Source organism: Marinilabilia salmonicolor JCM 21150 (assembly GCF_000259075.1).
In the GTDB taxonomy this organism is placed as follows: Bacteria; Bacteroidota; Bacteroidia; order Bacteroidales; family Marinilabiliaceae; genus Marinilabilia; species Marinilabilia salmonicolor.
This window is the reverse complement of the sequence record NZ_AJKI01000063.1, coordinates 1-115343: the sequence shown is the minus strand read 5'-3', so window position 1 is coordinate 115343 and position 115343 is coordinate 1. Positions and strand designations below refer to the sequence as shown.

The following is a 115343-nucleotide window of genomic DNA, read 5'->3' as shown; positions in this document are numbered from 1 at the left end:
CAGTTATATTGAACGCAACGGGCAGAGTTATTTTGTGCGGGGCGAAGGATTGGTTCAGGACTTGGATGACATTCGCAATATTGTGGTTGACAACCGTTCCGGAACCCCCGTGTTGGTTCACCATGTGGCGGAGGTGCAGTTTGGAAGTGCCAACAGGTTTGGTGCCATTACAGGTAACGGAGAAGGTGAAAAGGTGATGGGGCAGGTGATGATGCTCAAAGGTGCCAATCCCAAGGCGGTAATAGACCGTGTGAAAGAGCGTGTGGCAGAGGTGCAGGAGACATTGCCGGAAGGCGTTTATATCAATGCTTTCCTTGACAGAAGTGAGTTAATCGGCCGGACAACTACTACCATTGCTGAAAACCTGATTTTGGGGGCATTGATCGTGATTTTTGTTGTGGTACTCTTGCTGGGAAGCTGGCGTTCAGGACTTGTGGTGGCTTCAATTATTCCATTGAGTCTGTTGTTCGCCCTTTCGCTGATGTATCTGACAGGTGTGGATGCCAACCTGATGAGTCTCGGAGCCATTGATTTTGGAATTATTATCGATGGGGCAGTCATTATTGTAGAGTATATCTCGTATAAAATAAATGTCCGACGAAAAGGATTGATGGAACTTTCCGGAGATGAACGGCTTCGTGCCCGGGATTCGTTATCTGTTGAGGGCGCTTCAAAAATGATGAAGTCAGCTGTTTTCGGTCAGGTCATTATTATTATTGTGCTTATCCCCATTCTGACTTTGAGCGGGGTGGAGGGTAAAATGTTCCGGCCGATGGCTCTCACGTTTAGTTTTGCACTCCTTGGGGCGATGGTTTTCGGATTCACATTTGTTCCGGCCATATCAGCACTTTTTATTAAAGCCTCCAACCGGGAACGAAGAACCATCTCTGACCGGTTGATGGATTTTCTGAATAAACTCTATGCCCCAACCATAGCCTGGGCATTGAATCATAAAAAAGCGGTGATAATCCTGGCGGCAATAGTGCTTGGAGGTTCGGGTTTTTTGTTTACCCGTATGGGGGCAGAATTTGTTCCCACACTCGATGAGGGCGATTTCGTAATTCAACCGGTTTTAAAAACCGGCACCAGCCTCGGGGAAACCATCGAAATAATGACCCGCATAGAAAAAATTGTTAAAACATTTCCCGAAACCCGACAGGTGGTCAGCCGCATCGGTGCCGCAGAGGTGCCTACCGACCCCATGTCGATGGAGGAGACTGATGTTATTATAACTCTGAAAAGAAAGGGGAGTTGGACAACCGCGGAAACTAAAGATGAACTGGCTGATAAATTTAAAGAACGGATTCAGAAGAAAATTCCGGGACTGGAGATTGAGTTTACCCAGCCCATTGAAATGCGGTTTAATGAGTTGATCACCGGAGTCCGGGCCGATTTGGCAATTAAAGTATTTGGCGATGATTTGGAAGTGCTGAACCGCAAAGGTGAAGAGATTCAGCAGTTGATGCGTGAAGTTCCCGGTGCCGCTGATGTGGTGTTGGAAAAAACCACGGGATTGCCCGAGATGCTGGTGTCTTATAACCGGAAAAAACTGGCTTCTCTTGGGCTCAATATCGCCGATGTTAACCGATTGATCAATGTCGCGTTTGCCGGAGCTTCGGTGGGGACCGTCTATGAGGGTGAAAGAAGGTTTGATCTGGTGGTAAGGCTCACGCAGGAGTCCCGCAATTCGGTGGAAGATCTTCACAATCTTATGGTAACACTCCCGGAAGGCAGCAAAATACCGATGGGAGAAGTTGCAGATATATCTTACGCCAAAGGTCCTGCCCAGATTTCAAGGGATGAGACACGTCGCCGCATTGTGGTAGGCGTTAATGTGAGGGGACGAGACCTGGAGTCGGTTGTGGGAGATGCTGCAGATGTCATTTCAGCCAGGGTTGATTTGCCGCCAGGCTATTTCGTGGAGTATGGAGGTCAGTTTGAAAATCTTCGCAGCGCCCGCCAGCGATTACTTGTTGTGGTGCCTGTGGCCTTGTTGCTGATTTTTATAATGCTGCATTTTGCTTTTGGAAGTATTCGTCCTGCAATTTTGGTTTTTTCTGCTGTCCCGTTATCTGCGGTTGGTGGAATTTTGTTTTTATGGATGCGGGGGATGCCTTTTTCCATCTCCGCCGGAGTAGGTTTTGTGGCATTGTTTGGGGTTTCGGTGCTCAATGGCATTGTGTTGATTGACCATTATCATGATTTAAGACGTTCAGGAATGACCGATTTAAAAGAACTGATTCTGACAGGAGCGCGTCAACGGCTGCGGCCCGTGTTACTGACCGCAACATCGACTGCGTTCGGATTTTTTCCGATGGCGTTTTCCACGGGAGCAGGTGCTGAAGTTCAAAGACCGTTGGCCACTGTGGTGGTAGGCGGTCTGGTAACCGCAACACTGCTAACGCTGGTGGTTCTGCCTGTGTTATATTGTCTGATGGAAGATCGGTCTAAGCTTCGGAAATATGGTATGCCTAAGTGGCTTACCATTGTGTTTGTTTTGCTTGCGCCGGTCGTGATGAATGCCCAAATGGCGGTTAGTCCGGAGGAAGCTGTTCAGCTCGCCCTGGAAAATAATGCCGGTGTACTGGCTTCAGAGCTGAAGGTGAAAGCTGCGGAGAAACGGACGTCAACTGCGTGGGAGCTGGATAAAACAGAAGTAACGGTTAGTTATGACGAGAACAATATTGCTGCTGACAATACCGACCCCATTACTGTGTTCGGGGTGAGTCAGCAAATGAAATTTCCTCTGGTCTATATGGCTGAAAAGAAGGTGCTGAAGGCCGATGAGGAGGTGCAGTTGTATCGTCATCGTATTTATCAGCGTGAACTTACGCGCAATGTGCTTTTGGCATATTATGATGTGGTTTACTTTGAGGAAATTGAAAAACACTACCAGTCACTGGATTCTCTTTATTCGGTTTATTCAGATGCAGTAGAAATGAAGCAAAAGTCCGGAGAAGGCAGTCGATTGGATATCCTGGTGGCCAGAAACAAAAAAGAGGAGGTGGCTGTGACCTTGATGCAGGCCTCTGAGGATAAGGCTACAGCTTTGAAGCGTTTGGCCGGGTTACTTCAGGTGGATGAAGATTTCAGTGTATCAATAGATACTCTTCCCCGTTTGTCTGTTGAGCAATCCGACCCGGCAGGGCATCCGGCGCTGCTTATGCAAAATGCTGAGGGAGAAATGGCGAAAAGTCAGTTGAATGTCCATAAGATGAACTGGCTCCCCGATATCAGTCTGGGGTATTTTCAGGGATCCAACGATGTGAAGAATGCCCCGGTTTACAAGGGATTCGAAGTGGGACTTGCTTTCCCTCTGTTTTTCAGTAGTCAGAATGCAAAGGTCAAGTCGTCTCGACTGGAGATGGAAGCAGCACGACTCGAATATCAAAATTTCGGCATACAACTATCGGGGCACCGTAAGGCTTTGTTGGGGCAATACAGAAAATATTCCAGAACACTGGAGGTCTATGAAACCACTCGAAAAGCACAAGCCGAAGAGATGATAAAAGTGGCCCGGAAATCCTTTGATTCAGGACAGATTAGCGTGCTGGAGTACATTACAGTGATGGATCAGGCACGGCAGTTGGTCCTTGATTATCTGGAAAATCTCCGGGCTTATAACCGGATTGTTCTGGAAATTAATTATCTGGTGCTTTGATTATTTAGTCTTTCTAAATACCTGTAACCTTTTAGTTACTTTATTAATAAGGTAGGTTGGTTGCGGTGATTGTTAATGAAAAAAAAGTAAGTTATGAACAAGATACTCTCTTTGTCACTAATAGCTCTTATGCTGATAACAGCTTGTTCAGGCAGTAAGGAAGAAAAGAGCAATTATGAATCCTCTTTTTCAGACGGAGCAGTAATTGTTACCAAAGAACAATTTGAGGCATCGGGGATGGAATTGGCCTCCCTGCAAAAAAACGATGTTTCCCGGGAAGTTAATGCTAATGGGAAGGTATCAGTTATGCCCGGTTATTTGTCCGAAATAAGTCCGCTTATAGGGGGACGTGTTCGGGAGGTCCATGTCTCCCGGGGCGATTGGGTGAAGAGGGGGGAAACTCTTTTCGTTCTTGAAGGGGCGGAACTGATTAATATTCAAAAAGAGTATCTTAACGCTGCTGCCCTTTTGCCTGTATTACAATCAGACTTTGAGCGACAGAAAGGTCTTTTAGAGGACGAAATTGCTTCCCGGAAAGTTTTTGAGCAAGCTCGTGCAGAGTTTTTATCTGCCCGTGCAGAATATTCTGCTTTGAAGGCTCAGCTTTCACTTTTGGGCGTTGATGCTGCTCGCCTGGAAGAGTCGGGAGAAATAATTTCCGCCCTTAATGTTCGTTCTCCCATTGCCGGAAATGTCACACTTCAGGAGGTGCGGCAGGGGATGTTCCTAAATCCAGGTCTAAAGGTGATGGAAGTTCTGAATCCCGAAAAAGTTTTTGTCGAACTGGATGTTTATGAATCTGCCATTTCTGATCTTTCAGAAGGGACGAAAGTGTTAATCGGAGCTGATGATGGACGCTCTCCGGTGTATGAGGCACAGATTGTCCGCATTGCACGCAGGGTAAATCCGGAAACCAGAGCCATCTTGGTTCATGCTTCATTGAACGAACCGGCTCCCTCGCTGTTGCCTGATATGTATGTGCGTGCGAGGATTCTGATGCAGGCAGACGAGATGTGGACGCTTCCTGAAGGGGCTGTGGTAGATGTGGAAAATCGTAAATGGGTATTGTTGAAAGAGGCCGAAACCGATAGTGTCTTTTCTTTTATGCCCCGGGAGGTTGAGGCGGTTGATCTGGCGAAAGGGATGTCAGGTATTCTGAATTATGAAGAGTTTGATGCGAACGCATCCTTTTTGACCAAGGGCGCATTTGGATTGATTCAATGAGAGAAATATCGATGACCATAGAAGAGACAGCACGTAAAGCTGTGGGGCTTATCCTTCCTGTGCTCTTTGCTACCGGAATTCCGTTTTTTGTGTTGCATGGACTGGAACCCTTTCTTCACTGGAGTTGGAGCGGTGTGTTTCTCTTTTTTTTATGTCTTGTATTGGGAATTCCGATGCATGAATTACTGCATGCGTTGATATTCGGGATGTTTGCCAGAGGGGGGTATAAGTCTATCAAGTTCGGCATTGAACCTCGTTCTTACACTCCTTATTGTCATTGCACTACGCCTATCCGGGTTCAATATTACAGGTTGGGTGCTTTAATGCCATTTCTGGTGCTGGGGGTTGTCCCTTATGTGGCTGCACTCTTTACAGGCTCTCTGGGCCTTTGGGTTTTCGGATACATTTATATTATTGGTGCAGGGGGGGATTTAGTAGCCGTTAAAATGCTGAAGAAAATTCCCGGGCATAAGAAAGTGCTGGATCATCCTGAAAAAATGGGTTTTTTTCTGATTGATTAGTGTTTTTTTTCTCCCGGTTGAAACCAGTCCGGATAGGTGACTTCAGACTTTGATTTCCGTCTTTTCCTTTTCTCTTTTTTTCTTAAACCAAATTCGTAGTTTATTCCCACCAGGATGATTGGTCCGATGTTAGGGAGTTCCCGAAGACCTCTTGCCCGCAATTCGCGGTCTGCGGTCCGGGTGTTGAATTGATTGTTTACCGCCAGAAACAGGCCTGCAGCATTGTTGTCCCATCCATATTTGAATCCTGCCCTGACTTCGAAATAGACGGAGCCTGAAAGATTGTCAATGACTTCGGTATCGCCGGTTTGTTGATTGTGAATGGTTAAGTTGCCGGGGGCGGCGGTCCATCCTGTTTCCAACGCAGCGAAAAACGGGGTGTACCCTTCTTTTGCGAATGCATTATGGGTTGAATAGTTGATGGCAGTGAAGGCGCTGAAAGTACCACCGAATTCCATGTCAGCTTGTGTGTTTTCAGTACGATAATGAACTTCATAGTCAGTGATGGCCGCCACTTTGGTTCCAATGTCAAATTCCCATTTCACATGTGGCTTATATTTGTAATACATGGCAAGTGCAACGGAACTGGTCGTCTCATCTTCTGAAGAATAATCGTTATCGTAGTCATTGTCGTCATCATCTTCCATATAAAACCGGGCTAGCAGGAAAGGGTCAGCGCCCAGCGAAAATCCCAGGTGATGTTTGGTGGTTATTTGTGCGTTTACCGGTACTGTAATAAAAAGGAATAGAAAAAGAGGTAAATGTTTCATAATCGAGTCAGGGTTTTTGCAAAAATAGAAAAATTTGTCAGGCATGATATAAATCACTTCGAACAACCGGTTTTTTTTGTGGAAAAGACTGGATAGTTATCAATGGTTTTGTTAATTTTAGTTAAACTAATTAACTTGACGTGATTTATTAATGAATTATCAAATCCATGTGTTATGCAAAAAAACTTCTATGCTCCTGAAAGTCTGATGATGTCGTATGGTTATCATGCTTCCGAACATCAGGGCGCTGTTAAATGTCCATTGTTTCAGACCTCTACTTTTGCCTTTAATTCTGCTCGTGAAGGAAAAGCTTTTTTTGAGTTGGCTTATGGCCTTCGGGAACCGAATGAGGGTGAGGAGATGGGAATGATTTACAGCCGTGTAAACAATCCCAATCTTGATCTGGCAGAGCAACGGCTGAAGCTTTGGGATGATGGAGAGGACGCTGCTTTTTTTGCATCCGGAATGGCAGCCATTTCAACCATGATGTTTACTTATCTCAAACCCGGAGATATTCTGCTGTTTGGTTCCCCTGTGTATGGGGGGACTGATCATTTCATTCATCATGTGTTGCCGCAGTTTGGGATACGAATTTTAATGTTTTCATCAGAAGAAACGGAGGATGACATCAGGGCACTTCTCAATGCCAAGTATCCTGGAGAGGTTCCCTCTTTTATTTATGTGGAAACCCCTGGCAATCCAGTCAATAATCTCATAGATATTCAAATGTGCAACCGGTTGTCGAAGTCCTTCTCATCCGGAGATAAAAAGTGCTTGCTGGCCGTTGACAATACTTTTCTCGGACCGGTTTTTCAGCATCCATTGAAGCATGGTGCAGATTTGGTCGTTTATTCGGCCACTAAATTTATCAGTGGGCACAGCGACCTGATTGCCGGTGCCTGCGTTGGAAGTAAGAATGTTATTGCCGGAATAAAGGCAATGCGTACATTTCTGGGAAGCATGTTGGATCCGCACTCTTCATGGTTGGTTATGCGCAGCCTTGAAACACTGAAGATCCGGATGGAGCGACAAGCGCTCAGTGCAATAAAAGTGGCAGAATATGTGCGAAGTCACCCAAAAGTTGAGATTGTTCATTTTCTTGGCTTCCTGGAAGAGGGAGATGCCCAGAAGAAAATCTTTGAAAACCAATGTGAGGGAACAGGTTCCATGATATCCTTTACCATTCCGGGGGGAGAAGAGGAAGCATTCAGGTTTCTGGATCATCTGAAACTTTTTAAGCTTGCTGTAAGTCTCGGGTCAACGGAAAGTCTGGCAGAGCATCCTGCTACCATGACGCACGTCGATGTTTCGGAAGAGGACAGACAGCGACTGGGCATTCATCCCAATCTGGTAAGACTGAGTATAGGGTTGGAGGATCCGGAGGATTTAATTGCTGCCATTAAAGAAGCTTTTAATCATGTTTGAAAGGGGGTATTTAGATGAAAATAATCGAACATTTCAATCGAAGTATTTATTTTTGTTGCCGATATTGTTATCTTTGAGCTAAATAAAGGGCCGAAAAATTGGACGAATTGGTTTTCAGGGAAGAAAAACCACTTTAAAAATCCTATCCTTTAACTTGGTTTGTTCGGGAGGTATCTCTGCTGCTTGTTTTTTGAACAGACCCGGTTAAGCCGGAAATCTTATTAACCTGGTTTATTCATGAATTTTCGTTATGAGATGTTCAAATGCCAATAAATAAGGGTAACCGCAAAGAAAATTGATGAAGGGAATAATAATTTATTTTCAAGTCAATTTTCTTGAGGACGCCTGTATTTAGAAGGTAGTTGAACATCGTAAGAGATAATTTATGAATAGTTCAGGTTTAAAGAAATTGAATCCGATGATTGTTGGGTGGGTGATGCTGAATTGTTAGCTTTTGGAGTAAGTTAAGGAAGTCAGGAGTCCCGGTATATTTCGGGAACCTTTATTTTTAGAATTGAAGAATTAAAAGAAATTTATGTCAAAGAAGAAAAAAACAAATAAGAAGAAAACCAAAAAGAGTGATTTGAAATCGCAGGTAAAAAACCTGTTTTCCAATAATCCTCAGAAAACATATAATTATAAACAGGCGTCGGCAGCTTTGGGAATTACCAGGAAAACCGGTCGTCTGCAGGTGGAAGTTTTATTGTTCGAATTAAGCGAGCAGAATATTCTGAACGAAGTATCCACCGGTCGCTTTAAAATGAAGATGGTTCCCGGAACCTATGTTGATGGGGTGGTGGATATGACCGCCAAAGGAGCGGCTTATATTGTTCCCGATGAGGGGGATGAAGATATTTTTGTTTCTCAGAATAATCTGGGACATGCCTTGAATGGAGATAGAGTGAAAGTGCTTCAGTATGCCCGCAAGCGTAACCGGCAGGCTGAAGGCGAAGTTGTAGAAATTCTGGAGCGCAGCCGTGATCAGTTTGTGGGAACACTGGAAGTTTCTGATAATTTTGCTTTTCTGGTTGCCGACTCGCGCGTGATGCATCACGATATTTTCATCCCGCCCAATCAACTTAACGGCGGTAAACAGGGGCAAAAAGCAGTGGTTTGTATTACTGAATGGCCTGAAAAAGCAAAAAATCCTATTGGTAAAGTAGTGGATGTACTTGGTGATCCGGGGGATAACAACACCGAGATGCACGCCATTCTGGCAGAATTTAACCTGCCTTACAAATACCCTGAAAAAGTGGTGGAGGCTGCTGAAAAGATCCAGGATAAGCTGCCGGTTGAAGAAATTAAAAAAAGACGCGACTTCAGAAAGGTAACCACTTTCACTATTGACCCTGCAGACGCCAAAGACTTTGATGATGCATTGTCAGTTCAGAAACTTAAAAACGGTCATTGGGAGGTGGGTGTGCACATTGCCGATGTAACGCACTATGTTACGCCCGACACTATTTTGGATAAGGAGGCCGTGAGTCGTGCTACGTCGGTTTATCTGGTTGACAGAGTGGTGCCTATGCTGCCTGAGCGGTTGAGCAACGAGCTGTGCTCGCTGCGTCCCAATGAGGATAAGCTTTGTTTTTCTGCGGTTTTCGAAATGGATGATCAGGGTGTTGTCTTTGATAGTTGGGTGGGACGTACAGTCATTCACAGTGATCGTCGTTTTTCTTATGAAGAAGCCCAGTCAGTGATTGAAAAAGGTGAGGGGGAACTTAAAGAGGAGATTCTTACCCTTAATGATCTGGCACAGAAATTAAGATCCATCAGATTCAGTAAGGGAGCCATTGATTTTGAAAGGGTCGAAGTGAAGTTTGAACTGGATGAAAAAGGAAAACCGCTCAATGTCTTTTTTAAGGAAGCCAAAGAGGCTAATAAACTGATTGAGGAGTTTATGCTATTGGCCAATCGACGGGTGGCCGAGATTATCGGTCGTAACGAGTTAACGCCGGAGAATAAGCGGTCTTCCAAAAACAGCAAAACTTTTGTTTACCGTATCCATGATGAGCCGGATCCTGAAAAATATGAATCTTTCAGCAAGTTTGTGAGAAAGTTTGGCTTTGAAGCTGCCCCCAAACAGAGTGAAACCATCAGCAGTTCATTGAACAGGGTGCTGGGCGAAGTTCAGGGCAAGAAACAGCAGAACATTGTGGAAACTCTGGCTATACGAACTATGTCTAAGGCGGTGTATTCGACCCACAATATAGGGCACTACGGTTTAGGGTTTAAGCATTATACACATTTTACTTCACCCATCCGACGGTATCCCGATATGATGGTCCATCGCCTGTTGCAACGGTATCTCGATGGGGGAAGGTCGGCTTCACGTGAAAAATATGAAGAGCTGTGCGACCATAGTTCTAAAATGGAAATAAGAGCTGCCGATGCTGAAAGAACTTCTATCAAATACAAACAGGTAGAGTTTTTGAAAGATCGTGTCGGAGACGTTTTTGATGGTGTCATTAGCGGGGTTACCGAGTGGGGTGTTTATGTTGAACTGGATGAAAATAAGTGCGAAGGGATGGTTCCGATCCGGGATCTGGATGATGATTATTACCAGTTCGATGAAGATAATTATTGTCTGGTTGGTCGTCGGAGAAATAAAAAGTACCAGCTTGGGGATGCCGTGAAAATTCAGATTGCCAAAGCCAACCTGGAAAAAAGACAGCTGGATTTTGTTTTGGCACCCTGATGAGGTCATGCCCGATACAGGAGGTATGTGACCGGGAAGTGCGTGTGCAAAATATCAAATAGTGTTTTTGTTTGAACGATTGGCATGGTTTATAGAGTTAACCCGAAAATAGATTTACCCTGAAACCTTAATTATAAATATTATGAGCGACATTTTTAATTCTGTAATTTCCGGAGAAGATACAGTCCGGAATTCCATTCTTAAGTCGGCACGTGAGCTTTTTGCAAAGTTCGGGTACCGGAAAACAACCATGGAGGACATAGCCATGGCTCTGCGCAAAGGGAAGAGTTCTCTTTATTACTATTTTAAAAATAAGGAGGAGATTTTTCAAGCGGTAATTGAACTTGAGGCAAATATTCTGGAGCATCGACTTCGGGAGGTAGTGTCAAGTGAGTACTCTCCGCGTCAAAAATTCAACGACTACATTTTGGTTCGAATGGAGACACTCAGAGAACTGAACAATTACCAGAAAGCGATGCGTGATGAAACTTACAGCGACTATCATTTTCTGGATGAAGTGCGTGAAAAATCCGAAAAAGCCGAGCAGGAAATGATTCGTTCGGTACTGGAAGAAGGGGTTTCGGTGGGTGAATTTGATATTAAAAACCTGAAACTGGCAGCTGTGGGTATCAGCACTGCTTTGCGGGGGTTGGAATTGCCACTTTTCAGAGGAGTTGACAATTTTGATGATTTCCGGCTTCAACTGGATAATATCCTGAATATTCTTTTCTTCGGGATATTAAAGCGTTAGTCTCCTGCCAGCAGATATTATACCCCGCCAGAATTTCCGGCGGGGTATTCTTTTTTGTGATGTCCAAAATCATAAGACCGGGTAGAATTCACTCCCCGGGTTGATTTTTATCATCTTTCCCCTATCTTTGTATGCTCTGTTTATAACCAATCAGACTTTTGTTATGCCTGTAAATATTCCTGATTTGTTGCCTGCAAAAAGTTTACTGGAGGCCGAAAATGTTTTTGTGATGAGTGAAAGTCGTGCTGTGACACAGGACATCAGGCCTCTTAAGATTCTTGTGCTCAATCTTATGCCTCTTAAGATTAAGACAGAGACACATCTGCTGCGAGCCTTGTCTAATAGTCCGTTGCAGGTGGAGGTGGAACTTCTTTTCACATCGTCGCATACCCCAAAAAACACCCCGCAGGAACATCTGATCAGTTTTTACAAAACTTTTGAAGAGGTTAAGGACAAGCATTACGATGGCTTTATAATTACCGGAGCTCCTGTGGAACTGCTGGAATTTGAAAAGGTGACTTATTGGGAGGAGCTATGCACCATTATGGAGTGGAGTAAAAAAAATGTTACCTCTACATTGCATATCTGCTGGGGAGCTCAGGCCGGTCTTTATTATCATTACGGAATACCCAAATATGAGCTTCGAGCTAAGCTTTTCGGTGTTTTTGAACATTCCGTAAAATCCCCTGAGGAACCTTTGCTGCGCGGCTTTGATGATGTGTTTTGGGCACCGCATTCGCGTTATACAGAAGTACGCAAGTCTGATATTGAAAAAGTCGATGATCTGATTTTGTTGTCTGACTCATCAAAAGCCGGACCTTATCTGGCGTTGTCAAAAGACCGCAGTCAGGTTTTTCTTACAGGACATCCCGAATACGACAGGTTTACGCTGGGTGAGGAATATCATCGCGATAAGCAACGGGGACTGCAAACAAAATTGCCGGAAAGCTACTACAAAGACAACGACCCCGGCAGGGAATCGGTTGTCAGATGGCGTAGTCATGCGCAATTACTATTCTCCAACTGGCTCAACTATTACGTTTATCAGTCCACGCCTTATGAGTGGGGGGAATAGTGAACCCACGGTGTTTAATCAAGTTCGAATGAGTGCCGGCCAATGTTGGCTCCATCTGCAAATAAATCTACGGTATAAACTCCCGGCATAAGTTCCCCCATATCCACATTGTAATAAATGCAGATTTCCATTTCCTCGCCTCCATACTCGACATCTCTCATGGCCGAGAAATTGATCTCAGAGTCTTCGAAGTCGAAAAGGTCGTCCCGGCTGTGAAGCAGTAATTGCCCGTCGGGTCGTTCAATCCTTATATAAAAAGGCTTAATACCCACAGGGGCCGTGACGTTTTTGAGAATGGTGAAGCATACTTCCAGTTTGTCAATTCTGCTCGTCCGGTCAGTGGTCCGGCCGCGGGTGTTCAGCCCTGTTGCTCTTATTCCCACAGTTTCCAGACGGCTTGCAACTTCCACCTTTCCTTCAAGTTCTTCTTTAACCCCTTCCAGCTCCCGGTATGAGTTCTGAATGCGTGAGTATTGTTGCTGGTATTGTTTGTTTTCCTGCTTAAGTTCTTCGTTCAGCTGGTTGAGGCTGTCAATTTGGTGTACATAACTTTTCAGTACCCCCCGCATGGTGGAAAGTTCTTTGCGTAACTCCCTCATCCTGGATGCATTGGTGGCTTTGATGGTTTTTATTTCTTCAATCAGATGTTCCACCTTTTGTCTTTCCTGCTCCAGCATCGTATTTAGGGTGTCGCTGGTAGATTCAAGAGAGTCGTACCCTAAAGCCAGATCCTGATACTCTTCGGTAAGAATCTCTTTCTCTATGGTCATTTCTTCCACCACTTCTTTCATTTCCACACTTTGGCTTATGTAAAGTATGGCAATGACAATGAGTAATAAAGCGGATATCGCAAGAGCTATAAACAGTGGTCTTTTTGTTCCGTTATTGTTTGTTTCCTGAGTTTGCATGGTTTTTGTTTATTGAATGCCGGACAAATTTAAAAAGTTTCATCATTTTAGTCTAACTTTGTCCTGTTCTTTACCGAAAATAAACGTCTGATGCTTAAAAATATTTCTTTTTTTGTTGTTGTCATTTTATTGTTTCTTGGGTTTTCTCAATGTGCCAATATCGGATATCCGGAGGGAGGCCCAGCTGATGAAACGCCTCCCGTGATGGTTAGTTCCACACCATCACTTAATGCCACCAATTTTGACGGAGATGAAATTGTTATGGAATTTAATGAACTGATTGTTCTTAAAGATGCTTTTCAGAAAGTGGTGGTTTCTCCTCCGTTAAACACTCCACCTGTAATCAGAGGTATGGGAAACAAGGTAACGGTTTCTTTTGAGGAGGAATTACAGCCCGGGGCTACATATACCATCGATTTTGCCGATGCGATTCAGGATAACAATGAAGGAAATGTGCTGGAGGGGTTTGCTTTCTCTTTTTCAACAGGAGAGACGCAGGACTCCCTGGAAGTTTCGGGGCATGTTTTTGATGCCTTCTCACATGCTCCCATTGCCGGCGTGATGGTCATGGCTCATACCAATCTTACGGACACTGCCCTGACTAATGTTGTGCCTCCCCGTGTGGCCAAGACGAATGAGCTGGGAGAGTTTACCATCAGAAACCTGGCCGGGGGTGAATACCGGATTTATGCCCTGGAGGATATGAACAGGGATTATAAATTTGATCAGCCCGGCGAAAGAATTGCATGGCTCAACGAACCGGTGGAACCTTCTTTTGAGTACCGCGACAGGATTGACTCCCTTTTTACCGATTCGGTGACTCTCGATACGGTGCTTATTACCAAAGAACTTGCCTATATTCCTGATAGTCTGAAACTGTTTTTGTTCCAGGAAGATTACAAAGAACAATATCTGGATTCAAGAGGCAGAAAGGATCGTCATCGGCTGGATTTCTTTTTCAACAGAAGTCTTGAAAAGAAACTTGAAGTTGATGTTATCAATGCTATGCCTGAAAGGGAAGATTGGTTTGTTTATGAGGGAACACCTCAAAATGATACGGTGATGGTGTGGCTTAGCGATAGTTCTTTGATTGCCCGTGATTCACTTTCAGTGGAGATTGTCTATCCTGTTCTGGATTCACTGAAGAATTTTGTGGACAAACGAGATACGCTTAACATGTTTCACCGAACAGTGGAGGAGCGGAGACGTAACAGGAGGGATGATGAAGAAAAAACAACCGGAGCTGAACCTTTGAGCGTTCGTAGTCCTGGAGGAAACCTTGAAATTGGTAGTAATCCTTATTTTAATTTTCCTGCTCCACTGGCTGATGTCTATCTTGATTCAATTGAGTTGTCGGTTCTGGTAGATACCGTTTACAGTCCCGTTGCATTTGATTTGCGGCAGGATTCCGTTCGCATTCGTCAGTTTATGCTGATTCATGACTGGCAACCCGGAATGAAGTATCAGCTGACGGTTGACTCAGCTGCGTTCAGGGATATTTATGGCAGGGTTAATGTTCCTTTGAAAGGAAATCTGACTGTTAAACAGGAGGATACTTATGGAACATTATATGTGGATGTTTCCGGAATGCCTGCTGATGCTGTTCTGCAGGTGTTGGATAATCAGGAAAGTGTGGTGCGACAGGGCATTTTGCCTCAAAACGGAAAGCTCGCCTTCAGATATGTTAAGCCGGGGAAATATTTCCTCCGCTTGCTGGAGGATGTAAACAGGAACGGCAAATGGGATACAGGAAATTTCCCGGAAGAAAAACAACCGGAGAGGATGCTTTATTATCCGGATGTGATAGAAATTCGGGCCAACTGGGACCAAATGGTGCCATGGGATATCAATGAGTATAAGGTATATGATTTTGTAAATCGAAACCGGGTGAAGAAAAATAACCGGAATTCTAACAGAAGGTAGCTTATGTCTGTATTGCTTAATTTTGCAATGTTTCCTACTGACAAGGGAGCAAGTGTTAGTGAATATGTCTCAAAAGTGATTGATTTCCTGCATCATTCAGGTGTTAATTATAAGTTGAATCCGATGGGGACATCTATCGAAACAGAGACTATGGAGGAGGCTTTAAGGGTGGTGAATGATGCTTACAAAATACTTGAACCATATTCCGATCGTATTTATACAACCATAAATATTGATGCCCGCAAAGGTCCGGTTGGCCGGATGAGTGCAAAAATTGAGGCTGTGGAAGCAAAATTAGGAAAGGTGCGCAAATGATTAAGAAGTTGAAAGAGTGGTTTGGTTTCCTTGTGATGAGAAATTTGTTGGTGTTTTTTTTGCTTGTCGGGTGGAGCAACCATGTTTTCGGGCAATGTTATGATCAAGTGCATAGTTTTGCTCCCGGCGAAGAAGTTACCTATCATGCCTACTATAACTGGGGCTTTGTATGGATAAATGCCGGCGAAGTGACTTTTGGGGTGGCAAAGGACCAATGGAAAGGACAGGATGCCCTGCATTTCAGGTCGTATGGAGCGACCTATAAAGCCTACGATATTTTTTTCAAAGTTCGTGATAGTTTTGATGTTTGGGTGAATCCCCTGTCCCTGGAGCCTTTGGAGTTTCATCGCCGTACCAATGAAGGGTCCTATACCGCGCATCATCATTATGTTTTTGATTCGTCCCGCCGGAAAGTAAATGCATCTATCAGTAAAAGAGGAGAAGCCTACAGGGATACTGTTTTTGACTGGCCTGAGTGCTCATTTGATTTATTATCGATGGTTTATCAGGCAAGAAAAATTGATTTTTCCCGTTATGAAGAAGGAGACCGGATACCAATTCGTTTAATTGTTGATGGTGAAATTCATCCGTTGTACATCCGTTACCTGGGCAAAGAATCTGTTAAAGACCGATCGGGGCGTGAGTTTAATTGTCTGAAATTTTCACCTTTGTTGGTGGAGGGAACCATTTTTGAAGAGGGTGAGAAAATGTTTGTGTGGGTTACAGACGATAAAAACCGGATTCCCATTGTGGTTGAGGCAAAGATACTGGTGGGATCTGTAAAGGCTGTTTTCGTAGGCGCCAAAGGACTTAAACATCCTATGAATTCGGAAGTTGTTCAAGACTAATTTCTATTCTTATAAAGGAAAAACACCCGGTCGTTATATTTCACTATCAAGGGCCATGAAGATAAAGTGAGATACGTACCGGGTGTTTTGTTTTTTACCGACTGGTGTGTCAGTTGTTTTATGCTAAATGGTTGCTCATTTGTGGAGCACGATTTGTTTTAACTTTTTCACGGGCAAATTTATCGGGTTTGAAAAATGATCTATTTTCATTACCCGTTTTGACAGGGTAATTCAGAAACGTTTCGTAGAATTTTACCTGTTCAAAATAATTTAGTTTAATAGATGTGGGACTAAATAAATATTTCTTTACCCAGTAATTTGTTCTGGTGTTGATATCGACTGTTTGCAGTCCTTTAATTTTGAAAAAATACTCTAAAATATCCTCATCACTAAAACGCTCTCCTGTGAAACTCCTGAAGGTTTTTAAAACTTCGGATTTTTGTTGGTATCCTTGCGGAAAAAGCCGCGATTCCAGTTTTTTCTGCGCTTGTTTCTTAACCCACTTCGGGTACAGCTTGCGCAACACGATGTAGGTTAATACAGTTGTTAACCCCAATGCAAAAGCAACAGGAAATAATGACATAAGCGTTTTTGACTTTGGTCTGTTTGTCTGGTTTTGAACTGTTACGTCAGTCGGTCAGAAAGGTTTCCTGTTTTTGGTTTTTATCTCAAATATATTATGAAATCATTCTTGGGAGTGACGAAGTGCTTTATTTTTTGGACAAACGTTTTGAGGCGGTTTTGAAGGGCTGTCTCTCTTGTCGAATAGTGGTGATTTGACAAGGGTTTTGCAGAATTGATTTCAATACAGTCCGAAAGGTTAACGGCTTTTTTGAACTGGCACCGGGCACTATTGGAGAGTCAATTGTAATTGAAAATTCTGTGCCGTTAATCTGGTTTTGATTTAGCTCTTGATGCCTGCGACCATGATGAAGTCGCGCAAGATATTTCTGCTCTGTCTGTCCCGGGGTTGGGACCATTATGATGCTTCGGTTAAGAAAATACATATCCATGATGGTGGAATAACCCGAACGGGAAATTATAACCTTATGATTCTGAATCAGCCGGATCATTTCCTGAGTTGGCAGATGATTCATTAAAACAGGATTGGTCATTTCCTTGTTTGCTTTGTGTCCGTTGGTTTGTCCGTTAATAAGCGTGTGTTTACCTTCCCGCTTTGCCAGTGCTTTTTGGAGCAATTCTTCAAAAATACTTCGTTGGGGTTCAGGTCCCGAAATGATTCCCAGCACGGTTTGTTGCGGGATGTTTAGAGCGGCTTCCTGCGAAATACTGTCGAAACGGGACAAAGGACCGATTAAAACAGCGTTTGACGGAAGCGAATATTGGTGGACAAGGTTCCCTGCGAGAGAGTCCTCTTTTGGGAAATCGGGTATCCAGCACTGGTCAAATTTGCCAATTAAATATTTCACCATACGGTGCAGGAGGTATTCGGCCCATTTAAGATTCCGGGGAAGTTGAATGCATATCTGATGGGTGATGATTGCCGAATTTATACCGGGATGTCTGGCGCCATAGCGGTTGTCTGAAATGATCAGGTCAGGATGAACCATATCCGTCAGCTCTCTGATGCGTTTTTTTTCTTTGCCGGGCCAGCGCATTAACTTCGGTAATTGAAATAGTATTTCTGAAAAAGCTCCCTGTTTACCTGAATAATGAATTTCCGGACCATCGAAAAATACTGTTTCAATACCGGGTTCTTCACTTTCAACCCATTTGCAGAGGCTTATTGATGCGGCAACAACCACCCGGTGCCCGTTTCGGATAAACTCCCTGATGAGGGGCAAATCACGGGCGATGTGTCCGAGTCCCCAGTCAAGCGGGCAAAAGAGTATGGTTTTTTGTGGTGGCGGCATCTTACAGTCTGTGGATGGTATATTGATAAAGCTTTGTTTTTAAAAGGCCGAAGGTCTTTAAACAATAGCCTGGGGCAGTGCCCAGGGAAAATTGTAACAAATCATTCCTCTCTCTCTTTATTTGGTCACAACTCGACCAATAAAGAGAAAGGGGGTGGGTATAACTCTAAACCCAGGGCTATTGCTCTCAGGCTTTCAGCCTGTTTACACCTCACCTGTTTTATATATAAGGAAGGTTAGGAAATATGGACCACTAATTTAATCCGAATTATTGATTTTCCCGGCCTCTGCATTACAAATCTTTGTATGGAGCGGATCAGTCTAAAGGAAGTTAAAAGGTCGAAGGTATTGGAGCAATAGACCGGGGGATTGGGTCTGAAAAGTGAGGATAATTTAGAATCCAACGTGCCGATGTTTTTGTTATCTTTGACCTCAATCAGAATAAAAGAGGTCAGGATTGTTATGCTTTTCAAAGACGTTGTAGGACAAATGCCCGCCAAAGACCATCTGATATCGATGGTCAGGGAAGACAGGATTAGTCATGCCCAGCTGTTTACCGGTTCTTCCGGAGCAGGGGTGATGCCTCTTGCACTGGCTTTTGCGCAGTATGTTAATTGCCACAATCCCGGACCTCAGGACTCTTGTGGGGTTTGTCCTTCCTGTAAAAAGATGGCCAAACTGATTCATCCTGATTTTCATTTTGTTTTTCCCATCGTAAAACGGGGAAATGAAAAGAATCCAGTATGTGCCGATTATCTCACCGAATGGAGAGAATTTGTTCTTAGAAGCCCCTATTTCACCATTCATGAATGGTTCTCGTTTCTGAATGCAGAGAAAAGTCAGGGAATGATTTACACACAGGAGGGCAATGAAATTATTAAGCGGTTAAGTCTTAAGAATTTTGAGGGTAAGTATAAGATAATGGTGATTTGGCAACCGGAGAAAATGCATAATTCTGCGGCCAACAGGTTGCTTAAAATTTTGGAAGAACCTCCCGCCCGTACTCTTTTTATTCTGGTGTCCGATTATCCTGCCGGCATTTTGCCTACCATATTGTCACGTACCCAGCAGTTGAAAACTCCCCGAATAGATGATGCCTCTATGACCCGTGGATTGATGGAAGCCTTTGGAGTCCCGGAGGATGAGGCAAAGACCGTGGCGCGTATTTCAGGCGGTGATTTTGTGAAAGCCCGGGATATTATTGGGAATAGTGAAGAAAAGCAGTATTTTAATCAGATGTTTGTAAATTTCATGAGGTATTCCTACAAGGGGCAGCTGGGTGAAATTTCAAACTGGGTGGATGAATTGGCAGTACTGCCTAAAGAACGGTTGAAAAATTTATTGCTCTATTGTATTGCAATTTTACGCGAAAGTTACATCGCGAACTATGATATAGCGGATTTGGTTTACGCCACCCCCGCAGAGAACAACTTTATTGATAAGTTCAAACCTTTTGTGAACGATCGCAATGTGGAGTCTATGGTCGAAGAGTTCTCTCTGGCTTTGGCTCACATTGAACAGAACGGTAACATCAGGCTTGTGCTTTTCGATATGGCAATCAAGATAAGCAGTTGGTTCAGAATTTCTAATAAGCTGGTTTGATTGCCCCCTGGCGGAAACGGCATTTTGCGGTTTCCATATTATTATTATATACCTGAGAACAAATGATTTTAAGGTACTCAACGGAGTATTTTTTCATGCCAAAGCATCCCGGTTTCTTGATGTAGCCCGGGCTTGGGCTGAAATTGTTTGTTCTCTTCAAAAATCAGGAATGTTATGGAAGAAGAAACAATTCCGCAGGAGAGCAAGTGTAGTACCTGCAGCAGCCGATGTGGCAAACTGGATGTATTCGACTGGCTTTCTGATCTCCCGCAATCGGGCAATGTGACTGATATTGTGGAAGTTCAGTTTAAAAATACACGTAAGAGTTTTTTTCGGAACAGCAATCAGCTGAAACTGAAAAAGGGAGATGTGGTTGCCGTTGAGGCTTCACCCGGACATGACATTGGTGAGGTAACACTTACGGGTGAGCTGGTAATTCTGCAAATGAAGAAAAACGGCTTTGATCCCGGAAGTTATGAGTTTAAACGGGTTTACAGAAAAGCCAAACCTGTTGATATTGATAAATGGGAAGAAGCCAAAGCGCTTGAGCATGAAACCATGCTGGAGTCCAGACGCATCGCAGATCGCCTCCGTCTCAATATGAAAATCGGAGATGTTGAGTATCAGGGAGACCGGACAAAAGCGATTTTCTATTACATTGCCGATGAAAGGGTTGATTTTAGGGAATTGATCAAAGTGCTCGCTGACCGATTTAAGGTACGTATTGAAATGCGCCAGATTGGCGCCAGGCAGGAAGCCGGACGTATCGGGGGAATTGGTCCCTGCGGACGTGAGCTGTGCTGTTCAACCTGGATGACCAATTTTGTGTCGGTAACGACCAATGCAGCGCGTTATCAGGAGATTTCCCTGAATCCCCAGAAACTTGCCGGACAGTGTGGGAAACTAAAATGTTGTCTCAACTACGAGTTGGATGCATACATTGATGCCCAAAAAGATTTTCCGAGAACAGATATCCCTCTGAGAACAGAGAACGAAACTTATTACCATTTTAAGACCGATATTTTTAAACGACTGATGTGGTTTTCTTCGGGACGCGAAAGTACCGGAAATGTGGTAATGCTTACGGTGGACCGGGTCAAAGAGATTATTGAATTCAATAAGAAGGGGACAAAAATTGATAAACTGGCCAGCGAAACATCTGTTACCGTTGTGAAGGACATCGATTATACCAATGTGGTAGGGGAAGATAGCATCACCCGTTTTGATGATAAAAACCCTAAGAATAAACGTCGTAAGAACAAACGCCGTAAAAATCCAAATAAGACCGGTAATGGGAATAATTCAAATCGCAAACGTAGAAATGACAGGTCATCGAATTCTTCCGGCAATCAGAAAAATTAGGTTACTACTGATGCTGATGCTGGCCGGTCTGGCATCCTGTAACCAAAGTCTTGTGTATGAAGAAAACCGGGAAATGCCGGGCATAAATTGGCATAAAGATTCTCTGGTAGTCTTTGCACCTGCCATCGAGGATACTTCAAATGTTTTGAATTTTGGTTTTTCGTTTGAGCACAATAATGATTATCCTTATAGTAATCTTTGGTTGTTTATCGATGTGAAAGGCCCCGGAGGACATCAGCAAACCGATACCATGGAGTTTTTTCTGGCTGAGCCTGATGGCAGATGGCTGGGACGGGGAGATGATGACTCCAGAACTGTCAACTGGCTTTACAAAAGGGGGGTGAAAATGCGACAACCCGGTACATATTCTTTTGTTGTTCGCCAGGGAATGCGACGAGACCGGTTGGATGGAGTACGCTCGCTGTCCATGTGGGTTGAAAAAATCGATCCTGAAACGCGGTAATCATTTTTTTGTTGTTTTTTTAATGTGTTGACCTGTTGTGGGAAAAAATAAGTTAAAGAAGTTCGCAGAAATGGCCACATATCCACATGTGGTACAGGCCCCTTTTGATGAAGTTTTTCAAAATAACCATGCACTGTATGGTAAGTGGAAAGAGCAGTTTTTTTCGAATAATAACCCTGTCGTTCTGGAACTGGGTTGCGGAAAAGGTGAATACACTGTAGGACTTGCCCGTATGTTTCCGGAGAAGAATTTTATCGGTGTGGACATCAAAGGAAACCGGATGCACCGGGGGGCTACGGATGCACTGAATGAAGGGCTAAAAAATGCAGGTTTCTTGAGGACCCGGATTGAGGCCATTCATGCATTCTTTGCTTCTTCCGAGGTGGATGAGATCTGGCTTACCTTTCCCGATCCGCAGATTAAGAAATTTCGAAAACGCCTTACCAGTACGCGTTTTCTTGCCGCTTACGGGCGTTTTCTGAAACCGGGTGGCATCATCCATCTCAAGACCGATAGTTTGTTCATGTACACTTATACCAGAGAACTTTTAAAAGTCAATGGTATTGACCCTCTGGTGGATGAGGATGATTTGTATTCTGATGGATATCAGGATGAAATTCTGGGCATTCAGACCTATTATGAGAAGAAATGGCTGGAGCATGGTATTCCTATAAAATATCTGAAGTTTGAGTTGCATAATTCCGGTAACCTGGTGGAACCGGAGGTGGAGATTGAACCTGATGAATATCGCAGTGCCGGAAGGGGGGTTAAGCCCCGGAGGACGGAAAACAATCATTGATATGGATCAGGGGTTTTTTACACGTGTTTATGAGGCTGTTAAGCAGGTTCCGCCGGGCCGCGTAACCAGTTATGGTGCTGTGGCAGCTGCTGTAGGGGCTCCTGGAGCCTCGCGGATGGTTGGATGGGCTATGAATAAAGCTTTTTCTTATCCCGGATTTGTTCCCGCGCACAGGGTGGTCAACAGAAACGGGATGCTCACAGGTAAACACGCTTTTCCCAATGCCGATACGATGCAGGAATTACTTGAAAGTGAGGGTGTTGATGTGGCGGATGATGTTGTTGTTAATTTTAACAAAGTGTTTTGGGACGACTTTAATGTCTTCCCGGAGTAATCAGAAAATAAATGAGATAATTTTCAGGACATTAATGGTTTCTTAATGTATAATGGGAAGTTCCGGTAAGTAAACATTTGTTCGCTTTCCGGAATTTTTTTTACCTTTGCCCTTATATTTAAAAAGTTTAAATAAAATTAGATATGAGTTTTTATCCACAGCTTGTAACTGATGCTTTAAAGCACGTAATCCATCCGGCAAAAGAGAAAGATATTGTCTCTTTGGGAATGGTTGAGGACGATATCCGGATTGACGGAAAGCGTATAAGTTTCAGTCTAAAATTCGACCGGGCCAATGATCCGTTTGTATCTGCCATTAAGAAAGCATCGGTTCATGCCATAAAAAAATATGTAGGCGAAGATGCCGAGATAGAAGGAAATATTTTTGTTAAAATAAATCCCCGGGCACCTATTCCTGAGCAAAAAATGTTGGCGGAGGTAAAAAATGTTATTGCGGTTGCTTCCGGTAAAGGTGGAGTGGGGAAATCCACTGTGGCCAGTAATCTTGCTGTAGCGTTGTCCAATATGGGGTATAAAGTCGGGCTGTTGGATGCTGATGTATTCGGACCTTCTGTTCCCAAAATGTTTCAGACCGAAGGAGCTCGTCCTGTATTGCGCAAAGTAGAGGGTAAAGATAAAATTGTGCCGGTGGAAAAATACGGAGTGAAAAATTTGAGCATTGGATACTTTGTGGAACCCAATGATGCTCTGGTATGGCGTGGTGCAATGGCCACCGGTGCCATTAAGCAGTTGATTGGCGATGGTGACTGGGGGGAGCTGGATTATCTTTTGCTTGATTTACCACCTGGAACCAGTGATATCCATCTTACTGTGGTGCAGACCATCTCACTGACAGGTGCGGTAGTGGTTAGTACCCCTCAGGATGTGGCGCTTGCCGATGCCCGAAAAGGAATCAGCATGTTTACCGGTGAGAAAATTAACGTTCCTGTTCTTGGACTTGTGGAAAATATGGCCTGGTTTACACCGGCTGAGCTTCCTGATAATAAGTATTACATTTTTGGGGAGGGTGGTTGTAAAAGACTGGCTGAAGAACTGAATGTGGAATTGCTGGGACAGATTCCTATTGTCCAAAGCATTAGGGAAGGTGGTGACAAAGGGGAACCATCAGCACTCAATCCTGATTCTGTGACAGGAAAGGCCTTTGCAGAGCTTGGTGAGGCCGTTGTGAAAGCGGTAGAGAAACGAAATCAGGATCTTCCTCCCACCAAGGTAGTTGAAATAACCAGGAAATAAAGGATTTTTGATATGGAAAAGGAGCAACTAAAACAACGTGTTCTGGAGGCTTTGGATAGCATCAGGCCCTACTTGCAGTCAGATGGTGGTGATATTGTTTTTGTGGAACTGACCGACGATTTGCAGGTTAAAGTGCAATTGACGGGCGCCTGCGATGGGTGTCCGATGAGTTTGCAAACCCTCAAAGGGGGAGTGGAGATGGTGGTGAAGCAGAAAGTGCCTGAGATTCTTGAGGTTGTGGCTGTAAAGTAAGGAGAATTGTACTGATGGATTAGATTTCAATGTCCGGATCCTCTTTTTTTTGATTTTTCAGTAAATTGTAAATGGTCGATTTGCCAATGTCAAGTCGCCGGGCAACCTCCATCACATTCTTGTATTTCTTAATGAAATAGATGATGATGCGTTCGTTGTATTCTTTCAGGGTTAGTTCTTCACTGAAGATTCCGGGGGTTGGATCGGTATAATTAAAAACAATATGCCGTTCTTCCAGAACACTGCTATTGGTTAATACAGCAGCAAGTTCGATGATGGCTTTTAGTTCTCTTATATTTCCCGGATAATTGTGGGATAATAATTTTTTCTTTGCCCCCGATGACAAGCTCATTGGGGGTAAATTGTTTTTCAGGCAAAAGGTCTGCAGGAAAAAATCGCCCAATATGATTACATCCTTTCCTCTTTCCCTGAGGGCGGGCATGGTGATTGGGAGCCCGGCCACGTAGTAATATAAATCTTCCCTGAACCGTTTTTCTTTAACAGCCTGGAGCATATCGTAAGAGGTGGTTGTTATGACCCGGCATTTTACCTCCTGGTCTTCGTTGCTGCCAATGCGTTTTATTTTTCTCTCCTGAAACACATGGAGGAGTTCTTTTTGCAATTCCTCATCAAACTCTGTTATGTCATCAAGTAACAATGTGCCTTGTCCTGCTTCCTCAAATTTTCCTTTGGTTGTCATCAGTGTATCCGGGAAGGCTCCTTTTTCTACTCCGAAAAGGGTGTTCCGGAGTTCTTCTTTCGACATGGAGGTAATGCTCACTTTGATGAATGGATGATTTTTTCGGTCAGAATTGTAATGAATGGTTTTTGCAACCAGGTCTTTACCCGTGCCGGGTTCACCAAGGATGGAAACATTAATTTTCGTAACTTTTGTGGCTTTGTCAATAAGTGAGAAAGTATTTTTAAGTGCGGGGCTGTTTCCCTGCAGCGTGTCGTGAAAAGGATATTTAACTGAAACCTCTTTTTTCAATTGATCCAATTGGCTCCTGAGTTCCTGATTCGAACGGATTTTTTTTAAGGTGTGCAGAAGTCTCTCCTTAATGTTTTCGTCCTTGGTGATGTAGTCGTAAGCACCTTCTTTTAACAATTGAACTGCCAGGCGCAGGTTATCCTGACCGGAGATGATAATTATTTCAGTTTCCGGATTCAGGTTTTTGATCTTTTTCATTAACTCTGTTCCTGACATATCGGGTAACCCAAGATCCAGGGTAACCACATCCGGAAGGGCGGTAACCCGGGTAAGGAAGCTCCGGGCGTCAGGGAAACTCCGGGTTTCATAGTTCCCGGATTGCGCCAGTATATGTTCAATCATTCTGCTGAACAGAACGTCATCTTCGATGATGTCAATTTTCATAAGCCGGGAATTTGTAATTGTTTTATTTCGTATTGATAAAAAGGCATCTTGTACCCGGTTTTAATGGAAATTAGCCATGATGCTTCAAAAAAACTTCCACTCAGATGATTATCTTTGTTGTGATTTGTCTGTGGAAATGCAATTAATAAAATTTTTTCCGACATTGAGGTGCTTCTGTTTATCGGGTTAAAAGTATTTTTTCTTCCTCAATTTGTGAAATATTTTTGCCGCAGTTTAGTTTATAATGTATTATCAGTTCGGTTTTGTACATGAAAAAAACGAATTTCATATTCATATTTATTTTTTTGGTCTCTCTGGGATGTTCAACTCAAAAAAATACCTGGTTGTCGCGTGGTTATCACAATCTCACTGCAAGATACAATGTGTTATTTAACGGGCAACAGAGTTTTAGCAACGGTCAGGAGAAAATGCGTGAATCGGTAAAAAATGATTATACCCGGATTCTGCCGGCATTTGCTTATTCTGATATTTCAGGAAGTCAGGTGCCATCATCCGACATGAACAGAGCCATCCGGAAAGGATACAAACTTATTGAAAAGCACTCTATTACTGCAAAACCCAACCGTTCAGTGCGTGGTGCAGGTGAGGAATACCGGTCTTTTTACAATCAGCGGGAGTTTAATCGTTGGGTAGATGAAGCTTATATGCTGATCGGGAAGGCTCATGTTTATTCGCGAGACTGGTACGAAGGGATTGGCGCATTTAACATGGTTCTGCAATTATTTCCCGAAAAATCAGTGAGGTTCGAAGCTATGTTGTGGATGGCCAGAGCCTACATTGAGATGGGGGATTTTAAGAATGCAAAATTATATCTTGATCGATATTCCTCCGGTGTGGAAGATGAAAAAAAGTTTCTTTCCACTGCTGCTGCAACCCATGCCTGGTTTTGGATTGCTCAGGATCAGCCGGAAAAAGCCATGGAATATTGTCCCCTGGCAGCAGAGAATGCCACCGACAGATGGCAGAGAGTAAGATGGTATTTCATAATGGGGCAGCTGGCTGAGAAAATCGATAATTCTGCTATGGCAATTGATGCATACGAGAAGGTTGTTTCTATGAATCCCGATTATGAAATGGTTATTCATGCCCGGGTGAAAAACGCTATGATTGCCGGTAGTATGGGAGATACTGAAGAGGCGAGAGAAGTTCTGAAGAAATATGCGCGTGAATTTAAGAACCTGGATTACAGAGATCAGATTTATTATGCACTCGCTCAAACCTACCTGGAAGAAGGGGATACGCTGAATGCGCTGTTAAACCTTCAGCTGGCTGCAGGGTATGGTGGCAAAGACCGAATTCTTGCCGGGAATATTTATCATCGAATGGCCGATATTTATTTTCAATCATCAGAATACGTGGCAGCAGATGCTTATTATGATTCTACGCTTACCGTATTGCCCCAGGATTATCCCGGTATTGAGGAAATTCATCAGTTTCGTCGGAGTCTGGCTCCGCTTGCTGAAAATTTGCGTACTTTTCAATATGAAGATAGTGTGCAACGCATCGCTACTCTTCCTGAAGAGGAACGGGCCCTTTTTATTGACAACCTCCTGGCTGCTATGCAGGAACAAGAGCAGCAGGCTCAGGCAGGGGGTGCCCCAATGGATGATGCCTTCTTTTACAGGAATTTTGCCAACCGGGGAAGTCGAAGTACTGATGAATCCGGGAAATGGTATTTTTACAATCAAACAATGGTCAGTCTGGGACAAATGGAATTTGAGAAACGCTGGGGACGCAGGGATGATGAGGATAACTGGCGCAGGAAAAATAAGACATCACTTGCCGACCGGCAAAACCCGGGCGAAATGGATGGAATGATGCCCGATGATCCTTTTAGTCAGCAACCTCCTGGCCCGGGCGGGCAGGAGGCAGACGAAAAAGGTGGCGGGAAACCTGACCGGGAGTCTTTAGTTGCCGGGTTGCCCCTTACACCTGAAGCCTTGAAAGAGTCGCATTTGAAAGTTCAGAAGGCACGGTTTAATGCCGGACATCTGCTGGCTCAGAATTTTGATAAACATGAAGAGGCTATTGAGCAATTTGAGGAGCTCATTAGTGCTTATCCCCAAACAGATTTGCGGGAGCAGGCGCTCACCGGAATTTATCTGTCGTGTGCTGAAATCCCCGATCGTCAGTGTATGGCCCATTACGGTCAAGTGATTATGGATGATTACCCGGATAGTCGCTTTGCTGCTTTTGTCGAAGATCCGGATTATTTTGCAAAACTCGAAAAAAGACATCTTGAGTTGGACTCTTTATATGTTTCAGCATTCGATGATTATAAGAAGGGGTATTGGAGCAGAGTTTTAGAGCAATCGAGCATGATTGTTGAATCCGGTTATGATGCCATAAAACCCAATGCTCTGTTGCTGAACGCTGCTGCTTACAGCCGAATGGGAAATACAAATGCTTTCAGAGACGGCCTGCTTACCCTGACAGACCAATATCCGCAATCCTCACAGGCAGAAGTGGCACGGCACTGGCTGGAAATGTTGAAACAGGGGAAAGAGCCGGAACAGTTGCTGGCCGAAACTTCTGGTTCAGAAAGCCCGGAATCCCATGGGGCTGAAGGAGATTCTACTGAGGCGGAGAGTCAGAAGTTTTCCTTTAGTCCTGATTCCACGCATTATTTGATGATTGTGCTCCAACCGGAAGCGGATGTCAATCAGATATTGTTTTATTTGGCTAATTTTAACTTTGACAGATACACCATTGGCGGGTTGCGGTTGGAAAGCAGTACGCTTGGGGGAGTATATAACACCCTGCAAACAGGGCCCTTTGAGAACAGCCGGGTGGGACTGGACTACTTTTTTGCATTGCTGAACAATCCTTCTGTTTTTGCAGTTGATAATCCGGGACGACCTTTGTTATTGCTTGTTTCTGAAGACAATTACAGTGAATTGAACAACGCCTCGGACATAGAACTGTACCGGCAGTTTTTTCTGGATAATTACTTGCCGGGAAGTGATCCGTCAGCCATTGTTGTTACGGAGAATGAAATTCCGGAGGAGCCCTATAAAAGTCATTAGCAACCGCCGTAAGATTTGGAATGAAAAGCGCTTCGATTGGCGTTTTAATGGAGAATTGAAGAGATATGGAAGAAACAAAAAAGATCAGAATTCTTTGGGTGGATGATGAAATTGAACACTTGAAGGCTCACATATTGTTTTTACAGGAGAAGGGTTTCGTGGTAGAGACCGCTTCGAATGGGAATGATGCGCTGGAGACTATTGCAAAACAGCAGTTTGATATTGTTTTTCTGGATGAAAATATGCCAGGACTGAGTGGATTGGAAACACTTTCCAGAATGAAAGAGCTGAGGCCCGGAACTCCGGTCATTATGATTACAAAAAGTGAGGAAGAGGATATCATGGATCAGGCCATCGGCAGCAAAATATCGGATTACCTTATAAAGCCGGTGAAGCCCAATCAGATTTTGTCTTCGGTAAAGCGTCATGTGGACCGGGAACGATTGGTTTCCGAAAAGGCAACAAGTGCCTATCAGGCGGCATTCACTAATCTTGGGTTTCGCATGAGCGATCAGCTGACCATGGATGAATGGAAGGAGGTGTATAAAAAGTTGGTGTATTGGGAACTTGAATTGCAGAGTGCCGACAGCGCCATGGATGAGGTGCTGAAGATGCAAAAGAGTGAGGCCAATCAACTGTTCGCACGTACTGTAAATGATGAATATGAACGTTGGTTGGTGGATGAGGATGGTCCGTTAATGTCGCACCGGGTGTTTAAACATACAGTCCTGCCAAAGCTGGATAAGGGCGAGAAAGTAATATGGGTGGTAATAGATAATTTTCGACTCGATCAGTGGGAGACAATCCGGCATGACATACGGTCTTTGTTCGATGTGGTTTCCGATAATACTTATTGCAGTATTTTGCCTACTGCCACTCAATTTGCACGTAACGCACTTTTCTCCGGATTGCTGCCCACTCAGATAAAGGAGTTTTATCCCGAATACTGGGTAGATGATGATGAAGAGGGCGGTCGAAACAATTTTGAGGAAGAATTAATCGGGACTTTCTTTAAGCGTATGCGCCGTGATTTCTCTTTTGCCTATCATAAAGTCAGTGACAACGAAACAGGTCGGAAACTCACCGACAATTATGGTCAGTTGCTAAACCACGACCTTTCTGTGCTGGTATATAACTTCGTAGATATGCTTTCTCATGCCCGAACCGAAATAAAGATGATCCGTGAGCTGGCATCCGATGAATCTGCTTACCGTTCACTTACCCGTTCCTGGTTTGTGCATTCACCGCTGTTTGATTTGTTGAAAAAATTATCAGCAGAAAAAGTTAAAGTGATTGTAACTTCCGATCATGGCTCTATTAGGGTTCAGCATCCTGTAAAAGTGGTGGGCGATCGCAATACCAATACCAATCTTCGGTTTAAACACGGGAAAAATCTGGCTTACAAAGCGAAAGATGTTTTAGAAGCAAAGAGCCCGGGAGATTTCTTTCTTCCCCGGCCAAATGTTTCTACTTCATATATTTTTGCCAAAGGGGACGACTTTTTTGCATATCCAAATAATTATAATTATTACGTTAATTACTACAAAGATACATTTCAGCACGGGGGTGTTTCTCTGGAAGAAATGATGGTTCCCTTGATTGAATTGAGCCCTTTGAGATGAATTTAACCTACCTAATACATGGTAGGCTGTAAACAGGCTGAAAGCCTGAGAGCAATAGCCCAGGGCAAAGCCCTGAGTTTTTAAGTATCCCCACGTCCCTCTCATTATTGGTCGCGTTGCGACCAATAATGAGAGGGAGGAGTATTTTTTACAATTCTCCTGGGGCCGTACCCCAGGCTATTGCTTTAAGATCTTCGGCCTTTAAAAACACAACAACTTATGAATAAAACAGATTAATTTCCTGTCTGCTGATTTAATAATCTTTGTTGTATTTTTGTTGAGGTATCAATATTTCAGGAACAATGAATCAGACTTTTTTTATTCCAACCGAGAAGGACATTGAATCCACGGCCCGGGACTTCTTATCGCTATTAAGAAAATATAAAGTAGTGGCTTTTTATGGCGAAATGGGGGTTGGAAAAACGACTTTTATCAAAGCTTTGTGCCGGGAAATGGGCGTTGAAGGAGCCGTTACAAGTCCCAGTTTTGCGCTTGTGAATGAGTACGAAGGCAATGAAGGGGAGGTAATTTTTCATTTTGATTTTTATCGGTTGAAGAATGTTGCCGAAGTTTTTGATATGGGGTATGAGGACTATTTCTATAGTGACCATTATTGCCTTATTGAATGGCCTGAAAAAGTAGCTGATGTGTTGCCCGATTATCGACTCGATGTGCGAATAGAGGAAGAGGAGGATGGTTCCAGAACATTGAATGTCTTATGAATTTTGTAACTTAATCCCGAAATAAGAAAATACTATGGGGGATTTAGGAAAAAAAGCATCGTATTATTTTGCTATGAATCAGGCCGGACTTGCTCCCAAGGAGGAGTTAATGGAAATCGGCCGGAAACAAAAGTCTATGTCTTTTGGCATTCCCAGAGAAAGGGAGGAGGGTGAAAACCGTATTCCTCTGACACCTCAGGGAGTAGAATTACTTACCGCCAACGGGCATGAAATTATTGTGGAAAGCGGGGCCGGAAATGCAGCAAATTATTACGATCATGATTTTTCTGAAGCCGGAGCCAAAATTGTTACCAATCATGAGGATCCGTTCCGCTGTGATGTAGTTTTAAAAGTGGCTCCCCCAGATGAGGAAGAGCGTGGGTTGTTATCTCCCGGTCAGTTGCTGATCTCGTTGCTATATCTGGCCAGTCAAAACAGGGATTCTATTCAGCAGTTAATGCATAAAAAGGTGAATGCCCTGGCCTACGAATTACTGAAAGATGAGTCGGACTGTTACCCCGTGGTTCGCAGTATGAGTGAAATTGAGGGGTATACAGCCATTATGATTGCCTCGGAATACCTGAGTAACAGCAAGGAGGGGAAGGGTGTTTTGCTGGGGGGCATTACGGGAATATCCCCCGCCGAAGTGGTGGTGATAGGTGCCGGTACTGCTGGTGAATTTGCTGTGAGAGCGGCTCTTGGACTTGGGTGTCAGGTGAAAGTTTTCGACAATTCATACCGGAATCTCAGGGAACTGGAGCGAAATGTGGGGCAACGACTTTTTACTTCCGTCTTACATCCTCAGGTTTTGAGTAAGGCCTTGCGTTCGGCGGATGCAGTTATCGGAAGCATACGTTATTTTGATCCGCAAAGTGGTTTTCTGATTTCTGATGAACAGGTGGCAGGGATGAAGCCGGGGAGCATCATCGTGGATTTGAATATGGGGAATGGTGGATGTCTTGAAGCAGTTGGGGGAAAAGGTGGCAAAAGTCCTGTAACCATTCATCATGGAGTTATTTATCACAGAGTGCACAATCTTGCTTCACGGGTGGCCCGAACATCATCCATTGCCCTCAGTAATATTTTTGCCCCTGTTTTGCTCCGTCTGGCTATGGCAGGAGGTATCGATCAGCTGATAATGCAGGATGTGGGGGTGAGTCACGGACTGTATCTTTATAAGGGAATTTTAACCAGTTACAGGGTTGGAGAGCGGTTGAATCTGCCATCAAAGGATATCGGATTGCTGATGGCTGCTTTTTAATTACAATAAGGATTCGTTGCTAATCATGGTTATCGAAGATGTAGTGAATGCTCCGGCTGTTTTTTGAGAGAGGCCTTCGTTTCTTTCTTTATGACTGGAGAGCAGTGGAAGTGAGAATTTAAAGGTGGCACCCCTGGCGGAGTCTTCGTTGTTATTACACCAGATTTGACCGTTCATCGCACTCACATAGCGTTTGGCAATGGCAAGCCCCAGGCCGGTTCCCCCAAACTGACGACTAAGGCGCAGGTCGCCTTGTCTGAACAGGTCAAATATCTCTTTTTCTTTCCCTTCCGGGATGCCTATTCCGGTATCTTCTACATGAAACAGAATTTGTTTTTCTTTAATTTCATACCCAAAACGGATGGTCCCTGATGCAGTGAATTTTACGGCATTGTCCAGTAGGTGGTTCAGTACTTTGTAAGTGGCTTCCTTGTCCAGAATGATCACGTCTTCCCCATGATTTTTACTTAATGTAAGTGTTAGTGTGATGGGTTTTCCGGAGGCTTCAATTTCGGAGTTGAAGTTGTTGTATAATTGTTGCAGCATCTGATTTAAAGAAAATGCCTGCTGCTCCTTGCCGATATTTTTGGCCTGAAACCGGGAGATGTCAATCAGAGAATCCATGATCTGCAGCAACCGTGTTCCGTTTTGCTGTATGATATCAATATAGTTTCGTCGTTGTTCCGGGGTCATGTTTGCTGCACTTAACAGTTCTGTAAACCCCATGATTACATTCATGGGGGTTCTGATTTCATGACTCAGGTTTGCCAGAAATGCAGATTTAAGCCGACTGCTCTCATCCACTACCTGTTTGGCTTTGGAAATATTTTTATTCAGGTTGTCCAGCAACTGGTTTTTTAGTTTCAATTCTTCTTCTGTGCGAAGAAGTTTTTTGTTCTTTTTTTCAAGTTTTTCTTTTGAGTTGAGATGTCGCATCTCTGTGGTAAGGTGATTGGAGAAGAACTTGATTACATTGGTCAGGGTTTTTGTTTTTGCGGATTTTGTGACACCCAGCACAATGCCCATAGGTGTTTTGTCATTGTCCGTAATTTGCAGGGCTATGCAGTTGTTGGCTTTGCTTTTCGGAAGGTTTGTCTGGGAAAAAATGACTTGTGCATCAAAGGATACAGGGATGTCAGGATTTTTGTCGTTAAGAAAGGCATTTATTTTAAAATCAAAATGGCTGTTTTGTATCGGACTTGTTTGGTTACATATGCTGATTGTCCGGTAAGTACCTTCTTTTGAGATTTTCGCAATGAAAATGTAGTCTGCCTGGCTGATTTCACATATTTTTAGTGCTAATGCGTCAAGAGAAGAGAGGCCGATCGCTCTTGGAGATCTGGCATTAAGACGTTCTATTAATTCTGTGGTTCTCTCTCCGGAAAAAAAGTCAGAAGGCTCTTTGGGGAAAGAATCTTTAGATTTAAAAAAGTTGAATATTGCTTTGGATAAGCTCATGTGTTTCCCAAAAATGTGTGTTTCCCAAAAATGTGCTTGTTACAAGCATCAAAGAAAAATATTATCACTAAAACTATCAAAAAGTTTTGACGAACAGGTTATTACCGATGATGTGAGAGCGTTTGTTTTTCCCGATTGTTTTATGTTTTAATAACCGGCTGCCTGTCCGTCTTTTCGGGACTCCGAAGCCCCGATGTAAACGCCTCTCCTGTGGTCATAAATAATCCCCTGAAATCCACCATACCCTCCCAGATCGTAACTAACCGGATGGCCCATCTCCATAAGAGTTCTGACAGCGTTATATGGCATCCCGCTCTCAACGAAAACCTGACCTGTCGTTTTCTCCCGAAGGCCGGTGGGGGTGCTTCCTCCGGTGTGTGAAAAACGGGGTGCATCTCCCGCTTCCTGAAGATTCATGCCGAAATCAATCAGGTTCATGATGATTTGTACATGTCCCTGCGGCTGAAAATCTCCTCCCATGACACCAAAGCTCAGCCATGGCTTTTGATCTTTGGTTACAAATGCCGGAATGATGGTATGAAAAGGCCTTTTGCCGGGGGCGTATTCATTTACATCGCCGGGATTAAGCGAAAATAACTCTCCTCTGTTTTGAAGCATAAAGCCCAGCCCCGGAGGAACCATTCCCGATCCCATGCCCCTGTAATTGCTCTGAATCAATGAAACCATATTGCCCCATTGGTCAGCCACGGTGAGATAAACCGTCTCGCTCTGATTGGGGGTTCCGTAACTGAAAGCCCGGGCGTGGGTTGTGTCTATCAGACTTCTTCTTTCGGTGGCATATTCTTTTGACAATAATTTGTCCACAGGAATGTTTGAGAAATTCGGATCACCAATGAATCGTGCCCGGTCTTCGAACGCCAGCTTTTTTGCCTCGGTTACAAGGTGAAGGTGCCTGGCAGTGCCAAAATTTTCAGGAGAAAAATGAAAACCCTCCAGAATATTGAGCATTATCTGGGCGGTTATTCCCTGTCCGTTGGGAGGGAGCTCCCATACTTTGTATCCACGGTAGGATGTGGCAATTGGTTCCACCCACTCAGAATTGTGCATGGAAAAATCTTCTTCGGATAAAAATCCTCCCTGACCTTGTATGTAGTTGACTATGGTTTTGGCTATGGAACCGTGGTAAAAAGCTTTTCTTCCATCTTTAGCAAGTAGTTTGTAAGTGTTGGCTAAATCAGGATTTCTAAAAACATCTCCTTTTCCGGGTGCTTTGCCATCAATAGAGTATGTTTCCATTACATTGGGGTATCTGCCAAGTCTTTTTAATGATAACTTCCAATAGTGACTGATAAGTTCTGTAACCGGAAATCCCTCTTGAGCATATTTAATCGAGGGTTGCAGGATTTGCTCCATGGATAATTTTCCGAATTTTTCATGCAACTCAAACCAGGCGTCCACGCATCCCGGTACGGTGACAGGAAGAGGACCGTAGGAAGGGATTTTCTCCAATCTGTTGGAAGTGAAATAATCTATGGTCAATAACTGAGGTGATTTTCCGCTGCCGTTTATTCCATTTAAACTGTTGGTTTCTGCATCCCAAACAAGTGCAAACAAATCACCGCCGATGCCACAGCCGGTAGGCTCCATTAGGCCCAGAGCCGCATTTGCGGCGATGGCTGCATCAGTCGCCGTTCCTCCCTGCTTCAGAATATCCAGGCCTATCTGGGTGGCAAGGGGGTGGCTGGTGGCAACCATTCCTTGTTTACCAATGATTTCGGAACGGGTGGCAAAATTATGGCCAGTAATTCTATCCTGCCCTGAGGCCGGGGTTGAAAGAAGTAAAAAGATAGTGAATAAAAAGGTCAGGAGTCTGGAGTGTTGCATGTTACCGGAACTTTATGGTCTTAAATAGATGGTTACAAAACGAAAGATAGGTAAAATGTACTTTTAAGTCAACAGAACCGGCGAGAATTTTGGGTTTGAGCATAAAAAAAGCCGAAAAACAAAATTTTGTTTCTCGGCTTCCTGGTAGCGGGGGCCAGACTCGAACTGACGACCTTTGGGTTATGAGCCCAACGAGCTACCAACTGCTCCACCCCGCAATATATTTTCAATAAGTTTCTTCTCTTTTGCGGTTGCAAATATAGGGGCTTTAATCGCGTCTGCCAAATGTTTTGTGTGTTAAAATCTGCTAAAAGATTAACTTTTTTTCTTCCTGCTTCTTTTTGAGGATGTTTGGGGTGGTGTTTTATGAAGTTGTTTCGTAACCTCATCAATTATAATTAATTTTGTCGGAAAGATGTATTTGGTTTTCATATTGAATTTACAACATGGCAGATAGTAAGGGAAAAAGGTTTTTTGAAAAGCTTAAGAACAAATATAAGCTGGCCATTTTTAATGAACAGACTTATCAGGAGGTTCTTGTGATAAGACTTTCCCGTTTAAATGTATTTACTATTGTGGGGGCATCTGCTATTTTGCTGATTGTATTGGTCATTCTGCTTATAGCGTTTACCGGGTTGAGAGAGTATATTCCGGGATATCCTGATGCCAATCAGCGATTAATGATTGTCCGGAATGCCCAGCGGGTGGATTCTTTATTTGTGGAAATTGAGAAACGCAATAAGTTTATTGACAATGTTCAGCACATTATTCGTGGTGGAGTACCTGAAGAGATTGTTGAAAATCCTGAAGAGCAGTCTGAAGATGTGGGGTCTCCCGCTATAGGGAATCCTGTTGATGTGGAATTCAGCCGTTCGGAGGAGGATTCTGCTTTCAGAGCATTGGTGGAGAAAGAGGAGAAGTACAATCTTTCCTATTCTGCAGAGATGAACCCAGGCACAGTTCTGGAAAATACTTTCTTTTTTACTCCGTTGAAGGGGATGGTGGTCAATCGGTTTGGGGATCCTCGCGGTCATTTTGGTGTGGATATTGTTGCCGGACCTGGGGCCAGGGTTTCAGCAGTGATGGATGGAGTGGTTGTATTTTCAGGATGGACGGTTGAGACCGGATATGTAATACAGGTTCAGCATGCAAACAATCTTATTTCAAGCTATAAGCACAATGAGCGTTTGCTGAAATCTATCGGTGATCATGTAAAGGCTGGTGAAGCCATTGCTCATGTTGGAAACTCCGGAGAGCTCACAACCGGGCCTCACTTACATTTTGAACTTTGGTACAATGGAATGCCCCTGGATCCACAGGAGTACATATCCTTCTGATTTCTTATTTTAGCAACAGGTACCCGTTCGGATTGATGAACGATGTTGCCGGTGCTCAAGGAAACATATTTAATAATTGTTATTCCGGGTGTTTTTGTCTGTCCGGGTAAATTTTTTTGGAAAAATAAATGAAGCGTCGCATCGCCATTCTTGGGTCCACAGGATCCATCGGGACCCAGGCCCTTGAGGTTATTAAACAACATCCTGAACTTTTTGAAACAGAAGTGTTAACTGCCGGTCGGAATGCAGAATTGCTGGTGCAGCAGGCTGTTGAATTTCAGCCTAATGTAGTGGTGATTGGGGATGAGGGGAAATATGCCTGGGTCAGTGAGCAACTTTCGGCTCATCCTGTTAAGGTTTATGCCGGAAAAGAAGCATTGGCTCAGGTGGGTGCAATGAGCACGGTGGATATGGTTTTAGTGGCTTTGGTGGGTTTTGCCGGACTGTTGCCTACATTCAGAGCGCTGGAGGCCGGTAAGCCGGTTGCTCTGGCCAATAAAGAAACACTTGTGGTGGCCGGCGACCTGGTGATGAACCTTGCCAGGGAAAAAGGAGTGCCTCTGCTTCCTGTTGATTCTGAGCATTCTGCAATATTTCAATGTTTGGTGGGAGAGGCAGACAATAAAATTGAAAAGATTATTCTCACTGCTTCCGGCGGACCTTTTAGAGGGAAAAGTGTGGATTTTTTACGAAAAGTTACGAGGTGTCAGGCGTTGAATCACCCCAACTGGAAAATGGGGGATAAAATCACTATTGATTCAGCATCCCTTATGAATAAAGGCTTTGAAGCCATTGAGGCAAAATGGCTTTTCGATGTCACTCCCGAACAGATTGAGATCGTGGTCCACCCCCAGTCTATAGTCCACTCACTGGTTCAGTTTGCCGATGGTTCGTTGAAAGCTCAGATGGGGCTGCCCGATATGAAGTTGCCGATTCAATATGCCATGGGTTTTCCCAAGCGTCTTCAGAACGTTTTTCCCCGTTTTAACTTTACTGATTACCCTGAACTGTCGTTTGAGAAGGCGGATGTTGATGTATTTCGTAACCTCTCACTTGCATTTAGGGCCATGAGTCAGGGCGGAAATATACCATGTATTCTGAATGCTGCTAATGAAGTAGCTGTGGATGCCTTTTTGAAATCCCGCATAGGTTTTGTGGAGATGTCGTCGGTGATTGAACAAACAATGCAGAAAGTTTCTTTTGTAAAGCATCCCGGTCTTGACGATTATCTGAAAACGAATGATGAAGCCCGAAGAGTTGCCCTGGAAATTGTGGGAAAATGAAGAAAATCAATATATTTGTTGGCTTCCGGAAAAAATCTTAGACCATGGATTTTTTTTGAATAATGATTTTTTTCCAAGGGAAAGGGCTCGTGAGAGTGATGATTTTTTTGATTTTATTTTTTATTTGATAGCATGGAGTTTCTGATAAAAGCATTACAGCTTATTCTTAGTTTGTCTATATTGGTGATATTACACGAGTTTGGACATTATCTTTTCGCAAGACTATTTAAAACAAGGGTAGAGAAATTCTATCTTTTCTTCGATGCCGGTTTTTCACTGTTTAAATTTAAAAAGGGAGAAACCGAATATGGTGTTGGCTGGCTCCCTCTTGGCGGATATGTTAAAATATCCGGAATGATTGACGAGTCAATGGATAAGGAACAGATGAAGCAGCCCCCTCAGCCACATGAGTTTCGTGCCAAACCGGCCTGGCAAAGATTGCTGATCATGATAGGGGGAGTATTGGTGAACTTTATCCTTGCCATGGTGATTTTCTGGATGATTCTTTTCAAATGGGGAGAGTCATACATTCCTGTTGATGGGGCCTCTTACGGATATGCTTATCACTCCATAGGTCATGAAATCGGTCTGCAGGATGGAGATGTTGTGCTTTCTGTGGATACGATGGAGGTAAATACCATTTCTGATGTATCCAATTATGTATTGTTGGAAGATCCTGCCACTTTTACGGTTCAGCGTGGTGATTCTGTTTTTAATTTGCCTTTGCCGGAAGATCTGGGTAAGAGGCTTTTAAGTGAAGAGGTAAGGCGATTTGCACAGGCTAGATTCCCTTTCGTGGTGGACTCCGTGGTTGCCGGGATGCCTGCAGAGGCAGCGGGGTTGCTTAAAGGCGATAGTCTGGTGGCCGTAGCCGGAAAGGAGGCACCTTTCTTTGATGAATTTGTGGATGAGTTGTTTCATCACAAGGATGATTCCACAACCGTCGCATTTTACAGGAATGGTGAACTGATGACTTTGCCCATCAATGTCAACAAGTCTGGAAAAATTGGAATAGCACCTCGTTCTCCATCCAATTATCTGAGGGTGGAAACCAGGAAATACGGTTTTTTTGAGGCATTTCCGGCGGGAATAAAAAAAGGAACTGATTTGTTGGTGAATTACGTGAAGCAGCTCAGGTTGATTTTCACAAAAGAGGGAGCCCGTCAGGTTGGAGGCTTCGGAACTATTGGCAGTTTGTTTCCTGCCAGTTGGGATTGGTTCAGCTTCTGGACTACTACTGCGTTTCTGTCTATCATTCTGGCCTTTATGAATATTTTGCCTATTCCGGCACTCGACGGAGGTCATGTGATGTTTTTGCTTTATGAAATTGTTGCCCGACGCAAACCAAACGAGAAGTTTATGGAACATGCTCAGTTGGTTGGGATGATCATACTGGTGGCCCTGTTGCTTTATGCCAACGGAAATGATTTGTTTAGGTGGCTTTTTGAGTAATGAGGTGATTGCCTCTGTTTGGCAGGTCTTTACCTTTTAATTAGCAAATAGGTCAGAAATTTTGCATCCTGAAGAGATGAACTCTTTTAAAAGGTCTATTAACACGGTTTAAAATGAGTTAAACTTTGCAGGATTAAAAGTTTAATATTTTAGTGTCGGTTAGCATGGAGGCTCCTGATTTATTTTTACATTTGTTAGGAGTTGATTTTGACGGATGAGCACATTAAAAATGATTGTTTACTTAATAGTTTAAGATATGACGCTTAACACGATTTTCCTGATTTTGCCGGGCGGCTGGGAGTGGATTATTATTGTTCTGGCAATTCTGCTCCTGTTTGGGGGCCGAAAAATTCCTGAATTAATGAAAGGACTTGGACAAGGGATGAAGGAGTTTAAAAAAGCCCGGAATGAGGCCTCTGATGACAAACATAAAAAAGAGGAAGAGACCGGAGATAATGCTTCGAAATAGACCTATTGCCCCTGGTAAGGGGTAAGAAGAATATTTGAAGAAAACCTTTTGCGGAACGTTTTTATTCGGATTTTGTATGATCAGAAAACTTCTGGTTGCTGTTTTTGTATTATTTGTGATTATCGGTCAAGGGCATAGTCAGACTGATAAAGCAGAGGTTCATGTGCCTGAATATCTGGTGGGTTCAAGAATTGAAAAGCTGAACCTTCAAACTCCTGTATCACTTACCTACAATGAACATGTTCAGGCCTATATTGATGTTTATACCCTGAAACGTCCTGATCATCTGGCCGGCATTCTGGCACGTTCCGAAATGTATTTTCCGCTTTTTGAAGAGTACCTTGATAAATATGATTTGCCACTCGAATTAAAATACCTGGCAGTTATTGAGTCAGCACTTGATCCCAGGGCTAAATCTTCATCTGGGGCTTATGGGTTATGGCAATTTTTATTTCAGGCTTCACGGATGTTTGACCTGGAAGTGAATTCCTATGTTGATGAACGTGCTGATCCGGTAAAGGCAACTGACGCTGCATGTCGTTATCTTAAATATCTGCATGCCAATTTTAATGACTGGTTGCTCGCCATTGCTGCATACAACGGAGGTATTGGTGCCGTGAAAGAAGCCATTGCCAAGGCTGGTGGGGAAAAAGATTACTGGAAACTGAGACCTTACTTATCCGATCAGGTGAGAGGTTATGTTCCCGCCTTTGTGGCTGTAAATTATGTGATGAATCATTACGAAGGATACGGGATTGAAAAAAAATCTGTTGAATTCAGATACGAAGATCTACTTACCACCTCGGTAAATGGGGGTATTTCTTTTGAGCAGATAACGACTCACACTCAAATACCTATTGATATTTTGCGGTTGCTCAATCCGGTTTATAAAATGGATTACATCCCCGTGCAGCCTGAACCGGTAAGGATTGTGCTTCCTGAGGATAAATTTGATGTTTTTCATGAGAAGCTGCCTTTCTTTGAAGTGGAAACAAAGCCCGTGGCAAATAGAAATCCTGCGCCCGGTGATACTGTGGGGCGTACAAAAGACAGTCATATTGTGGCACCCGGACAGTTTTTTCACGAAATTGCCATGATGTATCAGTGTAGGATAGAAGATCTTTTAGCCTGGAACGGGTTGGACAATAAATTTCTTCATGCCGGACAGCGGTTGGTTGTATGGAAACCTGCAGAAGAAAATTCCGACAGAGTGTCCGTGTCAAAAATTGAGCAATCAGTTGATGTCAATTATTACAATGCCGGTTCAGAAGACATAAAGACAGGGAGTTAAGGGACCGGCAGTTGTCTGCTAAGAATTAAGAAATGTTTAAGGTGTAAAAAGAGCATGACAAGGATTGTCAAAAAAGATAAAGTATAAATCCCTTCATGTGAGTTCCATCAGACCAATAACTTAGAAATAATTTAAACCAATGAGACCTTCAACGTACATAAAATCGTTTTTTCCTCTTTCTGTATTTTTCCTGATTCTGTTATTCACCGGAGGGTGTAAAGATAAAGGAGGGGCCTACAAGCCAAATATATCCGGGAGCGCAGGCGAAATGTTAGTGGTAATGAACGATGCCGTTAAAGACAGTGTCGGCGGTAAAACGCTGGAGGCCGCTTTGCGTCAGGCTGTGGTTGCCCTGCCTCAGGCTGAACCGCTCTTTGATGTCTCCATTATTCCCCATCGTGCTTTTGGGGAACGGTTGCGTAATTTTCGGAATATTATAATTGTGGATGTGGCGAAAAACCTGAAGCCGGATGTGAAATATTACAAGAACCGGTGGGCAAAACAACATGCCATGGCACATATCACTGCAAAGGATGTTTGGCAACTTGACTCTCTTGTAGAATCCGAGGAGATACTTCTTACAGGGTTTTTTGTGAGAGCAGAAAGAGACAGAAGTCTTAACTATTATCAAAAATACAGCCACCGCGACCTGATGGAAGAGTTTAAGGAGAAGTGGGATGCTTATATGATTATTCCGTCAAGTTTTAATGAGAATAAGCCGGGTAAGGATTTTATGTGGATGTCGCAGGAGACACCTCTCATTAGTCAGGGTGTTTTTGTTTACTCCTTTGATTATACTGATTATGATTCTTTCTCGGAAGCCAATCTGCTTAATAAGAGGGATTCTGTACTTCGTATTAATGTTCCCGGCTCGGCGGAAGGGTCCTACATGACAACAGAGAGTCGATTACCCGTTACCTACAAACGTTTTGAGCGCAACGACCATCAGATGGTGGAGATGCGCGGATTGTGGCGTGTGGAAGGCGATTTAATGGGAGGCCCGTTTGTGAGTCTTGCACACATTGATCCGGAAAATGCCCGTGTGGTGGTGACGGAAGGATATGTATATGCCCCGGAAAAACCTGAGAAGCGAAATCTTATCTGGCAACTTGAAGCCATGTTGTATTCATTTAGATTTCGGGGAGAGAATCAATCAAAAGAGGAGAGTGCGGAATGAAGTTCCCATCCCTTACCGATCATGAACTCAGAAAGGCTGTGAAGCGGGAAGATCTAATTCGTGAAACGGCCGGGCAAATCATTAAGGATTTTGCCGAGTTTAGTTTGGAAATTGTATTTTCGGGCAATGTTCATGATTTTTATGGTGAGCTTTTTGGCCAGATGCGACAGCACGTAGAGGTACTCATGGGAGAAAGCGGAGAGAAGTTTTTTAATTTGTTGTACCGTATTGATGTTGCCCCGGAAGAAATCAGTAGTTACCAAAGAGAGTTTCCGGAGAGGGCCCTGCCTGAGGTTCTTACGGAATTGATTATTCACAGGGAGTTGAAGAAAATCCTGATCAGAGAATATTTTAGGAACTCAGAGCATTAAAAATCCATATATCACATGTTTTAGGCATGTGACCATTTAAAAGTTAGCTATTATGAGTACAGAAAAAGTAAGAGTCGCAATAACTCAGGGAGATATTAATGGCATAGGTTATGAAATTATATTTAAGGCATTGGCCGATCCCAAGGTACTGGAGCTTTATACTCCTGTTATTTATGGTTCTTCCAAGGTTGCAGCATATCATCGTAAGGCACTGAATATCCCCAATTTTAGTCTTAACAGTATCAAGTCGGGTGATGAAGCACATCCCAAAAGAGTTAATATTGTGAATTGTCTGGACGATAATGTCAGGGTAGAGCTGGGAAAAGCTACAGAAGCCGGAGGGCAGGCTGCATTTGCCGCATTGGAGAAGGCTGTTGAAGATTTGAAAAACGGAGTGGTGGATGTTTTAGTAACTGCTCCTATAAATAAGAATGCTACTTATTCTGATGAATTTAAATTTCCCGGCCATACAGAATATCTTGCCGGACAATTTGAAAATCCGTCGCATATTATGCTGATGGTGGCGCCCCAACTCAGGGTCGGGGTGGTAACCGGTCATGTGCCCTTGAAGGAGGTCCCTGAGCAACTGACCATGGAGAAGATTCTGGATAAAATAAGGGTGTTGGATAAAACCTTACGTGTTGATTTTACTATTCGTAAACCCCGAATTGCCGTGTTGGGAGTGAATCCCCATGCCGGAGATGAAGGCTTGTTGGGTGATGAGGAGATAAATATTATCAAACCGGCCATCGAGATTGCCCGTAGTGAAGGTATCATGGCCCTTGGCCCATATCCCGCAGATGGTCTGTTTGGTTCAGGGAATGTGGGGCGGTTTGATGCTGTGTTGGCTATGTATCACGACCAGGGATTGGCTCCATTCAAGAGTATTGCTTTCTCAGAAGGAGTTAATTTTACAGGCGGCTTGCCGATTGTACGTACTTCGCCCGATCACGGAACGGCTTTTGAAATTGCCGGGGAAAACAAAGCTGATGAGTCTTCTTTCAGAGAGGCTGTTTATCTTGCAGTGGATGTTTTTAAACGAAGAAATCTCCATAAAGAAATCTCATCAGATCCGCTCAAATCTGCGGAAAAGTCAGATTATGAGAAAGATTGATGTGTTATGGTATTGACAAATAAAAAAGCCTTGGAAAACACAGTTTTTCAAGGCTTTTTTTATTGAGGATCTTATTGTTTTCCTAACTGTTTGAACTGTTGTCGGGATTATACCCTTTTATAACGCCTCTTTGCGAATTCTTGATGAAAAGAATAATTTCATCCCGCTCATCCGAGGCCGTTAATTCTGCTTCGATGCGTTCTATCGCCTGGGTGTTGTTCAATCCTTTCTGGAACATAAACCGATAGATGTCCTGGATGTCCCGAATCTGCTCGTTGGAGAAATTTCTCCTTCTCAGACCGATAGAGTTTACACCTGCATATGAGATGGGCTCACGGCCGGCTTTGACATAGGGAGGAACATCCTTGCTAACCAGGGTTCCGCCGGCAATCATTACGTGTTTGCCAATGTGTACAAACTGGTGGATGGCCGAAAGTCCGCCAACAATGGCCCAGTCGTCAATTTTCACCTCTCCGGCTACCTGCACACTGTTGACGAGAATTACATTGTTTCCCAAAACACAATCGTGCGCCACGTGAACATAGGCCATCAGCAGGCAGTTGTTGCCCACCACTGTTTTTCCCTTTGATTTGGTACCCCTGTTGATGGTAACAAATTCTCGGATAGTGGTATTGTCTCCAATGATAACCAGCGAATCTTCGCCTTCAAACTTTAAATCCTGAGGAGTTCCTGCAATGACAGCACCCGGAAGGATGTTGCAATTCCTACCTATGCGGGCACCTTCAAGGATTGTTACGTTGGAACCGATGCGGGTTCCTTCGCCAATCTCCACATTTTTGTCAATGGTGACAAAGGGTTCAATTACAACGTTGGGTGCAATTTTTGCCTCGGGATGAATATATGCCAATGGTTGCTTCATATTACTTCTTTTCGTGTTTTTACCTTCAGTCACATAACCAGAGTGATCTGCGGTTTCTGATTATTTGTTTTTTACAATCTGGGCCATAAACTCTCCTTCTGCAACAATGGCGTCTCCCACAAATGCTGTGCCCTTCATATTGGCAATGCCTCTGCGAATGTCTGTCATCATTTCCAGTTTAAAGACAATGGTATCTCCCGGAACCACTTTTTTACGGAATTTAATGTTGTCAATTTTCAGGAAATAGGTGCTGTATTTTTTTGGATCGTCTACCTGACTTAAAACCAAAATGCCTCCGATTTGCGCCATGGCTTCCACCTGGAGCACTCCAGGCATTACAGGTTCTTCCGGGAAATGTCCCACGAAGAAAGGCTCATTCATGGTCACATTTTTCACCCCAATGATGGTTTTATCTTTGAGGTCAATGATTTTATCTACCAGCAGGAATGGTGGGCGGTGAGGTAACAGTTTTTTTATTTCATTGATGTCAAAAACCGGCTCAGCATTGGGATCGTATTCGGGGGCGTCCGCTTTTAGCTGACGTCGCTTGATCTCTTTACGAACCGCCTTGGCAAACTCGGCGTTTATTTTGTGTCCTGGTTTGTCAGCGATAATCCTTCCTTTTATGGGCATTCCTGCAAGAGTAAGGTCGCCAATTACATCGAGTAACTTGTGACGGGCTGGCTCGTTGGAATGGTGTAACTCCAGATTGTTGAGGATTCCAATGGGTTTTACTTCCACTGATGGTTTGTTGAAAAGAGCCGCCAGACGATCCAGTTCTTCCTGAGGTACTTCTTTGTCAATGATGATAATGGCATTGTCCAGATCCCCCCCTTTAATGAGGTTATTGTTTAGCAATGGTTCTAACTCATGAAGAAAAACAAAAGTTCTGCAGTTGCTGATTTCTTTTTCAAATTGTTCCATTCTCTCCATGTTGGCATACTGGTTAGAAAGCAGCATGGAGTTGTTGAATGAAATCATGGTCTGATAGTTTTGTCCATCATCAGGAATAGCGACTATAGAGCTTCCTGTTTCCGGATCTTCCACTATCATTTTTTCTTTAACAATAAAGTATTCACGTTCGGCATCCTGTTCCGAGATGCCTACTTCTTTAATCGCTTGTACAAAGAAATGCGCACTTCCGTCCAGAATGGGGGCCTCAGGGCCATCTATCTCAATGAGGCAGTTGTCCACGCCCATCCCACGTAAAGCGGCCAGGCAGTGTTCAATGGTGCTTACACGAGCTTTATTCTCTTCCAGGACAGTGCCTCTTTCGGTGAATACCACGTTGTCGGCAAGGGCTCTGATGACCGGCGTGTTTTCCAGGTCAGTACGTTTAAAAGAAAACCCCGAATTCACCGGGGCGGGATTTAGCGTGAGGGTAACTTCTGCGCCGGTATGAAGACCGGTGCCTTTTAAAGAAGTTGATTTCTGAATCGTTCTTTGTTTTTCTGACATAGTAACTATCATTAAGTCATAACTGACGGCAATGCTTTACAACAGTGCCGGCGTGCCTTATTTTTCTGATACTTTTTTCTCCAGTTCCTGAAGTTGTTGATAAAGTGCAGGCAATTTTCTGAACATCACATAGGATTTATTGTATTGCATAGCGTCCATGGCGGGTGACCCCATCATGACAGATCCTTCTTTGTTGATGCTTTTGGCGATGCCTGTCTGGGCGGCCATTTTTACCTGATCGGCTATTTTCAAATGGCCTGCAATGCCCACCTGACCACCAAACATACAGTTTTTACCAATCTTGGTACTGCCTGCAATGCCGGTCTGAGCGGCAATCACTGTGTTGGAACCAATTTCCACATTGTGTGCTATTTGCACAAGATTGTCTATTTTGGCGCCTTTTCGAACAATGGTTGATCCCATGGTTGCCCGGTCTATGGTTGTGTTGGCCCCTATTTCTACGAAATCTTCGATAACTACATTGCCTACCTGTGGAATCTTTTGATAATCACCATCCGGCCCGGGAGCAAAACCGAATCCGTCCGATCCGACTACCGCTCCTGCGTGGATGATGCAGTTGCCACCTATTTTGCAATTTTTGTAAACTTTGGCTCCTGAATAGATGATGGTGTTCTCACCAATTTCTACTCCTTCTCCAATAACGGCACCCGGCCAAATTTGGGCATTGTTCCCGATTTTTGCTTTTTCGCTGATGTAGGCAAATGCTCCTATATAGGCAAACTCACCAACGGAGGCCGACGAATCGATATAGGAGGGTTGCTCAATTCCGGTCTTTTTGGGTAATGAACTTTCATACATCTGCAGCAGTCGCGCAAGTGCCTGGTAGGCATCTTCCACACGTATTAATGTTGCTTTTACAGGTTTTTCGGGCTTAAAGCTATTGTTCACAATAACTACCGAAGCATCTGTGTTGTATATGTGCTGCTCATATTTTGGATTGGCAAGAAATGTAAGGGTTTCAGGGCGTCCTTCCTCTATTTTGGAAACATCCCTGATAACCTGGTTTTCATTTCCTTCGACGGTTCCGTTTATAAGTTCAGCAATCTGTTGTGCAGTGAATTCCATGTTTAAAAATTTGGGACAAAACTAATAAATATATCTTTTGGTGTAAAATATAGTTGCGGCCGGTAGCATATTTTACCCTCTTTTTTGGATTGAAACGTAAAAATTAAACGATAAAACGCTTTTTTGCGTATTCCAGGTCTCAAGTGAATAACCGGTTATTTGGGGTAACAAAGAATATATTTGCTCACGGGCTTTGACAAGGCAGTATGATCCAGCATGTCCGATGCCAGGGAGATGTCTTTGGTGGATCCGTCTTTATAGATGATGTTGATGTTTTCTCCACCTGTTTTGTAGGTGCTGTTAGAAACATGATCGGTGAAAACAAAATAGTCCAGTTCTTCGGATGACAACTTCATGGCATCTTTTTGTTTTTCTTTGAGGGCATCGATAATTTCTGGTGAAAAAGGAGTGTCTGCGACTTCAATTCTAAAAAGCTTTCTATCCAGGATGCAGGAGGAGAGAATGGCCAAAACTTTGTCGTTGTTTTTTTGCCAGAGTTTCAGCGCACCCATGATGTCATTGTCGTCCAGCATGGTGAAGTCATTTAATATCTGCAGGTTGTTTTTGAAATCATCTTTGCAGAAGCGGTTTTTGAGAAATGTTTCCAGAAATGGCGGTGCAGGAACGTCTTTGCCTTGTAACGCCAGCTTTTTGGCTCTTTTTAAGACATTAATGAGCATTTTTTCTGCAACCAGGGCAGTTTTGTGCAGATAAACCTGCCAGTACATCAGGCGTCTTGCCACCAGAAACTTTTCAATGGAATAAATTCCTTTTCCTTCCACCACCAGTTCATTGTTCTTAATTTCCAGCATTTTTATGATTCGGTCAGATCCAATGACTCCTTCTGAAACCCCTGAAAAAAAACTGTCCCGTTTCAGGTAGTCAAGCCGATCGACATCGAGCTGACTCGAAACCAGCTGATGGAGAAAAAGCTTATCTGTGTTGCCTTTGAATATGTCAATGGCAGCTGATAGTTGTCCGTCAAAATGCTGATTGAGCCTTTCCATCAAAAGCAAAGAGATATCTTCGTGATCCAGACTCTCAATAAGTGTTTGTTCTAGTGCATGCGAAAAAGGACCATGTCCCAGATCATGCATGAGTATAGCGGCATGAGCAGAAATGGATTCCCGGTCAGAAATTTCATGACCTTTGTCCCGCAATACATTTACGGCGGTTCCCATCAGGTAAAACGCCCCGAGGGTATGTTGAAACCGTGTATGTACCGCCCCCGGATATACAAGGGAGGTCAGTCCCAGTTGTTTGATGCGCCTTAATCGTTGAAAATAAGGGTGCTCAATCAGCTCGAACAGAATGTTGTCAGGTATGCTTATGAAACCGTGAACCGGATCATTAACAATCTTTCGCTGGTTGTAATGTGGTGCTGTTTTCAATGTTTTCTCTCTGGTTTTGTGGTACAAAGAAAGCTATTCGGAATGAATCGTACAAACACAGGCCATCGATTAAAGGGGCGTTTTTGATGGCAGGATGATTCAATGTTGGCAATTTATTCTTCTTTCAGGCAAAATGATTTGATTTTTAGGCAAAAAGGTTTTTGCATATTTGTTTCTCATTCCTTATCTTTGCAGCGGTTTTCACAGTAAGTGTGGGTAGGGGGCAGGAGTCCCCTATTTTATTAATGGCTTGTCTATGATAGCAAAACAACAAATAATGGATCTGATTGCCGGGAAGCTCGAAGCTGACGGTTTTTACGCGGTGGATGTGGCGGTTAAGCCCGGTAACAGAATCGAGATTCTGATTGATAGTGACCATGGAGTGCCTATTGAATACTGTGTGGAAATATCACGGTTGGTGGAGCACTCACTCGATCGTGAGGAAGAGGATTTTGAGTTGGAGGTCTCTTCTCCCGGTATTGGCCAGCCGTTTAAAGTGATGCAGCAGTATCATAAATGTCTGAACCGCCCGGTTGAAGTGATGGATAATGATGGAATAGTGCAAAAAGGTATTTTGGAAGAGGTAACGGATTCAGGTTTTGTTGTGAAAGAAGAAAAAATGGTGAAACCTGAAGGAAAAAAGAAAAAAGAGTTGCAGGTTTTTCACCATCAGTTTAGTTTTGATGAAGTAAAAAGAGTCAAAGAAATCCTCTCTTTGTAAACCCATTGAAGAAATGCCGGAATAAAGCCGGTTTTGAGCAGATATAAAACAGAACGAACATACAACAGCAGCGATGGAAAATATTAATTTGATAGACACTTTTTCGGAATTTAAAGAGCTGAAAAATATTGACCGTGCCACCATGGTCAGGGTCCTCGAAGATTCATTCCGTAGTGTTTTGGTCAAAATTTTCGGAAGCGACGAGAATTTTGATGTCATCGTAAATATTGACAAAGGTGACTTTGAAATCTGGCGTAACCGCGAAGTGGTGCCGGATGGAGAAGTGGAAGATGCCAATACACAGATATCACTTTCGGATGCCCGTAAGATTGATGAAGATTACGAAGTTGGAGAAGAAGTGGTGGATGAAGTGGATTTTCATAAATTTGGCAGACGTGCTATTCTGACTTTGAGACAGAATCTTGCAGGTCAGATCATGGAGTTGGAAAAGGATCATTTGTACAGTAAATATACCGAACGAATCGGAGATGTCGTAACAGGTGAGGTTTACCAGATCTGGAAGCGGGAGATGCTGATTCTTGATGATGAAGGAAACGAGTTGATTCTTCCCCGGGCTGAGCAGATTCCGGGAGACTTTTTCCGAAAAGGTGAAACCGTTCGCGCTGTGGTTATCAGAGTTGAGATGCGTAACAATACTCCGTTGATTATCTTGTCGCGTACCTCTCCTGTATTCCTTGAGCGTTTGTTCGAATTTGAAGTGCCCGAAATATATGACGGGCTTATTACCATTAAAAAAATTGTGCGTGCACCGGGTGAACGTGCTAAAGTAGCTGTTGAATCTTATGATGACCGGATTGACCCCGTGGGTGCCTGTGTGGGGATGAAAGGATCTCGTATTCATGGCATCGTTAGAGAGCTGCACAACGAAAATATTGACGTGATAAATTTTACTGCCAATACGCAGTTGTTTATCCAACGTGCATTGAACCCCGCCAAAGTATCGAGCATCAAACTTTTTGAAGAAGAGAAGCGTGCCGATGTTTATTTGCAGCCAGAAGAAGTTTCTCTGGCTATCGGGAAGGGCGGATTGAACATTCGCCTGGCCAGTCAGCTGACCGGTTACGAAATTGATGTGTATCGTGAAACTGAGGATGAAGATGAGGAAGATGTTTCTCTGGATGAATTCTCAGATGAGATTGAAAGCTGGATACTTGATGAACTTAAAGCGATTGGTTGCGACACAGCTAAATCGGTACTCGATTTGACTGTGGAGGATCTTACCAAAAGGACAGATCTTGAAGAAGAGACCATTCGTGAGGTAATCAATGTTCTGAAAGCTGAATTTGAATAATTCGCTTATCTTTGTTGGCAAAGATTGTTGCCTGATTGGTTTATGAATTATTCAGATTAATCTTTTTTACCTGTAAAAACGAAAGTCCCTTATATGGCAGTTGGAAAAAGACTAAGTAAAATAGCAAAAGAATGTAATGTGGGAATCAGCACTATTGTTGATTTTCTGCATAAAAAAGGATTTCAGATTGAATCCAATCCGAATACCAAGATCTCGGAAGATATGGTTGATCTTCTGAGACAGGAATACCGTTCTGACTTTACCGTTAAGCAAGAGTCGGAAAAACTGGTTGAACGCAAGCAGAAAGGGAAAAAATCGTCTGTCTCTATTGATGACCTGAAAGAGGAGCAAGACGTTGATGAGGATGCTGATATTGAAGACGAGGTGCCTCCTGTCGTGAAACCGGAGAAGAAAAAAGAGGAAAAACCAACTGCCGAATTTTCAACGCCCAAGCAAAAAATGGATGTTAAGGTTGTGGGGAAAATTGACCTCGACCAAAAGAAGAAAGCCGAAGAGCAACAAAAGGAGGAACAGAAGAAGGTTGAGGAAACCGGGGCTGTTGAATCTAAAGAAACTGCTCAAGCTGCTGATAAACCTGAAAAATCTTCGCAGGAAGAAAAGAAGACTGAAGATAAGGAGCCCGAAATTGGTCATTCCAAAAAGGATGAATCGGAAAAAGAAACTCCCGATCAAAAAGTAGATATTCCGGTGGAGGTTGAGAAACCAGACAAAGATTTAAAAGTGGTTGGAAAAATTGACCTTGAGAAAAAACCGGAGAACACCGATCAGAAAGAGGTGAAAGCCAAAGATGTTTCTGAAAAGAAAGAAAAGGGAGCTTCTAAAGAAAACAAAAAGGAAGTGAAGCCGGAAAAAGAACAGGCTGCTCCGGTGGAGAAAAAATCTGCCGAACAAAAGCCTGCGGAACAAAAGCCTGCGGAAGAAAAACCAGCAGAAGAAAAACCAACTGAAGAAAAAGTTGCTCCGGAAACAGCTCCGGCTGCCGAAAAGGAAGACAACGGAAAAAAAGATGCAGACAGTTTTATGCCTACCAAGGTGAAAAAATTGTCGGGTCCTACTGTTGTTGGTAAAATTGATCTTCCTGCCAATGCCCGAAACAACGAGAGTCGTGACGAGCAGCGCAAGAAGAAGAAAAAGAGAAAACGCATCCGTAAAGAAAAGGAACGCGTAAATATTGCGGATAAGCAACAGCCTCAAAATGCCAATGGTGCCGGGAAAGTGGCTCCTCAGGATAAAAAGGAAAAACGTAAAAAGACCAAGGCTAAGAAGCGTCCGGCCCGCCCGGAAGTGAGTGAAGAGGATGTTCAAAAGCAGATTAAGGAAACACTGGCTCGTCTTACCTCTAAAGGAAAATCCAAAACGTCCCGACATCGTCGTGATAAACGTGATGCTGCTGCTCAAAAGGAGCAGGACGAGATGGACCGGATGACAGAGGAGAGCAAAGTGCTCAAGGTGACGGAGTTCCTTACTGCCAACGATCTGTCCAGTATGATGGATGTACAGGTGACGCAGATTATCTCCACTTGTATGAGTCTTGGTCTCTTTGTTTCTATCAACCAGCGTCTTGATGCTGAAACCATTACCCTTGTAGCAGAAGAGTATGGTTATACCGTTGAATTCATTAGCGTGGATGCTGCTGAAGCTATTGAAGAGAAAGAAGATAATCCTGAAGATCTGAAGCCTCGTCCACCAATCATTACGGTGATGGGACACGTAGACCACGGTAAGACTTCTTTGCTTGACCATATTCGTAAAGAAAATGTGATTGCCGGTGAAGCTGGTGGAATCACCCAGCACATTGGTGCCTATAACGTGGAACTGGCTGATGGCAGGGAGATTACCTTCCTGGATACTCCGGGACACGAAGCATTTACCGCCATGCGTGCCAGGGGAGCTCAGGTAACAGATATTGCCATTATTATAGTGGCTGCCGATGATAATGTGATGCCACAGACCATCGAGGCGATTAATCACGCTTCTGCTGCCGGCGTTCCCATTGTGTTTGCCATTAACAAAATTGATAAGCCCAATGCCAACCCCGACAGAGTGAAAGAGGAACTGGCCAAGATGAATTATCTGGTTGAAGAGTGGGGCGGAAAATATCAGTCACAGGATATTAGTGCCAAGAACGGTATTAATATTGATCAGCTTCTGGAGAAAGTGTTGCTCGAAGCCGACTTGCTCGAGTTGAAAGCCAACCCGGATAAACCTGCTGTTGGTTCTGTGATTGAATCTACCCTGGACCGTGGTCGCGGATATGTGGCCACATTGCTGGTTCAGTCAGGAACTCTCAAAACAGGTGACCTCCTGCTTTCGGGGCAGTATTTCGGTCACGTAAAGGCCATGTTTAACGAACGTAACCAGAATATTGATGAGGCCGGTCCTGCCGAGCCTGTATTGGTTCTCGGGTTGAACGGAGCACCACAGGCGGGTGAGAAATTCCATGTGATGGAGAATGAGAAGGAAGCTAAAGATATTGCGACCAAGCGTTCTCAGTTGCAACGTGAGCAGGGACTCAGAACTCAGAAACATATTACACTTGATGAAATTGGACGTCGTATTGCCATTGGAAACTTCCAGGAATTAAACCTTGTGGTTAAGGGTGACGTGGACGGTTCTATCGAGGCACTTGCCGATTCGCTCATTAAACTTTCAACTGAAGAAATTCAGGTGAATGTGATCCACAAAGCGGTGGGGCAGATTTCTGAATCAGACATCATGCTTGCTGCAGCCTCAAACGCAATCGTAATTGGTTTCCAGGTGCGTCCTTCATTGGCTGCCCGTCGTATTGCAGAGAAAGAGGAGATTGATATTCGTCTGTACTCTATTATTTACGATGCCATTGAGGAGATTACTGCCGCTATGGAGGGGATGCTCTCGCCTGAGATCAAGGAGCAAATTACAGCGACTGTTGAGATACGCGATGTATTCAAAATTACCAAGGTAGGTACAATTGCCGGTTGTATGGTTAAAGAAGGTAAAGTGAAACGCAGCTCCAAAGTCAGGGTTATCCGTGACGGAATTGTGATTTACACCGGTGAACTCGGGTCTCTGAAACGATTTAAAGATGATGTTAAGGAAGTGGCCTCCGGGTACGAATGCGGATTAAATATCAAGAACTTTAACGACATTAAAATCGGAGATATTATCGAAGCATTTGAGGAAGTTGAGGTGTCCAGAACACTTTAAAATCAACTCTCAATAATATAAAAAAGGCGACCTGAAATAAATCAGGTCGCCTTTTTAATTGTTCAGAATAGTTTTCGCTACTCAATTAATTTTTTGTAATCGCTGGCAGAAAGCAGGTCATCAGCCTGATCGGGATCAGCCATTTCAATCTTTACCATCCAGCCACCTTCATATGGCTCTTTGTTTACCAATTCGGGCTGACTTTCCAACTCCTCGTTAACCTCAATGATTTTTCCGGCAACAGGCATGTAAAGATCAGAAACAGTTTTTACAGCTTCAATGGTACCAAAAACTTCCTCTTTTTCGAGGTCTTCATCTTCAGTCTCGATTTCTACAAATACAATGTCTCCCAATTCGCTCTGTGCGAAGTCGGTAACACCTACAGTGGCTACGTTACCTTCAATTTTAACCCACTCGTGATCTTTGGTGAATTTTAGGTTTTCCGGTATGTTCATATCTTTTTGTTGTTTATGGATTTCCTTTCAAAATTAGATAAAATTTTAAGAATTATCTAACAGAAAGGTTGCATATATTTCAAGTAGGTGATTTCCTGTGTTCCTTAACCTGGTTTATTGACTTCGTCGATCTTCGCTTCAAGAGTTTTCGTTATGAAATGTTCAATTGCCAATAAATATCGGCACCTGCAAAGAAAATTGATGAAAGAAACGAGACCCGATTGTTCGGGACGAGTTCCATGCGACCATAATAAGTAAATTTTATTCGGATGAAATAGTGAACTATTTTCAAATCAATTTTATCGAGGACGCTTCTATTCAGCAGGTAATTGACCATTGTAATAGATAATTTATGTATAATCCAGTCCTCCCAAAAGCGAGGCTTTTTTCTTTTAGAGAAATACATAAATCAACTATCTGAATTTAAATGTGTTGTTGATATTATGTAGTGCCAGCAATAAAACTATGGTTTTTCTGAGTGCTTGATTTGAAAAGTTCAAGTTCAAGGCTTGGCCTTTCTGAAAATCAAGGCGTTTACTTTAGTAAATAACTGTTTTCAGAAAGGACGTAACGCAGAAATTGGACTTTTCGGGCAAGCACTATGTATAAGGTCGGTTAATGTGTTTTTTCCTTATTGAGCCAGTGAGAAACGGAAACTTACTCCCACATTGGTGTTAAATGTAGGATAGGAAGATGAAATGTAGGGATTGTTGACCTGACGGTCGTAGAAGACCTGAACGTTAAACCTGTCGCTCAGGACATAGTCAGCCGTCAGCTTCAGGGTGGTAATCTTTTGTCCTGCTGTCATTTGATTCGATCGTTCCTGGATTTTTCTGATGATTGAAAAGCTTTCACGCATAGAGATGTCTGCTCTCAGGTTCAGGTCGGAGGATATTTTTGTTTGATTGTCCGATTTTCCCAGAATCATATCCATCTTGTCAAATCGGTAGCCAATTCCAATCACCCACTCGTTGTTGTAATTTTCGATGAGCTGGTTGTTGTTGAGGCTAAGGTTAAGAATCCGTCCCTTTTTGTATTCGGCGCGGGTGCTGAAGTTGCCCGGCCAGGTAATGTTGAACTGAAGGAAAGGTGCAAATTGTTCTGTAATGGTAACGCCGCTAATCAGATATTTCGCAATAAAATTATCCTGTGCATCTCTTACAAAACTCAGTCCGTCGCCATTTTCCTGCCATTCCAGATTGGTTTGATAATTTCCGATGGAATAGGTGGAGGTGTATGCATGACTGATGTCGAAAGATTTTACAAACTTTTTAAAGAATTTAATCTTGGAAAGGCCACTGTAATTAATTCGCCAGTTGGGTTTGATGTACGCTAATGAAGGGAATGTTTCCAGGAAAATGTTATCGGCACTTTTGCCCGAATAGGCCGAAAGAAAGGCCGGTATTAATACTTCCCTTGATGTGAGGTTGTATCCGTCCACGCCAGATTCTACAGAATGTCCTCTGTCAGGGTATCCATTCGGGTTGTAAGCCAGTCCCGAAATGTTTCTTTCCTGATAGTACTCTGTTTCCGGATATGTGGTTCCTGCTCTTTCGCTACCCAGTCGTTCGGCGATTTCAGTCCGGTTTTTTAAAAACTGATCGTAAGCAGGTGAACTGTAATCACCATTTTTTTCTACTTTATCGAAGGCAGTGGCCAGGGTAATAAAACTCATGGAAAAACTTCCCGACTCCATGGTGTTGAACGCCCCTCTGAACTGCTCTCCATTAAAGAGATAATACTCATTCATATTGTTGGAATACCGGCGATTGGCAGTGATGTCTATTCGGAGATCTTTGATCGGTTCAATGGTTGCACGAATATTAAGATCTTCAGTGTGCGTCATGATATATGGAGTGTTCAGTGTACTGTCGGTGGTCAGCCAGTTATTTTCCACCGCTGTCATTGCGAAATCTCTGTCCTGAACGCCCAAAAGGAATGGAATACCGGGTGCATTGATACCGCGGACATTTTGATTGCCCAGGAATCCTGATTTAGGCAGGTATCCGGGAAGAGTGGTTCCATTATTGGAGGAGTAGGAAACCGAGAGGTTTTTAATTCCCGTGGCCAGTTTGAGTACATTGTCTGTAACAATCTTTATGGGAGATGTGGTAGTTTCTCGTTGACCTGTAATCAATGTTCTTGCATTGGAGATGTCCCGCGTGGCAACAAAAGCAACCTTGTTGTTGTCAATGACCCTGGTAGTTCCCTGAACGGGGCGTCCGTTGCTGTCAAATATGCGTACCTGAACATCAGTGGTGTTAAGCTTGTGCTCAATTTCCAGGGGAGTGTCTTTTTGAATATTCAGACTGTGACTGGTATATCTCAGTTGTTCGGTTCCTCCTGATTTTTGTTGTGGACGCGAAAGATTTCTCAAATAGTCAACTTTGTTGTACAACCCGGTGAAGTTGAATTGTGCATTCCCCTGGATGGTGTTAGAGTTTCTGATGGTATTACCCCATTCGTACTGTTCTTCAGTGATGGGGCCTTGTTGCCAGTTAAACTGAGCTCCGTAATTGATATTTGCCGAAGTCCAGTCGAGCATAGGAAGCTTATTGATGGGCAACCGGTAACTGGCATTGATGTTGTGCTGGTAGTTGGTTGTTCGGCCATATGACATGATATTGCGCATCACCGAATCTTTCCATAGTTCATACTCATCGCGGTAGCGGTCTTTATTGACAACACCTGTGGGCTCATCAATACGGGCATTGGTTGTGGTGCGGAAATCAAGCTTCAGCGACCTTGTCAGATTGTAGGTCATTTCAAAGTAGCGATTCCAGTTAAAATCTTTTCGCACCGAAACAGGTATCTTAAATGTAGGGTTGTTAACGTTTCTCAGTTGGGATTCTGAATAATCACGCATCAACTCCCATCGGTAATTAATCTGACTGGGGAGCAGGTAGAAATTGAAATCACGAATCAGTTTGAAGACCCCCCCTTTAATATTTTTAAAGGGTTCTACAATTTTGGGTTGACTGGAGAAATTGTAAGCTAAAATTCCCCGGTAGGTTTTATCAATTTTATACTCTGTCTTGACGTCCTTGTGTTCCGATTCGTTGTAGGAATAGGTGGCACTCAGATTAGAAAGGTCGTAGATCTTTGGTTGATTGTCTTTGGGTTTTAATCTGACATTGGTAAAATTGATGCTTTTTCGGCTGGTCCGGTCCTGAGATAAATCCTTGATGCTGTCTCTTGCTGCCTGTGATGAAGCATTGTCCAGTGCCTGCTCCATGGTAATATCAGGGTCCAGCGGATTGTATTCAGGCGTTGCAACCTGTTCGCTGGCGCTGATGTACATAGGAGCCGATAGTCTTGACTCTGGCCCCAGCAGTTTGCCCAGCTCCAGGTTGGTTGCGATATCGTATTGATAGTAATCTTCCCGGCTCCTTTCGTTAACGCTCTGTTCTATGCTTCCAAAGCCAATGGTGTTCACCTTTCCTGCCATGGATACGCTTCCCAGATCGGCCAGTTTTACATTTACCCGCGCATTGGCAGCCCAACCTCCTTCTTCGTCGAAATCGGACAGCCTGAGTTCGTTAAACCATACCTCCGTGGACTTTAAATCAATGGTGTTGTTCCGAATACCAATCATGACAGAGCGGACATTGGCCAGACTCGGATTACCTTTTATCCCAATGTAATTATCCGGATTATCGGGGTCGGCAGTGTAAAACTTCTTGTTAATGGCCACATCCTGATTCCCGCTTCGTAATTCATCATTGCGTCTGAGTTTTATTTGTTGGAGCAACTCTATGGGGAAGTCAAAACTGTTTTCTTCCGGCCAGACAATGTATCTATCGCTGGTTGAATTGTTACTATAGGTCCCCTCCGGAGTAAGCTTCAGAGGTATTTCATATTCGTAATAGTTATTTCTGAAGTCAGTCCCCAACCTGATAAACGCTACAATGTCATCGTCTTCCAACGGATAACCGGAGACTTCTTCGGCATGAACTTCCATTTTTATGCGGCGGTACTGGCGCATGTCCATGTTCAGGGTCTTGTAAACAGCCCGGGCATCACTCCCGGCCAGGTCCGTGGTTTTGAGTACCAGCGATTGTTCGTTGAGTTGCCTGATTTGTGGATTACCCGGATCAATAACTCTGTCGATACCGGGAGGAAGCACATAATTCACGGGCTTGCGGGTGCCGTTTTCTTCGATGTTTACGGTAGCCACTTCGAATTGTGTGGTTTGAACCGGAGATACCATATCATCAATCTCAAACAAATCATCGTTGTACTTTCTCCACTCGGAGCGAACCAGATCCATGGTTGCAAAACGGAGGACTACGGTGTCTGAAAAGTTTTTCATAAACATTCGCATGAAGCGGACAGAACTTAGGTCACTTAATTCTCCTATTGTTGTGTCAGGTTCATTTACCGGCACTTTAAACTGATACCATTTTACAGAGCTGGTCTCTCCGTTTTTCAGGGTTACAGTGGATTCAATCTGGTCGGTTATGAAGTTTTCTCCCACATTCATATCTTGGGGGCGAAGGCTTATTTTGTACTGAAAGTAGCTTTCTGTTTCGCTTAGCGTATTGTCTCTGTTGATGTCTTCTCCATCGGGGAGCGTCGTTGACGCTGTGCTGTAGCTTTCGTTGGAGTATTCGGAAGGGATGGAGTTTCCTTCCGGGTTGTTGAAATTTTTGTATCTGTCGAGAATGCCTGTTTCTGCCTGGTCATAATCGCTGCCTCTGTGGTAGTGATAGTCGTCTCCTGCCGGGTCGTTGATGATTTTTTGGTAAGCCTCATCACTTAGCAAACCGGAACCAAACAAATTGTCTATCAGGTTAAGGAATGGATGCGGTGTGTCCCGGTAGAAGGAACGTTCCGTTTCGGAATTCATGCCGTTTAATCCGACGTCCTGGGCATATCGGGTTGCCGGGTCATTGCTGAACGCATTGACCAGACTTTGCTTGGTGGGAACATATCCCCAGGCAGTGCTGTCCACCTCAAACGGATCCTCGGGCCCGGGTAACCCCTGCTCAAAGAATTTACGCGAATCGCGAAGGATGTCTTCAGAAATATTACCCAGGTTGATGTAAAAATCGCCTCCCTGTTCCGGGCCGTCTTCGTAAACAAAGGGATCCATGACCCAGAATTCTATGTACTCTACATTGGCAGATTCGAAATCACTTTGCTGAATCTCCCGCATGATACCTCCCCAACGTTGATTTGGGGTTTCAAGTTTCCCGTCCTGTGTCAGATTGGTATCGAAGTTATACGGTCCCCGTTCGTCCGGATAATAGGCCAGGTTGAGAACCGGGATATTGGTTGGCTCGCCATAGGCACTTTCGCGGTAAGGGAAAATCTCTTTTTCATATACTTCGCGTACGAAATGACTGGATTGCTGGTCAGAATTCTGGCGAAGGTGGCCGGGCGTAAGGTTGTTATTGCGCAAAAAGAGAGGGTCAATGACGTACCACGCTATCTTTGCCCTGTTAAATCCATAGCTCAAATCGTTGATATTGGCAGCTTCCGGAAATATATCGGGTTGTCCCTGCGGGGTACTGGCAAGTTTCCATGCTGTCCAGTTTTTGATATCAATAGGGATTTCACTGCCTTCAAAATCGTCGATGTACGATGTCCCTTCTTTGTCAATGACATTGGGATGTCCGGGGATTAACTGAGCAAATTCTCCTTCGAATGAAATGGAAGAGGGTGTGGTGGTTTCCACCAGTGGTAATTTATCAATGAGAGCGGTTAATCCGTTGGATTCGGTATAATAAGAGGTGTTGATTCCCCAAATGGTGTTGGCAATGGGTTCATCACCAAAGTTGACTTTCTGGGTAAGCGGTCGCTCGCGCAAATGCATCAGCGTTGCTCCGACGTTGAAGTCGTTGTTGAACTGATAGTTAAGGTGTGTTCCCAGCAATGTTTTGGTCTGAAGGTTAAACATCTCCTGGCTCTCCAGAGAGACTTGGATAGGGGTCCCAGACTCCAAAAGACCTTCATTCAGGATGCGGATGCGTCCGGTGGTATAATCTACCGAGTAGTCTTGGTTTTCGGTAAGTTTGATGCCTCCTGCGGTAACTACAACTGATCCCTCAGGAATGTTGAATGCATTTAAAGAAATTTCACTGCTTACGGATGATTTGTAGGTTCCGGAAAGTTTGAATTTGTTTTTTTCGGCAAATTGTGATGCATTGGTCAGAGTGGAATCGTACAGGGCATGAAATACATATTTGTCGATAAGCGCCTGGTTGCCTGTCAGTTTTTCTTCCAGATGACGGCCAAAGGGCTCCACAACAGGAAAAACCACCCGTCCCTGTTCCGGAAGAATGGTGTATCCCGGGACATAGTCAAAAGTTCCGTCGGGATATGGTTCCTGATTGCTGTCCAGCCTGTCGAGGCCCATGATGCCGATGAGAAGTTCGCCGTTGATCCCACCATCTTCAGGTTCAGGACCTTCTGGGAAATAGTTGATAAATGAACCTTTGGAATCATCCAGATAAACCACATCCATGATAAAGTCTTCAGGGCTAACCTGATAGGCACCAATGGCGTAGATGTTCTTCATCATTAAATCCCAGGTTTTGAGTCTGGGAGAGAGCAGTGTCCCTTTGAGAAGTTTGAGATATAAACTGTTTGGCGCTTCAATACCCCCGGTACTGAATTCTCCTACCTGATATACTTGTCCGTTGTAAGTGTATTCGAAGGCTACTGCCAATACTTCATCATCATCAAGAGGACTGTTTAATGATATATAACCCAGTTTGCTGTGCAGCGTATATTGTGAACTGTTGAGCAACCTGGCATTTTCTATTTTCTCATATTCCCTGGATCCTCTGAAACCCTGATTTTCGAGCGATGCAAAAGTAGATGAAACCTGATTGATGTCCCTTGCTCCTGAATAGGTGCTGTTCATGTTGGCATAGAGGTTGTTGGCCTCATTGGAGGGGATGGCACCCGGCTGGGCAGTCCATAGGCCCGGGTTGGCCATATTGTTGGCACTTTCGGCCAGGTCGGCAAAGGCAATGATGTTTCTGGATTCATTAAAATCGTTACTGCGGTTGGTTATCCAGACTTCAATTTTTGTGATATTGAAAGGAGAATTGATAATGGGAAGATTCTTCATGGCCTCATTGTATCGCTCTCTGAAATGATGGGCCAGAAAAAAGTGACGGTTTTTATCGTATTCATCAGCACTTATCTCAAAATCCTGCTGTTGGGCTCCCCCCTGGATATCCATGGTGGAGGTTTCTCCTTTTTGTTGAGAAAAAATGGAAGTTACCGTGAGGCGGCCAAACTGCATCTCTGTTTTGACACCGAACAGACTCTGGCTTCCTGTAATCAAGGTTCCCGGAAGAGGAAGGGTTACATTTCCAGCTTCCACTTTTTGCAGAATTTCATCTTCATGACCGGTGTATTCCAGGTTGATCTGGTTTTCAAAATCAAAAGTGGCTTCAGTATTGTAATTAATGCCCATGCGGAGTTTATCACCAATGTTTCCGGTGATGTTCATTTGAATTTTTTCCTGAAAGTCGAACGTGGTGGTTTTCCGCATTCTCTCCTGAAGGGTGGGGTTGTCGATGCGGGTATGGTTTACGCCGATTTGAAGTTCTGCAATTCCCTGGGGGCGAATATTGATGGTACTGCTTCCGAAAATACTTTCAACGGCCTGTCCTGCTCCGAATTGAATTCCTCCGGCCCCGTCTTCCTCTGTTGCCGCCATGTTTTCGTCCCAGTATCTCATCATTGATTTGCGCATCTCCTGTTTGCGATACTCCTCAACGGTCATGGTGTATGGGAGTTTTACGGGAACACTGCCTACCATTTTAAACAAATTTATCAACCCGGTTGCAGGGTCATACTCTGCGCGGTAGGAGCTGTTTTCCGGTTGTGGAATGATTGGAGATGTTTCCTGATCTTCGGGGGTTGAAAATTCTTCCGGATGAATAATGCGGTCTATTCGGAAGGTTTCGGTGGTATCGGGGCGCTGGATGGTTGCGCCGGGTTGGGAATCGAGGGATGAGGCCATGCCGGGAGTGGCTCCTGTAAAAACCAGGAGAGAAAGGAGGGCAAAGGAGATGAGGCTATGTTTGTTGTATTTTGTGTGCATTCAGAAAAATTGCGGAATGTTCGCCGGGTTACATCATTTTTAAAGCAAGTTTGATGATCTCTTCAACTTTGCGACCGGGGTCTTCCTTAAGTATCTTATCAATTGTTTTTTGCGATGGCCCTTTTGAAAAACCCAACATCACTAAAGCAGATAACGCTTCTTCTGCTTTTGTATTGTCTGCAGGCATCAGGAAATTTTCTCCTTCAGCGGCCTTGCCTATTTTGTCTTTCAATTCTACAATCAGGCGCTGTGCCGTTTTCAGTCCTATTCCTTTGATGCTTTTAATTTGATTTACATTTCCTGTGGATATGGCTATGTGCAACTCATCGGGCGACATAGATGAGAGCATCATTCTGGCCGTGTTAGAGCCAATGCCCGAAACCGAGATGAGCATCCGGAACAGGTCTCTTTCCCTGGTCTCAAAAAATCCATAAAATAAAAAGGCATCTTCACGAATGTGTTCGTGGATGTATAACTGAACCTCGTTTTGATCCTTCAGGGCCTCATATGTGAAAAGCGAAATGTTTAAAAAGTAACCTATTCCATTGTTTTCAACGATGGCATAGGCAGGGGTGATTTGTGCAATTTTACCGGAAATAAACTCGTACATATATTTGTTTTAGTCGTTATTCATTGTTTTAACGGATGACGGATACTGCCTAAATGTTTCTCCCATATTGGCAAATATAATATAGTCTTATCAGGAATGCTGTATGGTTTTTAATTTTTGTTATCTTCATTTCCCCATCCGCGGGCTTTCAATTCAATTTCTTCTCCGGCATTGGTTTCCAGGGTATACCCTTTCGATTCGGGAGTTGTATGGCCAATCACAAATACATCTTTCAGCCCTTTTCCTTCTTTTTCTATTTTCTGGTAATCTTCCAGCGACAACGTAAATAAAATTTCATAATCTTCCCCTCCGTTAAGTGCTGCGACAAGTGGGTTTATCTCCATTTCCTCTGCAAGAGTGGAGGTGGCATGATCAATGGGGACCTTATTCTCATAAATATTGCAGCCCGTTCCGGATGCTTTACAGAGTCTGAGCAGAGCAGCAGCAAGTCCTTCCCGCACAAGGCTCATTGATGTTGGAGCCAGTGCCGCCTCCTGTAACTGTGACAGTAATTCTATACGAGCTTCCGGTTTTAATTGTCTTTCCAGCAAATAATCGTAACCTGCAAAATCCGGATCGTTCTGACCGGTCTTATTCATTACCTGTTTTTCTCTTTCCAATAGTTGCAAGCCCATAAAGGCCGCACCCAGGTCTCCGGTAACACAAATCAAGTCATTGTCTTTGGCGCCAATGCGATTGAAGGTTTTCTCTTTTTGAGCAAATCCAAATGCAGAAGTTGAAATGGTCAACCCAGTGAGCGATGAGGAAGGGCGGAACCCTGTCAGATCCAGATCATATTTCTGGCATGCCATTGCCACACCTTCCATAAGTAATTCAACGGCTTCCAGAGACATCTTGCTGCTGAGACCCAGTGCCAGATTTATGTGTGTGGGCACAGCTCCGGAAGCTATGACGTCGGAGATCCCTGATACTACAGCTTTGTATCCCAGATGACGAAGGGGGTAATAGGTCAGATCGAAATGAATGCCCTCCAGCATCAGATTATGTGAGGCCGCCAATTCATCACCTTCCGCACCGGTGATCGAGGCGTCATTCATTATTCCGCATAACGTATTGCTTCGTCTGTTGGGAAACGTTTTTTCAATATGTTCGATGAGACCAAAAAGGCCTACTTCTGATAGTGGTGTAACCGTTTTACTCATGATTTTGCTTTTGTTTTGCAAAGATACAATAATAGTCGGGTTCTTCTTTTTCTAAATAAATATCAAGAAGTCAGTCGAAAAGTAAAATGCCTGTGTAAATTTAGATTTAATCTAAATGTTTAATACCTTTGCATCCGCAATTGTTATTAATCCTTAATGAATTGAACCCTATACTCATTATCGTTGTTTTAACCACCAGAATGACTGATTAATTTTTGATATGGCAACAGAACAAGATAAAATATTAGAAGAAGTAACCAAAGGGGAGTATAAATACGGTTTCTATACCGACATTGAGATGGATATGCTGCCCAAAGGGTTGAGTGAAGAGGTTATCAAGGAGATTTCCAAACGTAAAGGAGAACCTGAATTTATGCTGGAGTATCGTCTTGAGGCTTATCGCAACTGGCTAAAGATGGAAACACCGGACTGGGCTCATCTGAATATTCCCGAAATTGATTTTCAGGATATTATTTATTATGCTGCACCAAAGAGTAAGCCCAAGCTGGATAGTATGGATGACGTGGATCCGGAACTGAAGGCGACTTTTGATAAATTGGGAATTCCTCTGGAGGAACAGAAACAGCTTGCAGGCGTGGCTGTAGATGCAGTGATGGATAGTGTTTCTGTAAAGACAACTTTCAGGGAAACGCTGGCTGAAAAAGGGATTATCTTTTGCAGTATCAGTGATGCTATTAAAGAGTATCCCGACCTGGTGAAGAAGCATCTGGGTAGTGTGGTGCCACCCAATGACAATTACTTTGCTGCATTGAACTCTGCTGTTTTTTCCGACGGTTCATTTGTTTATATCCCCAAAGGTGTTCGCAGTCCTGTGGAATTATCTACTTACTTCCGCATCAATGCTATGAATACGGGGCAGTTTGAGCGTACTCTGATTGTGGCCGAAGATGACAGTTATGTGAGTTATCTGGAAGGTTGTACTGCTCCCCAGCGGGATGAGAATCAGTTGCACGCAGCCATTGTCGAGATTGTGGCTATGGAGCGGGCAGAGGTGAAGTATTCAACCGTTCAGAACTGGTATCCTGGCGACAAAGACGGCAAGGGGGGAATCTATAACTTTGTTACCAAACGTGGTCTTTGTAAAGGAGATTATTCTAAAATATCATGGACACAGGTGGAAACAGGATCAGCCATTACCTGGAAATATCCAAGTTGTGTACTGATGGGTGACCATTCTTCCGGAGAGTTTTACTCGGTGGCGCTGACCAATAATCATCAGCAGGCCGATACCGGAACAAAAATGATTCACCTCGGGAAAAACACCAAAAGTCTGGTGGTTTCAAAAGGTATCTCTGCCGGGAAAAGCCAAAATAGTTATCGCGGACTTGTAAAAGTTTCCAAGAGAGCAGAAAATGCAAGAAACTTCTCACAGTGCGATTCATTGCTGATGGGAGATAAATGCGGAGCGCATACTTTCCCCTATCTGGAAATCAATAACAACTCGGCAAAAGTTGAGCACGAGGCTACCACCTCCAAAATTGGCGAGGATCAGATTTTTTATTGCAACCAGCGTGGCATAGATACTGAAAGTGCTGTTGGACTGATTGTAAACGGATATGTGAAGGAAGTAATCAATCAGTTGCCCATGGAGTTTGCGGTGGAAGCCCAGAAGTTGCTTGAAATAAGCCTTGAAGGTAGCGTTGGGTAGTGTGCACTTAAAAAGAAATAAATTTTTGGGAGTTTTGTAAGTCCTGTTGGCGCAGAATTCCATCATATAATCATCATATAAGTTCTGAAAATATGCTTTCGATAAAAAACTTACATGCTAAAATAGAAGATAAGGAAATCCTCAGGGGGATTGATCTGAAGGTAAAACCAGGAGAAGTCCATGCAATTATGGGCCCCAATGGTTCAGGGAAAAGTACTCTGGCTTCCGTGCTTGCCGGAAATGAAATGTTTGAAGTGAGTGAGGGAGAAGTGCAGTTTAACGGGAAAGACATCCTGGAAATGGCTCCGGAAGACAGAGCCAGGGAAGGCTTGTTTCTGAGTTTTCAGTACCCTGTAGAGATTCCGGGTGTGAGTATGGTAAATTTTTTACGTACTTCTATTAATGAGCTGCGTAAATACAGAGAAGAAAAACCGTTGTCTGCCAGTGAGTTTCTGAAGTTGATGCGTGAGAAGAAAAATCTGGTGGATATAGACTCTGATTTAACAAATCGTTCAGTAAACGAAGGATTCAGCGGGGGAGAGAAAAAGAAAAATGAGATTTTTCAGATGGCTATGCTTGAGCCTAAGCTTTCCATTCTGGATGAGACCGATTCAGGGCTGGATATTGATGCCTTGAGAGTGGTTGCCAACGGGGTGAACAAGTTGAAACGTCCCGATAATGCCACTGTGCTCATCACACACTATCAGCGACTTCTGGAATATATTGTCCCCGATTATGTACATGTGCTCTATCACGGTCGTATTGTGAAAACCGGCGGAAAAGAACTTGCTCATGAGTTGGAGGCCAATGGGTACGACTGGATAAAGAAGGAGTTTGGCGATAAATAAATTGCCTTTCCCGGAGTCGAACTTTTAATTTTGAATTGAATGGATAATGTAATCAAAAATATCATTGGAAAGGACATCTCTCTGGCTGAACTGTTTGACGAAAACAGGGCTGCCATTGAATCGCATTCCTCTTCGGTGCTTAACAGTTTGCGCGATGAGGCTTTTGATGCTTTTCAGGAGTTGGGAATCCCTTCCAATAAAGTTGAGAATTATAAATACACCAATCTTCAACCATTATTCAGCGGAGATTTTACCTTTTCGTTGAAGCCTGAGACACTCACAGAGAATCTGGAGGATATTTTTTCCTGCGATGTGGATACCCTTGATTCAATTACCATCTATTTGGTAAACGGCTGGTATTATACCCGAAATAATCCGGGGGTACTGCCCAAAGGGTTGGTAATTGGCAGTATGGCGCAGATGGCAAAGGAAAATCCTGATTTGATTGAAAAGTATTACGGTACCAGAGCTCCCCATTTGTCGGATGGTGCAGTGGCCTTTAATACCATGTTTGCTCAGGACGGTTTTTTTGTGCATGTCCCCAAAGGGGTTGCTGTTGAGAGACCCATTCAGATCGTGAATATTCTGATGTCGGAAGATGCTTTGATGACTACTCAGCGCAACCTTGTGGTGATGGAGGACAACAGTGAGGCGCGCATCATGGTATGCGACCATACACTGACAACCGGTAAGTTTGTGATGAATAGTGTAACAGAAGGTTATGTGGGTAAAGATGCACGGTTGGATTTGTATAATCTGCAAAACCAGCACAACGCAACCACTCAGGTAGCCGGGTTCTATTTTGAACAACATGAAAACTCACATTTAGCAACCAATAACCTTACATTGCATGCCGGTGTTGCCCGCAACAACATCGAACTGAAGCTGGCCGGATCTCATGCCGAAGGTCATGCCTATGGTTTGTATCTGCTGGATAAAAATCAGCATGTGGATAACTTCTCCTACATCGATCATGCAGTTCCGGATTGTTTTAGTGATGAGTTGTTTAAGGGGGTGTTGGATGATCACTCAACTGGTGCATTTACCGGGAAAATCATGGTTCGTCCCGATGCTCAGAAAACCAACGCTTATCAGTCCAACAATAACCTGCTTCTTACCAATGACGCAAAAATGAATACCAAGCCGCAGCTTGAGATTTATGCTGACGATGTAAAGTGTAGCCATGGTGCAACAGTGGGACAGATTGATGAGGATGCCATGTTTTATCTGCGTACCCGCGGAATCAATAAGGAAGAGGCAACCATTTTGCTGATGTATGCTTTCGCCTATGAGGTGATTGAGAAAATAAAGGTAGAGCCTTTGCGCGAGCAGATCCGTACATTGGTAGAGAAGCGCTTCCGCGGAGAGCTGGATAAATGTCACTCGTGCGTGGTTTGCGGTCAAAAGGGTACCGACGTAACCTGCCTTTAAGCATGTTTATTTGGTAATAATATTTTCCGGTACCCGTCTTTGCTGGCAGGTACCGGATTGTTTGTTTTCATACTATGGCTTTTGATATCCGAAAAATTAGAGACGATTTTCCCATTCTCCATCAGGATGTGAATGGTAAACCTTTGGTCTATCTCGATAATGCCGCAACCACTCAAAAGCCGTTGTCGGTGATTGATGCTGAAGCCGGAGTTTACAAGACGATAAACAGTAATATTCACAGAGGGGTACATCATCTGAGCAATGTGTGTACAGAAGCTTTTGAGGATGTCCGCAAAAAAACTGCTGACTTTTTGAATGCAGGTTCTTCCGATGAGGTTATTTTTACACGGGGAACCACCGAGTCAGTAAATCTGCTTTCTTCTTCTTTTGGAGAGACTTTTCTCGGGCAGGGCGATGAGATAATCCTTACCGAAATGGAACACCACAGCAATATTGTTCCCTGGCAGCTTCTTGCACAGCGGCAGGGTGTTGTTATAAAGGTGGTGCCGGTAACAGATGAGGGTGAGCTGGATATGCAGGCTTTCACCGAACTGTTGAATGAGAAAACCCGGTTGGTTGCAGTAACGCATATCAGTAATGTGCTGGGTACCATCAATCCCGTTAAGGAGATGATTGTTCTCGCTCATGCTGCCGGTGTACCTGTAATGGTTGACGGAGCCCAGGCAATTCATCATGTGCCTGTTGATGTTCAAAAGCTGGATTGTGACTTTTATGTGTTCAGTGGGCATAAGATGTATGCACCAACCGGTGTGGGAGTTCTTTATGGAAAAAGAAAGTGGCTCGAACAAATGAATCCATATCAGGGAGGGGGAGAGATGATTGATAAGGTCTCTTTTTCAGGAACCACGTTTAACGACTTGCCTTACAAGTTTGAAGCAGGAACACCGAACTATGCCGGTGTTATCGGTCTTGGTGCTGCTATTGATTATCTGAAAAATCTGGGAACGAAGGCTGTCTGGGAATATGAACACGAATTGTTTGAATATGCCGTGAAGCAAATGAGGGAAGTTCCCGGTATCCGGTTTGTGGGGCAGGCTCAAAATCATACCAGTGTAATTTCTTTTCTTTTAGGAGATTCTCATCCTTTTGATGTGGGGACTCTCCTGGATAAGCTGGGTTTTGCATTGCGTACCGGGCATCATTGTGCCCAGCCGCTGATGGATCGATTCGGAATCCCTGGAACCGTCAGAGCTTCCTTTGCTTTTTACAACACCAGAGAGGAAACAGACAGTCTTGTGGACGCATTGAAACGGGTGGCAATGATGCTTGGATAATCAGGCCTTTTCCTGTGAAGTTGCTATCTTTGCAAAAAAAATATCAGCATGACCATAAAAGAAAAACAACAGGAGGTTATTGAAGAGTTTTCAGCCTTTGACGACTGGATGGATAAATATTCCTTGCTCATTGAGCTGGGGAATGAACTCGATTCTTTTGATGAGGCAAATCGTCAGCAACAAAACCTTATTGAAGGGTGCCAGTCGAAGGTCTGGCTGCATGCGGAGATGAACAACGGAAAAATAGAAATACAGGGAGATAGTGATGCCATTATTGTAAAAGGAATTGTGGCTCTTTTGCTTCGTGTGCTTTCCGGTCATACTCCCGACGAAATACTTGAAACTGACCTCTTTTTTATTGATGAAGTAGGACTGAAAGAACATTTGTCACCTACCCGTAGCAATGGGTTGGTGGCTATGGTGAGACAAATTAAGGCTTATGCCCTGGCATTTAAAGCGAAGCAGGGGTAATTGTGAACTTCGGTCCGGATATGATTGTTAGGTGTAAAAGAAGAAAGATATGAGTACAGAATTTCTAAATACCGAAACCGATATTGTAAAGGTTCTTAAAACCATTTATGACCCCGAAATTCCGGTCAATATATATGATCTGGGACTGATTTATGAAGTGGAGGTCCGTGAAGAAGGGAAAGTGAAAGTAGTGATGACATTGACATCCCCTAATTGTCCGGTGGCCGAATCATTGCCCGAAGAGGTCTATGAAAAAGTGTTGTCGGTAGAAGGGGTTGAGGATGTGGAATTGAATCTGACTTTTGATCCCCCCTGGACGAAAGATATGCTTTCTGAAGAAGCCCTTCTGGAGTTGGGACTGCTTTAAATTTGTTTGAGATGGATCTGATTGCTGAGCAACGAGGTCAAATGATTCGTGAAAAAGCGTTGGAGCTTGGATTTGATGATGTTGCTTTTGTGGAGGCTCAGTTTTTGGGAAAAGAAGCTGAAATGTATGAGAGGTGGCTCGGGAAAGGTGCTCATGCAGGCATGGACTATATGGCCCGGAACCGGGATAAGCGGAATGATCCCCGATTGCTGGTGGAGGGAACCAAATCAGTGGTGGTAGTACTTCAAAATTACAAACCAGACAGGAATACATCTCAGGGTGACGGATTTAAGATCTCCAAATATGCCTACGGACGGGATTATCATAAAGTGGTGAAAAACAGGCTTAAGAAACTGATGTCTTTTGTTCAGACGGAGGTCGCTCTGGAAGCCGATGGACGCTTTTTTGTCGATTCAGCCCCGGTTTCCGAACGTTCGCTTGCTGCTCGTGCGGGACTTGGATGGCGCGGAAAAAACACCAATCTCATACATCCTCGTCTGGGTTCATTTGTATTTATCGGAGAGTTGTTTCTCAATATTGAATTGCCTTACGGAGCTCCCATTAAAGAGGCCTGTGGTGGCTGCACCCGTTGTTTGGATGCCTGTCCCACAGGAGCTCTAACAGGCCCTTATGAGCTGGATGCCAATAAATGTATTTCCTATCTGACCATTGAAAATAAAGGCGATATTGCAGAGGAGTTTTCAGGACAATTTGAGGGCTGGATATTCGGCTGCGATATTTGTCAGGACGTTTGTCCGTGGAACTGGAAAGCCCGACCTCATAAGGAAGAGGATTTTAATCTCAGGCCAGCTTTTCGGGAGATGACAAAAGTGGATTGGCGGGCACTTTCTGAGTCGTCATTCGACGAGTTGTCAAAAGGAAGCGCTGTTCGTCGTGCCGGTTATAAGGGGCTGATGCGGAATATACGATTTGCAGATCCAGGTAAAGCGTAAACTTTCAAATGTAAAGAATCTAAATATACCGGATTATTAAAACTTTTTTCACAGTTATTGCAATCCCCAAAATGCTATTTCATATTTTACATCCTCTTTCTGTATCGTTAAATTATTTATTGCTATGTCTCAATGTTTTGCCTCGCAGAAAGAAAAGTTGAAAGCAAAATATTTGAATTACTGTTTTTATTCAGCATCATAAATGGTCACCACAACGCTTCGTTTGCTCCGGGGACCGTCAAATTCGCACAGAAAAATGTTTTGCCAGGTTGAAAGACCTGGTTTTCCTTTAATAACAGGAATGGATTCGGATGGTCCAGGAAAACCAGCTTTCAGGTGTGAGTCGCCATTGTTGTCCTGTGCATCGTGCTGCCAAATACCATTGGGGAAGGTCTTTTTAAGCCAGTTGAGTACGTCTGTTTGGACCGAATTATCCCAGTTTTCCTGAATCATAATGCCTGCTGTGGCGCCCTGCACATAAACGTTCACGATGCCGGTTTCTATCCCTGATTCTGTAACTACACGACTTACTTCGTTGGTTATATCTAACAGTTCTTCGTGTTTTTCTGTTTTAAAAAGCAGTGTTTTTTGCATCTTTCTACATTTTATGTGGATTTTAGGAAACACATTGTTGCTAAAATAATGAACTTGTTGGCATTTTGAGGATTTTTGGGCATTAAATTTCTTTCCTCTCCATGGTGGAAAGAATGAAACGAGCATGGAGCATTGATTTTTCAAATCAGCCACAAAAGGGCATGTATAAAAGAATCGCGAGTTCCATCAGACCAATGACTTAGATTAATTTTATACTGATGAATAATCCAGGTTAGCTGGTTCCAATAGCGCAAATCAAACTTTTCAGAATTATGGCGCGGAAATTGCTGTTTTATTTTTTGTTTGGTTTTTAGAAATTAACTAAATTTAGCATTTGTGTTTTGCCCCGGCAGTGCTTGAAATGTATTCATTAATGTTATGTTTGCACCCGTTTTAATAGAAGAGTCAAAACATACGATGCAGAGCAGTGAATTTAATCTGGTAGCCAGTGACGGGACTTTCCTTATCGGTCGTTTATGGAAGCCCGCAGGGGATGCTGTGGCTGTTATCTGTATTGTTCATGGAATAGGAGAACATTCCGGAAGGTATGATCAGTGGGCTAAATTGCTTTGCCAGCAGGGATTTTTGATTTATTCCGTTGATTTGCGTGGCCATGGCAAGTCAGAGGGCAGACGCGGACATATTGATTATATAGGTAATTATCTGGATGATATCGGAAGTCTTATAAGATTGGTGAAGCACAATTGGGATGAGCTGCCGGTGTTTCTGTACGGACACAGCATGGGAGGTAACCTGGTGTTAAACTTTCTGCTTAAGAAAAGACAGGATTTTGCAGGTGCCGTTATTACTTCCCCCTGGCTTAGATTAGTCAAGCCCCCATCTCCGTTTATTCAAAAAGCTGCTTCTTTTTTTGATCATTTTTTCCCAAAAATGACTTTTTCAACGGGGATAAAATCTGACGAATTAAGCTCCATTCCTGAACAGCAGAAATCAAGTGATACGGATAAACTTATGCATCACAGGATTTCAGTACGTTTATTCAATGAACTGAATCGCTCTGCAAAAGAAATCCTGGAACACCCATCTCGATTCTCAATTCCTCTGTTTTTTGCTCATGGTACATCCGATGTGATAACTGATTTCTCTACAACCAGGCAGTTTTCTGAAAGAGTTGGAGATAATGCGGGATTTTATGGCGCAAAAAATGCCAGACATGAATTGCACTGTGAGCCCGTGGCTGATGATTTATATTTCTTTCTAACCTCCTGGATTGGAGACACTCTCAAAACGAATAGCTATGCAGAATGATTTCCGGACCGTAGTTAAAGTTGGAAAGTTTGATTTTTCCATTGATACGGATTCAGAAATGTTGTTTTTGGGTTCTTGTTTTTCCGATAATATTGGGGGGCGTTTTACCATGTCACGAATGAATGCGCTGGTGAATCCATTCGGGGTGGTTTACAACCCCTTGTCCGTGGCCTTCCTTGTGGAACGTGCCATTGAAGGGGCTATGTGCACTTCTGATGAGCTGGTTTTTCATAGTAATAAATGGCAGCATTTCGATTTTCATGGAATATTTAGCGGGAAAGAGGCTCAGTCTGTTTGTGAAAAGATAAATAGCGCTATTCAGTTGACACATTCAGTGCTGAAAAAAGCAAATGTTTTGTTTTTAACTTTTGGGACATCTTATGTTTACGAGCGCACTGATACGTCAGATGTGGTAGCCAACTGTCATAAATTTCCTTCCGATTTGTTTTCGCGTTACAGGCTTGAGCCAGAAGAGATTGTGGGAAAATATAAAGAGCTGATTGTCGCTCTTAGAATGTTTAATCCGGGTCTGAAGATTCTTTTTACAGTCAGCCCTGTGCGTCACTGGAAGGATGGAGCCAATGGAAATCAGGTCAGCAAGTCAGTGCTTTTTCTTGCAGTTGATAAACTGGTGGAATTGTTCGACGGAGTTGACTATTTCCCGGCTTATGAGATTGTTATGGATGAGTTGCGCGATTACAGGTTTTATGATTCACGAATGTTTAATCCCTCTGAGCAAGCTATTGATTATATCTGGAAGCGTCTTGCCGATGCCCTTTTTAGTCCCTCTGCGAAAAAATACATCTATTTAACTTCCAAAATTGCAAAAGCGCGGAATCACAGGCTGTCTGAGTCTTCCGGTCCCGAAACTGTATCTTTTTTAAAACAATCCTTGCAGTTGGTGAGTGATGTTACAAATCAGTTCCCCGGAACCGACCTTTCTTCAGATGCCGAATACTTCAGAAATGAGTTGCTTAAAGCAGAACAATTAGGCTGAAATTAGCCCGGCGCTTTGTTTTCTCTTCTCATACCACCGCGTTCGAGGCAGTTTCGAGAAAGACACACACCTATGGAATTGAGCCATATTTTATACGGATGAATGTGGTAATGCTTTTGAGCCGGAAGATTTTTCTATCTCAATATCTTGTTAGCAGATTGATGTGATTGCTTTGGTTTTCAGTCTGATTCACTCCGGATTTAATCAGTGTGGATATTCTTACAGTATCCGGGTTAAAAAAGTTTAAAAAACGTTTCCAAAAGTATATAAAAGATCTTATCTTTAATACATCCAAAATGCAATTCTTCCTGCCGTTGATGTTGTTTTGACAATATAAAATTTTATTTCTTCTCAGCGAAGGGGGTGCATTTTAGCGTTGAGTTTGCATTAACGCTTCCTGGAATTACAGAATATCGGTTTGGGAAACCAGGTTTTTAGTCGAAATGATCGGAAAATAGATTTTGTATTCTGATTCCTGGGGAAAGTGTGTTCATCGGAAATTTTAATCCGGGGTTTCATTTTTTGTTTTTTTAATGATTTTTCAAGCGGTGGGGTTCAGAGCATAAAATAATCGATTGATTTTTGATGGCTTTCTACCTAACTTGATGAAGGTTTTTACCCGCTTTTTTACAAGCTAACCTGACCTGATTTATTTATGAATAATCTATTACGATGCTCATCTATCGTTGAGATATAGACCTCCTCAATAAAGTTGATTTGAGAATCATTAATTATTTCATGGTTCAATTTTATCTGTGGTTGTCTGTAATTCCTGATATCGGATCATCTCACCACGACAATTTATGAACAAATCAGGCTAAAATTAAATTTATGACATATTTTCAACTGGAGAAAGATCGTCTGGTAAATCTGGAGTATTCTTTATATCGGGAAATACTCAGAACAAACCGGGCCGGATCTTATTGCAGTACTACCATTATCGGTTGCAACACCCGTAAGTATCATGGCTTACTTGTTTGCCCGCTTGAGCAGTTGGGGGGTAATCACTTTGTATTGCTCTCCTCTCTTGATGTGTCTGTGGAACAGCACGGACAGGTGTTTAATCTGGGAATTCATAAATATCAGGGCAGTCATTATGAACCCAAGGGGCATAAGTATCTAACCCTTTTTGAGATTGATGATATTCCCAAACGATATTATCGGGTGGGTGGAGTGATTTTGTCCACAGAGATGTTATTGGTGGAAAATGAGGAACAACTTCTGTATAAGGTCACTCTTGAAGATGCCCATTCCCCGACCAGAGTTCGCTTTAAACCTTTTTTGGCGTTTAGGAGTGTCAACGAACTTACCTTCCGGAATATGGATGCGAATACCCGCTATCAGGAGGTTGATCATGGAATCTCAGTAAAAATGTATGAGGGATTGCCATCCTTGTATTTGCAATCGAGCAAGCAAATTGAATTTATTCCTGTCCCCGATTGGTACCTGGGGGTGGAATACATCAAAGAGCAACAACGTGGTTATCCGTTTACGGAAGATTTGTTTGTTCCCGGTTATTTTGAGGCAGAGATCAGGAAAGGGGAAAGCATCGTGATGTCTGCAGGTACGGTTGAGTCGAAGCCAAATGGTCTGAAAGGAAAGTTCACCCGGGAGAAAAAGAAACGTATTCCCAGGGATAGTATGATTAATAATCTGTTGAATTCGGGTCAGCAGTTTTTATTCTCACGCGGTAAGGATGTTCGTCTGATGGCAGGTTATCACTGGTACAAGGAAAGACATCGGGATACCTTGCTGGCATTGCCCGGCTTGTCTTACTACCAGGAAGATAAAGAGGTTTATAAGAGTATTCTGCAATATATTTCGGGAGAGATTTCTGAAAAGTATCTGTCCAGAAATAAGAGCCTTCTCAGTCGCGATATCGATGTGCCATTATGGTTCTTCTGGACGGTTCGTCAATGCAGAACCAATTGTAGTCCGCCACAGGTTTGGGCAAAATATAAAGATATAATGAAGGCTGTGCTTGATCATTATCAGGCGCTGGATGGTGAATCTATGCGAATGGAGGGCAATGGTCTTTTATATGCACGAAAAGAAGGGGTGCCTCTGACGTGGATGGAAGCAGTGATGGATGGAAAACCTGTTACCTGGAGACCGGGCTTAACCGTTGAGCTGAATGCTTTATGGTACAATGCTCTTTCTTTTTATGCTTTTCTGGCTGAAGAGGCGAACGAACCTGAAGAGGGAGCCCCTTATGCACAGCTGGCGGAGAACGTTAAGGTCGCTTTCGTTGATGTTTTCTGGAATCCTGAGGATGAATTTTTGTACGATTATGTGGATGGGGATCATCGGGATACTGCTATTCGTCCCAATCAGCTGATTGCTGCTGCAATGCCTTATTCTCCACTCAGTGTGGAACAGCGTAAGGCCATTGTGGATGTGGTCAAGAAAGAGCTTTTAACACCACGTGGTCTTCGAACCTTGTCACCCCAGGATCCCCGGTATAAAGGAGTGTATGAGGGGGATGCCCCACAACGTGATCTGGCTCAACATCAGGGAACAGTCTATCCATGGCTTGCAGCATTTTTTGCTGAAGCATATCTCGATATTCATAAACAGGGCGGCCTTTCATTTGTGAAAAGAATGCTGGAAGGTTTTGAGGAAGAGATGGGAAATCATTGTGTGGGAACCATTTCGGAGTGTTTTAACGGAAACCCGCCCCATGTTGGCAAAGGAGCTGTTTCTATGGCCTGGAATGTTGGGGGAGTCCTAAGTATTATTAATCTAATTGAAAAATATAGTAACCTATGAGGGTATTAATGTTTGGATGGGAATTTCCCCCACATATTTCCGGAGGTTTGGGTACTGCCTGCTTCGGGCTTACCCGAGGTCTTTCCTATATTTCCGATTTGCAGGTTTTGTTTGTGGTTCCTAAAGCTTTTGGCGATGAGGAGCAACAGGGAATCAGCTTAATTGGAGCCAACCAGGTTCCTGTGAGACATCGTAAGCTGAATCTGAAACACTTTAGCCGCAAACTGGATTACATTGAAGTTGGCTCACGCATGATGCCTTATACCGACCCTGATGAATATTTCCGGATTCAGAAATCAAAGAAGGAAAAAGGGGCTTTTGAATTTGTTCAGACTGATGATGCCGGTCAGATTCCTTTTACCGGAACTTATGGTGCGAATCTTTTGCAGGAAATACATGACTATGCCCTGGTTGCTAATGTTATTGCCCAGGATTATTCTTTTGACCTGATTCATGCACATGACTGGCTTACTTACCCTGCCGGTATTGCAGCTAAAGAGGCAACCGGTAAGCCGCTGGTGATTCATGTGCATGCAACTGATTTTGACCGAAGTGGTGGAAGTGTAAATCCGGTGGTGTTTGATATTGAGAAACGGGGAATGGAAGCTGCCGATAAAATAATTGCCGTAAGTAACCTTACACGCCGCACGATTATAGAGAAATATGGCATTGATGCCGAAAAAGTGGTGACGGTTTACAATGCTGTTGAACCTCTGGAGAAGAAAGATAAACCTGCTTTTCAGAAAGGAACCAATGAAAAGGTGGTGACTTTTCTGGGGCGCATTACCATGCAAAAGGGCCCGGAGTATTTTGTGGAAGCAGCCCACAGAGTGCTTCAAAAAAACCGCAATGTGAGATTCGTGATGGCCGGGAGTGGAGATATGATGCACAACATGGTGCGTCGTGCAGCACAACTTAAGATTATGGATAAGTTTCATTTTACAGGGTTCCTGCGTGGAGAAGAGGTGTTTAGCATGCTTGCCATGAGTGATCTTTATGTGATGCCTTCGGTTTCCGAACCTTTTGGTATTTCTCCGCTCGAAGCGATGCAAAGCAATGTTCCGGTGCTTATATCACATCAATCTGGGGTGGCCGAGATCCTGACCTATGCCATAAAAACCAATTTCTGGGATGTGGATGCAATGGCGGATGCCATTTACGGTGTATTGCATTATCCTGCCCTTTCCGAGATGTTTGTGAAATACGGGAAGAAAGAGGTGGATTCTCTCAAATGGGAGAAATCAGCACTTGATGTTAAAGTGGTTTACGACACTGTGTTGAAGGGGTTTCATTAACCGGAGTTGTCATTGTTTGACTTTCCCAAAATTTTTTCTGTTGTAGTTGCAACTTCAAAATTCTTTCTGATACCAAAAGAAAATTATAGAAATATGAAGACAGTTTGTTTATACTTTCAGGTTCATCAGCCTTTCAGATTCCGGAGATATCGGTTTTTCGATATTGGGAATGACCATTATTATTTTGATGATTATACCAATGAGTCTATTTTAAATAAGATTGCCGCAAATTGTTATTTGCCGGCCAATAAGCTTTTGCTTAAACTCATAACCCAGCATAAAGGGACATTTAAAGTGGCCTTAAGCATAACAGGTGTGGCCATGGAGCAATTTAAACTTTATGCACCCGAAGTGCTTGATAGTTTCAGGGCACTTGCAGCAACCGGTCAGGTGGAGTTTCTGGCTGAAACCTATGCTCATTCCCTGGTGGCTCTTAAGGATGAGGATGCCTTCAGGCAACAGGTTGCTATGCACAGCGATATGGTCGAAGAATTTTTTGGTCAAAAACCGCTGGTATTCCGGAATACCGAACTTATTTACTCTGATCATATCGGGGATATGGTGGCGCGTATGGGGTTCAAAGCAATGCTTACAGAGGGGGCCAAACATATTCTGGGATGGAAAAGTCCCAACTTCCTTTACTGCAACGCCATTAATCCACGGCTTAAAGTTCTCCTCAAAAATTATAAGCTGAGTGACGATATTGCTTTTCGGTTTGGTGACAAAGGCTGGCACGAATGGCCGCTTACAAGTACAAAATTTGCCCGATGGCTGAACGATCTTGATAAGAAAGAAGAGGTGGTGAATCTTTTTATGGACTACGAAACCTTTGGAGAACATCAAAAGAAGGAATCAGGAATATTTGAATTTCTGGAATATCTGCCTAAAGAAATCCTTAAACATAAATCATTGAAGTTTGGGACGCCTTCCGAGGTCGCATCACGATTGCAGGTGGTTGCGCCGGTGAATGTTCCTAATCCCGTTTCATGGGCTGACGAGGAGAGGGATCTGACTGCCTGGCTTGGAAATGAGATGCAGCAGGAAGCTTTTGATAAATTGTATGCTCAGCTTCCTAAAATGAACCGATGTGCCGACTCCAAACTGTTGAAGGACTGGAATTATTTGCAGTGTAGCGACCATTTTTATTACATGTGTACAAAGTTTTTTTCCGACGGGGATGTGCATGCTTATTTTAATCCTTACGAGACTCCATACGAGGCTTTTATCAATTATATGAATGTACTCAGCGATTTTGCCATTCGCCTCAATGCGGCCGTTCCTTTTAGTTCGGAAGAGAAAGAAATCGCCAACTTGTCGGGAATACTTGAAGAGCGTGACCTGAAAATAAAGAAACTGGAAGAGGAGGTTCAAAAATTAAGAAGTAGAAAACGAACCACTGCCGCAAAGAGAACTGTAAAGAAGGAGGGGGTTGTTTCTAAAACGAAAGAGAAATCTCAGAAGGGATCTGCAAAAATGAAAAGTAAGAAATGAGTTTTGAAATTAAATTTTGAATGATGGATAGTTTTCTGAAGCCGGACTTTGTTTTTGAAACAAGTTGGGAAGTTTGTAATAAAACCGGTGGCATTCACACGGTGCTTTCATCGAAGGCGAATACTTTGGTGGAACAATTTCGGGATAATGTAATTTTTATTGGACCCGATGTCTGGCGCGGACAACACAAAAACCCTGAATTTCTACCCGATCCGGCATTGTTCCCCGGATGGCAGGATGTGCTGGGTCGTGAAGGTTTGCGGGTGAAAACAGGGCGTTGGAATATTCCGGGGCAACCTGTTGTGCTGTTGGTTGACTTCAGCCCTTTGGTGATCCGTAAGAATGAGATATTGGCCGGAATGTGGGAGAGCTTTAAGCTTGACAGCCTTTCCGGACAATGGGATTATGTGGAGCCGGTGCTTTTTGGGTACGCGGCCGGAATGGTTATTGAAAGTTTCTATAAATTTCGTATCCCTGACAGTGAGAAAGTGGTTGCTCATTTTAATGAGTGGATGACCGGTAGCGGAGCTCTTTATTTAAGGGACAATCTGCTTCAGGTTGGAACCATTTTTACCACTCATGCAACTGTAATTGGCCGGTCTCTTGCTGGTCATGGTGCCAATATCTATGAGCAACTTGATGAAATAGATGCCGATTCAAAAGCAGGAGAACTAAATGTGGTTGCGAAACATTCGATGGAAAAAACCACCGCCTGCAATGTGGATTGTTTTACTACTGTTTCGGAAATAACCGCCCGGGAATGCGCTCGCTTCCTGTCACGCGATGTGGATGTTGTCACACCCAATGGCTTTAATAATGGCATTGTTCCTGTGGGTGGTGAGTATGAGGCAAAACGTAAAAAAGCCAGGGAACGGCTCACTCAGGTGGCCGAGGCATTGCTTGGGATAAAAGTACGGGAAAATGCCTTGTTTATTGCCAATAGCGGCCGTTATGAATATCGGAATAAGGGAGCAGATGTTTTTCTGGACGTCCTGAAAAAACTCAATGAAGATAAATCAAATGACCGTGAGATTCTTGCTTTTGTATTGATTCCGGCCAATACTTATGGTCCTCGTAAAGATTTGATGACAAGGTTGTCGAAAGGAGATGGGCACACCCCTTTGCCCAATCCGTTTCTTACACATGGGCTTAATGATATTGGTTATGATCCGATTATTAATAAGATTCAGGATATTCATCTGAGTAATACAGGCCAGGAACGGGTGAAGTTGATTTTTGTGCCCAGTTACCTGAATGGTGATGATGGAATTTTTAATGTTTCCTATTATGATTTACTGGTGGGAATGGATCTCACTGTTTTTCCCTCTTATTACGAACCGTGGGGATATACACCACAGGAGAGTGTGGCCTTTGGGGTGCCAACCATTACAACAACTCTTGCAGGTTTTGGTGTTTGGGCATCAGGGCATTCCAAAGGAATTGCAGATGGCGTTGAGGTAGCTCCCCGGACCGACAGCAACTATCAGGAGGTAGTTGATCGCATTGCCGGAGTGGTGCAGGACTTTTCCTCAGAAAAAACTGAAGATGTCGATAATTACAGGGGAAAAGCGCGTGAATTGTCCAAATTGCTGGAGTGGGATTTGTTGATTAAGAATTACTATGAGGCTTTTGATTTTGCTTTGAAAGAGGTCAATAATCGTCGCGATAAGTTTAGAGCTGTTAAACGGGATGTCAGAGTTCGCTATGTGCCTGAAACCAGTCCTGTTCCGGGATGGAAAAAGCTTGTGGTGAAGTCCCGTCTTCCCGAAAGAATTAAGGTGTTGCATGAGTTAACACACAATCTGTGGTGGTCATGGAATTATTCTTTGATGGAGTTGTTTGAGGCCATCGATCCGCAAATATGGGAGGAAGTGGGGAAAAACCCGGTGCAATTATTGGATAAGGTTTCGTTTAACCGTTTGACAGAGTTGGCGTCTGATAAGGAATTTGTGGAAAAACTCGATGCCATATATGCCCGTTTCAGGGAATATATGGATAAGGATTTTACCCAAAATCCGCGTCTTGCTTATTTTAGTATGGAGTATGGGCTGAACAGTGTGCTGAAAATATACTCCGGCGGACTGGGGATCCTGGCCGGAGATTATCTGAAGGAAGCCAGTGATCGCGGAGTGAAAATGGTTGCTGTAGGTCTGTTGTATCGTTTTGGTTATTTCACACAGACTTTATCGATAAACGGTGAGCAAACCGCCGGTTACGAAGCACAGGATTTTTCTCAGTTGCCTCTTGAAGAGGTCAGAGGAGAGGACGGACATTCTCTGTTTGTCTCCATTGAACTCCCCGGTCGAAGTCTTCATGCTAAAGTATGGAAGGCTCAGATAGGCAGGGTGCCGTTGTACCTTTTGGATGCCGATGTGGATACCAATACTCCTGGCGATCGTCAGATTACCCATCAGTTGTATGGTGGCGATTGGGAGAACAGGCTTAAACAGGAAATACTGCTGGGTATGGGCGGAATTCGTTTGCTTCAGGCCCTGAATGCCCATGTGGATATTTTTCACATCAATGAGGGACATGCTGCACTTATTAATGTGGAGCGTTTGGTGGATCTGGTGGAGCAGAAATACAGCTTCGCCGAAGCAATGGAGATTGTCAGAGCTTCGTCCCTGTTTACTACACATACGCCTGTTCCTGCCGGTCATGATAAGTTTGAAGAGGATATGTTTCGTATTTATCTGCGGCATATTCCGGGGAAACTGAATGTTTCATGGGATGACTTTATGGATATGGGGCGTGAACATCATGGGGGTGATGAAAAGTTCTCGATGAGTGTGTTGGCTGCCAAAACATCTCAGGAAATGAATGGGGTGAGTGCTTTGCACGGAGATGTCTCCCGGAAGATGTTTCGAACCCTCTGGAGTGGTTATTTCCCTGATGAGTTGCATGTGGGACATGTTACCAATGGAGTGCATTATGGCACCTGGACTGTTTCAGAGTGGCAGGAATACTATAAAAAAGTTTTTGGAGATGATTTTCTTTCTGATGTTTCTAACATAGACTACTGGAAGAGAATTTATGATGTTCCGGACAGTGAGATATGGAGTATCCGCCACACCCTGAGAAAGAAACTGATGGATTTTATCAGGCAGCGGCTCGAAGGTAGCATGTCTAAGCGGCACGATTCACCCGGTCATATTGTTGAAGTGCTCGATATCCTGGATGAAGACGCGCTGACGATTGGTTTTGCCAGACGTTTTGCCACTTATAAAAGGGCTCACTTGCTTTTCCGTGATCTGGAAAGATTGTCTGAAATTGTGAATGATTTTGAACGTCCCGTTCAGTTTATATTTGCCGGAAAAGCACACCCTGCCGATGGCGGTGGACAGGCGCTTATCAAACAGATTGTGGAGATATCCAAACAACCTGAGTTTATCGGGAAGATCATCTTTTTGGAAAACTACGATATGGAACTGGCCAAAAGGCTGGTCAGTGGAGTAGATGTATGGCTCAATACTCCTACCAGACCATTGGAAGCCTCCGGAACCAGCGGTCAGAAAGCGGAACTCAACGGGGTGTTGAACTTTAGTGTGTTGGATGGTTGGTGGTACGAAGGTTTTGAAGAAGAAGCCGGATGGAGTCTTACCGAAAAGCGTTCTTTCGAAAATCAGGATTTTCAGGACGATCTGGATGCTGCCACCATTTACAGTATTCTGGAAAATGAAATTGTGCCTCTGTTTTATGATGTGGATAAAAACGATATCCCTGCCGGTTGGGTTCGGTATATCAAGAACTCCATTGCCCATATTGCTCCCCAGTTTACTACCCGTCGTATGATTGATGATTATCTTAACAGGTTTTACAATCCGATGTTTGAACGACTGGAGAGGTTATGCCTGAACGATTATGCTTTGGTTCAAGACATTGCCGGATGGAAGCGTCATGTGGCTGCCGGATGGAACGAAATTGAACTGGTGGAGGTGAATATGCCGGACATCGCTCGTCAGGAACTGGGGATTGGAGATATCTATACAGTAGATGTTAAGCTCAATCTTAAACAACTTGAAGGTGTTGATGTAGGACTTGAAATGTTGATTGTTGAATCAGCAGATGAGGAGTTTCCGCCTATTTTGCATAAAGAATCATTTAACGTGGTCAGTAAAGAAGGGGCGGTTGTTCATTATGAGATGAACTATAAATTGAATCTTCCCGGATCGTTTAAGTTTGGAATTCGGATGTTCCCGCGAAATGAGTTCCTTCCTCATCAACAGGATTTTGGACTGGTTCGCTGGTTCTGATTAACAGGGGGTGGTTCTCGGTTCTGTCGAAAACCACCCTTTTGTCTTTAGCCTGCTTTTTTTATGAATTGTTGTATTTATCAGATAGTTGGGCATCAGAATAAATTTTTTGTGAAGCGAAGTTCGACGAAGTCAATAAAACAGGCTAATAGATACTGGGAGTCGGAACTTTTTTCAAAATAAGGCCTGTTCTGTTGGGAATGTATAGCTTTAACTGATGCCCGTTGTTTGGGTTTCCGCCAACGGGTTCCGTAAAGTAAACAATATTTGGGTCTATCCGGTCAAACCCGCCGAATTCAGGATTGTCAGAATTCAGAAGAATTTTATATTTGCCCGGTGCCACCGGAATTCCGTAATCAGGGAATGATGCAGAGGGATGAAAGTTGAAGACCATCAGGAAATCTCCTCGGTTGAATACCAGTATTTTATCGTTCTCATTGGCCAGGTTGAGGTATGCAGGCAATGGATTCAGCACTTCTTCTCCAACGATCAGGTTGACCATTTCTTTGTCAAAGGTGGCCAGCCATTCGTATTTCAGTTCTTTATTGTCGGCAAGCCCCCATTGGCGCCTGGCGTATTTGTATGACCAGTTATTTCCTTCTCTGGGAAAGTCAATCCACTCCGGATGCCCGAATTCATTGCCCATGAAATTGAGGTAGCCCCCGTTTGCTGTGGTTAGTGTGATTAATCGGATGATCTTATGCAGCGAAATAGCCCGGTCAATGATGAGGTTAGGGGTTTCCTTACTCATATGGTCGTACATTTCCTTATCGGCCAGGCGGAAAATAATGGTCTTGTCACCGACCAGGGCCTGATCGTGTGATTCGGCGTATGAGATGGTGCGTTCTTCGGGGCGATGCTGCGATAGTTCATGAAAAAGAGCGTGCATATTCCAGTTCTCATCCGGTTGGTCTTTGATAAGTTTTATCCAGAAGTCCGGAACCCCCATTGACAAACGAAAGTCAAATCCAAGACCTCCTTCTTCAGGAGGTGCACCCACACCGGGAAATCCACTCATTTCCTCCGCAATGGAAATTGCATGGGGCTTCAACTGATGAATCAAATGATTGGCCAGCATCAGGTAAACCAGTGCATTTCTGTCCTGACTCCCGTCAAAATAGTCGTTGTAGTTGGTGAATGCTTTTTCCAAACCATGATGGGTATAGAGCATACTTGTGACTCCATCGAACCGAAATCCGTCAAAATGAAACTCTTCAATCCAATAGCGGCAGTTCGACAGTAAAAAGGACATCACTTCCCTTTTTCCATAATCGAAACACCGTGAATCCCAGGCCGGATGAAAACCACGTCCGCCCGGATAGAAATACTGATCAAGCGTCCCGTCAAATCTGCTTAGCCCTTCTTCTTCATTTTTTACCGCATGAGAATGCACTATGTCCATGATGATAGCCATTCCCATTTCATGGGCTTTGTTGACAAGGTTTCGAAGTTCTTCAGGAGTGCCAAAACGACTGCTTGGGGCAAAGAAATTGGAAACGTGGTATCCGAAGCTGCCATAATAGGGGTGTTCCTGAACGGCCATCAGCTGAATGACGTTATAGCCGGCTTCCTTTATGCGGGGAAGGACGTTTTTCGTAAACTCGTCGTAGGTTCCAACTTTCTCATCCTCCTGCGCCATTCCCACATGAGCTTCATAGATGAGCGGATGCTTGATTTCCGGATGAAAATCCTTGTCGGTCCAGTAAAAGGGATCTTTGGGCTGCCAGACCTGTGCGCTGAAAAGGAGTGTTTCGGGATCCTGTACAACTCTTCTGGCATAGGCAGGCAGACGAAATCCGGCTCCGAATTCCCATTCCACGAAGAGTTTGAAATAATCACCGTGTTTGAAGGTGGTGTGCGGAAGGAAAATTTCCCAGACCCCATGATCTCTGCGTTGAAGACGATAGGTATTGCTGGGTTTCCAGTTGCAAAAGTCGCCGATGAGGTATATGGCCGTTGCATTGGGTGCCCATTCGCGAAAAACCCATCCTTCACTGTAGGAGTGCAAACCAAAAAAGAGGTGATTTCCAGAAAAGGGAATAATTCCGTCGTGAGAGTCGGTTAATTCATCCAGAATGTCGTTGTATTCGGTCAGAGTGGCTTCAATGGCCCCACGATGAGGAGCCAGCCATCCGTCTTTTTCGATTAAGGGTATTTTTTTCATAATTCCGGCTTTATTCTGCAATATACTATAATTGCAGACAAAGGGTAGAATCGAATGACCTAAAAAATACCGTTCTTTTTAAGTTTTTCAATATCTTCCGGGGTGTCAACCGACCAGCTCTCGAATTCTGTTTTACGTGTGGATATTACATATCCGTTTTCGAGCCATCTTAATTGTTCCAGAGATTCTGCTTTTTCGAGGGCTCCTTGTTCCAGCATCGTAATGTCCCTTAGTACATCGGTTCGGTAGGCATACAATCCAATGTGAATGAGGTATTTGTGTCTGTTGTGCCACTCTTTTTCCGGGACATTTCGGAAGTAAGGAATTGGGGAGCGGCTGAAATAAAGTGCCTGGGCATTTTTATTTAAAACAACCTTGGGTTTGTTGGGATCAAAAAGTTCCTCGTTGTTTTTTAGTGGTTTAACAAGGGTTGCAATTTCAGTATCGGCATTGTGAAAACAGGAGGTAAGTTTTTCAATTTGTTCCGGCTGAATAAATGGTTCATCCCCCTGGATATTTACAACCACTTTAAAGCTTCTCCCGGTCTCCTGCTCGAGGTTGTTGAGTGCCTCGGTGCACCGGTCTGTTCCACTTTGGTGGTTTTCCGAGGTCATTACTACTTTCCCTCCAAAGGCTTTTACTGCATCAAAGATTCGCTGGTCGTCGGTTGCAACCACGACCTGACTCAGGACCTGTGAGGTTTGGTGATAAACCCGTTGAATCATAGATGTTCCTCCGATGTCGGCCAGGGGCTTTCCCGGGAATCTTGTGGATGCATATCTGGCGGGAATAATTCCTAAAATATCGTCTTTATTCATTTCGTGTCAGTTTTATGTGTTTTACCGGACAATAAGAAAATATTTGACAGGCCGGAATTCAGGTAAAATTACTATTTTGTTTGGAGAATTTCTATTTTCGGGAGTTTCCAAATTGAAAAACAGTTGAAGAATTGTAACTTTGTCAGTTGGTACTGAAAAAATAGCAGTTAAATATGGTCAATATACAGCAAATCAAGCAAAGGTTTGGAATTATAGGTAATTCAGAAGCCCTTAACAGAGCCATTGATGTTGCCGTTCAGGTGGCACCAACTGATTTGTCGGTGCTAATTACCGGGGAGAGTGGTACGGGAAAGGAGTCTTTTCCTCAAATCATTCATCAGCACAGCATTCGTAAGCATGGAGCTTATGTGGCCGTAAACTGTGGTGCTATTCCGGAGGGAACCATTGACTCAGAGCTCTTTGGCCATGAAAAGGGTGCTTTTACGGGGGCTTATTCCGATCGGAAGGGATATTTTGAGGAGGCCAATGATGGAACTATCTTCCTGGATGAAATAGGGGAGTTGCCCCTGGCTACACAGGTGCGGTTGTTGCGTGTCCTTGAAACAGGTGAGTTTATGAGGGTTGGTTCTTCCCGGATTCTGAAAACCAATGTGCGTGTGGTGGCTGCGACCAATGTAAACCTGGAAAAAGCCATTCAGGAAGGTGAATTCAGGGAAGACTTGTTCTACAGGCTCAACTCGGTGCCCATAATAATTCCCCCTTTGCGTGACAGAGTTGAGGATATTTATTTGTTGTTTCGCAAGTTTGCTTCCGATTTTGCTGACCGTTACCGGATGCCTGCTGTGAAACTGGATGAAGGTGCGCGGGAGATGCTTGAGCGCTATCGCTGGCCCGGAAACATCAGACAATTGAAAAATATTACCGAGCAGATTTCCATTATTGAGAAGGAGCGGGTATTGACAGCTCTGAATATGGAAAAGTATCTTCCTTACCATTCTGGAGGCAATTTGCCTGCTGTTGTGGGGAAAAAAGAAAACTCGCAGGGTGCTGACTTTTCCAATGAAAGAGAGATCCTGTATAAAGTGCTTTTTGATATGAAGCGCGATATGAATGATCTGAAAAAGCTGGTACTTGAGATTATGCAACACGGGAATGATGTGAGTCTGAAAGGGGAGAATGCCGAAATTATTCAGAATCTTTATCAGGAATCGGGAGAAGATTTGCAACGGGCAGCTCCGTTGGTAAATCAGGGAGCCATGGTGCCTTACAATAAGACTGCTTCTGCACCACCGGTTAATGAGGAACATCATATTGAAGACACCGAAGAGTTTGTGGAAGAATCACTTTCTTTGGAGGAAAAAGAGGTGGAGCTGATTGAAAAAGCCCTGGAAAAGCATGGGGGAAGGAGAAAAAACGCCGCTAAAGAACTGGGAATTTCAGAACGAACGCTTTACAGAAAAATTAAGGAACATAATATTGACGGATGATGATTTGGAGAAAAATAAATATGATGTTGGCAGCTTTTTCTTTGCTGCTTTTGCCGGTTTTGCAGGGCTGTGCTATTCAGGTAACATTTGACGGGGCTTCCATCCCGGAAAATGTGAATACTGCTTCGGTGCAATTGTTCGAAAATCGTGCTGCTTATGTAAATCCGGTTCTCAGTCAGACTTTTACTGAAGGATTGAAAGATCGCATCATCAACGGATCAAGACTTACGTTGGCGGATGGAACGGGAGATGTGGATTTTTCCGGAGAAATAACCGGATACGATACAGAACCATTGGCCATTCAAGCGGATGCCGTTTCTACTGAAACCCGACTGACTGTCAGGATTAATGTCAGGTATGAAAATTTTAAAGACCCGGAGAAAAGTTGGGAGTCTTCGTTTTCGGCCTATCGTGACTTCCCCAGTGAGCAAAATATTACTGCCATTGAGGGAGAACTGGTAGCAGAAATAGTGGAAGAATTGACTGAAAATATTTTTAATAAAGCTTTCGCCGACTGGTAAAAATTTTGCTCTATGAGCCGCATGCGTTTAATTGAATTTCTTTCTCATCCTGAAAAACTGGACGAAAAATCCCTTGAGACATTACGGGAAGCCCTGGACGCATATCCGTTTTTTCAGGCCGGACGTATGCTATGGGTTAAAAATCTTTACCAGCTCGATCATATTCGGTACAATAATGAATTAAAGCTTTCGGCGGCATTTATTCCAGATCGTTCAAAATTATTCTTCCTTATCAATGATGCTTTTTCTTCACTCTCAGCGCCTGAGTCCGGGGATGAAGAAAATGAGAAAAAGGATGCTCCTGCAGTTTTTCCTGTTGTTAGTGAAGATAATCCGGAGAAGGATCAGGCGTTATCCGACAATTATGAAGAGACTGATGATTCAGGGAAAAACCTGGATCAGGTGGTGGGTGCCGAAGCGAATTATTTTGATGTGGATGATTCCTTCACTACTCTTTCGGGAAATCTTGTTGATTTCTCCCTGTCAAGACATGAGGATAATGAAAACGTAACCGAACCGCAGGAAGAACCACAGGCAGAACCGCTGCCGGCCTCGAAGAGTGATTTTCTTGATTATGAGAAAGAGGTTGTCTCTTCTGCTTACTCTCTGGAAACGGAGATTGCACCGGATAAACCTGATTTTTCTGCTCCGCATTCGTTTTCCGAATGGTTGGAATTAATGAAGTATCAGTCTTCTGTCTCGTCTCAGGTCGATGAAGAGGATAAACAGGCAGAGAAAAAGAAGCCGGACAAAATGGATTTGATAGATAACTTTCTGAATAGCGGGGGAAGTCAAAAACGCATCGTCCCTAAGGAGTCAGGAGAAAGTTCCAATGAGGACTTTTCAGCCCGGAGTGGTGTAGAGAGTGATGATCTGATGACCGAAACATTAGCCAATATTCATATCAAACAAAAAAGATATCAGAAAGCAGTGGAGATATTCGAACGTTTGCGCTTGAAATATCCCGAAAAAAGTGTTTACTTTGCACGTCGTATAAAAGAGATGGAAGATCTTATTAATAATCAGTAATTAAGAAAGATATGTATCAGTTTGTTTCAGTTTTGGTAATTCTGGTGAGTATAATGTTGGTATTGATTGTACTTGTTCAGAATTCCAAAGGTGGTGGTCTGGCCTCCAATTTTTCGGCCTCTAATCAGGTAATGGGAGTGCGTAAAACGGCCGACTTCCTTGAAAAGGCTACATGGTCCTTGGCCAGTGGTCTGCTGGTTCTCGCTTTTGTTTCAGTTATGGTATTGCCACGCGGAGAGATGCAATCGGGAGCTGCAATTGATGAAGAAATTCAAAATATGAATGTTCCTTCTCAGGAATTGCCGGATTTTGGTGTAGGTGGTGAAGATGCTGCCGGCGATAGCTTGTAAGAAGTTGTTCAAAGAAAAAATGACAGAGTGTCAGCAGGTGCTGACACTCTTTTTTTTGCATTTTTTTGAAAGTTTTTGCCTGGAATACTGTTAAACGGTTGATTGCCATGGCGTGCTTTGTCCGGTCTTGTTCTTGTTTATGGTTAATTGGGATGACAGGAATTACTTCTGGTTTTTGAATAGCGTGCAAAAATGTCTGGTTTTTATATGTGAATACGCCTTTACGCCATTTGGCATAATTTGTGAATAAATAGGCTTCGGAATAATTAATTTGTTTAACGTCTAAATAAAATAGAAATGTCAACATTGAAAGGTAGAATTCTTGCCGGTAAGGTTTTGGTGAAACCACAGGCAGCCGAAGAAAAAACTTCAAGCGGAATTATCATTCCCGATTCAGCAAAAGAAAAGCCATTGAAAGGCGAAGTAGTGCTGACCGGGGCCGATAAAAAAGACGAGACTATGGAAGTTAAGCCCGGTGATGTGGTTTTGTATGGTAAGTATGCCGGAACAGAACTGAATATCGATGGTGAGGATTATTTGCTCATCTCACAATCCGACATTCTTTACATTGCTTAATTATCGATTTGAATATTTCGGAAGGATAACCGATTTTTCAGAAAAATTAAAACATTAAAAAAAATAAGGAATATGGCTAAAGAAATAAAATTTGATATTGACGCCCGCGAAAGACTTCAGAAGGGTATCGATCAGCTGGCCAACGCTGTGAAAGTGACTTTGGGACCTAAAGGTCGTAATGTGGTTATCGACAAAAAATACGGTGCACCGCAAATCACCAAGGATGGTGTGACTGTAGCAAAAGAAATTGAACTTTCTGAGCCTTATGCCAACCTGGGTGCCCAGATGGTAAAAGAAGTGGCTTCCAAAACCGGTGATGATGCAGGTGATGGTACCACTACTGCTACCGTTTTGGCTCAGTCTATTGTAAGAGTAGGTCTGAAAAACGTTACTGCAGGTGCCAACCCAATGGAGCTGAAGCGCGGTATTGATTTAGCTGTTGCCAAAGTTGTGGAAAATATCCGCAAACAAGCTAAAGTTGTTGGTGAAGATAACAGCAAAATTGAGCAGGTTGCCCGTATTTCTGCCAACAATGACGTGGAAATTGGTCGTCTGATTGCAGAAGCCATGGAGAAAGTTGGCCATGAAGGGGTAATTACCGTAGAGGAAGCAAAAGGTATCGAAACTACCGTTGAAGTGGTGGAAGGTATGCAGTTCGATCGTGGTTACATCTCTCCCTATTTTGTGACCAATACTGAGAAAATGCAGGCAGAACTGGATAATCCATATATCCTTATTCACGATAAGAAAATCAGTACTATGAAGGATTTGCTTCCTGTGTTGGAGCAGACTGCTCAGTCAGGTCGTCCTTTGTTGATTATTTCTGAAGATGTGGACGGGGAAGCTCTCGCAACATTGGTTGTAAACCGTTTGAGAGGATCTCTGAAAGTAGCTGCTGTTAAAGCGCCCGGTTTTGGTGATCGTCGTAAAGAAATGCTGCAGGACATCGCTGTGTTGACAGGCGGTACTGTAATTTCCGAAGAAACTGGTTTGAAGTTGGAAAATGCAACCATAGAGATGCTTGGACAGGCAGAGAAAGTCACCATCGACAAGGAAAATACAACCGTTGTCAATGGTCTGGGTGACAAAGATGCCATTGACCAGCGTGCTCAGCAGATCAAAGCTCAGATTGCCAACACCACTTCCGACTATGATAAAGAGAAGCTTCAGGAACGTCTGGCCAAGTTAGCTGGTGGTGTTGCTGTACTTTACGTAGGTGCTGCATCAGAGGTTGAGATGAAAGAGAAGAAAGACCGTGTGGATGATGCTCTGAGTGCAACCCGTGCCGCAGTTGAGGAAGGTATCGTTCCAGGTGGAGGTGTGGCTTACATTCGTGCCATTGCTGATCTGGAAGATCTGAAAGGTGAGAATGAAGATCAGACTACAGGTGTGGAGATTGTGAAGCGTGCCATTGAGGAGCCTTTACGTCAGATCGTTGCCAATGCAGGCAAAGAAGGTGCTGTGATTGTCCAGAAAGTAAAAGAGGGTAAAGATGCATATGGCTATAACGCCCGCATCGACGAGTATCAGGACTTCTTTGAGTCCGGAGTGATTGATCCGGCGAAAGTGACCCGTGTGGCACTTGAGAATGCTGCCTCTATTGCCGGAATGTTCCTGACTACCGAGTGCGTTTTGGTTGAAGAGAAAGAAGATGAACCAGCTCCAATGCCTAACCCGGGAATGGGTGGTGGCATGCCGGGCATGATGTAATCATAACAGACCATTGTCTGTCAAATAAAAAGGGTGCTTTGCGGCACCCTTTTTTTGCTTCTTAAAGGTTTCTTTTTCTAACCGAGCTAATACATAAGACAGGTAAGGTGGAAACAGGCTGTTGCTTAAAGACCTTCGGCCTTTTTAAAACATAACAACATTATGTATTCCTTTAAAAGGAAAAAGCCTTGCTTTTTGGAGGACTGGATTATTTATAAATTATCTATTACAATGTTCAAATACCTGCTAAGAAAAGGCGTCCTCAATAAAATTGATTTGAAAATGGGTCACTATTTCCGACATCAATTTTCTTTGCGGGTGCCTGTATTTATTGGTGATTGCACATTGCATAACGAAAAACTCATGAATCGAAGATCGACGAGGTCAATAAACCAGGGAGACTTCTTTCCTTTTCCTCTTTTTCTACTCTCTATTCTCTATTCATCATTCTCTTTCTTATACCATTTCACAAAAGCCTTCAGCCCGTCTTCAAGTCTTACCTGAGGTTGGTAACCCAAAAGATTTTGGGCTTTGCTGATGTCGGCAAAAGTCACATCCACATCGCCCGGTTGCATGGGTAATCGCTTTATCTTTGGTTTAGTTGCTGTGGCTTCAGCGATTTTTGTGACAAGGTCATTTAGTGAAATCGGATGGTTATTTCCCAGATTAACGGTTTCAAAAACATTGTTGTGTGACATCAGATAGTCAACAGCGCCACAAATTCCTGCAACGGTATCGCTGATAAAGGTATAATCCCGTGAGGTGGATCCGTCTCCGAAAAGGGTTAGCGGGGTGTCCTCAAACATCATTTTTGTAAATTTATGAATGGCCAGATCCGGGCGCTGACGAGGCCCGTAAACGGTGAAAAACCGCATATTTATGATATCCGTTTCGTAAAGATGATGCCATGTGTGATTCAGTAACTCGCAGGCCTTTTTGGAAAATGCATAAGGTGAAATAGGATTGTCCACAATAAGGTTTTCGTGCCAGGGAGTTTTTAGATTGTTGCCATAAACGGAAGAAGAACTGGCAAAGGCCAGTTTCTTTATTTGATATTTCTCCATGGCACTTAATACAATTCTGGTGCTGGTAATATTGTTTTCGATGTAACTTTGCGGATCCTGAATGCTGGGTCGTACGCCGGCTTTTCCTGCAAGATGGATAACAATGTCTGCCCCTTTTGAGAAAATTTGACTTGTGGATTCCTCCCCGGTTAGGTCATTTTCAAAGAATGAAAATGAGGGATGATTGATGAAGTCTGAAAGATTTTTTCGTTTTATTGCCGGATCATAGAAGGGATCAAAGTTGTCAATTCCGGTAACGATATGTCCCCTGGAAAGTAATGTTTCAGTTAAATGTGAGCCAATAAATCCAGCACAACCGGTTACTATAATTTTATACATGGTGGTTTATCTTTTTCAAGATGCTATTTTAACCTATTTTGGGGTCAAATTCAAGTCAGTACCGGGTTTTATTTTCCAAACACATCAAATCTTTGGTGAGTAATATGTTTTTCAGGGATATAGTTGTTTGGTTCTGCTTTTTTTAGGCTCAGCCTTAATCCTGGTCTAAACCTGATTTCAATCTCTCTTTAAGTCTTTCTCTAAGCTTATCATCCTAAAGTGCTTTTATTTGTGGTTATGCGATTTAATTTGAATATCTTTGCAGCCTGAAATTGGGATAGTAGTTTTTAGTGGAAGTGACTGCTATCGTTGTACCGAAGGCAAAGCGCTTTCGATAAGCTTATTGAAAAACATTTTCTTATATATGGATCACATAAGGAACTTTTGCATTATTGCCCACATTGATCATGGAAAGAGTACGTTGGCAGACAGATTACTTGAGCGGACCAAAACTGTAACGGACAGGGAACTGCTTGAGCAAACTCTGGACAGTATGGATCTTGAGCGTGAGCGTGGCATTACCATTAAAAGCCATGCCATTCAGATGCAATATCCCAAAGATGACAAGGTATTTACTTTAAATCTGATTGATACCCCCGGACACGTGGATTTTTCTTACGAGGTATCCCGATCTATTGCAGCATGTGAAGGAGCCTTGCTTATTGTGGATGCGACCCAGGGGATTCAGGCACAAACTATTAGTAACCTCTATCAGGCAGTGGATCATGATTTAACCATCATTCCGGTGCTGAACAAAATGGATATGGATAGTGCGATGCCCGAAGAAGTGGAAGATCAGATCATTGATTTGATTGGTTGCGATCGCAGTGAGATTATCCGTGCAAGCGGAAAAACAGGAATGGGTGCGGAGGAGATTCTTGAAGCAATTGTTGAGCGTATTGCCCCTCCGGTGGGAGATCCCAAGGCCCCTCTGCAGGCGCTTATTTTTGATTCTGTGTTTAATAGTTTTCGGGGAATTATTGCCTACTTTAAGGTGGTCAACGGAGAAATCAGAAAGGGAGATAAGGTTAAGTTTGTAAACACCGGGAAAGAGTACGAGGCAGATGAAATAGGGACCTTGAAGCTGGGAATGGTTCCGCAGAAGGTTCTCAAAACAGGAGATGTGGGGTATATTATTTCCGGTATTAAAACCAGTAAGGAGGTAAAGGTTGGTGATACCATTACGCATGTAGCCCGTCCGTGCGATAAAGCCATTTCCGGTTTTGAGGAGGTGAAGCCTATGGTGTTTGCCGGAGTTTACCCTATCGATACTGATGATTACGAAGATTTGCGTACTTCTATTGAGAAATTGCAACTCAATGATGCATCTCTGACTTTTCAGCCGGAGTCATCTGTTGCTTTGGGATTTGGCTTTCGTTGCGGCTTTTTGGGAATGCTTCATATGGAGATTGTTCAGGAGAGGCTTGATCGGGAGTTCGATATGGATGTTATAACCACGGTGCCTAACGTGCCTTACAAGGTGCATACAAAGCAGGGGGAGGTTCTTGAAGTACATAATCCTTCAGGGCTTCCGGAACCAACTATTATTGACCGGGTAGAAGAACCTTTCATCAAAGCACAGATAATTACCCAGGCCGATTATATCGGTCCGGTTATGAGCTTGTGTCTGGGGAAACGTGGTGAGTTGATTAATCAACACTATCTTACATCTGACAGGGTGGAACTGAGTTATGAGATGCCGCTTGCCGAAATTGTTTTTGATTTTTACGATAAGCTGAAGAGTATTTCCAAAGGGTATGCATCATTTGATTATTACACTACCGGCTATCGTACTTCAAAGCTGGTTCGTCTGGATATCTTGTTGAACGGAGAGCCTGTGGATGCACTTTCCACGCTGACACATTTTGACAATGCTTATCCTTTTGGTCGCAGGATGTGTGAGAAACTGAAAGAATTGATCCCCCGTCAGCAATACGATGTGGCCATTCAGGCAGCCATTGGTGCTAAAATTATTGCTCGTGAAACAGTAAAAGCACTTAGAAAAGATGTAACTGCCAAATGTTACGGGGGAGATATATCCCGTAAGCGTAAATTGTTGGAAAAACAGAAGAAAGGAAAGAAGCGGATGAAACAGGTTGGAAATGTGGAAGTACCTCAGAAGGCCTTCCTGTCGATTTTGAAACTCGATTAAACGATACAAAAGATAGAAAAGATAGAAAAACCGGAGCAAAATTTTGTTCCGGTTTTTTTATTGGTTTTCATCCGTATAATATTAACCTGTTAAGGTTGGATGAAGTTCGCATGCAAGAACTTTCTCATGTTCTTATGAAGCAATTTTTGCTATGCTTGATTCAGTGGCTGCCAACAAAAATCCCCGGTCCGTAATACACTAGGTGTACCGAACCGGTTGTTTTTTGAAATATCCCGACCAGAGAAGGAGTTTAAAGAACCAGCTTATATCCTTTGCCGTGAACGTTGATGATTTCAACGGCAGGCTCTTCTTTGAGGTGTTTTCTCAGTTTGGTAATATAAACGTCCATGCTGCGGGCATTGAAGTAATTATCGTCCACCCAGATGGTTTTTAATGCAAAGTTACGCTCCAATACTTTGTTGGCGTTATTGCAAAGCAACTTCAGCAATTCTGATTCTTTGGTTGTCAGTTTTACAACTTTTTCGCCATCAATCAATTGCTGTTTCTGTGTGTCGAACTTGAATTTTCCGAGCTGAAACACTTCCTGGTTGGCCAGTCCGCCTTTGGTACGGCGTAAAATAGCTTCGATGCGGAACAACAACTCTTCCATGCTGAACGGCTTGGCGATGTAATCGTCGGCGCCAATTTTAAAGCCCTGAAAGATGTCTTCTTTCATCGATTTAGCAGTAAGGAAAATAATGGGCACATCAGTGTTAACCATTCTTATTTCCTTGGCCAGTGTGAAGCCGTCTTTCTTAGGCATCATAACATCAAAAATACAAACATCGTATTTTTTGTTCATGAATGCATCGTAACCCTGTTCCCCATCGGGCATAAGGTCCGTTTCATAGCCTTTTGCTTCAAGATATTCGCGAAGCAACATGCCTAAGTTCTCATCGTCTTCGGTCAGGAGAATTTTATATTCTTTTTCCATTCCTTGGTACTTTTAAAAGGTAAAAATATTTCAAATTTAGTGCCTGAATTCAGTTCACTTTCAACGTTAATGGTTCCGCCGTGATCTTCCACGATTTTTTTAACATAAGCAAGACCCAAACCAAATCCTTTCACGTTGTGTATATTTCCGGTGGGTACCCGGTAAAACTTTTCAAAGATACGTTTTAAATTCTCTTTTGAAATACCCAGTCCGTTATCCTGAATCGAAATTACGATTCCTCCTTTGGGCCTATTCCATGTTTTTACATGAAAAATGGGCTTTCCCCGGCGGTATTTAAGGGCATTATCCAATAAGTTATGGATAACGTTGGTGAAATGAACTTCATCCACATATGCCGTCGGGTTTTTAGCATCCAGCTTTTCCAGAATCTGGCCGTCTTTATTCTCAACTTTCAGCTTAAAGTTATTGGTTACGGAGGTAATTAGTTCATTAATATTGACTTTTTTAATCTTTAAACTACCGCTTCCCTTTTCAAAGATAGCCATTTGCAGGACTTTTTCAACCTGAAATCCAAGTCTTTTACTTTCGTCCTGAATGACGCCTGATATATGTTTCAGACTATCAGGGCTTTTGGCAACTGAAATGTCTTTTAACATTTGTGATGCCAAAGAGATTGTGGATATGGGTGTCTTGAATTCATGGGTCATGTTGTTGATGAAATCATTTTTAATTTCATCCAGTCGCTTCTGTTTTACAATAATAACAATTGTAAGAATAGATGCCAAAACCATGATAAGGGTAAAGACAGCACTTGGCAGAACCATCCCCATGGAGTCCATGATGTAATTGGGCCGCTGTGGAAAATAGAGTTGAATGTGGTTGGCCTTTGGGTGAAGGTCGTTGGGGAACAGGTATTTTTGGTAAATTACATTGGCCTCTTTTTCATCAAAACCGGCGGTGGACATTACCCTGTTTCCTCTGGAATCCACAATTGAGAACTCGTAAGGTAGTTTAATGCCACGTTCTTCAAATTCTTTCAGAAGAAATGCATCTACCAGTTCCCGATCCACTCGCTGGCCTATGGGAACATCATCAAACAAGTCCTTGAGCAATCGGCGGCGTTGTTCCTCCATCATGTTGCGAACTTGAATCTGGATGTTGTTGAAGGCTGTAGCTAATGGGTCAGTAGCTTCTGACTTATTGTAAATCATCGGGGTAGTCTCCCTATAGGAAAAAACCAGGGAGTCTTTCTTATAGGTGGAAAGTTCTGTATCCATCTTTGATCCCTGGATGAAGAAGTCGAAAGTGATGTCCAGCTGAGGAATTTCTTCGGACTGAAGATTGTTTCTATTGCCTGAAAAATATTTGTTTTCTTTCCGGAGATTTTCAGGGAGTTTATTGATGGGGTTTAATTTCAACTGAGCGCCCAATCGTGAGGTTTCGTTAATCTCCAGTCTGGAGATAACCTGATCCATGGTTTGCCTCACGGTCTGGTCAAAATGCTCCTCTTTGATTTTTGTGGCATTCTTAATCCAAAGGGTTTGAATGTATATCAGCCCTGAAAGTGTGAATGCTATAATAACGGTTAATACCCAAATGAATTTCCTGCTCATGCTACAAAAATAACGGGTTGTTTGGGATTTTCCTTTTGATTAACATTAATTAACTCTATGCGTTGATTTTCAGTTAATAAAGGTTGTCGGAGGCAGCATAATCTTCGTCTGGCAATTCCAGTGTCTCCACATTTTCGAGTGCTTCGTTGGCTGCTTTTTGTTCCGCTTCTTTTTTCGAGTTTCCTGTTCCCTGTCCTGAAACCTGGTTCCTGATAATGGCTTTGGCGATAAATACAGGTCCGCTTTCTTTAGGATCCGGATACTCTTCAGTGACGAATTGAATCGGACATTTATGTTTTTGTCCCCATTCGATGAGAATGGATTTGTAGTTGGTATCGTTTTCTACAATTTGTTGCAAATCCAGATAGCGGTTGAGGATGCGGTTGCGAACAAATTTTCTGGCACTTCCATATCCTTTGTCCAGAAATATGGCTCCAATCATTGCTTCAAGGGCATCACCCAGAATATGTGTTTGCGATATATCACCAGGTGGGTGAAACTTTATCCAGTTGTTCAAGCCCATGTTTAGAGCAATCTGGTTGAGATTTACCCGGCTGACTATGCGGGACCTGGTTTTGGTAAGGAAACCTTCATCTTCCGAAGGGAAAAGCGCATAAAGTTCCTGGGCTACAATGGCTCCAAGGATAGCATCTCCCAAATATTCAAGACGTTCGTTGTTGTAAGGCTCGTTGGAGGATTTCCGTCTGAGAACTGATTTGTGTACCAGGGCCTGCCGGTAAAGTTCGGTTTTTCCGGGACGGATACCGGTGACAGAATTTATAAATCCATAAAACCTCCTTCCCTGGCGGGAAAAAAGTTTTATGGATTTGAAAAGTGGTATAAACACAACTTAATCTAATGCTTTGAATACCACACATGCATTGTGACCTCCGAATCCGAATGTGTTCGACATTGCCACTTTGATTTTTCTCTCCTGTGCCTTGTTGGGCGTAAGATTGAGTTTTGGATCAATTTCCGGATCCAGTTCAAACTGGTTGATAGTCGGAGGAACGATGCTGTTCTTCATAGCCAGAATCGATGCAATGGCTTCAATGGCCCCGGTAGCACCCAGAAGGTGTCCGGTCATCGATTTGGTGGAACTGATATTCAGTTTGTACGCGTGATCTCCAAAAAGCCTTTGAATGGCCAGTGGCTCAGCGATGTCTCCCAATGGGGTGGATGTGCCGTGAACATTGATGTAATCAACCTCCTCACGATTGATATTGCCATCCTTGAGTGCATTTTCCATTACTCTTTGAGCCCCTTTACCTTCCGGATGGGGAGCTGTAATGTGGTGAGCATCGGCAGTCATACCGCTACCAACCAGTTCGCAATAGATTTTTGCACCGCGTTTCACGGCATGTTCATATTCTTCTATTACCAGGGCTCCGGCGCCTTCACCCATAACAAATCCGTCACGGCCTTTGTCGAATGGACGAGAAGCTGTTGCCGGGTCATCATTGCGGGTTGAAATTGCCTGCATGGCATTAAAACCGCCTACACCTGCTTCATTGATCGCAGCTTCTGAACCACCTGTGATAAACATTTCTGCCTTTCCCAGGCGGATAAGGTCAAAAGCGCTGCCAATGGCATGTGATGCCGAGGCGCAAGCCGATACTGTTCCGTAGTTGGGCCCGCGAAATCCATACTTTATCGAAATATGACCTGCTGCAATGTCAGAGATCATTTTCGGGATAAAGAAAGGATTGAAACGGGGAACTTCGTTGTTCTTAACAAAACCACGGGTTTCATCGAGGAAAGTGATGATGCCACCAATACCTGCACCCCAGATGACGCCTGCCATATCCTGGTCTATGGTCTGGAGATCGATACCGGAATCCTGGAATGCCTGCTCAGCTGCAATGACTGCAAACTGAGCAAACATATCCATTTTTCTTGCCTCTTTACGATCGAAGTAATCGGTTGCTTTGTAGTCTTTAACCTCGCAAGCAAATTGTGTTTTAAATGGGGTGGCGTCAAATCGAGTAATGGGTGCAGCACCACTTACTCCTTGAACCAGGTTGTTCCAATACTCATCGACGGTTTTCCCAATCGGGGTAATGGCGCCCATCCCTGTAACTACTACTCTTTTTAACTCCATAACTGCTTTTAAAGTATAACTCTACTTTTTTGACTAATTACTTTGCATTTTCTTCAATGTAAGCAATGGCGTCACCCACTGTACCGATGTTTTCTGCCTGATCATCAGGAATTGCGATGTTGAATTCTTTTTCGAATTCCATGATCAGCTCTACAGTGTCAAGAGAGTCAGCACCGAGGTCGTTGGTGAAACTGGCTTCGTTTGTTACTTCTGTTTCGTCAACTCCCAACTTGTCTACAATAATTGCCTTAACTCTTGATGCAATGTCTGACATAGCTTTAAATTTTAAGTTAATAATTGAAAATTTGGTTTTAAAACAACTGTGCAAAGAAAAAGATTTGCCCAAAATAAATCAAATATTCCTCAAAGGAAATTAGTTTTCAGGCCTCTTTTTTCTAATTTTGACGGGGCAAAAATACTAATTTTTTACAAGATAAAAATTTGATAATGAAGAATATTGTTCTTTTCGCTTCGGGGTCGGGTACCAATGCGGAAAATATTGCACTTTTTTTTCGGAATGTCCCCGGAGTTGAAGTTTCGTACGTTTTCTCCAACCGGTCGAATTCGGGGGTGCTTGAACGGGCTAAAAAGCTTAATATAAGAACTTTTGTTTTCGATCGCAAGATGTTTTTTGATTCAAATGAGGTGTTAAACCGTCTTTCTGAAATTTCTCCGGATTTGATTGTTTTAGCCGGTTTTCTGTGGTTGATTCCCGAAAAGATGGTTAAAGCGTTTCCCAATCGGATAGTAAATATTCATCCCGCGTTGCTTCCAGCCTATGGTGGCAAGGGGATGTATGGAGATCGGGTGCATCAGGCTGTTATTGATAATGGAGAAAAGGAGTCCGGCATAACCATCCATTATGTGAACGAAAAATACGACGAGGGCAATGTTATTTTTCAGGGAAAATGTCCTGTTGAACAGCATGATACCCCGGCTACCCTGGCTTCAAAAATACATGAACTGGAGTATGAGCATTATCCGCGGGTTATAAATGAGTTGCTGGAGAATCAGTAGTTTCTTTTTTATGCTCCATATAACCTGTGGTCAGACTGTCCAGTTCGTTTTTCCATGGCCGGATGTATTGCAGATATTGTTCCATCCGTCCTTCATAGATGGGCTCTACAGGAGGAGCTTCCATTTTTAGCGGATCCATGGGCCTGCCGTTTTTATATACCCGGAAATCCAGGTGTGGGCCGGTTGCCAGTCCTGTTTTTCCGACATAGCCTATTAGTTGTCCCTGGGTTACCAGCATTCCTCTTTTAATTCCTTTGGCAAAACCGGACAGATGCATGTAAACGGTGGTGTAAACGCTGTTATGCTTTATTTTTATGTAATTCCCGCCACCTTTGGTGTCCCATGCCCTGTGGGTGATTCGTCCGTCTCCCAATGCGTAAACAGGAGTTCCTGTAGGTGCTGCGTAGTCAATTCCTCTGTGAGGCCGACGAATTTTCAGGACTGGGTGTAGCCGGCTGTTACTGAATCGGCTGCTGATTCGTGAGAATTTCAGCGGAGCTTTGAGGAATGCCTTTCTTAAACTGGCTCCGTTTTCATCGAAGAAGCTCATAATGCTGTCCTGCTCATAGCGGAATGCATAGTAGGCTTCTTTTCGATGGTTAAAATAGGCTGCATGAATTTCTCCGATTCCTATGGATACACTGTCCACATATTCTTCGTCGTAAACAACTGTGAAGTGATCCCCTTTTTCTATACCGAAGAAATCAACCGTCCATGCAAAGATGTCTGACAGATCAAGCGCCAGATTGGGGTTTAGTTCATTGTCGTTGATGGTATTCCATAGAGATGATTCAATAACCCCGATGGCGGTTTTTCTTTGGGTAATGACCTCTTTCTTGTCACGGTAAACGATGGTGTCGCCTTTTAGTGACATTACAAGATATTCAATCGGGTCAATCTCATAGACAAACCATTCGGGTACAAGTGTTGAATCTTTTTCGGATGAAAAAACAGTATATTTATTTCCTGTTTTTATTCGTCTTACATCGAAAACCTCTTTGGAGGCAATGGCCAGATTATGGATGATTGAATAATCCACATCGTGGGACGTGAGCAGGGATGCCAGGTTTTGTGCATATTTTATCCGGCCCGATTCAATTATGAATGAATCTTTTTGAATACCGTAAAGTGTTTCGGGAGGAGGCGGAGGTGGCACCACAACCAGATCAAGGCTGTCAGGAAGATTTGACGGGTCAGGCGTTTGTAAACCACTGAAGTGGCGATAACACCAAAAGGTTGAGAATATCAACAATATGAGGATGACAATGCCGATTATATATTTTTTCTGCATGCGAAGTTTTTTATTCAATTATGATTGAAGAATTCCAAAAAAATCCGGCAACCGGGGTATCAAAAATTATGCCTTTCCGGGTGTTGTTTAGGACACTTCCGGACCTGTCTGGGGAATTGGGCTTATATTGCGCAATGTATTAGCAAAATGATTATAATTCTGCTTCAATCTCGCTGATTGGTTTCTTTCTTTTTTCTCTGATTTTCAGCCGGTCGTAGCCTTCTCCAAATATTCCCATTACATTGCCCATCGTGATGAAGGCCTCCGGATCCACACTTTTTATGATGCGAAATAATATGGAAGATTCTTTTTTGCGGGCATATACCATCAGCACTTTAATCTCTTCTCCGGTGTATCCTCCAACGGCCGGAATTATGGTCAAGCCTTTTTTCCCGGTGTAAATAATTTGTTCGGCTAATTCTTTGTGTTTTCTGGAGAAGATAAAAAACTGAACTGTCTGGGTGTTACCTGAAATCACCAGGTCAATTGTATAAGCGATTACTGCCATGGTCATAAATCCGTAAACCATGGTTTCGATGGAACCAAAAATGGGATATGCTGAAACAATTATAATGGCATCCATTGCCAAAAGAAGCCTTCCCATGCTGATGTTGTGGTATTTGTTGATGATCCTGGCTATGATGTCGGTTCCTCCGGCACTTCCTCCATTTGAGAAGATCAGCCCACCTCCGATGCCGCTCATGATGCCTCCGGACACTGCTGCCATCATTCGTTCGGAAACCAAAGGTTCGGTAAATACATTGCTGAAAAATGACAGAAACCCAGCAAAAACCACAACGCTGTAAACGGATTTTATGCCAAAGGATGCTCCGATGGTTTTCATGGCCAGCAGCAGAAGACCTATGTTAATTAAAAGGCTGCTCATTCCCACGTCAATATCGAACAGGAAGAACAGAATACTTGAGATTCCTGTCAGGCCTCCTCCTACTATTTCACTGGGGATAATAAAACCTGTCCACCCGATGGCTCCCAATGCCAGGCCGGCAGTGATTATCAGATAAGATTTTATTTCTCTCCAGAGATAGTCTCGCTTCATATTCCTATTGTAAAAAATGTTACAGGAAAAGAATTCTCTTACCCGGTTTAGTTTTGGGCAGTTAAATTACTTTGATTTCAAAATTTGAATTTAGCGATGTGTGAGGAGGTGGCTTTCAATCATGTCGAAAACCACCTCCTTCTACGCTGTTTTTTTATTGAAAAAGTTCCGGTCTTGTTTATTCATAAATAATCTGTTACAATGCTCAGCTATCGACGAAATTCAAGCCTCCCCGCCAAATCTGAGTTGAAAAAAGTTCACTTTTCCCTTCTTAAAATTTGTCTGCGGTTTCCCGTACTTCTTGATACTTGAACTTCTATTAACGAAGATTCATGAATAAATCAGGCTGCTAACCTTCGGTTATTGTTGATTACAGTCCGGTTCTCACAGTGGTTTGAGACCCGATTATTTCTTATCCTACAACAATATTAATTATTTTTCCGGGCACCACAATGATTTTGCGAACGGTTTTCCCTTCAGTCCATTTGGCTGCTGTTTCATGTGCGAGAGCTGCTTCTTCAATCTCTTCTTTTGATGCATCGGCAGGCATCTCCAGTTTGAATCTCATTTTTCCGTTGAAAGAAACAGGATATACCACACTGTCGTCCTTGAGATGCTTCTCGTCGGCCCGGGGCCATTGTGCATCAACGACAGAGGTTTTATGTCCTGTAAGATGCCATAACTCTTCGGCCATGTGGGGTGCAAAAGGTGACAATAAAATTGTCAGGGGCTCAAGGATCGATTGTTTGTGACATTTCAGATCGCTCAAATCGTTTACGCATATCATGAATGCACTTACGCAGGTGTTGAAAGAGAATCGTTCGATGTCGTCAGAGATCTTGGCTATGGTGCGGTGCAATACTTTTAGTTCTTCTTTGGTTGCCTCCTCATCGGTGACAACCAGTTGCCCGTCGCGGTCGGCAAACAAACGCCAGGTTCTTCTCAGGAATTTGTGCACCCCGTCAATGCCGTTGGTGTCCCAGGGTTTTGACTGCTCCAGTGGGCCCAGAAACATCTCATAGAGACGCAACGTGTCGGCGCCGTATTGCTCAATGATATCGTCCGGGTTGACCACGTTGAACATCGATTTTGACATTTTCTCAACGGCCCATCCGCAAACGTATTTGTTGCCTTCTTCGAGAATGAATTCGGCATTTTTGTATTCCGGATTCCAGTTTTTAAAAGCTTCGATGTCCAGAATGTCATTGTGTACGATGTTTACATCTACATGTATTGGAGTAACATCATACTCTTTTATCAGGTTATAGGAGACAAATTTATTGGTACCTTTAATTCTGTAAACAAAGTTGGATCGTCCCTGAATCATTCCCTGGTTTACAAGTTTGCGGAACGGTTCGTCTTTGCAAACTTCGCCCAGGTCAAAAAGGAATTTGTTCCAGAATCGACTGTATATCAGGTGACCTGTGGCGTGCTCGGTTCCCCCGATGTAAAGATCCACATCCTGCCAGTAATTGTTGGCTTCCGGGCTGACAAGTTTTTGATCGTTTTGCGGATCCATATAGCGCAGGTAATAGGCAGAGGAGCCGGCAAACCCGGGCATGGTGTTAAGTTCGAGTGGATAACCTTCTTCTGTTTTCCAGTTTTTCGCACGTCCCAGAGGAGGTTCTCCCTGTTCTGTGGGCAGGTATTTGTCCACTTCGGGCAATTCGAGGGGGAGCTTTGACTCATCCAGCGTGTAAGGCATATCATCCTTGTAATAAACAGGGAATGGTTCTCCCCAATAACGCTGGCGACTAAAGATGGCATCCCGCAAACGGTAGTTTACTTTAACTTCACCAATGCTTTTCTCCCGAATGTATTCTTTGGTTTTCTCAATGGCTTCCGGCACATCGAGCCCGTTAATGAAGCCTGAGTTGATCAGATATCCTTCTTTGGAATCTATGGAATCGTCCCACTTGCTGGTGTCTGCAGGTTCTTCACCATGGGGTACAACAACCTGCGTGACCGGCAGGTCGAAGGTGCGTGCAAAAGCAAAGTCGCGGCTGTCGTGCGCAGGTACCGCCATAATGGCCCCGGTGCCATAACCGGCCAGTACATAGTCGCTGACCCAGATGGGGACTTCCTCATTGGTGAGTGGGTTGATGGCGTAGGCTCCGGTGAATGCTCCTGTCATTTTTTTGACTTCTGACATTCGTTCGCGCTCGGTGCGTTTTTTTGCATCAGCAATGTATTGGGATACTTGTTCTTTTTGGTCGGGGGTAACCACCTGATTTACCAGTTCGCTTTCGGGAGCCAAAACCATAAAGGTAACTCCGAAAACAGTATCGGCACGGGTGGTGAAAATTTTCATGGAAACATCAGAGTCCTTCACCTGAAAAATCATCTCGGCACCTTCCGAGCGTCCAATCCAGTTCTTCTGGATCTCTTTGAGCGACTCGGTCCAGTCGATGGTGTCCAGACCTTTCAGTAGACGCTCTGCATAAGCAGAAACCCGCAATGACCATTGACGCATCACTTTTTGCTCCACAGGATGGCCTCCACGCAGAGAAACTCCTTCTTTAACTTCATCATTGGCCAACACGGTTCCCAATGCCGGGCACCAGTTTACCATTGTGTCGGCCAGATATGCAATGCGGTAATTGAGTAAGGCTTCCTGTTGCTCCTTAACAGACATCGCTTTCCATTCTTCGGCGGTGAACGAAAGGTTTTCAGAACAGGCGGCATGAATGCCTTCGGAACCTTTGGTCTCAAAATGTTTGACCAGTTCACTTACGGGCATTGCCTTATCGGCATTGTAATTGTAGTAATGGTTAAACATTTGAATGAAAGCCCATTGGGTCCATTTGTAATAGTTTGGCTCGCAGGTTTTGACTTCCCTGCTCCAGTCGTAAGAAAAACCTATTTTATCGAGTTGCTCACGATAACGCTTAATATTGTTTTCGGTGGTGATGGCCGGGTGTTGGCCTGTTTGTATGGCGTACTGTTCGGCAGGAAGTCCGTATGCGTCGTATCCCATGGGGTGGAGTACATTGAACCCATTGGATCGTTTATAACGGCTGAAAATGTCAGAGGCGATGTATCCCAGCGGATGTCCTACGTGCAAACCGGCTCCCGATGGATATGGAAACATATCCAGGACGTAGTATTTGGGGCGGCTGTTGTCAACCTCTACTTTATAGGTTTTATTCTCCTTCCAGTGTTTTTGCCACTTCTTCTCAATCTCTTTATAATTGTACTCCATGGTGCAAATTGATGTAGTTTCTTGCTTTTATTTGTCAAAGCTGCGAAAATACAAAAAGTTTCAGACAATTATAAGAGAGTGATGTTGGTTATTAGTGGTTTTGTGAAGTCCATTGAGAAACCGGGACCTTCGGTGCGAATAAAGAAGACAGGATTTGTTCTCTTGTGTATTTTTCTGCTTCGTGTTCTGTTAGTTGATTACTCCATGGCACACGGCTTTTGGGGTTTGCGCCCGCTCCGTTATTTTCATATTCGCCATAGAAAGCTGTTTCGGTTCTTGAGGTTCCACCCCAGTTCGCCCATCCTTCAGGTAGGATATGGCTTCCCAGGTTGCAGCGAAGAAATACAACATTGGCATAATCACGCCATGGGCGCCCAAGATAAACTTTTGAAACATCCGGAGATGCTGTCAGGGAGCAATCTAAAAAGACAAATCCAAAATGTTTGCCCTTTGGAGTACTGGCGGCTGTAATGTACGAGTCTGCCAGACTGTGAATAGTGCAGCGTTCAAACAGTGTGGTAGCTTCACCAAAGATGAAATCGGTGGTTCCCTCAATGAGGCAGTTGTATAAGTAATGGTGGCTGTTTTCTCCGGCGCTGTAAAGGGTGTCCTGATGTCCCAGAATACTGCAGTTGCGAAAGGTTGCCCGATCGCCTGTTACGTGCAATGCAACGGCCTGTCCGACCGGGCCTGCAGTGTTTCTGATGGTCAGATTTTCCGCTGAAAAATCATTGGCTTCCACTTTAAAAGTGTAGGCGTAAAAGGTGCTGTTGCGTCCTTGGTCAATTTTCCGAAAATGATCATCCCACGAAATGATTGTCCCTTCTCTGCTTTCACCAATTATGGATAATTTTGTGTTGAATGCGGGGATTTTGATTTTTTCATGATACACCCCGTTCTTTACAAAAATGGTTATCGGTTTGTCCGGAAATGCTTTGGTGTTGTAAATGGCCTCGTTAATTGACGTATAATCGCCACTGCCATCGATAGCTACCGTGATTCGGGTCTCATAAGCGCATGCTGTGGATGCTAAAATCAGTAAAAAACAGGTCAGAAGAAAAATATGTTTAATGGAAGTCATGTAAGTGTTATTTTTTTAATGTTTTATCCAGAAAATTACTCATGTATTCGACTGTGGGATTAAACCAGGGGTGAAACAACCAGAACGGATGCACTTTAACGTGAAAGGTGTGTACTTCATTGTAAATGAAGTGACGGCTCAGAATGCCGATTAGTTCGTCCTGTCCGGCGTGGAACCGTGGGTAACCGCTGTTAAGGAAAAGCATTGGTGGTGAATTTTTACCGGCGTAATAAAGAGGGGAAGCCTCTTTCCAAACTTTAGGTTTTTCATAATAAAAACCATCAAGCCATACCACATCAGCAGAGTTTCTTTTTCGTGGTTTGTTGAGCGAAAGAGGTGCCAGAAAGTTCATGGAGCCATCCACTACCAGTATTGCCTGAACATCGGTTGGGTATTCTTTATATCCCTGGTCTCCTTCAAATTTTGGAACTCCCGGGGTTAGTCCGACCAGGGCAGCGAGTTGTCCTCCTGCGGAGCTTCCGGAAATGGCTATTTTTTCAGGGTCTATGTCGTATTCTTTGGCATGTGCCCTGGTCCATCTTAAGGCTGCCTTAATGTTGTGAACTGCGGCAGGATAAAGAGCTTCCGGTGATAATTGATATTCTATGGTAATGGTTACATATCCTCTTGAAGCAATTTGACGTGCCAGGGGTATTTCCATCGATTTATTGCCCGAACTCCATCCTCCTCCGTGAATCATTATTAATGCCGGTAGTTTTTTCCCTCCCTCGGGACGAAAGAGGTCAAGATGTAAATTGCGGTCGCCATACTCTGTGTCCTCTAGTGTGGTATAGGCAATATCGCGGTATTCGGTTACTCCATCCGGGAGCGGTTCGTTGACAATGCGTGCAATCGGATAGATGTTTTTGATTTTGTTCAGGGCTGAATGAACCGTAAACGTGGTGTCTACGGGGATAACACTAGGTTGGGGGCTGACATTAGAGGCAATGATGATCAGTAATGTCAGTAAGAATAATTTTTTCATATCAGATGGTTTTAGCAGCTTAAAGGTGCTTTTTGCTGAAAGTAGCAGGAAGCTGTTTCTTTTAAGCAATAAAAATAGTATTCTCTGTTCGCTGAACATGATGAAGAGTTATTTCTTTTTGGGGGGTATTTTGTTTTTTTTTGTGGCTGGTTAGGCCGGATTATTGACTTCGTCGAGATTTGTTTCATAAATACCCTTACCACCCCCTCTATTAATTTCAAAACCCCGTTCATCGCGAGTCGCTACCCAAAAAAGTTTGGGGCATAATGGGGATCTTGCAGAATCAGCCCGTCCCCGCAGGAGCAAATTTGAATAAACTTCCTGATAAAAACCTGGACAGGCAGGGTCGTTAACCCGTGGTAAGGCTGAACGAATGGAGGTAAATGATTCTAATCTTGATTTTTCGTTTATTACAAAAATCTGTCATTGGTAGCGTAGTGAAGCAATCTCAATATTTTAAGAGGACACCAATGGTTCATCAGGATAGTTGTTTATAAATAGTTTCGGTTAGAGATTATGGAGGATGCAACGAGTATGGCAATGTTTGTCACAAGAGAATGTGTATAAGTTTATGGATGAGTTTCATCCGACCTTAATAAACAAATATTACTCGGATGAAAGAAAATTATTTTCTCCGGTTAAATCGAAACGGTTTTGAGCGAACCACAAAAAAAACTATCTTTGCCGCGCAAAATGGTCCCGTAGTTTAACTGGATAGAACGTAGGATTCCGGTTCCTATGGTGGGGGTTCGAGTCCTCCCGGGATCACATTTAAAAACCGCAATTCTTTAAATTTAAAAGGGTTGTGGTTTTTTGTTTTTACGGCTGCACCCTGATTTGCACCCTTAAAATATTTTGCACCCTTTTTGTATCCAAATAGTTTAATCAGTATCTTTGGAATTCTTCTAAAGCCTTAAGCAAGCTTTTGAATTTACACGAAAAGAGGAACCGTCTCAAATGTGAGATTGTTCCTCTTTTTAATTCGTAAATTCTACGTAATAAAAAAGGCCAAACCTTTTAAGGAATGGCCTTTAAAATTGACCTACTTCTGAACCGAAACCTTTTAAGAATTGGACCGAATATACTCAAGGTCTTCTTTGAGTGCTTTTGCGGAATCCATGGTTAACCCCTCTTGAATCGCTTTAACGGCTGCTTCCTTATCCCCATTAAAATGATTAATCCAGGCGTCCATCCATGCCACTGTCTTTTTGTGTTCCTCTGCTTTGCCAGCTTCTTTTCCTTCTGCTTTGCCTGTTGCAAAACCTTCATTAAACGCCTGGTTGTAAACCGCAGGGTTCTTTTCCTTTAACTCTTCCTTTGTCATAGCTTTTTTTGTTTTTGTTTAAAAATGATTGATTTAACTATAAATACCCATAATTCTGGGTATGTAATATCGTAGGTTTGATTTGAGTCTTATTTTTTCCGTCTGGATTTTTCAAGTAAAAATTTGGCCTTAGCCACTCTCTCATCCTTTAAATTTCGTCTTTTTCGAGTTGAAGGCTGGCCGCTTGTTTCATATTTAGCGGCCAACTCTTCAAGCTCGGCCATTGCACTCCCCAGCACTCTGGCAATATTTTGAAGCTTTTTAATGTCTTTGGGTGTCATCTGCATAATGAAAGGGTTTGCCGGCAAAATTTCATTTCGTTGCAAGCTTTTCGATTTGGTCAGATACCATCCTATCGATGGTCTTCATTACTTCTTTTCTGCCTGCCTCTATTGCCATGTTTAACGTCTCTGTAAGTTCGGATTTGAGTTTAATAATCTCTTCAGGCTTATCTATTCCGTGCTGTTGGCAAAATCGGGATGCTACGTTTGATAAATTGGTATTTCCTACATTCATGGTCTGGTCCAGGTACACTGTAACTGCCTCAATGATGTGAGATGTTTTCAGATAATTACCAAAAGCGATTTCCCTGTTTAATTGTGCTGTCCTGGTTTGCTCCCTTACAAGTTCGGTTCTGGCTTTTTTTAATTCCCGGTTAATGGTTTCGCTGGTCTCCTGGCTCCCTGTTCCTTGCTTTTTAGGGGTGTCATCTAAATTAATGTCAATTAAAAAACCTTTTTGCCTCCCGGCTTGAATTTGATTTTCCAGCCATTGCCGGTTTGCCGGGTCTTTTAGATTAATTCCGGCTTTGTCTTCAATGATGGAACCTCTTTTTATTGCCTGTCTTATATTCGTTGTATCACGGTGGCGCAAAATTTCAGCGAGTTGTTTACGGTTTAGCGTGACGTTCATTTGTCTTGATTTTTAGATGTTTGCAATTTTGTTTTTTGAATGTGTGACGGGCAACCCGTAGAAAGCGTGACCTGAAAATTTGCAGAATGTTTAAAGTAAAAACATCGGGCCCGCAAAACATTGTGTTTCGGACTGTCGAAAGCTCCCAGTACCTTAAAAGAAACACACCCCTAACGTTTTAGGGCATGTGTCTCAGGCCAACGACTTACGACGCTAATTAAATTTCTTTACCCTTTCAAGGAAAGTCTTTTGTTTGCTTTCATCATTCAGGCGCCTTCTTATATATCTTATGTCAGGCTGCAATATTATCTCCCCATCCTTCAATCCAGTTTCTATTCCAAGATATTCAAACGCTGCCCTCTGGTTTTCATACAAAGGGAACTCCAGCTTATCAAATACCTTGATGTAGTTCGTTACTGCATCGGCCATATCTTTTTGAAGTTGAAAGGCTTTCTCTTCTGCTTCAGATTCGATGTAGTCTTTCATTTCCTCATATATGGCGGTCTCTGTCTCCTTGTTTACTGTAAAGAATCCTTTTTTATCCAAATCACAGTTCGTAACAGTAGCATAGCTTATGTGTCTAAAATTAGACAGAATGTCATCAAAGGGGATGTTATACAGTCCTGCTAATACTTTGCCATTAAGCTTTCTTTTCCCGCTGTTAAAATCCCCTCCAAAGCTCTCGACTATCTTTTTTTCTAATCCTGTTGCAGGATCTCTTAGAAACTCAATAGCCTCTTCTTTGCTCTTTAGCGGTTCCATGCCTTCCACTTCATAGAGAATGGAAAGCTTTTCATTTACCACTCTGGCACTTTCAAGCATGGTTTTTATTTTCCGTTCGGCCTTATCGGCATTCGTGGCAATAAGTGTTCTTGTTTCCATAAGTTATCTTTCATTTAATTATTTTGTTTGCTCTTAAAAAGTCGATGCCGGAATTACGGTCTCGAATGAAAATCAGATAATGCTTTCGCTGGTCTCCTGACTCCTTGTTCATTCAATCTGCTTCAGGCTTTTTTTACGGTTAGCTCTTCCAATAACTCTAAAGCATAACCAAATGTGGTTTCTGCTTCATGTCCGACCTGTTGGAAATTGTAATTTTTCATCAAATCCATAATGGAAAGTTGCATGTCGGTTAAGGTTTCTTCTGTTCCATCAATTTCAACAATGATTTTCCGGTTTTTCTCGTCAATTTGTACCATAGCTTAGTTTTGTAGCATTAGACAGTTTAAATCCATGGCAAAAGTAGCACTGCAATATTAAAATACCAAATTTTTTGTAATGTTTTAATGATACTTTTTAAAAACAATGTAACTTTGTAGCGTTAAAACAAACTGTATGTTTAAAATAAAGGAAATAGCCAAAGAAAAAGGAATAACCCTGGATGAACTTGCACAAAGGTTGAACATGCACCGTGTTAGTTTAAGTCGGATTATTGGGAAAAATAGCAACCCCACTGTGAAAAGTCTTCAGAAAATTGCAGATGTTTTGGAAGTGGATCTGATCGATCTATTTGATGCTTCAGAATCAACTAACCGGGAAGTAATCTACATTAAACAAAATGGGAAATTCCTTCCTGCTGGTCATATCGAAAAATCTAAACTTTCAAAGGTTAAATAAAGGGGCTACGTTTAGCCCCTATATGATTAAAACATACTTGTTTTATTTACTCTAATAGCCGCATTTCCGGCCGTATTTGCACTAATATCAATACCATCTTGTTTTGTGATATTCATATTGATGTTTGAGTCTCTTATTTGCTGCCTGGTCTCTTGGTTGAATGCATATTCACGATTGTAAATTTGACTTCCAGGTTCCTCTTCCTGCTCTTCGCCTCCCAGTCCGGTACGTATCGCATTGATTCCTTTTAAAGCATTCGTGGCCATATCCACCCCAAGGTTGGATGCTACTTTTAAAATGTCTTCAATAGGTGTAATAAGAAAATCGAAAATAAAAAGCCCAACTGTTTTAACACCTGATTTTATAGACTCCCAAACTTTGGACATTGTATCTTTAACAACCTCCCAATTTCTGGCAATAGCCAAAGGGACAGCAATAAAAGGCGTGAAAATAAACATCGCCAGTCGGGCCCATTTATTGTCAAATACCTTGTTCAGCCAGCTCCATACTTTTTCCCAGTTCTTAATCAATAACACAATGCCCGTGGTTAGTGCTGCAATTCCAGCTATGATCAAACCGATAGGATTGGCATTCATAGCTGCATTTAGAGCCCATTGAACAGCTGCCCATGTCTTTTGTGCGGCAGTTGCAAACTGAATGCTCTTAATAAAACTTGTAATTTGATTTGCTGCAATAATTGCGTTATTTATTTCCAAAACCAGGTTGGCTGCTATGGTTACCGCCTTCCATGCGGCCATAACAACAATGATCCTTTTAATCCAAGAAACGATTTGAGGTAAGTTGTCCAGGACCTTATTAAGTACATTGGAGAACTTATTCACGAAAGCAGATATTTTCTCATTGATTAATGATTTGTTGGTCTGTATCCAGTCGGTCATTTTCTCAATTACTGCTTGTAGGCGTGGCATTAGTTGCATCCCAAGTGTGTTTTTTATGCCTGTAATTGATGCGTTAAGATTGGTTTGTGCATCTACATACTTTTCGGCGGCCCTGGCTGCTTCGTTATTTAGAACTAACCCAAGTTTTTCAGCTTCTTTTCTGAGGCTTGCTATTCCTCCCGGACCTGCTTCAATTAGTTTTAACATGTCCATACCGGCACGGCCAAAAAAAGCTTGTGCAATAGCTGCTTTCTTCATTTGGTCTTCCTGTGCGGAAATGGCTTTTGTTGCAAGTTCAAAAGCTTCCTGGTTGCTGGTTACACTTCTGGCCTGTTTCAATAGCTCAGGATCTACTCTTTTGAGTGTGGAGTGTAACATCCCTTGATTGAATTGCAGATCACCAATGTTCCGGTTTAACTTTTTTAGGGATTGTGTAAGAACATCGGAAGAAACCCCCTGTCGGTCGGCTGCAAATCTCATCTGTTGAAGAAATTCCGCCGTAACTCCAATTTGGCGGCTGGTTTTTGCAGCTTCGTCTCCTATGGATGCGGTTCTATTAGCAAACTGGATGAGTTTCTTTACACCCATAGAAGCAACCATTACCCCAACTGCATTTTGGAGGTTAAAAACCGACCGCATAGCATTATTTGACCGTCTTACAAATCCAGCGGTTGCTAAACTTGCCCGTCTCATTGCTGCGTCAACCTTTCGACCATAAGCCGTGGTAGCTTTGCTCATTCTTTTTACCGGGGCCGTGACCTTGTCAATGGCTCTGAATACGCTGTTAATTGAAAAATTAGGCATTTGATCGTATTTAAGTGTTTAAAATTTAAGTTTTAAGCCCCCCAGAATTCCTCATTCTTATAGCTTCTCGATTTACTTGGTTTTTTGTCTGTTACTTTCTGCATATCTTTTTTGATTGGATAAACTGTCTGCCATTCTTTTCCCTTAGCATATTCGATTAGCTCTTTTGCTTTCAAATATTCGCAATTTGAAAGCTCCATAAGATTGTTGTAGAAAGTTACAACGCCCCTGTTCGTTTTAAATGGTTTTTTTATGTCCTTTTTCCGATATCGGATAAATTCAATTACCAAATCTTTAAAACCATCATTAACAAAACTTAAATCATTATCGCAGATATCTTTTCCCTTATCCTTATCTTTATCCTTCTCCTTCTCTTTATCTTTATCGGCTTTTTTGGGTTCGCTTGGGTTTTTTGGGTTTTCAATTAACCCAGTGGGTTTTT

General features: G+C 43.3%; 90 protein-coding genes and 2 tRNA genes (1 of these 92 running past the window's edge). 55 read left to right on the top strand and 37 right to left on the bottom strand.

Annotation, left to right across the window (positions count from 1 at the left end):
* The 3 genes from W7W_RS0120960 to W7W_RS0120950 all read left to right on the top strand — a co-directional run.
* Nucleotides 1–3661 carry the 3' portion of a CusA/CzcA family heavy metal efflux RND transporter gene (locus W7W_RS0120960; protein WP_025006888.1) on the top strand. The gene continues 668 nt to the left of window position 1, outside the view, so only the last 3661 of its 4329 coding nucleotides appear in the window; its start codon lies beyond the left edge, outside the window; the stop codon is at nt 3659–3661.
* 93 nt (nt 3662–3754) lie between these two features.
* A complete protein-coding gene (locus W7W_RS0120955) occupies nt 3755–4885 on the top strand; it encodes an efflux RND transporter periplasmic adaptor subunit (protein ID WP_010665569.1) in 1131 nt (376 codons plus the stop codon).
* Nucleotides 4882–5406 (top strand): DUF3267 domain-containing protein, encoded by a 525-nt coding sequence (locus W7W_RS0120950; protein WP_029510712.1) that lies wholly within the window; start codon nt 4882–4884, stop codon nt 5404–5406. Before W7W_RS0120955 ends, W7W_RS0120950 begins: the two co-directional genes overlap by 4 nt.
* Here the strand turns inward: W7W_RS0120950 and W7W_RS0120945 are convergent.
* On the bottom strand, nt 5403–6176 hold the full coding sequence (locus tag W7W_RS0120945; protein ID WP_010665567.1) for a hypothetical protein: 774 nt from the start codon (nt 6174–6176) through the stop codon (nt 5403–5405). The two genes, W7W_RS0120950 and W7W_RS0120945, sit on opposite strands and share 4 nt — an antisense overlap.
* A 174-nt stretch (nt 6177–6350) precedes the next feature.
* Between W7W_RS0120945 and W7W_RS0120935 the strand changes: the two genes are divergently transcribed.
* The 4 genes from W7W_RS0120935 to metA all read left to right on the top strand — a co-directional run bounded on the left by W7W_RS0120935 (nt 6351) and on the right by metA (nt 12125).
* On the top strand, nt 6351–7601 hold the full coding sequence (locus W7W_RS0120935) for a cystathionine gamma-synthase family protein (protein WP_010665566.1): 1251 nt from the start codon (nt 6351–6353) through the stop codon (nt 7599–7601).
* A 535-nt stretch (nt 7602–8136) separates the two neighbouring features.
* On the top strand, nt 8137–10299 hold the full coding sequence (gene rnr / locus W7W_RS0120930; protein WP_010665565.1) for a ribonuclease R: 2163 nt from the start codon (nt 8137–8139) through the stop codon (nt 10297–10299).
* A 142-nt stretch (nt 10300–10441) separates the two neighbouring features.
* Entirely contained in the window at nt 10442–11050 is a 609-nt protein-coding gene (locus tag W7W_RS0120925) for a TetR/AcrR family transcriptional regulator (RefSeq protein WP_010665564.1), read from the top strand.
* 163 nt (nt 11051–11213) lie between these two features.
* On the top strand, nt 11214–12125 hold the full coding sequence (gene metA, locus W7W_RS0120920; protein WP_010665563.1) for a homoserine O-acetyltransferase MetA: 912 nt from the start codon (nt 11214–11216) through the stop codon (nt 12123–12125).
* 14 nt (nt 12126–12139) lie between these two features.
* Here the strand turns inward: metA and W7W_RS0120915 are convergent, their stop codons facing one another.
* Nucleotides 12140–13033: a hypothetical protein gene (locus tag W7W_RS0120915; RefSeq protein ID WP_010665562.1), complete on the bottom strand. Its 894-nt coding sequence runs from the start codon at nt 13031–13033 to the stop codon at nt 12140–12142.
* A 90-nt stretch (nt 13034–13123) separates the two neighbouring features.
* Here W7W_RS0120915 and W7W_RS0120910 point away from each other — a divergent pair, with 90 nt between their 5' ends.
* Genes W7W_RS0120910 through W7W_RS0120900 form a run of 3 tightly spaced genes read left to right on the top strand, consistent with a single transcriptional unit; the run spans nt 13124 to nt 16119 of the window.
* Nucleotides 13124–14956: an Ig-like domain-containing protein gene (locus W7W_RS0120910; RefSeq protein WP_010665561.1), complete on the top strand. Its 1833-nt coding sequence runs from the start codon at nt 13124–13126 to the stop codon at nt 14954–14956.
* Nucleotides 14957–14959: 3 nt separating this feature from the next.
* The gene (locus W7W_RS0120905; RefSeq protein WP_010665560.1) at nt 14960–15271 is read left to right on the top strand and encodes an MTH1187 family thiamine-binding protein; all 312 of its coding nucleotides are present in this window, start codon (nt 14960–14962) and stop codon (nt 15269–15271) included.
* Complete coding sequence (locus W7W_RS0120900; RefSeq protein ID WP_010665559.1) at nt 15268–16119, top strand: DUF3108 domain-containing protein; 852 nt, start codon at nt 15268–15270, stop codon at nt 16117–16119. The genes W7W_RS0120905 and W7W_RS0120900 overlap by 4 nt, the downstream gene beginning before the upstream one ends.
* 118 nt (nt 16120–16237) lie before the next feature.
* Here the strand turns inward: W7W_RS0120900 and W7W_RS0120895 are convergent, their stop codons facing one another.
* Complete coding sequence (locus W7W_RS0120895) at nt 16238–16702, bottom strand: hypothetical protein (protein ID WP_010665558.1); 465 nt, start codon at nt 16700–16702, stop codon at nt 16238–16240.
* Between the two features lie 127 nt (nt 16703–16829).
* A complete protein-coding gene (locus W7W_RS0120890) occupies nt 16830–17993 on the bottom strand; it encodes a glycosyltransferase (RefSeq protein WP_010665557.1) in 1164 nt (387 codons plus the stop codon).
* A 462-nt stretch (nt 17994–18455) separates the two neighbouring features.
* Here W7W_RS0120890 and W7W_RS0120885 point away from each other — a divergent pair, with 462 nt between their 5' ends.
* The 7 genes from W7W_RS0120885 to W7W_RS0120855 all read left to right on the top strand — a co-directional run bounded on the left by W7W_RS0120885 (nt 18456) and on the right by W7W_RS0120855 (nt 24058).
* Nucleotides 18456–19595: a DNA polymerase III subunit gene (locus W7W_RS0120885; protein ID WP_010665556.1), complete on the top strand. Its 1140-nt coding sequence runs from the start codon at nt 18456–18458 to the stop codon at nt 19593–19595.
* Between the two features lie 174 nt (nt 19596–19769).
* Nucleotides 19770–20957, top strand: a complete 1188-nt coding sequence (locus W7W_RS0120880) for a PSP1 domain-containing protein (RefSeq protein ID WP_010665555.1) — start codon at nt 19770–19772, stop codon at nt 20955–20957.
* Nucleotides 20917–21420: a gliding motility lipoprotein GldH gene (locus W7W_RS0120875; protein WP_234408641.1), complete on the top strand. Its 504-nt coding sequence runs from the start codon at nt 20917–20919 to the stop codon at nt 21418–21420. The genes W7W_RS0120880 and W7W_RS0120875 overlap by 41 nt, the downstream gene beginning before the upstream one ends.
* Before the next feature lie 37 nt (nt 21421–21457).
* Nucleotides 21458–22219, top strand: coding sequence for a tRNA (guanosine(46)-N7)-methyltransferase TrmB (gene trmB / locus W7W_RS0120870; RefSeq protein WP_025006891.1), 762 nt, complete (start codon nt 21458–21460; stop codon nt 22217–22219).
* A gap of 1 nt (nt 22220) precedes the next feature.
* Nucleotides 22221–22553 (top strand): MGMT family protein, encoded by a 333-nt coding sequence (locus W7W_RS0120865; RefSeq protein WP_010665552.1) that lies wholly within the window; start codon nt 22221–22223, stop codon nt 22551–22553.
* 143 nt (nt 22554–22696) lie between these two features.
* Nucleotides 22697–23806 (top strand): Mrp/NBP35 family ATP-binding protein, encoded by a 1110-nt coding sequence (locus tag W7W_RS0120860; protein WP_010665551.1) that lies wholly within the window; start codon nt 22697–22699, stop codon nt 23804–23806.
* A 12-nt stretch (nt 23807–23818) separates the two neighbouring features.
* The gene (locus W7W_RS0120855) at nt 23819–24058 is read left to right on the top strand and encodes a NifU family protein (protein WP_010665550.1); all 240 of its coding nucleotides are present in this window, start codon (nt 23819–23821) and stop codon (nt 24056–24058) included.
* Nucleotides 24059–24077: 19 nt separating this feature from the next.
* Here W7W_RS0120855 and W7W_RS0120850 read toward each other — a convergent pair whose 3' ends face one another.
* Nucleotides 24078–25433 (bottom strand): sigma-54-dependent transcriptional regulator, encoded by a 1356-nt coding sequence (locus W7W_RS0120850; protein WP_010665549.1) that lies wholly within the window; start codon nt 25431–25433, stop codon nt 24078–24080.
* A 269-nt stretch (nt 25434–25702) separates the two neighbouring features.
* On the opposite strand from W7W_RS0120850, the gene porW reads away from it, so the two are divergent.
* From porW to W7W_RS0120820, 4 genes are all read left to right on the top strand, one after another.
* Nucleotides 25703–28480 (top strand): type IX secretion system periplasmic lipoprotein PorW/SprE, encoded by a 2778-nt coding sequence (gene porW, locus W7W_RS0120835; protein WP_010665548.1) that lies wholly within the window; start codon nt 25703–25705, stop codon nt 28478–28480.
* Nucleotides 28481–28545: 65 nt separating this feature from the next.
* Nucleotides 28546–30102 (top strand): T9SS response regulator signal transducer PorX, encoded by a 1557-nt coding sequence (gene porX / locus W7W_RS0120830; RefSeq protein ID WP_010665547.1) that lies wholly within the window; start codon nt 28546–28548, stop codon nt 30100–30102.
* Between the two features lie 302 nt (nt 30103–30404).
* The gene (tsaE, locus tag W7W_RS0120825; protein WP_010665546.1) at nt 30405–30824 is read left to right on the top strand and encodes a tRNA (adenosine(37)-N6)-threonylcarbamoyltransferase complex ATPase subunit type 1 TsaE; all 420 of its coding nucleotides are present in this window, start codon (nt 30405–30407) and stop codon (nt 30822–30824) included.
* A gap of 34 nt (nt 30825–30858) precedes the next feature.
* The gene (locus W7W_RS0120820; RefSeq protein ID WP_010665545.1) at nt 30859–32085 is read left to right on the top strand and encodes an alanine dehydrogenase; all 1227 of its coding nucleotides are present in this window, start codon (nt 30859–30861) and stop codon (nt 32083–32085) included.
* On the opposite strand, the gene W7W_RS22610 is transcribed toward W7W_RS0120820, so the two are convergent.
* From W7W_RS22610 to W7W_RS0120800, 3 genes are all read right to left on the bottom strand, one after another.
* A complete protein-coding gene (locus W7W_RS22610; protein ID WP_010665544.1) occupies nt 32086–33543 on the bottom strand; it encodes a sensor histidine kinase in 1458 nt (485 codons plus the stop codon).
* Between the two features lie 147 nt (nt 33544–33690).
* Nucleotides 33691–35388: a gamma-glutamyltransferase gene (ggt, locus tag W7W_RS0120805; RefSeq protein WP_010665543.1), complete on the bottom strand. Its 1698-nt coding sequence runs from the start codon at nt 35386–35388 to the stop codon at nt 33691–33693.
* A 142-nt stretch (nt 35389–35530) separates the two neighbouring features.
* A tRNA-Met gene (locus tag W7W_RS0120800) sits at nt 35531–35606 on the bottom strand.
* 228 nt (nt 35607–35834) lie between these two features.
* Here W7W_RS0120800 and W7W_RS0120795 point away from each other — a divergent pair.
* The 8 genes from W7W_RS0120795 (at nt 35835) to pdxA (ending at nt 43882) form a co-directional block, all read left to right on the top strand.
* Complete coding sequence (locus tag W7W_RS0120795) at nt 35835–36725, top strand: M23 family metallopeptidase (RefSeq protein WP_010665542.1); 891 nt, start codon at nt 35835–35837, stop codon at nt 36723–36725.
* Nucleotides 36726–36853: 128 nt separating this feature from the next.
* Nucleotides 36854–38008, top strand: coding sequence for a 1-deoxy-D-xylulose-5-phosphate reductoisomerase (locus tag W7W_RS0120790; protein ID WP_010665541.1), 1155 nt, complete (start codon nt 36854–36856; stop codon nt 38006–38008).
* 132 nt (nt 38009–38140) lie between these two features.
* Entirely contained in the window at nt 38141–39460 is a 1320-nt protein-coding gene (rseP, locus tag W7W_RS0120780; RefSeq protein WP_025006894.1) for an RIP metalloprotease RseP, read from the top strand.
* A 256-nt stretch (nt 39461–39716) separates the two neighbouring features.
* Nucleotides 39717–39929: a twin-arginine translocase TatA/TatE family subunit gene (gene tatA / locus W7W_RS0120775; protein WP_010665538.1), complete on the top strand. Its 213-nt coding sequence runs from the start codon at nt 39717–39719 to the stop codon at nt 39927–39929.
* 76 nt (nt 39930–40005) lie between these two features.
* Nucleotides 40006–41220 (top strand): lytic transglycosylase domain-containing protein, encoded by a 1215-nt coding sequence (locus tag W7W_RS0120770; protein ID WP_010665537.1) that lies wholly within the window; start codon nt 40006–40008, stop codon nt 41218–41220.
* Nucleotides 41221–41359: 139 nt separating this feature from the next.
* Nucleotides 41360–42397: a DUF4837 family protein gene (locus W7W_RS0120765; RefSeq protein WP_010665536.1), complete on the top strand. Its 1038-nt coding sequence runs from the start codon at nt 41360–41362 to the stop codon at nt 42395–42397.
* Complete coding sequence (locus W7W_RS0120760) at nt 42394–42768, top strand: hypothetical protein (RefSeq protein ID WP_010665535.1); 375 nt, start codon at nt 42394–42396, stop codon at nt 42766–42768. The genes W7W_RS0120765 and W7W_RS0120760 overlap by 4 nt, the downstream gene beginning before the upstream one ends.
* A 52-nt stretch (nt 42769–42820) precedes the next feature.
* Nucleotides 42821–43882, top strand: coding sequence for a 4-hydroxythreonine-4-phosphate dehydrogenase PdxA (gene pdxA, locus W7W_RS0120755; protein WP_010665534.1), 1062 nt, complete (start codon nt 42821–42823; stop codon nt 43880–43882).
* Between the two features lie 82 nt (nt 43883–43964).
* Here pdxA and lpxA read toward each other — a convergent pair whose 3' ends face one another.
* The 4 genes from lpxA to W7W_RS0120735 form a co-directional block, all read right to left on the bottom strand.
* Entirely contained in the window at nt 43965–44762 is a 798-nt protein-coding gene (lpxA, locus tag W7W_RS0120750; protein WP_010665533.1) for an acyl-ACP--UDP-N-acetylglucosamine O-acyltransferase, read from the bottom strand.
* 60 nt (nt 44763–44822) lie between these two features.
* Nucleotides 44823–46220 carry a bifunctional UDP-3-O-[3-hydroxymyristoyl] N-acetylglucosamine deacetylase/3-hydroxyacyl-ACP dehydratase gene (locus tag W7W_RS0120745; RefSeq protein ID WP_025006895.1) on the bottom strand — a complete coding sequence of 466 codons (1398 nt, stop codon included), beginning with the start codon at nt 46218–46220 and terminating at the stop codon, nt 44823–44825.
* A gap of 57 nt (nt 46221–46277) precedes the next feature.
* A complete protein-coding gene (gene lpxD, locus W7W_RS0120740; protein WP_010665531.1) occupies nt 46278–47306 on the bottom strand; it encodes a UDP-3-O-(3-hydroxymyristoyl)glucosamine N-acyltransferase in 1029 nt (342 codons plus the stop codon).
* Between the two features lie 155 nt (nt 47307–47461).
* Nucleotides 47462–48697, bottom strand: coding sequence for an HD domain-containing protein (locus tag W7W_RS0120735; RefSeq protein WP_010665530.1), 1236 nt, complete (start codon nt 48695–48697; stop codon nt 47462–47464).
* Nucleotides 48698–48953: 256 nt separating this feature from the next.
* Between W7W_RS0120735 and rimP the strand changes: the two genes are divergently transcribed.
* The 3 genes from rimP (at nt 48954) to infB (ending at nt 53937) form a co-directional block, all read left to right on the top strand.
* Complete coding sequence (gene rimP / locus W7W_RS0120730) at nt 48954–49418, top strand: ribosome assembly cofactor RimP (RefSeq protein WP_025006896.1); 465 nt, start codon at nt 48954–48956, stop codon at nt 49416–49418.
* Nucleotides 49419–49491: 73 nt separating this feature from the next.
* Entirely contained in the window at nt 49492–50730 is a 1239-nt protein-coding gene (gene nusA, locus W7W_RS0120725) for a transcription termination factor NusA (protein WP_010665528.1), read from the top strand.
* Between the two features lie 93 nt (nt 50731–50823).
* On the top strand, nt 50824–53937 hold the full coding sequence (gene infB, locus W7W_RS0120720) for a translation initiation factor IF-2 (RefSeq protein WP_010665527.1): 3114 nt from the start codon (nt 50824–50826) through the stop codon (nt 53935–53937).
* Between the two features lie 77 nt (nt 53938–54014).
* Here the strand turns inward: infB and gcvH are convergent, their stop codons facing one another.
* From gcvH to thiL, 4 genes are all read right to left on the bottom strand, one after another.
* Nucleotides 54015–54392: a glycine cleavage system protein GcvH gene (gene gcvH, locus W7W_RS0120715; protein ID WP_010665526.1), complete on the bottom strand. Its 378-nt coding sequence runs from the start codon at nt 54390–54392 to the stop codon at nt 54015–54017.
* A gap of 631 nt (nt 54393–55023) precedes the next feature.
* A complete protein-coding gene (sov, locus tag W7W_RS0120710; protein WP_010665525.1) occupies nt 55024–62457 on the bottom strand; it encodes a T9SS outer membrane translocon Sov/SprA in 7434 nt (2477 codons plus the stop codon).
* Between the two features lie 28 nt (nt 62458–62485).
* The gene (ruvA, locus tag W7W_RS0120705; protein ID WP_010665524.1) at nt 62486–63067 is read right to left on the bottom strand and encodes a Holliday junction branch migration protein RuvA; all 582 of its coding nucleotides are present in this window, start codon (nt 63065–63067) and stop codon (nt 62486–62488) included.
* 110 nt (nt 63068–63177) lie between these two features.
* On the bottom strand, nt 63178–64230 hold the full coding sequence (gene thiL / locus W7W_RS0120700) for a thiamine-phosphate kinase (RefSeq protein ID WP_010665523.1): 1053 nt from the start codon (nt 64228–64230) through the stop codon (nt 63178–63180).
* A 220-nt stretch (nt 64231–64450) separates the two neighbouring features.
* On the opposite strand from thiL, the gene sufB reads away from it, so the two are divergent.
* The 7 genes from sufB (at nt 64451) to queG (ending at nt 71264) form a co-directional block, all read left to right on the top strand.
* Nucleotides 64451–65899: a Fe-S cluster assembly protein SufB gene (gene sufB / locus W7W_RS0120695; RefSeq protein WP_010665522.1), complete on the top strand. Its 1449-nt coding sequence runs from the start codon at nt 64451–64453 to the stop codon at nt 65897–65899.
* A gap of 92 nt (nt 65900–65991) precedes the next feature.
* On the top strand, nt 65992–66747 hold the full coding sequence (gene sufC / locus W7W_RS0120690) for a Fe-S cluster assembly ATPase SufC (RefSeq protein ID WP_010665521.1): 756 nt from the start codon (nt 65992–65994) through the stop codon (nt 66745–66747).
* Nucleotides 66748–66786: 39 nt separating this feature from the next.
* Entirely contained in the window at nt 66787–68178 is a 1392-nt protein-coding gene (gene sufD / locus W7W_RS0120685) for a Fe-S cluster assembly protein SufD (protein WP_010665520.1), read from the top strand.
* Nucleotides 68179–68252: 74 nt separating this feature from the next.
* Nucleotides 68253–69473 carry an aminotransferase class V-fold PLP-dependent enzyme gene (locus tag W7W_RS0120680; RefSeq protein ID WP_010665519.1) on the top strand — a complete coding sequence of 407 codons (1221 nt, stop codon included), beginning with the start codon at nt 68253–68255 and terminating at the stop codon, nt 69471–69473.
* A 48-nt stretch (nt 69474–69521) separates the two neighbouring features.
* A complete protein-coding gene (locus W7W_RS0120675; protein ID WP_010665518.1) occupies nt 69522–69944 on the top strand; it encodes a SufE family protein in 423 nt (140 codons plus the stop codon).
* A 49-nt stretch (nt 69945–69993) separates the two neighbouring features.
* A complete protein-coding gene (locus W7W_RS0120670; RefSeq protein ID WP_010665517.1) occupies nt 69994–70311 on the top strand; it encodes an SUF system Fe-S cluster assembly protein in 318 nt (105 codons plus the stop codon).
* Nucleotides 70312–70322: 11 nt separating this feature from the next.
* Nucleotides 70323–71264, top strand: coding sequence for a tRNA epoxyqueuosine(34) reductase QueG (queG, locus tag W7W_RS0120665; protein ID WP_010665516.1), 942 nt, complete (start codon nt 70323–70325; stop codon nt 71262–71264).
* A 186-nt stretch (nt 71265–71450) separates the two neighbouring features.
* Here the strand turns inward: queG and W7W_RS0120660 are convergent, their stop codons facing one another.
* Nucleotides 71451–71858 carry a secondary thiamine-phosphate synthase enzyme YjbQ gene (locus W7W_RS0120660; RefSeq protein ID WP_010665515.1) on the bottom strand — a complete coding sequence of 136 codons (408 nt, stop codon included), beginning with the start codon at nt 71856–71858 and terminating at the stop codon, nt 71451–71453.
* Nucleotides 71859–72275: 417 nt separating this feature from the next.
* Here W7W_RS0120660 and W7W_RS0120655 point away from each other — a divergent pair, with 417 nt between their 5' ends.
* From W7W_RS0120655 to glgP, 6 genes are all read left to right on the top strand, one after another.
* On the top strand, nt 72276–73127 hold the full coding sequence (locus tag W7W_RS0120655; protein WP_010665514.1) for an alpha/beta hydrolase: 852 nt from the start codon (nt 72276–72278) through the stop codon (nt 73125–73127).
* A complete protein-coding gene (locus W7W_RS0120650; protein WP_010665513.1) occupies nt 73117–74124 on the top strand; it encodes a GSCFA domain-containing protein in 1008 nt (335 codons plus the stop codon). The genes W7W_RS0120655 and W7W_RS0120650 overlap by 11 nt, the downstream gene beginning before the upstream one ends.
* Before the next feature lie 831 nt (nt 74125–74955).
* Nucleotides 74956–76893 (top strand): amylo-alpha-1,6-glucosidase, encoded by a 1938-nt coding sequence (locus W7W_RS0120645; protein ID WP_010665512.1) that lies wholly within the window; start codon nt 74956–74958, stop codon nt 76891–76893.
* A complete protein-coding gene (locus W7W_RS0120640; RefSeq protein WP_010665511.1) occupies nt 76890–78188 on the top strand; it encodes a glycosyltransferase in 1299 nt (432 codons plus the stop codon). The genes W7W_RS0120645 and W7W_RS0120640 overlap by 4 nt, the downstream gene beginning before the upstream one ends.
* Before the next feature lie 93 nt (nt 78189–78281).
* Nucleotides 78282–79679, top strand: coding sequence for a glycoside hydrolase family 57 protein (locus W7W_RS0120635; RefSeq protein ID WP_010665510.1), 1398 nt, complete (start codon nt 78282–78284; stop codon nt 79677–79679).
* Between the two features lie 20 nt (nt 79680–79699).
* A complete protein-coding gene (gene glgP / locus W7W_RS0120630; protein ID WP_010665509.1) occupies nt 79700–83932 on the top strand; it encodes an alpha-glucan family phosphorylase in 4233 nt (1410 codons plus the stop codon).
* Between the two features lie 145 nt (nt 83933–84077).
* On the opposite strand, the gene W7W_RS0120625 is transcribed toward glgP, so the two are convergent.
* Both W7W_RS0120625 and kdsB read right to left on the bottom strand, forming a co-directional pair.
* Nucleotides 84078–86096, bottom strand: coding sequence for an alpha amylase C-terminal domain-containing protein (locus W7W_RS0120625; protein WP_010665508.1), 2019 nt, complete (start codon nt 86094–86096; stop codon nt 84078–84080).
* A 59-nt stretch (nt 86097–86155) separates the two neighbouring features.
* Nucleotides 86156–86914 (bottom strand): 3-deoxy-manno-octulosonate cytidylyltransferase, encoded by a 759-nt coding sequence (gene kdsB / locus W7W_RS0120620; RefSeq protein ID WP_010665507.1) that lies wholly within the window; start codon nt 86912–86914, stop codon nt 86156–86158.
* A gap of 173 nt (nt 86915–87087) precedes the next feature.
* Here kdsB and W7W_RS0120615 point away from each other — a divergent pair, with 173 nt between their 5' ends.
* The 6 genes from W7W_RS0120615 to groL all read left to right on the top strand — a co-directional run bounded on the left by W7W_RS0120615 (nt 87088) and on the right by groL (nt 92548).
* On the top strand, nt 87088–88362 hold the full coding sequence (locus W7W_RS0120615; protein ID WP_010665506.1) for a sigma-54 interaction domain-containing protein: 1275 nt from the start codon (nt 87088–87090) through the stop codon (nt 88360–88362).
* Nucleotides 88359–88883 (top strand): LptE family protein, encoded by a 525-nt coding sequence (locus tag W7W_RS0120610; protein ID WP_010665505.1) that lies wholly within the window; start codon nt 88359–88361, stop codon nt 88881–88883. Before W7W_RS0120615 ends, W7W_RS0120610 begins: the two co-directional genes overlap by 4 nt.
* 12 nt (nt 88884–88895) lie before the next feature.
* Nucleotides 88896–89912, top strand: coding sequence for a tetratricopeptide repeat protein (locus W7W_RS0120605; protein WP_010665504.1), 1017 nt, complete (start codon nt 88896–88898; stop codon nt 89910–89912).
* An 11-nt stretch (nt 89913–89923) separates the two neighbouring features.
* Nucleotides 89924–90262, top strand: coding sequence for a preprotein translocase subunit SecG (gene secG, locus W7W_RS0120600; RefSeq protein ID WP_010665503.1), 339 nt, complete (start codon nt 89924–89926; stop codon nt 90260–90262).
* Between the two features lie 297 nt (nt 90263–90559).
* Complete coding sequence (locus W7W_RS0120595) at nt 90560–90838, top strand: co-chaperone GroES (RefSeq protein ID WP_010665502.1); 279 nt, start codon at nt 90560–90562, stop codon at nt 90836–90838.
* 72 nt (nt 90839–90910) lie between these two features.
* Nucleotides 90911–92548, top strand: a complete 1638-nt coding sequence (gene groL / locus W7W_RS0120590) for a chaperonin GroEL (RefSeq protein WP_010665501.1) — start codon at nt 90911–90913, stop codon at nt 92546–92548.
* 437 nt (nt 92549–92985) lie between these two features.
* Here the strand turns inward: groL and W7W_RS0120585 are convergent, their stop codons facing one another.
* A complete protein-coding gene (locus tag W7W_RS0120585) occupies nt 92986–93951 on the bottom strand; it encodes a GDP-mannose 4,6-dehydratase (protein ID WP_010665500.1) in 966 nt (321 codons plus the stop codon).
* Between the two features lie 364 nt (nt 93952–94315).
* Here W7W_RS0120585 and lepA point away from each other — a divergent pair, with 364 nt between their 5' ends.
* Nucleotides 94316–96103, top strand: a complete 1788-nt coding sequence (gene lepA / locus W7W_RS0120575) for a translation elongation factor 4 (RefSeq protein ID WP_010665499.1) — start codon at nt 94316–94318, stop codon at nt 96101–96103.
* A gap of 250 nt (nt 96104–96353) precedes the next feature.
* Here lepA and rprY read toward each other — a convergent pair whose 3' ends face one another.
* From rprY to W7W_RS0120550, 5 genes are all read right to left on the bottom strand, one after another.
* Nucleotides 96354–97037: a response regulator transcription factor RprY gene (gene rprY, locus W7W_RS0120570; protein ID WP_029510703.1), complete on the bottom strand. Its 684-nt coding sequence runs from the start codon at nt 97035–97037 to the stop codon at nt 96354–96356.
* Entirely contained in the window at nt 97010–98611 is a 1602-nt protein-coding gene (locus tag W7W_RS0120565) for a sensor histidine kinase (protein WP_010665497.1), read from the bottom strand. The genes rprY and W7W_RS0120565 overlap by 28 nt, the downstream gene beginning before the upstream one ends.
* Before the next feature lie 73 nt (nt 98612–98684).
* Nucleotides 98685–99458, bottom strand: a complete 774-nt coding sequence (gene rnc, locus W7W_RS0120560; RefSeq protein WP_010665496.1) for a ribonuclease III — start codon at nt 99456–99458, stop codon at nt 98685–98687.
* A gap of 3 nt (nt 99459–99461) precedes the next feature.
* On the bottom strand, nt 99462–100712 hold the full coding sequence (fabF, locus tag W7W_RS0120555) for a beta-ketoacyl-ACP synthase II (RefSeq protein ID WP_010665495.1): 1251 nt from the start codon (nt 100710–100712) through the stop codon (nt 99462–99464).
* A 37-nt stretch (nt 100713–100749) separates the two neighbouring features.
* On the bottom strand, nt 100750–100986 hold the full coding sequence (locus tag W7W_RS0120550) for an acyl carrier protein (RefSeq protein ID WP_010421658.1): 237 nt from the start codon (nt 100984–100986) through the stop codon (nt 100750–100752).
* 173 nt (nt 100987–101159) lie between these two features.
* On the opposite strand from W7W_RS0120550, the gene purN reads away from it, so the two are divergent.
* On the top strand, nt 101160–101729 hold the full coding sequence (purN, locus tag W7W_RS0120540) for a phosphoribosylglycinamide formyltransferase (protein ID WP_010665494.1): 570 nt from the start codon (nt 101160–101162) through the stop codon (nt 101727–101729).
* On the opposite strand, the gene W7W_RS0120535 is transcribed toward purN, so the two are convergent.
* The 5 genes from W7W_RS0120535 to W7W_RS0120515 form a co-directional block, all read right to left on the bottom strand.
* On the bottom strand, nt 101701–103020 hold the full coding sequence (locus W7W_RS0120535; protein ID WP_010665493.1) for a peptidoglycan DD-metalloendopeptidase family protein: 1320 nt from the start codon (nt 103018–103020) through the stop codon (nt 101701–101703). The two genes, purN and W7W_RS0120535, sit on opposite strands and share 29 nt — an antisense overlap.
* Nucleotides 103021–103171: 151 nt before the next feature.
* Nucleotides 103172–104077: a YitT family protein gene (locus W7W_RS0120530; protein ID WP_010665492.1), complete on the bottom strand. Its 906-nt coding sequence runs from the start codon at nt 104075–104077 to the stop codon at nt 103172–103174.
* Between the two features lie 412 nt (nt 104078–104489).
* Complete coding sequence (leuS, locus tag W7W_RS0120525; protein ID WP_010665491.1) at nt 104490–107279, bottom strand: leucine--tRNA ligase; 2790 nt, start codon at nt 107277–107279, stop codon at nt 104490–104492.
* A gap of 91 nt (nt 107280–107370) precedes the next feature.
* Complete coding sequence (locus W7W_RS0120520) at nt 107371–108360, bottom strand: pectinesterase family protein (RefSeq protein ID WP_010665490.1); 990 nt, start codon at nt 108358–108360, stop codon at nt 107371–107373.
* A 7-nt stretch (nt 108361–108367) separates the two neighbouring features.
* Nucleotides 108368–109345: an alpha/beta hydrolase gene (locus W7W_RS0120515; protein ID WP_010665489.1), complete on the bottom strand. Its 978-nt coding sequence runs from the start codon at nt 109343–109345 to the stop codon at nt 108368–108370.
* A 695-nt stretch (nt 109346–110040) separates the two neighbouring features.
* Between W7W_RS0120515 and W7W_RS0120505 the strand changes: the two genes are divergently transcribed.
* Nucleotides 110041–110113, top strand: a tRNA-Arg gene (locus W7W_RS0120505).
* Nucleotides 110114–110408: 295 nt separating this feature from the next.
* On the opposite strand, the gene W7W_RS0120500 is transcribed toward W7W_RS0120505, so the two are convergent.
* The 5 genes from W7W_RS0120500 to W7W_RS0120475 all read right to left on the bottom strand — a co-directional run bounded on the left by W7W_RS0120500 (nt 110409) and on the right by W7W_RS0120475 (nt 112780).
* Complete coding sequence (locus W7W_RS0120500) at nt 110409–110669, bottom strand: FliH/SctL family protein (protein WP_010665488.1); 261 nt, start codon at nt 110667–110669, stop codon at nt 110409–110411.
* A gap of 89 nt (nt 110670–110758) precedes the next feature.
* Nucleotides 110759–110956: a hypothetical protein gene (locus W7W_RS22605; protein WP_010665487.1), complete on the bottom strand. Its 198-nt coding sequence runs from the start codon at nt 110954–110956 to the stop codon at nt 110759–110761.
* A gap of 25 nt (nt 110957–110981) precedes the next feature.
* Nucleotides 110982–111581 (bottom strand): hypothetical protein, encoded by a 600-nt coding sequence (locus tag W7W_RS0120490; protein ID WP_010665486.1) that lies wholly within the window; start codon nt 111579–111581, stop codon nt 110982–110984.
* Between the two features lie 213 nt (nt 111582–111794).
* Nucleotides 111795–112463: a hypothetical protein gene (locus W7W_RS0120485; protein WP_010665485.1), complete on the bottom strand. Its 669-nt coding sequence runs from the start codon at nt 112461–112463 to the stop codon at nt 111795–111797.
* A gap of 122 nt (nt 112464–112585) precedes the next feature.
* Nucleotides 112586–112780 carry a hypothetical protein gene (locus W7W_RS0120475; protein ID WP_010665484.1) on the bottom strand — a complete coding sequence of 65 codons (195 nt, stop codon included), beginning with the start codon at nt 112778–112780 and terminating at the stop codon, nt 112586–112588.
* A gap of 136 nt (nt 112781–112916) precedes the next feature.
* Here W7W_RS0120475 and W7W_RS23025 point away from each other — a divergent pair, with 136 nt between their 5' ends.
* Entirely contained in the window at nt 112917–113198 is a 282-nt protein-coding gene (locus W7W_RS23025) for a helix-turn-helix domain-containing protein (RefSeq protein ID WP_010665483.1), read from the top strand.
* 26 nt (nt 113199–113224) lie between these two features.
* On the opposite strand, the gene W7W_RS0120465 is transcribed toward W7W_RS23025, so the two are convergent.
* The gene (locus W7W_RS0120465) at nt 113225–114901 is read right to left on the bottom strand and encodes a phage tail tape measure protein (protein ID WP_010665482.1); all 1677 of its coding nucleotides are present in this window, start codon (nt 114899–114901) and stop codon (nt 113225–113227) included.
* 32 nt (nt 114902–114933) lie between these two features.
* On the bottom strand, nt 114934–115343 hold a 410-nt coding region (locus tag W7W_RS0120460), incomplete at its 5' end, for a hypothetical protein (RefSeq protein ID WP_010665481.1).

Excerpts from the sequence above, each read along its gene's own strand:
- W7W_RS0120955 (WP_010665569.1), top strand. The coding sequence starts at position 3,755 with ATGAACAAGATACTCTCTTTGTCACTAATAGCTCTTATGCTGATAACA.
- W7W_RS0120950 (WP_029510712.1), top strand. The coding sequence starts at position 4,882 with ATGAGAGAAATATCGATGACCATAGAAGAGACAGCACGTAAAGCTGTG.
- W7W_RS0120945 (WP_010665567.1), bottom strand. The coding sequence starts at position 6,176 with ATGAAACATTTACCTCTTTTTCTATTCCTTTTTATTACAGTACCGGTA.
- W7W_RS0120935 (WP_010665566.1), top strand. The coding sequence starts at position 6,351 with ATGCAAAAAAACTTCTATGCTCCTGAAAGTCTGATGATGTCGTATGGT.
- rnr (WP_010665565.1), top strand. The coding sequence starts at position 8,137 with ATGTCAAAGAAGAAAAAAACAAATAAGAAGAAAACCAAAAAGAGTGAT.
- W7W_RS0120925 (WP_010665564.1), top strand. The coding sequence starts at position 10,442 with ATGAGCGACATTTTTAATTCTGTAATTTCCGGAGAAGATACAGTCCGG.
- metA (WP_010665563.1), top strand. The coding sequence starts at position 11,214 with ATGCCTGTAAATATTCCTGATTTGTTGCCTGCAAAAAGTTTACTGGAG.
- W7W_RS0120915 (WP_010665562.1), bottom strand. The coding sequence starts at position 13,033 with ATGCAAACTCAGGAAACAAACAATAACGGAACAAAAAGACCACTGTTT.
- W7W_RS0120910 (WP_010665561.1), top strand. The coding sequence starts at position 13,124 with ATGCTTAAAAATATTTCTTTTTTTGTTGTTGTCATTTTATTGTTTCTT.
- W7W_RS0120905 (WP_010665560.1), top strand. The coding sequence starts at position 14,960 with ATGTCTGTATTGCTTAATTTTGCAATGTTTCCTACTGACAAGGGAGCA.
- W7W_RS0120900 (WP_010665559.1), top strand. The coding sequence starts at position 15,268 with ATGATTAAGAAGTTGAAAGAGTGGTTTGGTTTCCTTGTGATGAGAAAT.
- W7W_RS0120895 (WP_010665558.1), bottom strand. The coding sequence starts at position 16,702 with ATGTCATTATTTCCTGTTGCTTTTGCATTGGGGTTAACAACTGTATTA.
- W7W_RS0120890 (WP_010665557.1), bottom strand. The coding sequence starts at position 17,993 with ATGCCGCCACCACAAAAAACCATACTCTTTTGCCCGCTTGACTGGGGA.
- W7W_RS0120885 (WP_010665556.1), top strand. The coding sequence starts at position 18,456 with ATGCTTTTCAAAGACGTTGTAGGACAAATGCCCGCCAAAGACCATCTG.
- W7W_RS0120880 (WP_010665555.1), top strand. The coding sequence starts at position 19,770 with ATGGAAGAAGAAACAATTCCGCAGGAGAGCAAGTGTAGTACCTGCAGC.
- W7W_RS0120875 (WP_234408641.1), top strand. The coding sequence starts at position 20,917 with ATGACAGGTCATCGAATTCTTCCGGCAATCAGAAAAATTAGGTTACTA.
- W7W_RS0120865 (WP_010665552.1), top strand. The coding sequence starts at position 22,221 with ATGGATCAGGGGTTTTTTACACGTGTTTATGAGGCTGTTAAGCAGGTT.
- W7W_RS0120860 (WP_010665551.1), top strand. The coding sequence starts at position 22,697 with ATGAGTTTTTATCCACAGCTTGTAACTGATGCTTTAAAGCACGTAATC.
- W7W_RS0120855 (WP_010665550.1), top strand. The coding sequence starts at position 23,819 with ATGGAAAAGGAGCAACTAAAACAACGTGTTCTGGAGGCTTTGGATAGC.
- W7W_RS0120850 (WP_010665549.1), bottom strand. The coding sequence starts at position 25,433 with ATGAAAATTGACATCATCGAAGATGACGTTCTGTTCAGCAGAATGATT.
- porW (WP_010665548.1), top strand. The coding sequence starts at position 25,703 with ATGAAAAAAACGAATTTCATATTCATATTTATTTTTTTGGTCTCTCTG.
- porX (WP_010665547.1), top strand. The coding sequence starts at position 28,546 with ATGGAAGAAACAAAAAAGATCAGAATTCTTTGGGTGGATGATGAAATT.
- tsaE (WP_010665546.1), top strand. The coding sequence starts at position 30,405 with ATGAATCAGACTTTTTTTATTCCAACCGAGAAGGACATTGAATCCACG.
- W7W_RS0120820 (WP_010665545.1), top strand. The coding sequence starts at position 30,859 with ATGGGGGATTTAGGAAAAAAAGCATCGTATTATTTTGCTATGAATCAG.
- W7W_RS22610 (WP_010665544.1), bottom strand. The coding sequence starts at position 33,543 with ATGAGCTTATCCAAAGCAATATTCAACTTTTTTAAATCTAAAGATTCT.
- ggt (WP_010665543.1), bottom strand. The coding sequence starts at position 35,388 with ATGCAACACTCCAGACTCCTGACCTTTTTATTCACTATCTTTTTACTT.
- W7W_RS0120795 (WP_010665542.1), top strand. The coding sequence starts at position 35,835 with ATGGCAGATAGTAAGGGAAAAAGGTTTTTTGAAAAGCTTAAGAACAAA.
- W7W_RS0120790 (WP_010665541.1), top strand. The coding sequence starts at position 36,854 with ATGAAGCGTCGCATCGCCATTCTTGGGTCCACAGGATCCATCGGGACC.
- rseP (WP_025006894.1), top strand. The coding sequence starts at position 38,141 with ATGGAGTTTCTGATAAAAGCATTACAGCTTATTCTTAGTTTGTCTATA.
- tatA (WP_010665538.1), top strand. The coding sequence starts at position 39,717 with ATGACGCTTAACACGATTTTCCTGATTTTGCCGGGCGGCTGGGAGTGG.
- W7W_RS0120770 (WP_010665537.1), top strand. The coding sequence starts at position 40,006 with ATGATCAGAAAACTTCTGGTTGCTGTTTTTGTATTATTTGTGATTATC.
- W7W_RS0120765 (WP_010665536.1), top strand. The coding sequence starts at position 41,360 with ATGAGACCTTCAACGTACATAAAATCGTTTTTTCCTCTTTCTGTATTT.
- W7W_RS0120760 (WP_010665535.1), top strand. The coding sequence starts at position 42,394 with ATGAAGTTCCCATCCCTTACCGATCATGAACTCAGAAAGGCTGTGAAG.
- pdxA (WP_010665534.1), top strand. The coding sequence starts at position 42,821 with ATGAGTACAGAAAAAGTAAGAGTCGCAATAACTCAGGGAGATATTAAT.
- lpxA (WP_010665533.1), bottom strand. The coding sequence starts at position 44,762 with ATGAAGCAACCATTGGCATATATTCATCCCGAGGCAAAAATTGCACCC.
- W7W_RS0120745 (WP_025006895.1), bottom strand. The coding sequence starts at position 46,220 with ATGTCAGAAAAACAAAGAACGATTCAGAAATCAACTTCTTTAAAAGGC.
- lpxD (WP_010665531.1), bottom strand. The coding sequence starts at position 47,306 with ATGGAATTCACTGCACAACAGATTGCTGAACTTATAAACGGAACCGTC.
- rimP (WP_025006896.1), top strand. The coding sequence starts at position 48,954 with ATGATAGCAAAACAACAAATAATGGATCTGATTGCCGGGAAGCTCGAA.
- nusA (WP_010665528.1), top strand. The coding sequence starts at position 49,492 with ATGGAAAATATTAATTTGATAGACACTTTTTCGGAATTTAAAGAGCTG.
- infB (WP_010665527.1), top strand. The coding sequence starts at position 50,824 with ATGGCAGTTGGAAAAAGACTAAGTAAAATAGCAAAAGAATGTAATGTG.
- gcvH (WP_010665526.1), bottom strand. The coding sequence starts at position 54,392 with ATGAACATACCGGAAAACCTAAAATTCACCAAAGATCACGAGTGGGTT.
- sov (WP_010665525.1), bottom strand. The coding sequence starts at position 62,457 with ATGCACACAAAATACAACAAACATAGCCTCATCTCCTTTGCCCTCCTT.
- ruvA (WP_010665524.1), bottom strand. The coding sequence starts at position 63,067 with ATGTACGAGTTTATTTCCGGTAAAATTGCACAAATCACCCCTGCCTAT.
- thiL (WP_010665523.1), bottom strand. The coding sequence starts at position 64,230 with ATGAGTAAAACGGTTACACCACTATCAGAAGTAGGCCTTTTTGGTCTC.
- sufB (WP_010665522.1), top strand. The coding sequence starts at position 64,451 with ATGGCAACAGAACAAGATAAAATATTAGAAGAAGTAACCAAAGGGGAG.
- sufC (WP_010665521.1), top strand. The coding sequence starts at position 65,992 with ATGCTTTCGATAAAAAACTTACATGCTAAAATAGAAGATAAGGAAATC.
- sufD (WP_010665520.1), top strand. The coding sequence starts at position 66,787 with ATGGATAATGTAATCAAAAATATCATTGGAAAGGACATCTCTCTGGCT.
- W7W_RS0120680 (WP_010665519.1), top strand. The coding sequence starts at position 68,253 with ATGGCTTTTGATATCCGAAAAATTAGAGACGATTTTCCCATTCTCCAT.
- W7W_RS0120675 (WP_010665518.1), top strand. The coding sequence starts at position 69,522 with ATGACCATAAAAGAAAAACAACAGGAGGTTATTGAAGAGTTTTCAGCC.
- W7W_RS0120670 (WP_010665517.1), top strand. The coding sequence starts at position 69,994 with ATGAGTACAGAATTTCTAAATACCGAAACCGATATTGTAAAGGTTCTT.
- queG (WP_010665516.1), top strand. The coding sequence starts at position 70,323 with ATGGATCTGATTGCTGAGCAACGAGGTCAAATGATTCGTGAAAAAGCG.
- W7W_RS0120660 (WP_010665515.1), bottom strand. The coding sequence starts at position 71,858 with ATGCAAAAAACACTGCTTTTTAAAACAGAAAAACACGAAGAACTGTTA.
- W7W_RS0120655 (WP_010665514.1), top strand. The coding sequence starts at position 72,276 with ATGCAGAGCAGTGAATTTAATCTGGTAGCCAGTGACGGGACTTTCCTT.
- W7W_RS0120650 (WP_010665513.1), top strand. The coding sequence starts at position 73,117 with ATGCAGAATGATTTCCGGACCGTAGTTAAAGTTGGAAAGTTTGATTTT.
- W7W_RS0120645 (WP_010665512.1), top strand. The coding sequence starts at position 74,956 with ATGACATATTTTCAACTGGAGAAAGATCGTCTGGTAAATCTGGAGTAT.
- W7W_RS0120640 (WP_010665511.1), top strand. The coding sequence starts at position 76,890 with ATGAGGGTATTAATGTTTGGATGGGAATTTCCCCCACATATTTCCGGA.
- W7W_RS0120635 (WP_010665510.1), top strand. The coding sequence starts at position 78,282 with ATGAAGACAGTTTGTTTATACTTTCAGGTTCATCAGCCTTTCAGATTC.
- glgP (WP_010665509.1), top strand. The coding sequence starts at position 79,700 with ATGATGGATAGTTTTCTGAAGCCGGACTTTGTTTTTGAAACAAGTTGG.
- W7W_RS0120625 (WP_010665508.1), bottom strand. The coding sequence starts at position 86,096 with ATGAAAAAAATACCCTTAATCGAAAAAGACGGATGGCTGGCTCCTCAT.
- kdsB (WP_010665507.1), bottom strand. The coding sequence starts at position 86,914 with ATGAATAAAGACGATATTTTAGGAATTATTCCCGCCAGATATGCATCC.
- W7W_RS0120615 (WP_010665506.1), top strand. The coding sequence starts at position 87,088 with ATGGTCAATATACAGCAAATCAAGCAAAGGTTTGGAATTATAGGTAAT.
- W7W_RS0120610 (WP_010665505.1), top strand. The coding sequence starts at position 88,359 with ATGATGATTTGGAGAAAAATAAATATGATGTTGGCAGCTTTTTCTTTG.
- W7W_RS0120605 (WP_010665504.1), top strand. The coding sequence starts at position 88,896 with ATGAGCCGCATGCGTTTAATTGAATTTCTTTCTCATCCTGAAAAACTG.
- secG (WP_010665503.1), top strand. The coding sequence starts at position 89,924 with ATGTATCAGTTTGTTTCAGTTTTGGTAATTCTGGTGAGTATAATGTTG.
- W7W_RS0120595 (WP_010665502.1), top strand. The coding sequence starts at position 90,560 with ATGTCAACATTGAAAGGTAGAATTCTTGCCGGTAAGGTTTTGGTGAAA.
- groL (WP_010665501.1), top strand. The coding sequence starts at position 90,911 with ATGGCTAAAGAAATAAAATTTGATATTGACGCCCGCGAAAGACTTCAG.
- W7W_RS0120585 (WP_010665500.1), bottom strand. The coding sequence starts at position 93,951 with ATGTATAAAATTATAGTAACCGGTTGTGCTGGATTTATTGGCTCACAT.
- lepA (WP_010665499.1), top strand. The coding sequence starts at position 94,316 with ATGGATCACATAAGGAACTTTTGCATTATTGCCCACATTGATCATGGA.
- rprY (WP_029510703.1), bottom strand. The coding sequence starts at position 97,037 with ATGGAAAAAGAATATAAAATTCTCCTGACCGAAGACGATGAGAACTTA.
- W7W_RS0120565 (WP_010665497.1), bottom strand. The coding sequence starts at position 98,611 with ATGAGCAGGAAATTCATTTGGGTATTAACCGTTATTATAGCATTCACA.
- fabF (WP_010665495.1), bottom strand. The coding sequence starts at position 100,712 with ATGGAGTTAAAAAGAGTAGTAGTTACAGGGATGGGCGCCATTACCCCG.
- W7W_RS0120550 (WP_010421658.1), bottom strand. The coding sequence starts at position 100,986 with ATGTCAGACATTGCATCAAGAGTTAAGGCAATTATTGTAGACAAGTTG.
- purN (WP_010665494.1), top strand. The coding sequence starts at position 101,160 with ATGAAGAATATTGTTCTTTTCGCTTCGGGGTCGGGTACCAATGCGGAA.
- W7W_RS0120535 (WP_010665493.1), bottom strand. The coding sequence starts at position 103,020 with ATGCAGAAAAAATATATAATCGGCATTGTCATCCTCATATTGTTGATA.
- W7W_RS0120530 (WP_010665492.1), bottom strand. The coding sequence starts at position 104,077 with ATGAAGCGAGACTATCTCTGGAGAGAAATAAAATCTTATCTGATAATC.
- leuS (WP_010665491.1), bottom strand. The coding sequence starts at position 107,279 with ATGGAGTACAATTATAAAGAGATTGAGAAGAAGTGGCAAAAACACTGG.
- W7W_RS0120520 (WP_010665490.1), bottom strand. The coding sequence starts at position 108,360 with ATGACTTCCATTAAACATATTTTTCTTCTGACCTGTTTTTTACTGATT.
- W7W_RS0120515 (WP_010665489.1), bottom strand. The coding sequence starts at position 109,345 with ATGAAAAAATTATTCTTACTGACATTACTGATCATCATTGCCTCTAAT.
- W7W_RS0120500 (WP_010665488.1), bottom strand. The coding sequence starts at position 110,669 with ATGACAAAGGAAGAGTTAAAGGAAAAGAACCCTGCGGTTTACAACCAG.
- W7W_RS22605 (WP_010665487.1), bottom strand. The coding sequence starts at position 110,956 with ATGCAGATGACACCCAAAGACATTAAAAAGCTTCAAAATATTGCCAGA.
- W7W_RS0120490 (WP_010665486.1), bottom strand. The coding sequence starts at position 111,581 with ATGAACGTCACGCTAAACCGTAAACAACTCGCTGAAATTTTGCGCCAC.
- W7W_RS0120485 (WP_010665485.1), bottom strand. The coding sequence starts at position 112,463 with ATGGAAACAAGAACACTTATTGCCACGAATGCCGATAAGGCCGAACGG.
- W7W_RS0120475 (WP_010665484.1), bottom strand. The coding sequence starts at position 112,780 with ATGGTACAAATTGACGAGAAAAACCGGAAAATCATTGTTGAAATTGAT.
- W7W_RS23025 (WP_010665483.1), top strand. The coding sequence starts at position 112,917 with ATGTTTAAAATAAAGGAAATAGCCAAAGAAAAAGGAATAACCCTGGAT.
- W7W_RS0120465 (WP_010665482.1), bottom strand. The coding sequence starts at position 114,901 with ATGCCTAATTTTTCAATTAACAGCGTATTCAGAGCCATTGACAAGGTC.